This is a genomic window from Vibrio sp. V38_P2S17PM301, assembly GCF_009904845.1.
Lineage (GTDB): Bacteria > Pseudomonadota > Gammaproteobacteria > Enterobacterales > Vibrionaceae > Vibrio > Vibrio proteolyticus.
Genome location: NZ_WXWO01000076.1, coordinates 1 through 80,750, shown reverse-complemented (window position 1 = coordinate 80,750; position 80,750 = coordinate 1). Strand labels below are relative to the sequence as shown.

Genomic DNA, 80,750 nt, shown 5'->3' with positions numbered 1-80,750 from the left:
TTTTTTTGATCTTCAATGGATTAATTGCATACTAAGAATACGTCTCTTAAAGAGGCGTTATTATTCAAATTTTCGGTAAGTGAGGGATTTATGAAATATTTAGCAACGGCATTGCTGGTCGCTTTATTTGCGGTTCCTGCCAGTGTTAGCGCGTCCAATAGCGCAGGGAAAGTATTCGGCGCCGGTATTGATTGCACGTTTAACGACGGTTCTGTCAAGCAGTTACCACGCGCGTTGTGCAAAGCCTATGGTGGTAGCCACAAATAGCACCAGAGCGCGGCACCAAGTGTCGCGCTGCCCATCAAGGGTGGAAATCGAAGTCCATGCCGATAAACGCCTGCCATCCTCGCTCCCATTCGGCTCTAAGCATGGTTTCATTCTCGGCACCAGCACACTGGCCGATATACCGAACTCCAGCCCGGCCTTTATCAAACGCTTTGAACGGATCACAGTAAACGGCTTTCCCTTCCTGGTATCCCTGACGATAATCTGTTTCAATAAATGAATGTTTGGTTTGCGCTTGTTGGATCTCTGTGAGTGCCTGACTCTGGTAGGCATAGCCATTCGATCCCAAGCGATAACCTTGCTTATACCAAAACTCATCGTCGGATTGCGGTGCTGTACTGCACCCTGCGGTGAACAACAGTGCGATTAAAACTGTATTGCGCATGACCATTCGAGCCTCCAAATACAAAATGGGCAGATAAAACATCTGCCCATTTATACGTCACTGTATACGAATTATTTCACTGTGAACGGGATGGTTAACATCAGTTTGAAGTCCGTCTCGTCCTGGAACAAGTTGGTGTAACCTGCCCAGCTAGGTGCATCAGTATCGTTAAAGTATTCAGTGTAGTAGAAGCTGATGTTGGCGTCTTTCAGCGCTCCGCCCTGAATCGCGTAGTTCGCAAACAGGCTGTATGCGTACTCTTTCAGATCATCGTAGCCTTGCGCTTCTGAGCCAAAGCCGTACGCACCGTTGATACCCGCACTGAAACCTGTCGCGCCGATGTCAGAGAAGTCACGACTTGCAGACAAGAAGAACGCCAGCTCTTCATCGTGGTTGTAGTCTGAACGGTTGTTCCACCAGATCTCGTAAGCACCGTTTGAACCGCCGTACTGGCTGGTCAGACGGTAAGCCAGGTTACCGGACAACGCATCGTCTTTAGCTTCAGCTGACGTATAGGTGGCTTCAGCACGGTAAGAGTATTGACCTGAAGAGAAGCTGGACAGGAACGCCAGTTGGTAAGCCGTGCTATCGTATTGCTCATCGTCATCCACCACGTACAACTGAGGAGACCAGTACAAACCGCCTTCTGTAGTACCTTTCACTTTGAAGTGCGCGTTCACGCGGTCGCCGTCAGACAGGGCGCCGTAGGCAGCGTCAAACGAAATACCGTTGCTCAAGGTGTAACGAGCACCGATCGAGTAAGCGGTACCCGCGTCGTCGCCGTCAGTAGTCTGGAAATCATAAGTTTCTTTAAACCAAGGTGCTTTGTACTCGTCGGCAACAACCAGGCCCACAGCCAGGTTACCGAACGTGCCACCGAGTTCACCACCACGATACGTGCCTGGCGCAAATGACCAGTTCACACCCAACGTGCTCGGAACAGAAGGCTGGAAGTAACCCAGTTTGGCTGTGACTGCATCACCAAACTTAAACTTCAGCGCTGCGGTCGCAAAAGACACCCCATTGTCGGTACAATCGGCATCCCAAGTACCCGTACACTTACTGTCATCCGGCACTTTATCGTACGGGTTATTTACACCCCAGAAGTTCATCTCATGGTCAGGACCGCCGTCTTGCCACATATCGAATGTGCTGTAGATCACCGCATCCAGACCCACGACGTCAGCGACATAACCTGAATTGAAACCAAGATTGGCAAACACCGAACCGTGGTCCAGGTTGGTCACCTTTTTGGTGTCGTTTCCGTTTGCATCGGTACCTGCACGGTCACGAGCGCGCATGAAAAAGTTCAGGTTACCGCTGACGGTCGATTCTGAGAAAAACTCAGACACTTCGCTCGCGTATTCTGGACCTACTGGATCTTCTGCCATCGCAGGTGCTGCTGCCATTGCACTCAGCATTGCAGCAGTGACAGCTGAAACTTTAAAAAATTTGTCCATGGAAAACTCCTAAAAATGGATATAGCTGTTTTTTTGTTTCTCACCTTAAGTTGGCCGCCGAAGGGAGAACGCATTTCCTTTTTTCGAAAATCGTTATTCGTCATGAAAATTGATTTTCTTATTTCCTGCATACACGTTGTGTATCCATGCGTTAAGACTAACTTCGCAACAAAAAACATCAACGAGAACTTAATTTCTATCTAAAAAAATATGAGCCGCTACAAATTTTTATCAAGTTAGTGATCAAGATCTTATTTAACTCTGGAACTTCCTATAAATAAAAATATATCCATAATAAACAATAACTTAAAAAGTTAATATTAATACTAATAGTGAAGTGCGTCGCATACTTATTACGCTAAAGGTGAGGATTCAGAGGAGTTTGAGGAGGATCACAGCAAAAAACACTGTTTACAGCAGGGTCATTTTTTATGAGAAATAAAAAGCCCCGAGAATCACTCTCAGGGCGTTTCGCTATTGCGTGAGGCAAACCGCTAGATAAGATCAAGTAAATCCTGTTCTGTTTTGATCTCAATACCTAAATCTTGTGCTTTCGCCAATTTTGATCCGGCATTTTCGCCGGCAAACAGCACATCGGTATTCTTTGAAACGCTGCCCGTCACCTTTGCGCCAAGAGCTTGCAGGGCGGCTTTGGCGTCAGAGCGAGAGAGCTGAGTCAGTGTCCCCGTCAGCACCACGGTTTTACCAGCCAGCGGCTGAGGTGTCGATTCATCCGGTGCAGCGACTTGAGGCCAATGGATACCCATTTCAAGCAGTTCCCGAATCACCGCTTGGTTGTTCTCTTCCGCGAAAAAAGCCGTGATATGGCTGGCGACGATCGCACCGATGTCTGGCACCTCAACCAACGCCTCGTGACTTGCTTCCTGAATTTTTTCCAGTGTTTTGAAATGCATGGCCAGATTCGCAGCCGTCGCTTCACCCACTTCGCGGATCCCCAGTGAGTACAAGAATCGCGGTAACGTCGTCTCTTTTGCCTGCTTTAGGGCATCCACAACATTTTGTGCGGATTTAGGCCCCATGCGATCCAGTACCGTCAATACTCCGGCTGACAACTTAAACAAATCTGCCGGGGTGTGAACCATTTCACGATCCACCAGTTGTTCAATGACTTTTTCACCTAACCCATCCACGTCCAGCGCTTTACGTGACACAAAGTGCTTCAATGCTTCTTTACGCTGGGCCTGACACACTAGTCCTCCAGTGCATCGCGCCACCGCTTCGCCTTCCACTCGTTCCACTTCCGACTGACATACTGGACAATGGGTAGGAAAGTGTATGTCTCTGGCGTCGTCCGGGCGACGCTCAAGCACCACCGAAACAACCTGTGGAATCACATCGCCGGCGCGACGGATCACCACACTGTCACCGATTTTAACCCCCAGGCGGGCGATTTCATCGCCATTGTGTAACGTCGCGTTGCTGACCGTCACGCCACCGACAAACACCGGTTCCAGTTTGGCCACCGGGGTAACGGCTCCGGTTCGCCCAACCTGAAACTCGACGTCTTTAAGCAGAGTGATCTCTTCCTGGGCCGGAAACTTATACGCGATCGCCCAGCGCGGTGCGCGGGCAACAAACCCTAACTGCTCCTGAATGTCGATATCATCGACCTTAATCACGACGCCGTCTATCTCGTACGCAAGTTGATCACGACGCTGTAAAATATCCTGATAATAAGCTTTTACGGCCGTCAAAGAACTCACCTGACGGGTTTCCGGGCACATAGGTAATCCCCAGCCCTTCAGTTGCAAGAAGCGTTGGTAGTGACTGTCCGACAGATCCGCACCTTCAACCACGCCAACACTGTAAGCATAAAAGTTCAGTGGACGTTTGGCCGTAATACGTGAGTCGAGCTGCCTCAGGCTTCCCGCTGCCGCATTGCGCGGATTCACAAACACCTTTTCGCCTTTTTTCAGCGCATCTTCATTAAGTTTGTCAAAACCGGCTTTGGGCATAAACACTTCACCACGCACTTCAATCCGTGTTGGCCACCCTTGTCCATTCAAGCGTAATGGAATCGCTTTGATGGTGCGGACATTTTCTGTGATGTTCTCGCCCGTGGTACCGTCGCCACGCGTAGCAGCCTGTACCAGCACGCCATTTTCATACAGCAGACTCACTGCGAGACCATCGAGTTTCGGCTCACAGCAGAACGTTTTCACTTCCCCGCCAGACAAACGGTCATTCATCCGCTTGTAAAAACTGTCAATTTCCTCGTCATCAAACGCATTGTCGAGCGAGAGCATCGGAATTTCATGGGTCACGGGTTTGAAACCGTCAAGCGGCATCCCACCAACACGTTGACTTGGCGAATCGACCGTCACCCACTCCGGATGTTCCGCTTCGATATCCAGCAATTCACGCATCAGACGATCGTATTCGGCATCCGGGATCTCCGGGCTGTCTTCCACGTAGTAGCGCACCGCATGGTAATGCAGAGTATTTTTAAGTTCTTCCAGTCGTTCTTGTAGAGAATGAGACATATCAGGGCTCTCATGTGGTGTAGCATTAAAAAAGGCTCCGGGATGGAGCCTTAGGCTAATGATTTTATAACAAATCAGGCCGATTGTGCGGCTTTAAAATCCTGGATTTGCTTGCGGTACGTATCCAGACGAGTTGGTGTCATCAGATTGCGATGATCATCCAGCACGTTACCGCCCATATCATCGGCGATCTGTTGTGCGGTTTTCAGCATCAGTTTGAAGTTCTGATCCGCTTCACCGAAACACGGTAGAGTCATAAAGAAGGAAATCCCTTTGGTGGTAAAATCTGCCGGGTCATCGTGTTGCAGCGTTCCCGGTTGCATCATGTTGGCCACGCTGAACAAAATCTTACCGGTACCCGATAAGTCGGCATGGCGGTGGAAGATGTCCATCTCACCATACAGCAGACCATTTTGCTGCATGCTGTCAAACAGCTTAGTGCCGACAAACGGCTCTTCACCGGCACAGTGTACGTTAAGTACGATCACTTGCATTTCGGGCTCAGGCTTAGGTTCCGGCTCGGTTGGAGCCGCGGCGGTAACCATCGCTTCTTGCGCAGGTTGCTCTTCGACAATTTCGCTGAATGCGTCGGCAAACGGAGCCGGTTGCTTATCGAGCTCCTCATCCAGATCTTTAAAAGCTTTGATTGACGGCAAATCGTCTTCGCTGTTTTCACGATCACTAACGGTCGGCTCAGCAGGCGCCTGATAAGTGCCGGGCTCTGAGGTTGCCGTGCTCACGGCAGCGTCATGGTATCCGTCAATCAATGGATCAGCAGCGGCGGGTTCTACCGAGAAATTCGCAGAGTGCTTGTCCTTGCGGATAATTTCGTAATCATCTTCCGGTGCAAAAGCGCGCTCTTGTGCCTCCGGGGTATCCTCTTCGTCGTGTTCGACATCGATTCTGCCAAGTGGTTTGTCCGCAAATTTGGCTTTGCCCTCTTTCTTACTTGTCCAAAGTCCATGAAATAGCAGCGCAGCAATAGCTAAAGCGCCAACAATAATGAGTACGAATCGCAATTCCTGCATTTTACACTCTCGGTTTCTCGATGTTATTTGGCGTCGATCGCGTGGTCATCGAACGCTTCACCAAGTTTGATGTCAATAGTATTCAGGTTACTTTACCAAAACTAACCCCCGTTTTAGAACAACTTAATGTTAGAAGTTCTATTTATGGTGTGACTTTGACCACGCTTTTTTTCCTGTTAAGGTTCGTTAGAATACAAAACAGCAATATTAACGTTAATTCCTAAGACATTATGAGTACACATTTGAGACAACGTAGCGGTTTTGGCTACTTTTTTTACGGGCTGGAGCTGGCTTTTCAGCCTGGCATACGCCGATTTGTCATGATGCCTCTACTGGCCAACATCTTATTGGTCGGAGGGGCGCTGTTCTATTTATTCTCTCAACTCGACACCTGGATTGGTCAGATGATGGGGCAACTCCCGGATTTTCTGTCCTGGTTAAGCTACCTCCTCTGGCCAATTATAGTGTTGACCATTCTGGCCACATTTTCCTACTTCTTCAGTACCCTGGCAAACTTCATTGCCGCCCCGTTTAACGGTCTGCTGGCAGAAAAAGTGGAAGAAAAGCTGACCGGACACAAGATCAATGACGACGGCATTTTCGACATTATTAAGGATGTTCCCCGCGTTATGGCCCGGGAGTGGCGTAAACTGATTTATATGCTGCCCAAAGCCATTGGCCTGTTTTTGTTGCTGCTGATCCCTGCTTTGGGTCAGACACTCGGACCCGTGTTATGGTTCGCGTTTACCGCCTGGATGCTGGCTATCCAGTACTGTGACTATCCATTTGATAACCACAAAGTCCCGTTTCACGACATGCGTAATAAATTGAAACAAAATCAAAGTAAGGCGTATGGCTTTGGTGCACTAGTCGCAGTGTTCACCACCATTCCGATTCTCAACTTATTCATCATGCCTGTGGCGGTCTGTGGTGCCACCGCCATGTGGGTCTCTGAGTTCAAAACGCCGCAACGTTGAGAAATCCTGGCACCGACTTTTTAAGTGGGTGCCAATTTGCACGCTTTACCTTTCTTATTTCAGTCTCATATCTTATAACTTTTTAATCCTTTTCCGCTTTTTACCAACAACATATGCTTTTCAGTGTATTCACTAAACGTGTAATGAAGGAACATCACCATGAGCAAGATCTACGAAGATAACTCACTGACCATTGGTAACACCCCCCTGGTTCGTTTGAATAAAGTCAGCAACGGCAAAGTACTGGCTAAAATAGAAGCGCGTAACCCAAGTTTCAGCGTGAAGTGCCGTATCGGTGCCAACATGATCTGGGATGCCGAAAAACAGGGTAAGCTGAAACCAGGCGTCGAACTGGTTGAGCCAACCAGTGGTAATACAGGGGTTGCGCTGGCATTCGTTGCCGCCGCTCGTGGTTACAAACTGACGCTAACAATGCCAGAGTCCATGAGCTTGGAGCGCCGTAAACTGCTGAAAGCACTTGGCGCGAATCTGGAACTGACCGAAGCGGCGAAAGGCATGAAAGGCGCCATCGCGAAAGCGGAAGAAATTGTCGCCAGCAACCCGGACAAATACCTGCTTCTGCAACAATTTAACAACCCGGCCAACCCGGAAATTCATGAAAAAACAACCGGCCCTGAAATCTGGGACGCGACCAACGGAGAGATTGACGTGTTTGTTTCAGGCGTCGGTACGGGCGGTACGCTGACCGGGACCAGCCGTTACATCAAAGGCGAAAAAGGCAAAGCGATCGTGTCGGTTGCGGTTGAGCCAGCCGAGTCTCCGGTTATCGCACAGGCACTCGCCGGCGAAGAAATCCAACCTGCTCCGCATAAAATTCAAGGTATCGGCGCTGGCTTCATCCCTGGCAACCTGGATTTGGAACTGATTGACCGCGTAGAAGCCGTGACGTCTGAAGAAGCGATTGAAATGGCTCGCCGCCTGATGGAAGAGGAAGGTATCTTAGCCGGTATTTCTTCTGGCGCAGCGGTTGTCGCGGCAAACCGACTTGCAGAACTACCTGAATTTGAAGGAAAAACCATTGTAACTGTGCTGCCAAGTTCTGGTGAGCGTTACCTCAGTACCGCCCTGTTTGCGGGCATCTTTACCGACAAAGAGAACCAACAGTAAACCTGTGGTCAAATCAATTTTTGGTTTAAAAAAGCCCCTTTTAGGGGCTTTTTTGTTGATCCTTGCCTCACCTTTGGTAATATCGGGTCAGCTTTATTTCTAGCTTCAAAATAAAAGAAGCGGAAGAATTTATATCGACGGCTAGTTTTCCTAACGGAATGCAAAGCGGTTGCAAAAAGTTCACTCCAGTATCAGCTGTAACACGTAAAAGGCGGGGTTGCGCTAGCGCAACCCAACAGTTGCGGTTAAGCTGAAACTGGTTAAGAAACTGAAAAAAATAAATCAATTGGGGTATATAACATGTACGAGAAGCAAGTAGAAATCACTGCAGAAAACGGTCTTCACACTCGTCCAGCTGCACAGTTCGTAAAAGAAGCAAAAGCATTCGACGCGGACATCACTGTGACTTCTAACGGCAAAAGCGCTAGCGCAAAGAGCCTGTTCAAACTACAAACTCTTGGCCTGGTTAAAGGTACTGTAGTAACAATTTCAGCGGAAGGCCCTCAGGCTCAACAAGCTGTAGACCACCTAGTTGCTCTGATGGACCAACTGCACTAATCCGGTCTCCTATTTCAAAGCCATTTTGCCCACGCAAAATGGCTTTGTTGGAAATAGGCCCAAACTTAAGCTACAAATATTCGTTAGCGCACTCATAAATCTCCCGTTATAAAGTTGACCAATTTAAGGTAAGGCTATGATTTCAGGCATCCTGGCATCTCCTGGTATTGCTATCGGTAAAGCACTACTACTTCAAGAAGATGAAATTGTCCTAAATACGACCACTATTTCTGACGCTCAAGTTGAAGCAGAAGTTCAGCGTTTCTATGACGCTCGCAACAAATCTTCCGCTCAGCTGGAACTGATCAAACAGAAAGCACTGGAAACTTTTGGTGAAGAAAAAGAAGCGATCTTTGAAGGTCACATCATGCTTCTTGAAGATGAAGAGCTAGAGGAAGAAATCCTAGCACTTATCAAAAACGACAAGCTGCACGCTGATAACGCCATTCATACTGTGATCGAAGAGCAAGCCACTGCGCTTGAATCTCTGGACGATGAATATCTGAAAGAACGTGCGACTGATATCCGCGATATCGGTACGCGCTTTGTTAAAAATGCACTGGGTATCAACATTGTGTCACTGAGTGACATCAATGAAGAAGTTATCTTGGTTGCATACGACCTGACGCCATCAGAAACCGCGCAAATCAACCTGGACTACGTACTGGGTTTTGCGTGCGACATCGGCGGTCGTACTTCTCACACTTCTATCATGGCTCGTTCGCTCGAACTTCCTGCGATTGTGGGTACCAATGACGTCACCAAACGTGTGAAAAACGGCGATACTCTGATCCTGGATGCGGTTAACAACCAGATCATCGTTAACCCGTCCGAGGCTCAGCTCGACGAAGCAAAGCAAGTTCAGGCGGCAGCGATCGCAGAGAAAGAAGAACTGGCGAAACTCAAAGATCTGCCAGCCGAAACTCTGGACGGCCACCGCGTTGAAGTGTGTGGCAACATCGGTACTGTAAAAGACTGTGATGGCGTACTGCGTAACGGCGGCGAAGGCGTTGGTCTGTACCGTACAGAATTCCTGTTCATGGACCGTGACGCCCTGCCAACGGAAGAAGAGCAGTACCAGGCATACAAAGAAGTGGCAGAAGCGATGCATGGCGAAGCCGTCATCATCCGTACCATGGACATTGGCGGTGACAAAGACCTGCCATACATGGATTTGCCACAAGAAATGAACCCATTCCTGGGCTGGCGTGCGGTTCGCATCAGCTTGGATCGCCGTGAAATTCTGCGTGATCAGCTACGCGGTATCCTGCGCGCATCGGCTCATGGCAAACTGCGCATCATGTTCCCGATGATCATTTCTGTTGAAGAGATTCGTGAACTGAAAAAAGCCATTGAAGAGTACAAAGCAGAGCTGCGTACTGAAGGTCTGGCGTTCGACGAAAACATCGAAATCGGTGTGATGGTTGAAACACCGGCAGCCGCAGCAATCGCTCACCATCTGGCAAAAGAAGTTTCGTTCTTCTCTATCGGTACCAATGACCTGACTCAGTACACACTGGCGGTTGACCGTGGTAACGAAATGATTTCTCACCTATACAACCCGTTGTCTCCAGCCGTATTGAACGTGATCAAGCAAGTCATTGATGCGTCTCACGCTGAAGGCAAGTGGACAGGTATGTGTGGCGAACTGGCTGGTGATGATCGCGCTACATTACTGCTACTGGGTATGGGTCTGGATGAGTTCTCCATGAGCGGCATCTCAATCCCGAAAGTGAAAAAAGTGATCCGCAATACCAACTTTGCTGACGTCAAAGCGATGGCAGAAGAGGCTTTGTCTCTCCCGACTGCTGATGAAATTGAAGCGTGTGTAGAGAAATTTATTGCAGAAAAGTCTCAATAAATCTGCTAATACCAAAGGGATAGGCGACTAAAAGTAGTCGTCTATCGACTATGATTGGTATACTATAAATCGACAGAAAAAAACTCAACGTTAGGAGCATGACACAATGGGTCTGTTTGACAAACTTAAGAAGCTGGTCTCTGACGACAGCGCTAGCGCGGGTGCAATCGAAATCATCGCACCACTTTCAGGTGAAATCGTAAACATCGAAGACGTGCCAGATGTTGTTTTTGCTGAAAAGATCGTTGGTGACGGCATCGCTATCAAACCTGCGGGTAACAAAATGGTAGCTCCTGTAAACGGTACTATCGGTAAGATCTTTGAGACCAACCATGCGTTCTCAATCGAATCTGACGACGGCGTTGAGCTATTCGTTCACTTCGGTATCGATACTGTTGAGCTGAAAGGCGAAGGCTTTAAGCGCATCGCTGAAGAAGGCCAGACAGTGAAGGCAGGTGACACTATCATCGAATTCGATCTGGCTCTGCTGGAAGAGAAAGCAAAATCTACGCTGACTCCAGTGGTTATCTCTAACATGGACGAAATCAAAGAGCTGAACAAGCTGTCTGGTTCTGTGACTGTTGGTGAAACGCCAGTGCTTCGCGTCACTAAGTAACACTTAGTCATGCAACAAAAAAACGCTGCCTATGGCAGCGTTTTTTTGTCGTTGAACTTTTACATGCCTAATGCATATTTGAGTACCTGTTGCTTCACCGGCCCCGAATGTTCCGCCAGTTTCAGCGTGGCATTACGCAGCAATTTCAGCGGTGGTAAATCATTACTGAAGCCTTTGTAAAACACATCCATCCCCGTTTGCATCAACAGATTATCCGGACGACGACGACGCTCATACCTCTTGAGCAAAACCGCCTCTAACTCATGACCGTCACTCACGTCCAACAGCACCGCCACATCTTTGAAGCCGAGGTTGACTCCCTGTCCGGCCAGGGGATTGATGGTGTGCGCCGAGTCTCCCACCAGTACACATCCGCGCTGGGCGTACGTCTGTGCATGACGTCGGGTCAGAGGAAACGAGCCCATCCCCTGAACCTTCACATCGCCCAACTCAGGAGGAAACGTAGTGAGGATCTGTTCACGCAACTGATCATGATTGAGCGCACTTAATTGGCGTATTTTCTGCGGAGAGTCATACCAAACCAGTGATCCTTGATGACCACACAAAGGCAAAAACGACCGCGGGCCAGCTGAGGTGAACTGTTGCCAGGTGATGTCCTGTTGCGGCTTCGCCGTCTCAACACTAATCAGCATACAGTGCTGGCGATAGTCCCAGGCGGTCACCCCAATACCAGCCAGTTGTCTGACGTGCGAGTTAGCCCCGTCGGCCCCCACGACCCATTCGACGTCGAACGTCTCGCCAGAACTGAGTGTCACACGGTTGCGCGCCCCGAATTCGATGTCGCTGAGCGTATCCGGACATCTGACGGTCAGGTTGTCATACTGGTCGAACTGTTGCCACAGTCCGAGCTGAATCAGACGATTTTCGATAATGTAGCCCAGTTGCTCCAGCGCCATCGACTCTGCGTCAAAGCGGGTACGGCACTCTGGGTGCTCCCAGGTTTCCAATCGACGATACGGACAGACACGCATCGCGGCGATATCTTCCCAGGCGCCCAGTTCACGCAACAAAGCCACCGACGTTTCAGAAATTGCTGAAACACGGATATCCATGGGCTGAGCGGCGTCAAATGCCTTTGGCTCAGCCCCTTCCACCAACACCACACTGCGCCCCTGGCGAGCAAAACCGAGTGCGATAGCGGCACCGACCATACCGCCTCCGACAACGGCGACTTCATAGTTGTTCATTTCTTGCACTTCATCGTCTTGATTTTCGACCTGTTTTTCATTGTACGTTTTCATAACCAAAATGTAACTAAAAACCTTGAGCCGCGTGTGGTCAAAACCCAGTAAAAACAAGGCTTCTAAGAGAATTTACTGCAATACTGGTCAGTTGGTTTTTAAAGCAGTACAATACGCCGCTTACCGCCGAGAGGGCGGCTATAATTTGAACGGTAACGTTCATTATGTTGAGAATTAACACGAGCGAAAGTGAGATGAGTAAGAAACTGCTAATTAAAACCTGGGGCTGCCAGATGAATGAATACGATTCATCCAAAATGGCTGATCTGCTTAACGCGGCAAACGGCTACGAGCTGACAGAAGAACCAGAAGAAGCAGATGTACTACTACTGAACACCTGTTCGATCCGTGAAAAGGCACAAGAAAAAGTCTTCCACCAGCTTGGCCGCTGGAAAACACTGAAAGACAAAAAGCCGGGCGTAGTGATTGGTGTGGGCGGCTGTGTGGCCACACAGGAAGGTGACCATATCCGTGAACGTGCGCCGTTTGTCGACGTTATCTTTGGCCCTCAGACTCTGCATCGCCTGCCTGAAATGATCAAGCAGTCACGCGACGACGAAGCACCGGTTATGGACATTTCATTCCCAGAAATCGAGAAGTTTGACCGCTTGCCAGAACCGCGTGCCGATGGTGCAACCGCATTCGTTTCCATCATGGAAGGCTGTTCTAAATACTGCACCTACTGTGTGGTTCCATACACCCGTGGCGAAGAAGTCAGTCGCCCAATGGATGACGTGCTGTTCGAGATCGCTCAATTGGCTGAGCAAGGCGTGCGTGAAGTGAACCTGTTGGGTCAGAACGTTAACGCGTACCGTGGACCAATGCACGATGGTGATATCTGCAGCTTTGCAGAGCTGCTGCGCCTGGTCGCTTCGATTGATGGTATTGACCGAATCCGCTTCACCACCAGCCACCCACTGGAATTCACTGACGATATCATCGCCGTCTATGAAGATACACCGGAGCTGGTGAGTTTCTTACACCTGCCAGTGCAAAGCGGCAGTGACCGTATCCTGACCATGATGAAGCGTCCTCATACAGGCATTGAGTACAAGTCGATCATTCGTAAACTGCGCAAAGCGCGCCCTGATATTCAGATCAGCTCTGACTTTATCGTGGGTTTCCCTGGTGAGAGCGACAAAGACTTCCAGGACACCATGAAACTGATCCGTGACGTGGATTTTGATATGAGCTTCAGCTTTATCTTCTCTCCTCGTCCGGGTACACCGGCGGCAGACTACCCTTGCGATCTGTCCGAGCAAACCAAAAAAGAGCGCCTGTACGAGCTACAACAGACCATCAACAGCCAGGCGATGCGTTACTCGCGCCTGATGATGGACACCGAACAGCGCATTCTGGTTGAAGGCCCGTCGAAGAAGAACCTGATGGAACTTCGTGGTCGTACTGAGAACAACCGTGTAGTAAACTTTGAAGGATCGGCGGATCTTATTGGTCAGTTTGTTGACGTGAAGATCGTTGACGTATTCCCGAACTCTCTGCGTGGTGAACTGCTCCGCACAGAGAAAGACATGAACCTTCGCCAGGTGATTTCGCCCACTCAGATGATGGCCAAAACACGTCGCGAAGACGAACTGGGTGTCGCTACATTTACGCCTTAAGTTCGTATAACCTGCCATAGGGAAGCCCGGTCGCAATCGGGCTTCCGCTAAAATGGCAAAATGAGAGGCAACATTGAGCACAAAAATAGTAACTCTGGAAATTAACCTAGAACCTTCAGACAACCGCCGCCTGGCCAGCCTTTGCGGCCCTTTCGACGACAACATCAAACACCTCGAACGCCGTCTGGGCGTTGAAATCAGCTACCGAGGCAACTTTTTTACTATCGTCGGAAAACCCCACACTTCCGCTGCGGCGCTGGATATCATCAAAACACTGTACGTCGACACCGCTCCACTACGTGGCAATATTCCGGATATTGAACCTGAGCAGATCCATTTAGCGATCAAAGAGTCCGGTGTACTGGAACAAACCAGCGAATCCAGTATTGAGCACGGCAAAGAAGTGTTCATTAAGACCAAAAAAGGGGTCATCAAACCGAGAACGCCGAATCAGGCTCAGTATCTGGTGAATATGGTCACCCATGATATCAGCTTCGGTATCGGCCCTGCGGGTACCGGTAAGACGTATCTGGCGGTCGCGGCGGCCGTGGATGCCCTAGAGCGTCAGGAAATCCGCCGAATTCTGCTGACCCGCCCAGCCGTCGAAGCCGGTGAAAAATTAGGCTTTCTGCCCGGCGATCTGAGCCAGAAAGTCGATCCATACCTGCGCCCACTCTACGACGCGCTGTTTGAAATGCTCGGCTTCGAACGTGTGGAAAAGCTGATTGAGCGCAACGTGATTGAAGTCGCGCCTCTTGCGTACATGCGAGGCCGTACACTCAACGATGCGTTTATCATTCTCGATGAGAGCCAGAACACTACGGTAGAGCAAATGAAAATGTTCCTGACCCGTATTGGCTTTAACTCACGCGCCGTCATTACCGGTGATGTCACTCAGATCGATTTGCCACGCGGCGCGAAATCAGGTCTGCGTCATGCGATTGAAGTACTGAATGAAGTCGACGAAATCAGCTTTAACTTCTTCCAGTCTGATGACGTGGTACGTCACCCTGTGGTGGCCCGCATCGTGAATGCGTATGAGAAATGGGAAGCGCAGGATCAAAAAGAACGCAAAGAGTATGAACGTCGCCGTCGTGAAGAGCGCGAAGCCAAACAGAGCGATGCTGCCGTCTCAGAGCAAAACACCACACCGACTTCGATTCAGGAAACCAGTAAGTAATGACTATCGAACTTGATCTGCAATTGGCGGTCGAACAAGAATCCGGCCTGCCATCAGAGCAGGATGTTCAGCGCTGGCTGGATAACGCCATCCAGCGTTTTCAGGCCGACGCCGAAGTCACCGTCCGGATCGTTGACAACGAAGAAAGTCAGGCGCTCAATCGCGACTATCGCGGTAAAGATAAGCCGACAAATGTGCTGTCATTTCCGTTTGAGGCGCCACCGGGCATCGAAATGAACCTGTTGGGCGATCTGGTCATCTGCCGTCAAGTCGTTGAAAACGAGGCGAAAGAACAAGAGAAACCACTGGAGGCCCACTGGGCACATATGGTTGTACATGGCAGTCTGCATCTGCTAGGTTATGACCATATCGAGGAGGATGAAGCAGAAGAGATGGAGTCCCTCGAAACAGAAATCATGCTGGCGATGGGTTACACTGACCCGTATCTGGCAGAAAAGGAGTAGTGCTAACGCCCTGCTTCGTTCGTGACGGTTCCGGCTATTTCCCGAGCCGGGGCATCATTGGGATGCCTCACCGTCAATGTGTGCTATCACACTTCTGATAGCGTTACTTAATTGAGAAATAATGAGCGACGATAATTCTCCGAGTTCAACGGAAAGCAAAAAAGAAAAATCTGAAGGTCCGAGTAGAAAGTCCTTCTTTGAACGCCTGGGTCAGTTGTTCCAGGGCGAACCGAAAGATCGCCAGGAATTAGTGGATGTCATCCGAGACTCCGAAGTCAACGACCTGATTGACCATGACACCCGAGACATGCTCGAAGGGGTGATGGAAATCTCCGAAATGCGCGTGCGTGATATCATGATCCCACGCTCACAGATGGTCACTGTGGAACGCAGTGATGATCTGGATAAGCTGGTTCTGCTGATCACCGATGCTCAGCACTCCCGCTACCCGGTCATCAGTGAAGACAAAGACCATGTGGAAGGCATTCTGCTAGCGAAGGACTTACTCAAGTATTTGGGCTCAGACAGCTCGCCATTTGATATCGAAGAAGTGATCCGTCCTGCGGTCGTGGTTCCGGAAAGCAAGCGGGTTGATCGCTTGTTGAAAGAATTCCGTGAGGAACGTTATCACATGGCAATTGTCGTAGATGAGTTCGGTGGTGTTTCTGGTCTGGTGACCATTGAAGATATTCTCGAAGAGATCGTTGGCGATATCGAAGACGAATTCGACGACGAAGAAGCAATGGACATCCGTAAACTCAGTAAGCACACCTATGCAGTCAAAGCACTGACCACCATAGAAGAGTTCAACCAAACGTTCGGCACCCAGTTCAGTGATGAAGAAGTGGATACCGTCGGCGGCATGGTCATGACCGCATTCGGTCACCTGCCTTCTCGTGGTGAAATTGTGGAAATCGACAGCTACAGTTTCAAAGTGACAGCTGCGGACAATCGCCGAGTCGTTCAACTTCAGGTAACGGTTCCGGATGAACAGCCTCTGCCTCAAGCGGCCGGGGAGTAACGCTAACCACCCCTTTCGGGGTCTGTCAGAATGATAACAGATGATGAAATCGCTACTTCATCGCCTCAAGCGGCCCGTTGCGGCCGCTTTTGTTGGCGCCTTAACCACCCTTGCTTTTGCCCCCTATCAACTCTGGCCTCTGGCCCTGCTTAGCCCACTTCTGCTTCTGGCACTGCTTTACCAACAATCGGCAAGGCACGCACTCGCCATCGGCTACGCCTGGGGTCTCGGACAGTTTGCCACCGGCATCAGTTGGGTCCATGTCAGTATCGATAACTTCGGCGGCATGCCCAAAATCGCCAGCGTCTTCCTGATGGCACTTCTGGTGGGGTATTTGTCGGTTTATTCGGCGCTATGGGCCTGGTCACTAAACCGCTTTTTCCCTCGCAGCAACCGCAGCCGCTACTTACTGGCTGCGCCGGTATTGTGGCTGATCTTTGACTGGTTACGCGGCTGGGTAATGACGGGCTTTCCGTGGCTCTGGCTCGGCTATAGCCAGATTGACAGCCCGCTCGCCAACTTTGCCCCGCTTGGCGGCGTTGAACTGCTCACGCTGCTGATCATGATGTGTGCCGGTGCGTTAATGTATGCCATCGTTCATCGCGCCTGGAGCACCATCATGATCCCACTGGTCATTTTTGCCACCGGGTATGGCTTGCGTAATATCGACTGGGTAACGCCCAATCCAGACAGCAAAACCACGGTCGCACTGATCCAGGGGAACATTCCACAAGAGCTCAAGTGGAAACCCAGCCAACGCTGGCCGACCATCATGAAGTACACGGACCTCAGCCGCGAAAACTGGGACGCCGACATTATTGTCTGGCCGGAAGCCGCAATACCGGCGTTTGAATTCGAAATCCCGTCCTACTTACGCAACCTGGATGAAGCGGCACGCCTCAACCATAGCGCAATCGTCACCGGCGTCGTCAACATGGGTCAGAATAAAAAGTTTTACAACAGTATTCTGTCGCTCGGCAGCACGCCATACGGCGATTATGAGTATGACCCGACCGAACGCTATCACAAGCATCATCTGCTGCCGTTCGGTGAATTTGTGCCATTTGAACGCATCCTGCGCCCACTGGCGCCGTTCTTTAATCTGCCAATGTCATCATTCAGTCGCGGAGCGTTTGTGCAGCCAAACATAGTGGCCAATGGCCGTCACATGGCACCGGCACTGTGTTACGAGATCATCTTCAATGAACAGGTCCGACAAAATGTGACAGACGAAACGGATTTCATTCTGACGTTATCGAACGACGCTTGGTTCGGGCGATCAATCGGTCCTTTGCAGCACATGGAGATCGCCCGTATGCGCGCGCTGGAACTGGGCAAACCCTTGATTCGATCCACCAACAATGGCGTGACCGCGGTGACGGATTACAAAGGCAACGTCCTCACACAACTGCCACAATTTGAGACGGGCGTTTTGCGAGCCGAACTGGAATCAACGAGCGGCCAAACCCCGTATCGCCTGGTTGGCAGCTGGCCGTTATACGCGTGGACACTACTCAGCCTGATCGCCGGCTATCTGCTGAGCCGACGTAAACACTGACCATACAACAAGCCCCTGCATGACAGGGGCTTGTTTTTTTATGGCTTGAGCGGCTGCCGACTAAACGCCGTGTTGCCGCATTTGATGCACGGAACAATTTCTGTCGGATGATTGTACTCAACGCGATGCCCGCAGTTTTCACATACCAGCACACCGAGCCCAATCATCTCCCCGGCCTGATACAATCCCTGATGCTCGAGGTCGGCAAACAGCTCTACCCACTCGACTTTGGTTCGATCGGTAATTTCCAACAACCCCTGCCAGATGGAGTCTGCAATCATCAGATAAAACGGCCCACTTTTGCCCTCTTCATAACTGTCAGCAAACTCTTTCAGATCCGATTTCACATACGCCGAAATCAGCGCGAGCTCGTCTTTGGTCATGTCATTCGCAGCTGCGACCACCTTTCCCGATTGCTCTAAGACGTGATTGACCTCTTCCGGGCTGTGCTTGAGTGTCTCAACCACATCTTCAAGCATCTCTTCATAGCCCGACTTGCGTTTTGGCATAAGGAACCTCCCGTTAACACAACTGTTGTTGTACTCCGCGCCTTTAGGTATTCTATGACGATCTATTAGTATCTGTTCTAACCGAACTCACAAATCCAAGATAACCGGACATCATCGATGCAAGAGCAATATAACCCGCAAGATATTGAACAAAAAGTTCAACAGCACTGGGAAAACAACAAAACCTTTGTTGTAAGTGAAGACCCAAATAAAGAAAAATTCTACTGTCTGTCTATGTTCCCATATCCAAGTGGCCGACTGCACATGGGTCACGTGCGCAACTACACCATCGGTGACGTCGTCTCTCGCTTCCAACGACTGCAAGGCAAAAACGTGATGCAGCCTATTGGCTGGGACGCGTTTGGTCTGCCGGCAGAAAATGCTGCCGTAAAAAACAACACGGCACCGGCGCCTTGGACTTACGAAAACATTGAATACATGAAGAACCAGCTGAAACTGCTGGGTTTTGGCTACGACTGGAATCGTGAATTTGCTACTTGTACTCCAGAATACTACCGCTGGGAACAAGAGTTCTTCACCAAGCTGTACGAAAAAGGCCTGGTTTACAAGAAGACATCTTCAGTGAACTGGTGTCCGAACGATCAGACCGTTCTGGCTAACGAACAGGTCGAAGACGGCTGTTGCTGGCGCTGTGATACGCCGGTAGAACAAAAAGAGATCCCACAGTGGTTCATCAAAATCACTGAGTATGCTCAAGAACTGCTGGACGATCTGGATAACCTGGATGGCTGGCCAGAAATGGTCAAAACCATGCAGCGCAACTGGATCGGTCGCTCTGAAGGTGTTGAACTCAAGTTCGAAGTGAAGGGGCAGCAAGACCTAGAAGTGTACACCACACGTCCAGACACACTAATGGGTGTGACGTACGTGGGTATCGCGGCGGGCCACCCACTGGCGACTATCGCAGCAGAGAGCAACCCTGAACTAGCGGCATTCATCGAAGAGTGTAAGAACACCAAAGTAGCCGAAGCTGAACTAGCAACAATGGAGAAGAAAGGTATGGCGACTGGCCTTACTGCTATTCATCCATTGAACGGCCGTGAAGTGCCAGTTTACGTAGCAAACTTCGTACTGATGGACTATGGCACAGGCGCGGTTATGGCAGTACCTGCGCACGACCAACGTGACTTCGAGTTCGCCACTAAGTACGGCCTGGACATCGTGCCTGTGATCAAGCCAGTTGACGGCAGCGAGCTAGACATCTCGGAAGCGGCATACACTGAGAAAGGTGTGCTGTTCGATTCTGGTGAATTCGACGGCCTAGAATTCCAAGCGGCATTCGATGCAATCGCTGCCAAGTTAGAAGCAGAAGGCAAAGGCACTAAGACAGTTAACTTCCGTCTACGTGACTGGGGTGTATCTCGTCAGCGTTACTGGGGCGCACCAATCCCAATGGTCACCACGGAAGACGGTGAAGTTCACCCAGTACCTGCTGACCAACTACCAGTGATTCTTCCTGAAGATGTGGTCATGGACGGCGTAACCAGCCCAATCAAAGCCGACAAAGAATGGGCGAAGACCACCTTCAACGGCGAACCAGCTCTACGTGAGACCGATACGTTCGATACGTTCATGGAATCTTCTTGGTACTACGCACGCTACTGTTCACCACAAGCGGACGACATCCTAGACCCAGAAAAAGCCAACTACTGGCTACCAGTAGACCAGTACATCGGTGGTATCGAGCACGCTTGTATGCACCTACTGTACTCACGCTTCTTCCACAAATTGCTTCGTGACGCAGGTTACGTGACCTCTGACGAACCGTTCAAGCAACTGCTTTGTCAAGGCATGGTACTGGCTGACGCATTCTTCCACACCAACGAGAAAGGCACCAAAGAGTGGGTAGCCCCTACCGATGTGAAAGTGGAACGCGACAGCAAAGGTCGTATCGCCTCAGCAATCGATAATCAGGGCCGCAACGTGGAACACTCAGGCATGATCAAAATGTCTAAGTCGAAAAATAACGGTATCGACCCGCAAGAGATGGTTGACAAGTACGGCGCTGACACCGTACGCCTGTTCATGATGTTTGCGTCACCGGCAGACATGACTCTGGAATGGCAGGAGTCTGGCGTTGAAGGCGCTAACCGCTTCCTGAAACGTGTATGGAAACTGGTGAACGAGCACACGGCAAAAGGCACGGCAGAAGCCGTTGATGCCTCTGCGTTGTCTGGCGACCAGAAAGCGTTGCGTCGTGACGTACACAAAACCATCGCCAAAGTGACGGACGATATCGCTCGTCGTCAAACCTTCAACACTGCGATTGCAGCCATCATGGAGCTGATGAACAAGCTCGCGAAAGCACCTCAAGCATCGGCGCAAGATCGCGCGATCCTTGATGAAGCGCTTAAAGCTGTCGTTGCGATGCTTTACCCTATCACTCCGCACATTTCATACGAACTATGGACTGCGCTGGGTGAAACAGACATCGACAACGCACGATGGCCAACGTTTGATGAGCAAGCATTGGTTGAAGACGAAAAAACCATCGTTGTACAAGTGAACGGGAAGTTGCGTGCCAAGCTGACCGTAGCGGCTGACGCCAGCAAAGAGCAGGTTGAAGAGTTGGGTCTGACCAACGAGAACGTCACTAAGTTCACCGAAGACAAAACCATTCGTAAGGTGATTTACGTTCCGGGTAAACTGCTGAATATCGTTGCAAACTAAGATTCAGTCGAACTAATTTGCATTTATGCAGTCCTTAAATAGGGCAGGTCACTGCCCTATTTATTTATCTCAGCTCATTCAACGTGAGTGGCCTGAGATAAATACTCCAATAACTGAGAACCATCAACCCATGCGCCTATTTTCTGTTTCCTCTTTCAAATTGACTTGTGTTGTTGCGACAGCGAGCCTACTGACGGCTTGTGGATTCCATTTGCGCGGTGACTATTCTGTACCTCACGAGTTGAGTACCTTGTCAGTCACCAGTTACGACCAGTACAGCGTTTTTACCCGTCAGGTGAAAAACCAGTTACGTATCAATGACGTCGAACTCGTGACACCAGCAGAAAACGTACCGAACCTGCACCTGATCAACGAAGGAGTGGGTGAACGTACTTTGTCTCTGTATCAAAACACCCGCGCAGCGGAAAAAGAACTGACTTTCCGCACCTCATACCGAGTCACTATTCCCGAGGTAGGCACCAAAACCTTCTCGACCAGTGTAACGCGCAGTTATCTTGATAACCCACTGACTGCACTGGCAAAATCAGTAGAGCGTGACATGATCGAGGACGAGATGCGCAAATTGGCGGCATCACAGATCATCCGTCAGATGGCACGCCTGAAAGTGGACATCCAGAACCATCAGATGGACGACAGCAACCTACCGGCGAATGACAACCTCAACCAGTACGACGAACAGTACGATGTCAAAACCTATGAGGGTGACTTCCCGGCCGAGACACCGGCCGGCACACCTCAAACAACCGATGACGCAGCGGAGCAATAAGGGATCCGGATGCGTATTTTCGCTGACCGACTGGCCGAGCAGCTGGACAAACAACTGTCCGGTATCTACCTGCTGTTCGGTAATGAACCGTTACTAATTCAGGAATCGCGCAGTGCGATTCAACACAAAGCCAGAACGCAGGGCTTTGAAGAGCGACACCGTTTCAGTGTCGACGCCAGCCTCGATTGGAATGAAGTGTATGATTGCTGTCAGGCGCTCAGTCTGTTCTCCGCCAGGCAAATCATTGAGCTGGAAATTGGCGACGCTGGACCAGGCGCCGCCGCTGCCAAAGAGCTGGTTTCGCTGGCGGACATGCTGCATCCAGACATCTTGCTGGTACTGGTCGGCAGTAAACTGACCAAGGCTCAGGAAAGTGCGAAATGGTTCAAGGCACTCAGTGCTCAAGGCTGCTGGGTTAACTGCCTGACACCGGATATCCAGCGTTTACCTCAATTTGTGCAAACACGCTGCCGCCAGTTGGGCCTCAAACCCGACCCGGAAGCGGTTCAAATGCTGGCCCAGTGGCACGAAGGTAATCTGTTTGCTCTGGCGCAAAGCTTGGAAAAGCTCGCTCTGCTCTACCCGGACGGCCAGTTGACTCTGATCCGTCTTGAAGAATCCCTCAGCCGCCACAATCACTTTACGGTGTTTCACTGGGTGGATGCCTTGCTGGCAGGCAAAGCCAACCGCGCCCAACGTATTCTGCGCCAGCTTGAGGCAGAAGGCATTGAGCCCGTGGTGCTGATCCGTTCGATTCAAAAAGAACTGATCACGCTCGCAACGATGAAAAGTCAGACGTTTCAGATGTCACTGGCACAGGTGTTTGATAAACACCGGGTCTGGCAATCCAAACGCCCACTGTACTCGGCAGCACTCAGCCGACTGACGCCTACGGCTCTGCACCAATGCATTCATACTCTGGCGACGGCTGAAATTCAGGCGAAAACCCAGTACGACATTTCACCCTGGCCATTTATCCATCAGATAAGCGTGCAATTGTGCCTGCCGGAGGTAAAGCTGGATTTACCGGCCTAAAAGCGTGATATACTCCCCGATCACATTTTCCCTATTTCATTTTCAGAGGATTACAACTTGCAACGCGAAGAACTGAGAGACTTTTTGGCCGATAAAGCGGATGACATGAAAGCTCAGGACATCATCACCCTGGATGTACAAGGAAAATCCAGCGTGACCGACTACATGATCGTATGTACTGGTACGTCAAAAAGACACGTATCCTCGATTGCCGATCACGTAGCCAGCGAAGCGAAAAAAGCCGGATTAGAACCTCTGGGCATTGACGGCGAAGCAGAAGGCGAATGGGTCGTGGTCGACATGGGCACTACCATGGTCCACGTTATGCAAGAAGATCAGCGTGAACTGTACCAGCTTGAGAAGCTGTGGGGCTAGCGCATGAAGTTACAGCTGGTTGCCGTCGGCACCAAAATGCCAAAGTGGGTCGAAGAAGGTTTTCAGGAATACAAACGCCGTTTTCCTCACGACATGCCGCTTGAACTGGTGGAAGTGCCGGCAGGCAAACGCGGCAAGAACGCTGATATTGCAAGAATCTTGCAAAAAGAAGGCGAAGCGATGCTGGCCGCCGTGCCAAAAGGCAATCGAATTGTTACTCTCGATATTCCGGGCAAACGCTGGGATACCGAACAACTGGCAGGTCAATTGGAAGCCTGGAAACTCGATGGTCGTGACGTATCGATTTTAATCGGCGGTCCGGAAGGCTTGGCTCCGGCGTGCAAAGCGGCAGCCGACCAGAGTTGGTCCCTGTCACCGCTGACGCTGCCCCACCCTCTGGTGCGTGTGGTGATGGCGGAAAGCTTGTACCGAGCCTGGAGTATTACCGCAAATCACCCTTATCACAGAGAATAATCTTGTCGTTGAGAACCGTTAGCCATGTTGCGTAAACGTAGCAAAATTCGTGACTATCAGGAAGAAGCACGGCTGTTTAAAAGCCGTGCTGTAGTGGCGTTTCTGGGCATTATTCTGCTGGTGGGCTTGCTGGTCGCCAACCTGTATAACATTCAGGTCAACCAGTATCAGGACTACAAAACCCGTTCCAACGACAACCGCATTAAAGTCGTGCCTATCGCCCCGAACCGTGGGCTGATCTATGACCGTAATGGTGTCCTTCTGGCGGAAAATCGCCCGGTATTCAGCCTCGAAGTGATCCCGGAAAAAGTCAAAGACATGGACGACACCATTGCTCGTCTGCAACAAATTGTTGAGATCACCCCTGAGCAGATCGAGCGCTTTGAGCGTGAACGCCGTCAGACACGACGTTTCAACTCGGTCCCCCTGCTGACCCAACTGAGTGAAGATCAGGTCGCCCGCTTTTCGGTACAACAACACAATTTCCCTGGTGTGTCCGTCAGTGCCAGCCTTAAACGCTACTACCCTTTTGGTGAAATGCTCACGCACGTTCTCGGATATGTCTCGCGCATCAATGACCGCGACCTGGAACGTTTGACCCGCGAAGAAAAAGCGGCCAACTATCAGGCAACGCGCGACATCGGCAAACTGGGGATTGAACGCTACTACGAGGACATGCTGCACGGCACGGCCGGGTATCAGGAAGTGGAAGTCAACAGCCGAGGCCGAGTGATCCGGACACTGAAATACGTGCCACCAGAGCCTGGCAAAGACATCGTGCTGAACATTGACATCAATATCCAGATGTTCGTGCACAACCTGCTTGACGGCCGACGCGGCAGCGCCGTGGTGCTTGACCCCAGCGACAATGGCGTTCTGGCGATGGTGTCCAGTCCGAGTTACGATCCCAATGCGTTTGTGCATGGCATCTCCGGTAAGGCGTACAGCGACTTACTGAACGACAAAAACCGCCCTTTGGTCAATCGTGCCACGCTGGGGATCTACCCTCCAGCGTCAACCATCAAACCCTTTATGGCGGTAGCCGCGTTGCAGGAAGGGGTCATCACACCGTTCACCACACGCAACGACCCGGGCTACTGGCGTATTCCAAACTCGAAAACCAAACCATTTCGTGACTGGTTACGCTGGGGACATGGCCGTGTGGATATCACCAAGTCGATTGAAGAGTCGGTGGACACCTTCTTCTATCAGGTCGCTTATGACATGGGCATCGACCGCATTTCCAACTGGATGATGGCGTTTGGTTTCGGTGATTACACCGGCATCGATATTTACGAAGAAAGCAAAGCCAACATGCCGACACGCGAGTGGAAAATGGCGCGTCACCGCCAGCCTTGGTATCAGGGCGACACCATTCCGGTCGGGATCGGTCAGGGCTACTGGACGGCCACACCGATGCAGATAGCCAAAGCTACATCCGTCCTGGTCAAACACGGCAAGGTGGTGGCACCGCATCTGCTGCGCGCTACGATCGAAAATGGCCAGAGCTTTGACACACGTAAAACAACTGAAGTGGACACATACCCACCGATCACTGGTGTGCCTGAAAAATACTGGGATATTGCCATCAACGGCATGCGTCTGGTCAACCATGGTAAACGCGGCACGGCTCGACGGTCGTTCACTCAGATGGACTACGTCACCGCCGGTAAATCTGGCACCGCTCAGGTTTTTGGCCTGGGTGAAAATGAAGAATACAACGCCGAAGAACTGGCGGAACACCTGCGTGATCACGCGCTGTTTACCGGTTTTGCTCCGGTAGACGACCCAAAAGTCATTACCACCATCGTGCTGGAAAATGCCGGTGGCGGCTCCAGTAACGGTGGACCAGTGGCACGCAAAATCTTTGACCGGGTCGTACTCGGCGAACAAGAGGCTGAAAAATAATGGAATTCGATCCATCTACCGGGCAGAACCGCGCCCTGTTTGAGCGTTTTCATATCGATCTCCCATTATTGCTGGGCATATTACTGCTGATGGGTTTTGGCCTGGTTGTGATGTACAGTGCCAGTGGACAAAATCTGGCGATGATGGATCGCCAGGCAATGCGTATGGCGCTGGCGATGGGCGTGATGCTGCTGCTGGCGCAAATTCCGCCGCGAACCTATGAATCGGTCGCTCCCGTGATGTTTTTTGTCGGTGTCGTGCTGCTGGTGTGTGTGCTGTTGTTCGGTGAAATCTCCAAAGGGGCACAGCGCTGGCTCAACCTTGGCTTTGTTCGCTTCCAGCCATCAGAATTTCTTAAGCTGGCGGTGCCACTGATGGTCGCGCGCTTTATCGGTAAGCGCTCACTCCCCCCCACATTGCAAACGCTGGTACTCTCCCTGGTAATGGTGTTCGTTCCAACCATACTGATCGCCAAACAGCCGGATCTGGGGACGTCGATTCTGATCGCCGCATCCGGTATTTTTGTTGTGTTCCTGGCGGGCATCAGTTGGCGTATCATCATCGCCGCGGCGCTCGCAGTCGGTGGTTTTATCCCGATTTTGTGGTTCTTCCTGATGCGCGAATACCAGAAAACCCGGGTACGAACGCTGTTTAACCCTGAATCGGATCCACTCGGTGCAGGCTACCACATCATCCAGAGTAAAATTGCGATCGGTTCAGGCGGTGTTTCCGGCAAGGGCTGGTTACAAGGTACGCAATCGCAACTGGAATTCTTGCCAGAGCGACATACTGACTTTATTTTTGCAGTCATTGCGGAAGAATGGGGCATGATAGGCATTCTTGCCCTGCTGAGTATTTATCTGTTCATCATAGGTCGTGGCCTGTATCTGGCCAGCAACGCGCAAACCGCGTTTGGCCGAATGATGGCAGGCAGTATTGTACTGAGCTTCTTTGTTTATGTGTTTGTAAACATTGGCATGGTAAGCGGCATTTTGCCGGTTGTAGGCGTACCCCTGCCCCTGATCAGTTACGGCGGTACATCCATGGTTACTCTGATGGCGGGTTTTGGCATCCTGATGTCAATTCATACCCACAGAAAAGCGTTTTCAAAGGCGACGTAAATACATGCAAATCAGACATCTTCTGGCTTTTGCCAGCTTAGCTGCCATTTTGGCCGGTTGTTCCTCTTCTCCGGGAGGACGTTACGATATCGACGACGATGTAGCTCCCAACGAGCCGATATCGGTTGACCATATTGAAGATGCCCAGCCGCAATTCGAACCTTACAGTCTCGGTGGCAACAAAAATTATTCACTGCGCGGTGAAGATTACCAGATCGTCAAAAACACCTCGGGCTTTAGCGAAAAAGGCAAAGCCTCTTGGTATGGAAAGAAATTCCACGGCCACCTGACATCCAATGGTGAAATCTACGACATGTATTCCATGACCGCGGCACACAAAACCCTGCCACTGCCAAGCTATGTCAAAGTGACCAATCTCGACAACGGCAAAAGCGCGGTGGTACGCGTGAACGATCGTGGCCCTTTCCATCAAGGACGGATCATAGATCTTAGCTACGCCGCTGCGGCCAAACTCGACGTCATCAAAACCGGCACCGCTAATGTCGAAATTCAGGTGATCAACGTCGACAAAGCCAGCGCGAAAAGCAAAGCAGCGGCCTTTCAGGGGTATCTGATTCAGGTCGCGTCGTCAAAATTTGCGGATCGCTCGCGAACTTTAGCCCAGGATCTTGGTCAGAAGTTATCTGTGGACAGTTTTGTCAGCAGTGAAAGTGACGTGCACCGAGTGTTTCTCGGCCCGTTTGCTGACTATTCCCTGACTCAGGAAACCCTTGAAAAGGTTAAAGTGCTCGGCTATTCGACCGCGTTTATCAAAAAGCAGACAGCAACCCAATAGTCCTCAATCCAGTGTCGGTTTAAACCTGCACTGGTTTGAGAGATTGTTTCTGTTAAGATATGGACAGTAAAAGAAAACTTGCATTCATCATGAAAAAAACAACTCTTCTAAAACCAGTTCTTGCGTCTACTGTTGCACTCTCTGCAACTTTCGCTTCCGCGGCTTACGCTGCCCCTAGTGTCGTTCCTGATGCGCCTCAAATCGCGGCGAAAGGCTACGTTCTGATGGACTACAACTCGGGCAAGGTCTTGGCGGAACAAAACGCCAACACCAAAATGCACCCGGCCAGTCTGACCAAAATGATGACCAGTTACGTCATCGGTCAGGAAATCAAAAGTGGCAATGTCTCACCTGAAGACGATGTCACCATCAGTAAAAATGCCTGGGCCAAAAACTTTCCAGATTCCTCCAAGATGTTCATCGAAGTGGGGACCACGGTTAAAGTTAAAGACCTGAACAAAGGCATCATCATCCAATCAGGTAATGACGCGTGTGTGGCGATGGCCGAGCACGTTGCCGGCTCTGAAGACGCGTTTGTGGAACTGATGAACGCCTGGGCGAAATCGATCGGCATGAAAAATTCCCATTTCGCCAATGTTCACGGCCTGGACAACGACGACCTCTACTCCACGCCATACGACATGGCGCTGCTGGGTCGTGCCCTGATCCACGACGTGCCTGAAGAATACCGCATTTACTCAGAGAAGAAATTCACCTACAACGGCATCACACAGTACAACCGGAACGGTCTGCTGTGGGATAAAAGCATGAACGTTGACGGCATTAAAACCGGCCACACCAGCGGTGCAGGCTACAACTTGGTCAGCTCGGCGACCGAAGGTCAGATGCGTCTGGTCGCTGTCGTGATGGGCACCAAAAGCGCCAATGCCCGTAAAGCGGAAAGTAAAAAGCTGTTGAGCTACGGTTTCCGCTTCTACGAAACAGTGGCCCCCCATAAAGCGGGTCAGACGTTTGTTGAAGAAAAAGTCTGGATGGGCGACAAAGACAAAGTCGCGCTAGGCGTGAACGAAGACACGTATGTCACTCTGCCTCGCGGCCAGGCAAAAGATCTGAAAGCCAGCTTCGTCCTTGAAAAACAGCTGGAAGCCCCAATTATGAAAGGTGACGTTGTTGGCACACTTTACTATCAATTGGACGGTAAAGACGTAGCGAAATATCCGCTGCTGGCCCTTGAAGACGTGAACCAAGGCAGCTTGTTCAGCCGTTTGTGGGATTACATTGTCATGCTATTCAATAGCTTGTTCTAATCCTCCCTTCGATTGTCGAAAGCCGCCATCTAGGCGGCTTTCTTTTTGTCTGTCGCGCGCCCTTTATATAAACTTGAGATATGGTCCAATAGTCATTACTATTGCGCACCGACAGAATTCTCAACTTGGAGTGTCCCTTATGCTAACCATTAACTCAGACGCCAAACTGAAAGACTTGCTTGAGTTCCCTTGTTCGTTTACTTACAAGGTGATGGGCCATGCGAAGCCAGAACTGCCTGAACTGGTTCTGGAAGTGATTCAGCGCCATGCTCCAGGTGATTACAGCCCGACCGTGAAACCAAGCGCAAAAGGCAACTATCACTCAGTGTCGGTGAACATCACCGCGACCTCAATCGAACAGGTTGAAATCCTCTACAAAGAGCTGGGCGAAATCGAAATCGTGCGCATGGTTCTGTAATTATTTGATTGATTAAACTTTTTTTGAAAGCAGCACTTTGCTGCTTTCTTTTTATTTATCAACAAGATAAATAAACATTAAGTTTTTTGAGGTTAAAAAACTGTTATTTGTGTGTAGTCCCTGCACGCGAAGAAGTTTATAATCCAAACACTTTATTAAGCGCTGACGGGAGTCAACATGGATAATCAGCTCGTCGTAAGAATGCTGGGTAAGCGTGATTACGAGCCGGTGTGGCAAGCTATGCATGAATTTACCGATACTCGCACCGAGCAGACCAACGATGAAGTCTGGCTGGTGGAGCATAACCCGGTCTTTACTCAAGGCCAGGCCGGTAAAGCCGAACACCTGCTGAACACGGGTGATATTCCTGTTATTCAAAGCGATCGCGGTGGCCAGGTTACCTACCATGGCCCGGGTCAGTTAGTCGCTTACTTCATGATTAACCTACGCCGTAAAAAAATGGGCGTGCGGGATCTCGTTACTCATATAGAGAACCTCGTCATCAATACCCTGAACGCTTACAATATCGAATCAGCTGCCCGCCCCGATGCACCGGGTGTGTATGTCGACGGGAGAAAAATCTGCTCCCTCGGACTGCGGATTCGCCGTGGCTGCTCTTTCCATGGTCTGGCGCTCAACATCAACATGGATTTGTCGCCGTTTATGCGCATTAATCCGTGTGGTTATGCCGGTATGGAAATGGCCCAGGTCAGCCAGTTAGGCGGCCCTGATCAGGTCAATGTTGTCGCAGAACAACTTGTCGAAGAATTAGTGAAGTTGCTTGACTACAAACAAGTCGATTTCAGCACAGAAGCACCTTTAATAGGTAAGAAAGCATGAGCAAACCAATCCAAATGGAAAAAGGCGTTAAGTACCGTGACGCCGACAAAATGGCATTAATTCCTGTTAAAAACATGCCAGCGGAGCAAAAAGAAGTGCTGCGCAAACCGGAATGGATGAAAATCAAACTGCCTGCAGACAGCCAGCGTATTCAGGACATCAAAGCAGCGATGCGCAAAAATAACCTGCACTCGGTATGTGAAGAAGCCTCCTGTCCAAACCTGGCTGAATGTTTCAATCACGGTACTGCGACCTTTATGATTCTGGGTGCGATCTGTACCCGCCGCTGCCCCTTCTGCGATGTTGCTCATGGTCGCCCTCTTCCACCGGAAGCGGAAGAGCCAACCAAACTGGCTCAAACCATTAAAGATATGAAACTGAAATACGTGGTGATCACCTCTGTCGATCGCGATGACTTACGTGATGGCGGAGCTCAGCACTTTGCGGACTGCAACCGCGAAATCCGCGCACTGAACCCAGAAATTCGTATCGAAACGCTGGTCCCGGATTTCCGTGGTCGGATGGATGTGGCGCTTGATCTGATGAAAGATAACCCGCCAGATGTGTTCAACCATAACCTGGAAACGGCGCCGCGTCTGTACCGTAAAGCTCGCCCTGGTGCGAACTACAAATGGTCGCTTGAGTTACTGAAGAAATTCAAAGAACAGCACCCGGGGGTTCCGACCAAATCGGGCCTGATGATGGGTCTTGGTGAAACCAAAGAAGAGATCGTCGAAGTATTGAAAGATCTGCGCGCCCACGGCGTGACCATGCTGACACTGGGTCAGTATCTCGCACCAAGTCGCCACCACCTGCCGGTTGAACGCTACGTACCACCAGCAGAGTTCGAAGAGCTGAAAGAGATCGCGTTGGAGCTTGGTTTTACCCACGCGGCATGTGGTCCGTTTGTGCGTTCGTCTTACCACGCAGACCTGCAAGCCAAAGGGATGGAAGTGAAGTAACGCCTCTCCTCTCAAAATTCAAAAGCCGGTGCTCTGCATCGGCTTTTTTGTTTCAGGCCTAACAACACCTCACTGAAACGAACTGTCTTCGTATGATAAATGTTTTATAGTCGCTTGAATCTGGCAGCCGAGTTATATAGGCTAAGCCACAATCAATAAGAAACACCACGCTCATTCTTTGAGACTTGGCTAAGGAAAACACAATGAAAAAGCTCGGAATCTTTGCTCTGGTCGCAGCGGCATTTACTGTCGGCTGTGCCTCGAATACTCAGCAAGACAACTACCGTGAAGCCTCTTTTGAACTTTGCAACACCGAAGTCGACATCTACTCAGTCAGTGATGATGGCCGTGTGCGCATCGTCTGTTCAGACGGCTCTAAGTTTGCGCTGACCAGTGAAAGTACCTTGGAAACCATGCGTGACATCAACATCGATTACTGCGATGGCGAAGGCCTGGGCAAGTTTAACGAGAGCAGCAAATACTACTCGTTCAAATGTAAGTCGGGCACATTACTCAGCATTGCGAAATAACATTCCAACGCCGGTTTCAGGCTGGCGAGTGGACATCACGCACAAAAAAGGCTCCGTAATGGAGCCTTTTTAAATGCGATTGCGGATTACGCGTAAACCGGCAAACGCTGACAGATCTCAAGTACTTTAGCTTTCGTGGCTTCGATCACTTCTGGGTTATCAATGTTATCCAGAACATCACACATCCAGTTAGCCAGTTCTTTGGCATCATCGTCAGTGAAGCCGCGGCGCGTGATTGCCGGCGTACCAACACGGATACCAGACGTGACAAACGGGCTACGTGGATCGTTAGGCACAGAGTTCTTGTTCACCGTGATGTTCGCGGCGCCCAGTGCAGCGTCTGCATCTTTACCTGTGATGTTCTTATCAATCAGGTCAACCAGGAACAAGTGGTTTTCAGTACCGTTTGACACAATCTTGTAACCGCGTTCCTGGAACTGAGCCACCATGGCTTTGGCATTTTGCACGACACGAGCCTGGTACGCTTTGAATTCTGGTTCCATCGCTTCTTTGAACGCCACAGCCTTACCCGCGATAACATGCATCAAAGGACCACCCTGACCACCCGGGAATACCGCCGAGTTCAGTTTCTTGTACATGTCTTCGCCAGCATTGGACAGGATCAGACCACCGCGTGGCCCCGCCAGTGTTTTGTGCGTCGTCGTCGTTACCACGTGTGCATGAGGCACAGGCGTCGGGTAAACGCCAGCCGCAATCAGGCCTGCAACGTGCGCCATATCCACGAACAGGTACGCGTCAACTTTATCTGCGATTTCACGCATGCGTTTCCAGTCAACGATTTGAGAGTAGGCAGAGAAACCACCGATGATCATCTTAGGTTTGTGCTCCAGTGCCAGCGCTTCCATCTCGTCGTAATTGATTTGACCCGCTTCGTCGATACCGTAAGGAATCACGTTGTAGTGCTTACCCGAGAAGTTAACCGGAGAACCGTGAGTCAGGTGTCCACCGTGTGCCAGACTCATACCCAATACGGTGTCGCCCGGATTCAGCAAAGCCATGTAGACCGCGCTGTTAGCCTGGGAGCCAGAGTGTGGCTGTACGTTCGCATATTCACAGTTAAACAACTGACACGCACGCTCAATCGCCAGAGCTTCTGCTTTATCTACATATTCACAACCGCCGTAGTAACGCTTGCCTGGGTAACCTTCCGCGTATTTATTGGTTAGCTGAGAACCTTGCGCTTCCATTACACGCGGACTGGTGTAGTTTTCAGAAGCGATCAGTTCAATGTGTTCTTCCTGGCGAAGTGTTTCTTCCTGGATGGCTGCGAACAGTTCCGCATCGTAATCAGCGATGTTCATATCACGCTTTAGCATCTGTATCTCCTGACTCAGATTGAGACTTAAAGTTGCAAAAAAACTGACTTTTGACCCTAATAATCTACGCATTTATCGCTGCGCAAACGTTTGCATCAAGCTAATGGCGCGCATTCTACATAATTTGATCTAGCTCATAAAGAGAAAATTACATTTTTTGCCATGCAGTTTTTTCATAATGGCTGACAAGGTTTGTCATGATGTTGGCACAAGACCTGTGTGCACTCAAACCAGTGTCAATTTTATCCTTTACACCCTGTAAAACGATAATTACATAGGTTTACCTTAATTTTTGCTCGCTAGCTACCGAAAATATCATCTTTTCAATAACGTGCCCGCACAGATAAACAAGGTCGTTTAGACACTCATGGGAAAACACTCGCGCAAAGACAAGGGGATTGCAATCCTTATCGCGAGTTTTTCATCGCCTTTGCTGCCTTGTTCAACCACAGATTGTTTTTGGGCCTGTAAGGCCCACATCACGGCGTATCCGTACCACTCAATACCGAATTTGCTGACAACCGAATGGACTCCGTCGTGATGATATAACTGCAATTTATAAGATTTCACACGTCAATCACTATATAATCTTTCACCATTTTCCATCAATACGAGACGATATGCGCGATTTTCTCCAACAAGCCAGACAAACTCACAGTTGTATTGCTATTGGGGAGCTGGTGTATGACCCGAAAAACCAAACTCTGCACCGAGGCTCTGTCGCGATCGATCTCGAACCCCGAACGATTGAGTTGCTGGAGCTATTATTGACTTGTGTCGGCCAACCCCTGGCAGCCGATACGATTATCGAGACGGTCTGGCAAAGTAAATATATCTCCAGGAATGTGCTGACCAATCGCATCAGCACGCTCCGTTCGCTGTTGCAGCAGCATCTTCCGGAGTACGATGCGGCCAAGCTGCTGGTCACCTATCCACGCAAAGGTTACTTTCTCAACCCGGCGAACGTGAAACTGTTAACGCCCAGCCAAGATCCGCAGCAGCAAATCGCCTCCTTAAGTACAACACGTAACAGTCACATGAAACTGCGCATGATTTACGGTATCTGCGCTCTGTTGGCCGTTTGTTGTGTGGCTCTGGCCACTTTGCTGTGGCAACGACCCACACTCTCCACTCAGCAGACTCGCCATCAATTGCTGATCCCCAAAGTAGAACTGCTGCTCAATCGCATCGATGCCATTGGCCCTCAGGCTCGAAAATATCGGACCGTTGTCAAGGCGGTGCTGTTGCAACAGCAAGTCGAGTACCCCTACACCGATATTGCGAATCAGGATGCGCCGAGCTATTTTCTCGACCCTATCTGCCACACCCCATATTTCCCCGGTGCGCGTAATATGCAGACCAGTGATTATGAGCTCAACATCGAATTAAAAGATGGCCCCGAGCCCGGCACTCTCAAAGCGCAGGTGAACCTGATTTATCCCGCCACCGGTAAACTGGCGTTTCGCAACCAGTACACATTGAATCTGCCTGAACTTCAGTCCGATATTTTTCTCATCCACGCTGACGTAGCGCAATACTTTAACTTGCCCGCGCCATCGACCAGCACCTGGCATTTCTCTCAGGTGCACGAGGACATGCTTTTTGATAACGTTTTTGCCAGCGAACCTTTGCGGCAGGGCGATGAGTTTTCTGCCATCACCACCGCCAGACACCTCGCGTTGTACGAACTGGATCCTCACACTCTCGATACTTACCTGAATCAGGTTCAGGCCTCGTTTGATGTACTGCCAGACGAGCTGAGCTTGTGGTTAGGCATACTGCACTTCAAGCTGGGAAATCTCGATCGGGCGAAGGCTCTGCTAACGACGCCAGATGGCGACTCACGTATCCAGAACGCTTTGATTTACACCTTTGTCTCGCACATTGCCTATAAACAGAACAAGCTTGAACAATTTCGTCTCAACTACATGGAATCTTTGGTCGCGCTGTTGCGCGTGCTGCCTTCGGAAACCTTGTTCGAGCGTTTGTCGCGATCCGAATCGAAAGACACCTGCCTGCAACCGTGGCAAACTTTGCATGTCAGCCTGCAAGATCAGGAGATCATCACTCGCTGGAAAGCGCTCATCAACGAATACTGCACTAACGTCGGCAACGAGATAAGACCTGTTAAAACAAAGGGATAAATATAAAATTAAGCTTTTATTATTCCCTGTTAACTTTTGTTTTTTGCCCTTTATCAGGGGCAATACTTAGCATGAGTGCATTCACATAACGGCCCGGCTTACTGGGCCGAATTAATAAGGAATGCACATTATGCTAAACAAAACGACATTACTCACCGCCATCACTTTTGCCCTTACGGGCTGTGGCGGAGGATCATCTTCTGGCACATCCATTCCGGACAAACAGCCGCAGCCCAAAGTCGATTACCCGATTCATAATGCCACCTACTCCCCTTCACCCTCGACTCAATTAAGTTATACGTTTACCGTGGATGGACAAGCAGAAGGTGAGATGAGACTGCGCTTTCAGGCAATGACGGCTGAGCAGTTGTTAACTACGCTGAGCCTGATTCCCGCTAGTGACGAATTAAGCCAGCAAATTCATGATCTGGTCAATTATGGTGTCGAGCAGTTTTACTACTCAGAGGAACAACTCAGTACCGGTGAAGAAGACGATACCCTGTACTTTGCCGGCATCGATGGGGCGCTGCATGAGGTCAGCGAAGCTTACCAGCTTGATCCACGTTTCACGCCACGCCTGATGTACGCCAGCCCGCTGTTTCGCTTGAGTGGTACAGACGTCAGAGAGAATGACCCCAACATCGATATCAGCGAAGAAACACTGACGCTGCAAACCAGATTAACGGCTCAGGCAATACAACACTTACTCGGAGACTTTGACCAGCACGAGTGGGTGCAAAACCTGCCAATGACGACATCTTGCCTGGTGACCTGGCAGCAGCAAATCGGTGAGACCGGGGCACGAAAAACTTTTACGGTGTCGGGTAAGGTCATTGAAGCGGCGTTTATGACCGAGCAGAACAGCTATTATCTCAATTGCGACGATATGGACTCCATGGAATTCTCTGCAACCGCGGAACGTTGGTTTAACCCGAGTTTGGGATTAATAGAGCAAACCGAACGTCAACAGGCACAACAAGAACCAATCAACGAAACAAAAGTCCAACTGAGCAAACTCGAAACGCACTAAACCACGCAAAGAAAACACCGAAAAAGGCTTTGTGATACTAGGCAAAGCCTTCTTGTCCGGAAAATCCCTATTCATCATCGCCTACCTCAGGTTTAATCGCTTTCAGCCGTCATTGCATAAGCAGATACTCACGTGTCAATTTTGCCCTTTACACGCTGTAAAGTGATAATTACATTGCCTAGCCTGTTTTATTACCAGCCAACTACCGAAAACGCACTCTTTTCAATAGTATGCTCGCCTCTGTTGATAAGGTCGTATATAAATTAATGGAAAAACATTCCCGCAAAGAAGACTGGATAGCCATCCTGACTGGTACCTTTTTGGTGGCTCAGGGGGTCTTTTTTCTCCAACAAGCTCAGCTGCTAACAGGCGGCACGACGGGGCTGGCACTGCTTGTCAGTCAATTTGTTCCTTGGACATTCGGCACTCTGTATTTTCTCGCCAACAGCCCGTTTTACCTGCTGGCCTGGAAACGTTTCGGCGCCCGTTTTGCAATCAACAGTGCGATGTCAGGCGCGTTGGTATCGATTTTTGCCGATCATCTGTATCTGGTGATTTCGCTTGAGCGGATTAACGAGCTCTACTGCGCCATTGCCGGTGGTCTACTGATGGGGCTGGGCATGCTGATCTTGTTTCGTCACCGCTCCAGTCTTGGTGGTTTTAACGTCCTGTGCCTGTTTATACAAGATAAGTTCGGTGTTTCGGTCGGCAAAAGCCAGATGGTGATCGACGCGATGATCCTGATCGCCTCCTGCTTCTTCGTCACGCCAGAGACCATTGGTTTGTCTATTCTGGGCGCCATTGCACTCAATCTGGTGTTGGCCATGAACCACAAACCGACCCGCTATAGCGTCACTTACAGTTAATTCAGGAAAATAAAACAGGGCGCCAACTGGCGCCCTGTTCACATCCCGCTTAATGAATGCTGCGGGTTTTCACATCGTGACTCAGCTCTTTATTCAGCTCAGCTTCCACATGGCCTGGCGCTTGTGTTGAGGCCGAAATCAAACGGTACATCGACGGAATCACAAACAGCGTTACCAGAGTGGCAAATCCCATGCCGAAGAAGATCACCGTACCCACCGCTACCCGGCTTTCATAACCGGCCCCACTGGATAAGATCAACGGGACCGAGCCAGCCAGAGTGGTAAAAGCGGTCATCAAAATCGGACGCAGACGGCGTGACGCCGCATCAATGATGGCTTTTTCGAACTCGATACCCCGGTCACGTAACTGGTTAGCAAACTCCACGATCAGGATACCGTTTTTGGTCACCATCCCGATCAGCATGATCATACCGATCTGACTGTAGATGTTCATCCCCTGCCCCATGACAAATAGGCCAAGGAACCCACCAAACACCCCCATTGGCACCGTGAACATCACCACCAGCGGGTTGATAAAGCTCTCAAACTGAGCCGCCAGTACCAGGTACGCCACCAGCAACGCCAGTGCAAACACCACCGCGACACTCGACTGGTTCTCTCTAAAGTCCTTCGATTCACCGGAGTAGCTCACCGAGATATCGCTCGGCAGCATTTCGATGGCTTTCGCGTCGAGGAAATCCAGCGCCTGACCCAGCGTGTAACCGTTGGACAGGTTGGCGGTCACGGTAATCGCTTTCTGCTTATTGTAATGCGACAACTTGATCGACGACGCCACCTCTTCAATTTTGGTCACCGTATCCAACGTAACCAGATCGCCGGATGCGGTGCGCATGTAGATCTGACTCAGATCCGCCGCGTTGTTAAAGCTGTTCTCATCGCCGCGCAGGTACACATCATACTCTTCCCCCCGCTCAACATAAGTGGTTTCACTTTTGCCGCCCAACATGATTTCCAGGGTATCCGAAATATCCGCCACACTGATACCAAGCTCTGCTGCGCGTTGGCGATCGACGCTCACCACCAGCTCCGGTGTCTTCTCTGAATAATCTATGTCCGCCCCTTCCATGAAAGGCGAATTTTCCGCTTCCAGTTCAAGGATTTCAGCCCATTTTTTCAGCTCAGCGTAATCCGAACCACCGAGCACAAATTGCACTGGCTCACTAGAGCCGCCGCGAAATCCCGGCATAAACGGAAACACCCGAACGTCCGGAATACCCGCCAGCGCTTTTCGCACCTGCCCGAGCGCCTGCTGCGCCGTCACCGTCCGGTCGTTCCAATCCTCCAGTATCATGATCACAAAGCCGGTCTGATCGCCCGCATTTCCGCCAAACGCTGGTGACTGAATGCTGAACGACTTAAGAAACCCTTGCCCCAGCAGTGGCATCAGACGTTCTTCGACCAAGTCCATATTGGCCGACATCCGGTTATAACTGGTCGCATCGGCGCCGCGGACGAAAGCAAACACCACTCCACGATCTTCCGACGGAGTGAGCTGAGCCGGCACCCGATCCATCAACAGATAGCTGCCGCCAATACAGGCCAGGATCACAACTGGTGCCGCCCATTTCCATTGCAGGGCGCGTTTCAGTAGTGAGCGATAGCCAGACTCCAGACGAGCAAACAGGCGATCAACCACCTGGTTGAAACGGTTCGGTTTCACGTTGGCCTGAAGAATTTTACTTCCCAGCACCGGGGTCAGGGTCAGCGCGATCAATGAGGAAAAAATCACCGCCATGGCCAGCAAGACGGAAAACTCGGTGAACAGCAAGCCAACCATGCCATCCATAAAGGAGATCGGCAGGAACACCATCACCAGAACCAGAGTGGTAGCAACCACCGCAAACCCCACTTCACGCGTACCTTTATACGCGGCCAGCAGCGGCTTTTCGCCCCGCTCAATATGGTGATAAATGTTCTCGACCACCACGATGGCGTCGTCCACCACCAAGCCTATCGACAGGATCAGCGCCATCAAGGTAATGAGGTTAATCGAAAAACCAAAGTAGTACGCCGCCATGAAGGCTGAAATCAGTGACACTGGTACGGTCACCGCTGGGATCAGCGTTGCCCGCGCCTGACCGATAAAAATGTACAGCACCAGAATCACCAGGCCGCCAGTGATAAACAGCGTACTGTAGACTTCCGCGATCGAGCGCTCAATAAACACAGTAGAGTCGTAATCGATCGCTAAGCGCGTGCCTTCCGGCAGGAACTTCTGCACTTTATCGACTTCCTGATGCACTCGGTCTGCCACTTCTAGCGGGTTGGCATCAGATTGTGGAACGATCCCCATGCTGACGTTCACCACGCCATCGCTTTTAAACGTCGAATTTTCGTTCTCAGCACCGATAAACACATCGGCCACGTCTTTCAGATAGACCGGACTGCCATCGCTGGCACGCTTGACCACCAAATAGTCAAAGTCTTCCGGTTGAGTGTAGGCCCGGGCGGTGCGCACAGACATCACGATCGAATCGTTGCGCACTTCGCCCCCCGGGCTTTCAATATTTTCGTTGCGCAGCGCCGATGTGATGTCTGACGTGGTTACGCCGCGTCCGGCCATCAACTCGGGTTTTAGGCGCACATACATGACTTTGTAGAGTCCCCCGGACACATCCACCGAACTGACCCCGGAGATCAGGCTGAATCGGTCAATCAGCACCCGTTCGACATAATCGGTCAACTGGGTGCGGTCCATCTCGGAAGAACTGAGGTTGATGTAGAGCGACGCTTCACCGGAGCCGTTATTTTTAAACACCAGAGGGTCATCGGCTTCATCCGGCAGTGCACGTTGCGCGCGCGCCACCGCGTCACGTACATCACTGACACCGGTGTTGAGGTCATAGCCGAGCTCAAAAGTGATGGTGATGCGCGACATGCTGTTGCGAGTCACTGAGGTGATTTCATCAATTCCGCTGATCCCGGACAGCTGGTCTTCCAGTACCGAAGTGATCTGGCTTTCGATGATGGTGGCCGATGCGCCTTCATAGCGCGTTGAAATGGACACCACCGGACTTTCAATATCCGGCATTTCCCGTACCGCCAGTTTATTGAACGACACGATACCGAACACACACAGCAACAGACTCAGAACCACCGCCGCTACCGGGCGCTTAACAGAGACATCCGATAACCACATCAGCCGTTATCCTTCTGCTTAGGTTTGCCATCGCTACCCAGTTCACTGACAGTCACCCCGTCACGCATATTAACGATGCCCTGTACTACAATCTTCTGACCGATGGCCAATCCCTTTTCAATCACCACCTGATTGTCAATCCGCGCACCAAGGAAGACTTCGGTACGGACCGCTTTGTTATCGTCGCCAATCACATAGACGTAACGTTTGGTGCCGGAATACTCCAACGCCTGAACCGGAATGATCGGCGCTTCGATCGCCGGAAACGCCATGCTCGCCGACATCAGCATGCCGGGCTTAAGGCGGCGCTCGCTGTTATCAAAATGGATTCGCACACGCAGATTGAGCGTTTCACGGTTGATGCGTGAATCAACGCCCACCACTTCCCCTTCAAATGTCCGTTCGCCCCAAGCGGCGGTCTTGGCTTTGACGAGCATGCCTTTGCTGATCATCGCCAGATAACGCTCTGGGATCTGCAAGTCCAGTTGCATCACAGAAAGATCATCCAAGGTCAGTAAATCATCACCGGCACTGACCAATCGACCACGGCTGAAGTCAATAAACCCCACCGTACCGTCAAATGGCGCACTGATGTGCATGTCTTTCAAATTGGCTTTTGCGGCATCCAGCCGCGCCTGCGCGATTGTTACGCTCGACTTTTGAGCATCAATTTCCGTCTGTGTGATCGCGTTGCGCTTCACCAGACGTTCAAATTCACGCAGTTTGCGCTGCTCATCTTTCAGATAAGCTTCGGCTTCAGTCAGAGCCGCTTTGGCTTTATCGTCATCAAGGCGAATCAGTAGCTGGTCTTTCGTCACTTCCTGATTGGCGCTCACGGCAATTTTGTCCACCTTGCCAGACACCTCTGACGAAATCATGACCGACTCTTCGGCTTCGAGCTTGCCCACCAGAGAAAGAGATTGAGAAACTTTATGGGTCTGAACCAGTTCGGTAATCACCGTGACGGCCGGCGAGCGCCCCGGTCCGTTAGCGGAGACAGAAGGAGCACTGAATGACATTGCCAGCAGCAGAGCCCCGATAATTGTTTTGTTGTTCATACATTTGCTTCTGTAACTATCACTGAGATCTATTGTAATCACTCGAAGTGTATTTGAACGTCAAGGAATGTAAATCTTAGAAAAGAAAGTGTTATGAGTGTCACTTTCTCGGGATTATCAGCATCAAATGGGTAATAACTGTCATCTTTGCCCAAAAAGACAGCATTCAATTCAAAAACATAAGAAAACTCTTTACAGCTTGGGCGAGTTTGCTATGATGCGCTCCGCACTTGAGAGATGCGTTGGGAAAACGTCGCTTAAGTATAAAAATACCCTGGAGGGGTTCCCGAGTGGCCAAAGGGAGCAGACTGTAAATCTGCCGGCACTGCCTTCGATGGTTCGAATCCGTCCCCCTCCACCATATTCTTCTCGCAAGAGAAACACTTGATTGATGCGTTGGGAAAACGTCAGTTAAGTATAAAAACCCTGGAGGGGTTCCCGAGTGGCCAAAGGGAGCAGACTGTAAATCTGCCGGCACTGCCTTCGATGGTTCGAATCCGTCCCCCTCCACCATATTCTTCTCGCAAGAGAAACACTTGATCGATGCGTTGGGAAAACGTCAGTTAAGTATAAAAAACCCCGGAGGGGTTCCCGAGTGGCCAAAGGGAGCAGACTGTAAATCTGCCGGCACTGCCTTCGATGGTTCGAATCCGTCCCCCTCCACCATATTGAAAAGCCAGCTCATCGAGCTGGCTTTTTTCATTTCTGCTCATATGCATTCAAACCACCCATCATCGCCATAAAAAAGCCCCGCAAGCGGGGCTGAACATGACTGAATCCTATAGGGGTGACTCAATCAGGATCACTCGCGTCTCATAAGGACGCAACACTTGGTGTGCATGGACGGTTTGCGCCTCTAGGTCGGCATAATTACCTAGCAGATAACGGGCAGACGACACATCGCTCCCCTCCGGTAGCACGCATTCGGTTTCTTCCGCATAATAGTTGTTCAAACAGATCAGAGTCTGCTGCGAGTTACAGCGCCGGTAGGCAAAGATCGCCGGATGTTCTGGAAGCAAATCGGTGTAATCGCCATCGGTGATCACCGCGACCCGTTTACGCAGCTCAATCAGCCGCTGATAAAAATAGAACACCGAGTTGGGGTCCTGGACGGCTTGCTCTGCATTGATGTGCTGATAATTGCTCGCCACATCCAACCATGGCGCAACCTGTGAGAAGCCCGCATAATCTCCGGCATGCCATTGCATCGGGGTACGCGAATTGTCACGTGATTTCTGCGCCAGAATGGCCATCATCTTGGCGTGAGGCACGCCGTGCTGGTTGACCATAATGTCATACATATTGGTACTCTCAACATCGCGGTATTGTTCGATACGTTCATAGCCCGGGTTGGTCATGCCGATCTCCTCGCCCTGATAGACGTACGGCGTCCCTTGCATCATGTGAACAGACGCCGCCAACATCTTGGCCGACTCGACCCGGTATCGGCCATCATTTCCCAAGCGACTGACCACACGAGGTTGGTCGTGGTTACACCAGAACAGCGCACCCCACCCCTTCCCGTTCAGCCCACTCTGCCAGTGATTGAAAATCTGTTTCAACTGGAGAAAGTCAAACGGCGCCTGTGTCCATTTTTCACCGTTTGGATAATCGACTTTCAGGTGATGGAAGTTGAATACCATGGATAACTCTTTGCCATCCAGAGAGGAGTAACGCTGGCAATGCTCCAAGGTGGTGGAGGACATCTCTCCCACCGTGACACTGCCGTACTTCTGGAATACCGCTTCACTGATTTCCTGCAAGTATTCATGCACGCGCGGGCCATCGGTGTAGAAGCGTCGTCCGTCCCCCTGGTCATCATTCGGAAAATCCTGTTGCTTAGAGATCAGATTGATCACATCCAAACGGAAACCGTCGACGCCTTTTTCGGCCCAAAAGCTGATGATGTATTTCACTTCCCGGCGCACCACTGGATTCTCCCAGTTGAGATCGGCCTGCTCGGTGGCAAACAAATGCAGATAGTATTGCTCGGTTTGCTCGTCCAGCGCCCAGGCACTGCCGCCGAATTTAGATTGCCAGTTGTTGGGTACTCCGCCATTCACCGGATCTTTCCACACGTAATAGTCACGGTACGGGCTGTTCTTGTCTCCCAATGCGGACTGAAACCAGTGATGTGCGGTTGAGGTGTGGTTAACCACAATGTCCATAATAAGGCGAATGCCACGCTGATGCGCTTCTTGCAGCAACTGGTCAAAATCGGCCATGGTGCCAAATTCCGGGTTAATGGCGTAGTAGTCCGAGATGTCGTAGCCATTGTCGACCATGGGCGACTGATAGACCGGGGTCAACCAAATGGCGTCAATGCCGAGCATTTTCAGATAATCCAGCTTGGAAATGATGCCCTGTATGTCTCCGGTGCCTTTATGACCACTGTCACAAAAACTCTTGGGATAGATCTGGTAAACCGTGGCAGTTTTCCACCAGTCGGTTTGGGGGTTGGTCAACGTCATCTACGTGTTCTCACTTACCTGAAATCAAAAAAACAATGGAGTGGCCAACGGGCCACTCCAAAAACTCACTTAGGCACTGGCTGTTTCCAGCTCGCCTTTGGCTTGCGCTCGTTTATAGAACACCAGTGTCAATACAATCGGCACCACAATAGCAACGCCCATCGCAAGCAGGAAGATGCCCCAGAACTGCGGCTGGATAGAAAGAATACCCGGCAAACCACCAACGCCGATACCATTCGCCATCACCCCCGCGCTGCCACAGATGGCGGCGGCCAACGCACTGCCGATCATCGCGCACAGCATCGGAAACTTGTATTTGAGGTTAATCCCGTACATCGCAGGCTCCGTCACCCCCAGGTAGGCTGAAATGGCAGCCGGCACCGAAATATCACGTTCCCCATGCTTTTTGCTGATCAGAATAATGCCGACCACTGCCGATGCTTGCGCAATGTTTGACAACGCAATCAAAGGCCAGATAGGTGTTCCGCCGAGATCCTGCATCAATTGCAAGTCAACGGCGTTGGTGGTGTGGTGAATTCCTGTGATCACCAAGGGAGCATATAAAAAGCCAAACACGGTTGAGCCGATAATGGCAAAGTCACCGGTCATGGCCGCTTTGGCAGCAAACGCCACGCCGTCACCCAACAGACGACCGAACGGGCCAATCAGTGCGTGCGCCAACACCACAGAAATAATGATGGACACAAAAGGCACTACCACCAGGTAAAGGTAGGACGGTACAATGCGCTTGAGATTGGTTTCTATAAAGGCCAGCGCTATCCCCGCCAACATGGCCGGAATCACCTGAGCCTGATAGCCGACTTTCTCGATGGCGAACAAGCCGAAATCCCACACCTCCGGCATTTGTTTACCGATCAGGTACGCGTTCATTAATTGTGGCGACACCAACGTCACCCCGAGCGTAATACCCAGAATCGGCGTACCGCCCAGTTTTCTCACCGTCGACCAACACACGCCAACCGGCAGGAAGAAGAAGATCGCTTCACCGATCAACCATAAGAAGGAGTGCACTGTAGCCCAGAACTGACTGATCTCGGTCAGCGTCTGGCCATCGAACATTTTGATGTCACCGATGACATTACGAAAACCCAGGATCAAACCACCCGTGATGATCGCCGGTAGCAGCGGAACAAAGATCTCCGCCAGGTGAGAGATACCCCGTTCAATGACGTTCATGTTCTGCCGCGCAGCCAGTTTGGCGTCATCTTTCGACGCCGCTTTCTGCCCGGTCAGCTCAATCAGAATCGCGTACACTTCATCCACGTTGGTGCCGATCACAACCTGGAACTGACCCGCGTTAGTGAAACAGCCTTTCACCAAGCTCAGCGTTTCCAGTCCTTGTTTATCCGCTTTGTCGGTATCGTTCAGTACAAATCGCAAGCGAGTCAGGCAGTGGCTGACACTGGCAATGTTTTCGCCTCCGCCGACTAACTCGATAAGACGCGCAACGTCTTGTTTCGCTATCTTACTCATAACCTTGTCCACCCTATTTCATGTTCAGATATCGTATCGTTATTATTAATGGGAATGTTCCCATTTCTATTTCAATATATTGCCGAAACCCATGTCAAAACAAAATGGGAACAGTCCCATAAATTGAATGAGATCACAGGATATTTTTAAAACACTTAGTAAAGAATAGCTTAGCAGACAGTCATTACAGGAGTGGCGATTGGGTAATGTGAGCCAACTCGGATTGACCATTGATGTGGGAGATCAACAGCTTAGCGGCTTTTTCACCAGCCTGAGCATACCCAGGATCTATGCTGTACACGTTAGGAAACAGAAACGCCAGCAGTGGGCTGCCCCCGACCCCGGTGACCATCACGTCTTCACGTTCAAGCTCTTGCAGACGTTTAATCACCCCCAATGCCAGCGTGTCACTGGCGCAGACGATGGCTTGGGTTTGAGCGTTGAGCACGTGATCCACCAGCTGATAGGCACTGTGGTGATCCAACTGACCAGTTTGATATGCAGGCGTCATTTCGTGAGCCTGACTCCACTCCAGATACGCACTGAGTCTCTGCTGACCGGTGGTCAGATCGCTGGCTTCCACCCCAATAAAGGCAATGTGTTGCAACCCTTTGGCTCGGAGGTGTTCCAGTGCCGCCACAATCACTCCGTGATTGTCATAGTTGATTGACGAGACCAGTTCGGTATTCATCGCAATCACCACGGCTTTTTCCTGCCATAGGCTCAACGGGGCGGTGTCCATATCCGCAAAGCCGAACACGATCACGCCATCGACATTGCGCTTTTTCAGCACACTGAGGTGCTCATTGGTTTTGTGGCGATCGAACTGACTTTCCATGATGACAGCGTCATAGCCTTCCGCATACAGTGCTTGCAGCATGCTACCGACGGCTTTATTTTCTGACGGTGACTCTAGGCGGGAAATGATCACCCCGACCACTTTCTGGCTGCCACCACGCATCGACTGCGCCGATTTCGATGGCACGTACCCGTGCGCCGCAATCACCTGCTCCACTTTCTGCCGGGTTTCCGGCTTGACTTTAGGGTCATTGGTCAGCACACGCGACACCGTGGATTTACCGACGCCGGCCAGTTGGGCAATATCGAGAATGGTCAGCTTTTTACTCATAAGGCAGAAACTAAATCAGGAGAGAAGCGGGCCGGACGGCCCGCCGAGCATTATTGCTGTTGTGGGAAGTCTTCGGTCACGCAGTTGCGGAAAAAAGTGTCACCAACTTGCAGGCGGGCACCGTCACCTTTGGCATGCAGATCCACATCCATGCCTTCACCCTGCTCATTGGCCAGGATGTACCGGATGCCTGAGCCAGCGGGGACTTGCGTCAAGGCATAATCCTGGCCGTCAACCCGCACCGTTGCTTTGTCTTGTTGCGAATAGTCCGCGTCAAAAGCCATCTTTGCATCACAGCTGTAATGCAGGAAGTTTTCACCAGCCTGAGACGACGTATTGCCCGATTGAGCACATCCAAACAGCACAACGCTGGCCGCTGCAGCAATCAGAGTTTTGTTCATATTATTGTTCTCCAGAAATATAAGGGTCTTACTGAAACCTTAGACTATTTTGTCAGATAACCCGGAACGTCACGGATACTGTCCAGAACGACATCAGCCAACGCTTCTCCCTGCTCAGTTACAGGTTTTCCGGTGCGCACTAACACTTTGGTGCCCACGCCCGCTGCGTCCGCCGCCATCAAGTCTTCGGCTTTGTCGCCTACCATAACGGAGTTCGCCATATCGATGTTGAGAAAATCACGCGCCGAGATAAACATCCCCGGCTTAGGCTTGCGGCAGTCGCAATCTTCTTTGTATTTACCCTGTCCGTGTTCCGGATGGTGTGGGCAGTAGTAAATGCCGTCGAACTCCACACCATTGTCAGCAAAGTTCCAATCCATCCACTGGGTCAGTGACAAAAAGCGCTCTTCGCTGAATTTACCGCGGGCGATACCGGACTGGTTGGTCACCAGCACCAGCTGATATCCCATCTGCTGAAGCGCCCTGGCGGCTTCAAACACGCCCTCAATGAACTCAAAATCATGTTCATCATGAACGTAACCGTGATCAACGTTAATCACACCATCACGATCCAAAAAGACTGCAGGTTTCGCCACAATGTATTTCTCTTTCAACTTTCAATAGTTATCAATTATTGCACGCTTTATTTCTTTCATCATCCTCTAATTATTCGGGCTATAAAGGCGGATAAACATTTAGACGTCTAGACGTAAAAATATCTATTGACTTAAATCAACGAAACCCATAGCATCGACTGGTCATTGAGATTCAAGTCAAAATAATATGCTGCGATAACGCACAGGTTGGAACATGATTGAGATTAACCAAGTCAACAAAGTCTTCTATCAGGGCAGTAAGGAAATTCTGGCTCTGAAAGACATCAATCTCCACATTGCCCAGGGGACCATTTTCGGTGTCATCGGTTCATCAGGGGCCGGCAAAAGTACCTTGATCCGCTGTGTAAACATGCTCGAAGAGCCAACATCGGGCTCTGTGGTCGTGGATGGGGTGGATCTGACCCAACTGTCCAAATCGCAACTGAGTGAAGCCCGACGTAACATCGGCATGATTTTCCAGCACTTTAACCTACTGTCATCGCGCAGCGTATTCGATAATGTCGCTCTGCCGCTTGAGCTGGCGGGAGCGGACAACACACACATTGAGCGTAAAGTCAGTGAATTACTGAAATTGGTCGGTCTGGCCGATAAACGCGACAGCTACCCATCCAACCTCAGTGGCGGTCAAAAACAACGTGTCGCGATCGCCCGGGCTCTGGCGAGTGACCCTAAGGTTCTGCTGTGTGACGAAGCCACCAGCGCACTGGATCCGGCCACCACCCAGTCTATTCTGGAACTGCTCAAAGAAATTAACCGCAAGCTCAATATCACCATTTTGCTGATCACCCACGAGATGGACGTCGTGAAGAGCATCTGTCACGAGGTAGCGATCATTGGGGATGGCGAACTGGTTGAAAAAGGCACCGTGGGGGAAATTTTTGCCCATCCGAAAACCGAGCTGGCGCATGAATTCATCCGTTCAACACTGGATCTGTCGATCCCGGACGATTATCAGGCACGCCTGCAATCTCAACGTGTTGAAGGCAGCTACCCTCTGGTACGACTGGAGTTCACCGGCGCCACTGTTGATGCGCCGCTCATGTCGCAGATATCACGTAAGTTTAATATTGACGTCAGTATCCTAAGCTCTGATCTGGATTACGCTGGTGGTGTAAAATTCGGCATGATGGTGGCGGAACTGTTTGGTAACGAAAGCGACGACAACGCCGCGATCGACTATCTGCGTGAACACAATGTAAAAGTTGAGGTACTGGGTTATGTCCTTTAAAACACTCTCTGACTGGCTGAGCCTCAATGGCGATTTGTTACTGGGTGCAACCTGGGAAACCCTGTACATGGTGGCAGTTGCCGGCATCGTCGGTTTTGCGGTTGGCATTCCGCTTGGCGTGATTTTGCACACCAGCAAAAAAGGCGGCCTGCTGGAAAACCCAACCCTGAATAAAGTATTGGGTGCGATCGTTAACGTCGGCCGTTCGGTACCTTTTTTGGTCCTGATGGTCGCGATCATTCCGGTCACCAAACTGCTGGTCGGCACCTTTATCGGCACCACCGCCGCGATCGTTCCACTGACCATCGGCGCCATTCCTTTTGTGGCCCGCCTGATTGAAGGCGCGCTGCTGGAAGTGCCGACCGGCTTGGTAGAGGCCGCGCAATCCATGGGGGCGACGCCACTGCAGATCATCAACAAAGTGCTGCTGCCAGAGGCGCTGCCAACCATCGTCAATTCTGTCACCATCACATTAGTCACTCTGGTCAGCTATTCTGCTATGGCAGGTACCGTGGGTGGCGGCGGTCTCGGCGATGTCGCAATTCGCTACGGTTTCCACCGTTACGATGTGGTGATCATGGCGGTCACTGTCGTGATGCTGATCGTTCTGGTTCAGATTATTCAGTCAATTGGTGACCATATCGTGCGCCGCGTTGATCACAGATAAATTCAAAAAGATTCGATTTATAACAAGGAGATAGTCAATGAAATTTAATCTTAAAGGTGTACTTGCCATCGCAGCTGCTGCCTCTGCTCTGATTCTTTCTGGCTGTGGTGACAAACAGGCCGACACCAGTAAAATCAAAGTCGGTGTCATGGCTGGTGCGGAAGCTCAGGTCGCGGAAGTGGCGGCGAAAGTGGCAAAAGAAAAATACGGCCTGGACGTAGAACTGGTGACATTTACCGATTACGTCACGCCTAATGCCGCACTGGATGACGGTTCCGTTGACGTCAATGCGTTCCAACACAAACCGTATCTGGATCAGCAAATCACCGATCGTGGTTACAAGCTGGCAATCGCTGGCAACACCTTTGTTTACCCTATCGCGGGCTACTCGAAACAAGTGAAATCTGTCGACGACATCCAGGACGGTGCGCGCATCGCTGTACCGAACGATCCTACTAACCTGGGTCGCTCACTGCTGCTACTCGAGCAACAAGGCCTGATCAAACTTCGTGAAGGTGCGGGGCTGCTGGCCACGGTTCGTGACATCGTAGAAAATCCGAAGAACATTCAGATTGTCGAACTGGACGCGGCGCAGCTACCACGCTCTCTGGACGATGTGGCCCTGTCGATCATCAACACCACCTACGCCAGCTCAATCAATCTGACACCACAAAAAGACGGTGTGTTTGTTGAAGACAAAGAGTCGCCTTACGTCAACCTGATTGTCGCGCGTGAAGACAACGTCAACGCAGAAAACGTGAAACAGTTCGTTCAATCTTACCAGACTGACGACGTGTACAACGCAGCGTCTGAAATCTTCCAGGGCGGCGTGGTGAAAGGCTGGTAAACCAGATTCCCCCAGAAAAACCAGAGCCCGCATAATGCGGGCTCTTTGCTTTTCGACCGGTCAAGCTTATTTAACATGGTCCCACGACAGGTTAGAAACAATCCGGCACTCATCGCACTTAAAATGGAAAATGTCGTGGAGTGGCTCTTCCAACAACCAGTCACCACCACATTTCGGACACCGACGCGCCTGCTCTTGCGCCAGACTGCTGCCTCCCACCCGGTACTGGTAGTAGTAAGTCGGAATGTGAGTAAGGTATTCAATCCGCCCACGTAAGTCCCAACCACGACGGAACAAAACGCTGTCGACATCGCAAATTTCGTGCAATGCGGCGTGTTCAGCCCGGCACGCGCCAGCCATCTGCAGTTCGTCACACGCCTGCCACTCGGTCTGCCATTTAATCACTGCTTTGTGGTCACCGTTCAGCGTCGGCGGATTACGGTACAGCGGAATAGGCAACAGGCTGTCACCACTTCGCAGTGGTGAACAGGTATGCACATACGTGGTGTACAGCAACTGCCAACTGGGCGTTGTGGCCTCGGCGGATTCCTCTGAATTCAGATCGCGCCCGAGTAAACGCACTTTCGGCGCTAACAAACAAGCTTCAGACAAACGCTCAAGGCACACCCGGACAAAATCAGAGTGGTGTTTAGGGTGCAGGCTGTCTTGTTCCGGGCACACTGCCCGCACGTAAAACTCGCCATCGCCGATGACCATTGGAAATTCACGTCCCAATACCTGGCCGTTGTAACGCAAGGCATCCATCAAACCATTAACGGCTTTGTCGACCGCTGATACGGTGGTGTTGTCGAAACACTCAAACTGTAACTCTACAACAAACATCAATTACACCGCTGGCTCTAGCTGAATCAGAAACTCGCTCAGGCTCTCGGCCAACACATCACGTTTATCGGTGCCCAAACGTTCCAGAACCACGTTGCCACTGAGGTTACAGATCGAGATAACATCCAACTCAGCATCGGTCGCCGCAATGAAGACCGTTGGCTTCAGCTTGAGGCGGCGCTGCGTGACCAAATGGCCCAGAATATTTTCCTGCAAGCGAGTGAAGTCCTCATCACTCCACACCTGAAGGAGCGTCAGTTCATTACTGTGCCACAATGCATCCATATCAGCACTGTACTGAGAACCGTAAAACGCTTTGATGTCGTCATGCAGTGTCAGCTCAATTGCCTGCTCCACATTGGAGAAGTCCGCGGCCACCTCACGGCGACACGGTTGCCATAGCACGCCGTTCTCGTGCTTCCCGGCCACGCACGGTGACACCAGATCGGCCAGCGCTTCACTAACCGGTAACTGAGCATACGCTTGTTGATAAGCGTCGAGATACCTCTGACTAAATGAAAACAGTGCTTGAGCGGCTTTCTCTGTCATGAACAACTCCCTATTTTGCATTGTGGGGGCTGAGGACAGGCATACTTAATGACAGTCACAGCCGGATTGCGTAAAATTCTCTATTATTCTAATCGAATTCATCTGAAAGTATGAGCAAATATTCCAACGCCAAAGAGCTGGCTGGACTGACACTGGGTCAGAAAACCGAGTACGCCAGTCAATACGATCCGTCATTGCTGCAGCCAGTACCGCGTAGCCTTAACCGCAACGATCTGAACCTGGAAGCCCCCCTGCCGTTCCAGGGGTGCGACATCTGGACATTGTATGAATTGTCATGGCTGAATGACAAAGGCCTGCCGCAGGTTGCCGTCGGTGAAGTCTCCTTACCTGCCACCAGCCCTAATCTGATTGAATCTAAATCATTCAAGCTCTACCTGAACAGTTACAACCAGACTCATTTTCCCGGCTGGCAACAGGTTCAAGCTCGTCTGACACAGGATCTGTCTGCCTGCGCAGGGGAAGCCGTCAGCGTCACCCTACATCCGGTCACAGCGTTTACGAATCAACCGATCGTGACGATGGGCGGCGAATGTATTGATGAACAAGACATCACGATCTCGGGGTACGACTTTGATGAAACGCTGCTTAAAGACGCTGCGACGGGTGAACTGGTGTCAGAAACCCTGCACAGCCACCTGCTGAAATCCAACTGTCTGATCACCAATCAACCGGACTGGGGCAGCGTCGAAATTCGCTACCAAGGCAAGCAAATCGACCGTGAGGCGCTGCTGCGTTATATTGTGTCTTTCCGGGAGCACAATGAGTTTCATGAGCAGTGTGTCGAACGTATTTTTACCGACATCATGAATTTCTGCCAGCCGGACTCGCTCACGGTGTACGCCCGCTATACCCGTCGCGGTGGACTGGACATCAACCCATTCCGCTCAACGGAACAGGCCACACCGGCCCACAACCATCGAATGGCTCGTCAATAAGGAACTGAGGTAATGGGAATTCTGCGCTGGACGCGTCTATTGTGCATCGTATTGGTGATGTTTTCTGGTTGGGCAACCGCGTCAACGATTTACTCATCACCGATGCTCAATGAAGCCAATAACCTGGTCGATATTGTGCCGAAGCAGGCCAAGAACCTCGCAACCAATTACCTCACTCAGCGCCGCCTGGCGGACAAAGCAGAAAAAACGCCGTCCTCGATTTCCCGGGACGAAACCGACAGCCGTATCCGCACACCGGGTGCCTCGATTGACGCACTCAACATTCTGGCCAAGGCCGAATTTAACCTCGGCGATCAGCCGGCGGCGTTGCAAGCCCTGACTCAGGCAGAAGAGCTGTCCCGCGTCTACCGCCTGCCCTATCTCAGCCTGGAAGTGCAAATTCTCAAAACACAATTGCTGTGGCAAATCGATCACAATGCCAATGATGCTAGCACCCGCCTGCAGGCAGTAGAAAAGAGCTATAAGAACATCAAAAATCCGGAGCATCTCGCCCGAGGGATCAACTACAAACTGCAAATGCTGCGGGCACAAATTGCTTCAGAAGACGGTGAAATTGATGCCGCCAATCAAATTTATCAGTCACTGAAAAGCTACATCGACCAGAGTAAGTCTTCGAGCCGGATCATCAATTACCACATTGCCGTCGGCGAACACTGGTTACGACATAAATACTACAACCGCGCGCTGTCTGAGCTGTTACTGAGCTACTGGCGTGCCATCGAAGACAACTCCAGTATCCAACTGGCGTATGTGAACCGTCTGCTGGCTCAGCTGTTTTATGAGCGCCGCGTGCTGGACAAAGCGCTTGACCACCTCTCCCAGGCCGCCGATTTTTACGACAGCTACGAAGATTCCCCGGTCTTGGCAGATGTGCTTAAAACCATGGGTGATATTTACTACCAGCAAGGCAAATACAATCTGGCTCTGGTGCATTATTTCAACGTCATGGATCACGAAAAAAACAACCGCAACATTGCCAAGCTGATTGAGATCCGCATCGCCCTCGCAGGTACTTATCTGCAGTTGTACAACTACACGCTGACCGAACAGTACCTCAATCAGGCTGAAAAGCTGCTCGAATATCAGAATATTCCGGCACTGAAAGCCCGGGCACTGCTGCTGAATGCCGGCCTGGCCTATCATCAGGCCACCGAGCATCAAGTGGTTCGTGACGCCGACAAAGCACTGAAGATCGCGCTGGGCATTCACAATATCGATCTGGAAAAGAACGCATACCGGATGCTTTACCTTGGGTATGAGCAGATTCGCCAATACGACAAAGCACTGGAAAATCTCAAGCACTTTATGGCGCTCAATAATGTTCAACAGGAGAAACTCAACCTGATCAGCGAAGACGCGTTCCGTCAACAGAAAGAGTTTGTTGAACAGACCCTGCACCTGGTGGGGCAACAAGAAGAGCTGGAGCAGGTCCGCACTGAGTACCATAAGTTCCAGAAAATCGCCTTTACCCTGTTTGTCGCCTGTACCATTCTGTTCCTGTTTGTGCTGCGCCGGGGCTATGTGATGCAGCGCCAGAAAGAAGAGATCGATACACTCAATGAGGATCTGTTCACCCACTCTCGTTCGGGTCTGCGCAACCTGCGCATGCTGAGTGCGAACCTGCCGGCATCCCTGCAAGCCAGCAGCCATACCTTTGAACGCTGGCGGATTGGTGAGCTGATCCACGAACCGCTTAACGACCGGCTGAAATTTGTCATGATTGACGTGCCGTTCCTGCGCAACATGTACCTGCAACACGGCTACAGTGAAGGCCTCAAGCTTGAGCAGTCATTCGGTGAGTTTCTGCGTAGTAAAATTGACGATCCAGCCAGGGTGTACCACTTCTCTGACGCCAATCTGCTCTACATAGAAGCGGCCTCCGACGAAGACCAGTCACCGGAAACGCTGTTCAACAAAGTGCAACAGTGGGTAAAAGAGTTTAAACCCGACCTCAACATCAACCGCATCGTACGAGTTGGCATGGCCGACTATCCGTTCCTGCCGCGCGCCTACACCGCCATCAATGATAAAGAGTTGCTGGACATCCTGTTGATGTCGACCAGTGCAGCTCGCACATTGAGCATGAAAGAACATTCCAGTCAGTGGGTCTACCTCAAAGCGATAGAGAACGCGCCAGCCGCCAGCCTCGCGACCGGAAATATCCGTAAAGCCTGCAAACATTCGATCAGTCAGGGGCTGATCAAAGTCCATTCGTCCTACCAGAATGAGGACAGCATCAAAAAACTGTTAAAAGATGAATAAAAGCTCGACTAACGCGCATTTAACTCAGTGACTACCACTTTTTATTTGATATTATCAATAAATTAGTAAATAAGATCGACATTGATCTTTTGTCGTAAAGTTTGAGTGTTACATGGGTGTTCTCGAACAAGATATTCAGTCACAGCTGTATGAGCTGAAAAATCAGCTTGAACAAGTCCGTTTGACACAACGCGATACTTCGTTCAAATTCAAACGAGAACAAAACGTTCTGAAGCGTATGTTGTGTTCGCTCAGCCTCGCCTGTTACTGCGAAGATGAACGACTGCAACAGGCGCTGAGTGAATTACGTCAGTCTTTGGAACAACAACAGGATATCAGCGCGCTGATCCCCCGTTTGGCGGTGCTCGAGCGTATGCTGACAAAGCAAACGTTGGCGATGGACAAACAGACTTCTCAACTCGATTCCCAAATTCACCACAGTGGCGAAACGTTGCTGCGGATCACAGGTTTGCCCGCAAAGGTCAAACGTGACCTGCGCGATTTACTCAGCTACTCCGGCGGTGTAGAGAACTCCAAAGCAGAACAGGCCATGAAGCTGCTGGCCTTGTATGAACGCTCGGTCAAAATCATGGCAACCAATCCAGATGCCGTGATCGGAGAGCTGGACAACAGCGCCGACAAAGAACTGCTCAACCGCTTATCCGAAGAGTTGCAGAATGTCATCACTGAGCTCGATTTTGAAGGTGAATCGGGCGAACTGCTCAACGATATTCGCTCTAAACTGCTGCTTGGGGTTGGCTCTCATACCCTGCTGGAATTAACTCTGCAAACCCTCAAGCTGGTGATTGAAGGCACCAAATTTGAGCGTAAAACCTCTGAGCAATTTCTCGAACAGGTCAACACCTCTCTGGCAACAACGCTCAAAAGCTCCAGCCAGAACGTTGAACAGAGCAAAAGCTACCTTGCGCAACGTCAGGAGATGAACGAGGAGTTGAATGGTCTGGCTGGTCAAAGTGCCCAAATGCTTGATAAAGCCACCAGTCTGGATACCTTGCGTAGCCATCTCGCCCCCGTGCTGAGCCAGATTGGCGCACTGACGGAACGCCTGAACCATGCCGAGCAACGGGAGCAGGCGCTGATCGAACGCATGGCCTACAGTAAACATCAGCTTGAGGCCCTATTTGACCTGACCCAGGATTATCGCCGCCGTATGGAGGACCAGGCCCAGCGTATGCTGCTGGATCCATTGACGAAAACATACAATCGCACCGCGTTCGGCGATCGGCTTGAATTGGAGTATCGCCGTTGGATCCGCAACCAGCATCCGCTCCGCGTCGCGCTGCTCGATATTGATGAGTTTAAATCAATCAACAACAGCTTCGGTTACAGCGCCGGCGACAAAGCGCTGAAAATCATCGCCCGTACTATTCAAAAGGAGATCGGCGATACCGACACGGTAGCGCGTTTCTCCGGCGAAGAGTTCATTATTCTGCTACCGGAACGCCACCACAACGACAGCTACCAGTTGCTGCAGAATATCCAAAAACAGATCAAGCAGTTACCATTTAAATTCCGCGCTCAGAACATCACCATCACGCTGTCGATCATCTGCACAGAGTTCAAAGATCCCGACACACCGGAAGAGGTGCTGGAACGCCTCAACCTTGGCCTGCAACACGCCAAAGCCACTGGACCCAATCAACTTATATGGAAATGACGGTACAAAACATCGCCAATCGGACACATTCCGTGCAGTAAATCACACCTCGCTCTGGTCTAACTTAGACGTCTCTGGCTGTTCGTAGAGAATTGATATAGTGTTTTCAAATAGTTAACACTATTTTCCTGTGCTAAGCTAACCAGTACTCCCTGAGTTTTGCTAACACGTATAACTATGGGGATCGCTCCCTCAAACTAAGGAGGTATGTATGATCACTCATATCAGCCCGGCCGGCAGCATGGACCTGCTTTCTCAACTTGAAGTTGAGCGTCTTAAGAATACGGCTTCCAGTGATCTGTACCAGTTATATCGAAACTGTACCCTTGCGGTACTGAACTCCGGTAGCCATACAGATAACTCCAAAGAGCTGCTCGATAAATACAAGTCATTTGACGTCAGTGTGCTGCGCCGTGAACGCGGTATCAAACTTGAACTCAATAACCCGCCAGAACACGCGTTTGTCGACGGTGAAATCATCAAAGGGATCCAAGAGCACCTGTTCTCCGTGCTGCGTGACATCGTGTACGTCAACATGCACCTAGCAGACAACCAGCGCCTTAATCTGACCAATGCCACGCACATTACCAACCTGGTGTTTGGTATTTTGCGTAACGCCGGTACGCTGATCCCGGGCATTGAGCCCAATCTGGTGGTGTGCTGGGGTGGTCACTCGATCAATCCCGTCGAATATCAGTACACCCGTGAAGTTGGCAACGAACTCGGCCTGCGTGAACTGAACATCTGCACTGGTTGTGGCCCGGGAGCGATGGAAGGTCCGATGAAAGGAGCCGCAATCGGTCACGCCAAGCAGCGCTACAAAGAGCAGCGTTACCTCGGGCTGACCGAGCCGTCGATCATTGCGGCAGAACCACCAAACCCGATCGTCAATGAACTGGTGATCATGCCGGACATTGAAAAACGCCTCGAAGCGTTTGTGCGCATGGCACACGGCATCGTGATCTTCCCGGGAGGCCCAGGTACAGCGGAAGAACTGTTGTACATTCTCGGCATCATGATGCACCCGGAAAACCGCGAACAGCCAATGCCTATCGTTCTGACTGGCCCGAAAGAAAGCGAAGCGTATTTCCGCTCGATCGATAAATTCATTGCCGATACGCTGGGAGAAGACGCCCAGCGACATTACCAGATCGTTGTCGACGATCCGGCCAAAGTGGCGCGTATCATGAAACAGGCAATGCCGAAGGTCCGTGAGCACCGCAAAACCAATGGTGACGCCTACAGTTTCAACTGGTCGTTGAAAATAGAGCCAGAGTTCCAGCTGCCGTTTGAACCGACCCACGAAAGCATGGCGGGGCTGGATCTGCACATGAATCAACGTCCGGAAAACCTTGCTGCGGCACTACGTCAGGCATTCTCTGGCATCGTAGCGGGTAACGTGAAAGCGGAAGGAATTCACGAAATCGAGCGCCATGGTCCGTTCATCATTGACGGCGATGCCGATCTGATGCGTAAGATGGATCGACTGCTGCGCGATTTTGTCGAACAGGATCGAATGAAACTGCCGGGCGGCAGCGCTTACGTGCCGTGCTATCGCATTGCCACCAGCTAAGTGTCGTTTCTGGTAATCCGGTTATGAATCATTACAATAAGGGCGTAACGCCCTTATTTTTTATTCAAACCTCAGGAATTCTATGTCTATCCATCTTGTGATCATCGACGCTCTCAACCTCATTCGCCGGGTTCACTCAGCGCAACCGGATCCCAATGACATCGCAAGAACCATAGAAACCACCAGCCGGACACTGCATCGCATCATCGGCGAAGCCCAACCGACCCATATTATCGCGGTATTCGACCATCACCTTCAGGATCGAGGCTGGCGCGCGCAAATACTGCCGGACTACAAAGCCAACCGCAAACCGATGCCAGAGTCGTTGCTGCATGGGCTGGACGCGATTCAACAAGCCTGGTGGGAACTGGGAATCGATTCTTTGCTGTCAGACGGGGATGAGGCCGATGATCTGGTAGCAACGTTGGCGGTCAAAGTAGCCAGCCACGGAGAAACCGTCACCATCATTTCCACCGACAAAGGCTACTGCCAGTTGCTGTCTCCTACTCTGCAAATCCGTGACTACTTCCAGCACCGCTGGCTGGATGAACCCTTTATCGCCAAAGAATTTGGGGTAAAACCGGCGCAATTGGCCGACTACTGGGGATTAACCGGGATCAGCTCCAGTCAGGTTCCGGGAATTGCGGGCATCGGCCCGAAAGCAGCCAAAGAAATCCTGACCCAGTTCAGTGACATTGAAACCGCATACGCCTCTGATGAGCTGGCGCCTAAATATCGCAAAAAATTCGATCAACACATTGAGATGGCAAGAAAGTGTCGTCAGGTGGCTGCGCTCAAAACGGACATTGAGCTGGGGTTCAATCTGCAGGATATCCGCTACACACCACCAGTATCAACCAAAGCGTAAACCGCCTTCATCGATAAAAAAAACGCAAACCGAAAGTTTGCGTTTTTTGACCGTACACTTTTTTAATGCGGTGAGATGTTGGACAGACACTGAAGGTGAATGGTGATCTCTTCCCGGTCGTGATACAGGTGCTTGGCCTGCATACGGAACTTCACGCCATTCTCAATTAAGAACTGTTTGAGGTTTTCAATGTCTTCCGAGACTTCCTCATAGCGACCTTTCATTGGCAGCTTAAGATTAAAGATCGCCTCTTTGGCCCAGCCACTGATGATCCACTCTCCCATCAACTGCGCCACGCGAGAAGGTTTTTCCACCATATCGCACACCAACCAGGTGACGTTTTTACGCGCTGGTTCAAATTTGAAGCCATCCTCCTGATGGTGCTTCACCTGACCGGTTTCCATCAGGCTGTCGGCCATCATGCCGTTGTCGACGGCGTGGACGAACATTGAGCGCTTGACCAACTGATACGTCCAGCCACCCGGGCACGCTCCCAGATCAACCGCCCACATTCCCGGAGCCAAACGCTCTTCCCACTCTGCTCGGGGAATGAATACGTGAAACGCTTCTTCCAGTTTCAGAGTCGAACGACTTGGCGCATCGGCTGGAAATTTCAGACGCGGAATCCCCATAAAGAACGGAGAATTATTGTCAGTGACCGAATAGCCAACATAGCAGTGACCCGGAGCCACAAAACAGATGTGCAGCACCGGCTTTTTCGGATTCTCTTTGTTCAACAGAATCCCTTTACCGCGCAGCGCCTGACGCATAGGCACCGTAAATTTACGACAAAACTTGAGTAGCTCTTTGGCTTCGTTGGTGTCCGGCGTTTCAATTCTCAATTCACCACAGCGTGGTAAACCATCGATGTCAGCCAGGGTGTCGAGGATCGGCGAAATGCGATCCTCACTCGGCAGCGCTTCAAATTGTGCCACCACGGCAAACATCTGGCGGGCAAAAATCAGCGTTTTGAAGTCAATCAACTTCGCCAGTTTATCGGCATCCCCGTCCTGATAGCATTCAAACAGCACATAACCGGAATGAGGCTGTACACGCGGAAAACCGAACACTTCCAGCCGCGTCGCTTTATCCTGGATTTCACCGGCGCACTCTTTTTCAAAGCCTGCGCGGCAATAAAGCATCAGATGTTTCACTTGTTGTCCTCTTTGATCTGTAGTGCTGCGTAAACGAACAGCCCCCAGCCTAGCATAAACGTCACGCCACCCAGAGGGGTCACCGGACCAAACCACTTAATGCCAGTCAGGGCCAGTGCATAGAGACTGCCGCTGAAACAAAAGATGCCGATGATAAAGCAAATCGCCGCCGCAAAAAAATATTTTTGTGCTTTGTCGCTCAGTGACAGCATCAGCAGCAGCGCACAAACAAGCACCGCTACGGCATGAAGAAACTGATACTGAACACCGGTCTCAAATACACCAACCAGATAAGGAGACAAGACGGTCTTCAGTCCATGCGCTGCCAGAGCGCCTAAGCCAACGGCAATGCCGGCCAAGACACCGCCTACCGTGAGTAACCACTTACTGCGCATCATACACCTCCAAAATAAACTGACTCAGCGCCGCCACTGCTGCTGCAATATTGTCACTTTCTGTAAAACCGGAGCGCTTGCGTGGTTTAAAGCTGTGATCGCCATCTGGCAGAAAGGTGACACGCACAGAATCAGACAAACTGAATTCGCTCAGTTCCTCCCGCTGACCAAAGGTATCGCGCTCGCCTTGCAAAATCAGACACGGTTTGCTGAGTGAGGCCAGGTGCTCTCCTTTGTATTTTTCCGGCTTGCCCGGAGGATGAAAAGGGTAGCCCAGACAAGCGACTCCCGCCACCAGCGCTTCCTCAGCCAACAGACTGGCCATTCGCCCTCCCATTGACTTACCACCAATCACTACGGGCTGTCCCTGTGCCTGCTCGCTGATGACCTGACGAAACGCATCCAGAAGCTTAGGCGCACGATCCGGCGGACGCTTTTTGCCATCTTCGGCCCGCTTTACCATGTATGGGAAATTAAAGCGGATCACCCGAATTCCCTGCTCAGCCACCCCCTCTGCCACCTGCTCCATAAAAGCATGATCCATATCTGCCCCCGCACCATGAGCAAAAATAAACCGCGGCTGCTGCGGCAAGCCGTTAATGCGTGTGTCAGTCATCCAGCAATTCCTCTTGTTCGTTCTGTGCTTTGGCGAGCATCCAGTCACGGAAGGTGGCAATGCGTCCCATGTCCGCCTGTTTCTCATGACAGACCACATAAAACGCATTTTTGGTCACCAGTACTTCATCAAACGGCGCGATCAAACGACCGGCTTCCAGCTCCGGCTGAGCCAGCACGTTGTTGCCCAGCGCCACGCCCTGACCGTGAGCCGCCGCTTGAAGCACCATAGTCGAGTGGCTGAATATCGGACCGTGATTCACATTCACGCTGTCTAGCCCGTTCTGTTTGGCAAACTGTTTCCAGTCTTTACGTGACGTATCATGCAGTAAGGTATGCTTGCTGAGATCACTTAGTGATTCTAATGGTTTACTGCCGAGCAACAGGGATGGCGAACACAGTGGGATCAGGTATTCCTGATACAATTTGTCGGCACGCAACCCCGGCCAGTTGCCCCGGCCATAGTAAATCGCCACGTCGACGTCGTCCGTCAATGAGCCTTCATCCATGTCTACCGCTTTGATCCGCACGTCGATGTCCGGCTCCTGTTGATTAAAATCAGCCAGACGCGGCACCAGCCACTGAATCGCAAAACTTGGCGGCAGGCTGATGGTCAGAGCCCCCTTCTCACTGCGTTCCAGTACTTTATCTGTGGCTTCTGCCAGTGAAGTAAAAATATCTTTGATGTCGAGAAAATAGCTCTGTCCCTCTTCCGTCAACAGCAACGAACGGTTGCGACGACGAAACAGCTTTAGGCCAAGGAATTCTTCTAACGCTTTGATTTGATGACTAACGGCAGCCTGAGTTACGAATAACTCCTCCGCAGCACGAGTAAAACTGAGGTGACGAGCAGCCGCTTCGAACACTTTCAGCGAGTTGAGAGGTGGCAATCTTCTGGACATGGGTAAACTCTATAGTTTGGATTAGTTTTTTTAATCTGAAACATTATAATTTGTCCATTGTCTCCCGGCCAGAGAAATTCTATATTTCACCCCGCAACGCTAGCCTGAACGGCTTGATTCTCTTTGGAATCAATTGGCTTAGTTGTTGCGATGTTGTGTTTGCAAACTCGTTTTTCGAGTTAGGTAGGTTTCTACCATTGTTTTGTCTCACTTATCCCAGAGGCAAAACATATACTTCCTGTATTTATTTTTTGACCTGTCTGTCAAATTTTTTAGCACCGCCTTATGGCGGTGTTTTTTTATCCCTCGAATTTGCATCTTGGCAGCAGACAATCGGAGCGGGATAAGTGTGACACAAAAAAAGCGCAAACCGAATCAACGATTTGCGCTTTTTCATCATTTAATGATGCAGATTAAGGGCGGTACACTTTCACATTACTAAACCCTTGCTCTTGCAGGTACAACGCCTGAAGACGACTCATCACGCCGCGATCACAGTACAGCAGATAAGTTTTGGACTGATCCAAATCGCCAAACTGAGTACCCAGCTTGTAAAACGGTAGGTGTTTCACTTCAACACCACTGATTTCCAGTGGGTTATCGTCTTCTTCATCCGGGCTACGGATATCCAGCACGATGGCATGCTCTTCGACCGCCTGAACCTGCTCGACTTCCGGTGCCGCCTGCTCTGATTCTTTGGCGATATCGCGAATGTCCATCTGACGGGCATCACGCACAACCTGCTCCAGAATACCGAAGTCAAATTTCTCTTCTTCCGCTTCCAGTTTCGCTTTCACCGCTTTCACCGTCGGTTTCTTCGAAATCACCCCACAATACTCGGGCATCGTCTTAGCAAAATCTTCAGTGCCGATATTACGGGCCAGATTAATGATGTCTTCTTTGTCCCAGTTGATCAGCGGACGTAGGATCAGAGAATCCGTCACCCCATCAATATGGCGCAAGTTGGTCAGCGTCTGACTCGATACCTGTCCCAGCGCTTCACCGGTAACCAGAGCCTGAATGCCGAATTTCTCCGCAATCATGCCAGCCGCCCGCATAAACATTCGTTTGAGGATAACCCCCATCTGGCCGTCATCCACTTTTTCCAGAATTTCAGCAACGACGGGTTCAAAATCGACCGAGATGAAACGCACTTTGGCCGATGAGCCGTACTTGTTCCACAAGTAATGAGACACCTGCTTCACGCCAATCTCGTGCGCCGGTCCGCCAAGGTTGAAGAAACAGTAGTGTACTTTAGAGCCACGCTTGATGTGCAGGTAACTGGAAACACCAGAGTCGAAACCGCCCGAAATCAGGCTCAGCACATCTTCCTGAGTCCCCAGCGGGAAACCACCCAGGCCTTTGTGCCGTGCCAGTACCTGGTTCAGCTTGTCGCCAGCGACTTCCACTTTCACCGTCACATCTGGATTGTGCAGTTTGACACTGGCACTTTCTACTGCCTGGTTGAGGCCACCGCCAACATAGCGCTCAAGCTCGATGGAGGTGAAGTCGTGCTTACCACGACGCTTCGCCCGCACCACGAACGTCTTACCTTCGATCAGTGGACGACTCAGCGCCAACACCTGCTCATAGATGTCATGCAAATCGGTAAAATCGGATTGCTGCACTTCCAGAACATGGTGGATGCCCGGCGTGTGCGTCAGGATCTCCAGCACTTCCGCATGGTACTGAGAGCTCTCGGCGGTCACTTCAATGTGGTCACGACGGTTGAATACCGCAACCGACTCAGTGCGCGCCTTAACGATGTTGCGAATGTTGCATTCTAGAATCTTTGTGAAGCGCTTACGCACCGATTCGCTTTTAACAAAAATCTCTGGATGGGGCTTTACAATAAATTTCATAATTCTGTTCGCAGCTTTAGTTCGCAATCATCAACGACGCACCAACTGTACCTGTAAGCCTAGTACAGCTTTGTGCAACTTTATAAAGGCGCGAGATTATATACCCACCGTCCAGAAGATGCGAGCGCCGACCGGAATTATCTGTCAGGCTGCCATCAATCCACGGCTAAGCTGTACTCCGTTCCACCAGCCAATATCAGGCGTTCTCAGACACAAAAAAGACGAGCGTGGCGCTCGTCTTTTTGCGGTGTTGACCTTGCGTTATCTGATCGTGGGGATCTCATCACTGAACATAGGCTCCCCCTGCATGATGCTGATTTCCACCCGCCGGTTTCTCGCACGCTGCGCCTCGGTATCGTTCGGCCCGAGCGGCTGAGTGTCCGCCATTCCGCGTACACGCAAACGTTGATGCGGGAAGCCGTGCACTTTTTCCATCTCCTGAGCAACCGACACCGCACGCTGTGACGACAGATCCCAGTTAGAGCGATACAACTCCGAATCAATCGGCTGATTATCGGTGTGACCAGAGATACGCACGATACCCGGGACGTCTTTAACCAATTCCGCCACCTGACGGATCAGAGGCCGGAATTTTGGCTGAAGGAACGCAGACCCTTCCGGAAACGCGCCTTTTTCCCGAATACGAATCACCAACTGCTGGCCGAGGTTTTCCACTTCAACCGCGCCCTGATCGATTTCTCGCTCGAGCGCTTTCTTGATGCTTTCTTCCAACGTTTCCAGTTCTTCGGCCATGGCTTCAGACTGCTGCTGTTCCATTTCCGACTCAGCGTTCTGGTTGTCTTTGGTCGATGACTCAGGCGATTTCCCCCCCGTCAGTTTTCCTTTATCGCGCTGAGTACCACCAGCACGATCCGACTCCCCTTCATGGAAATCCAGGGTTTGCTGAGTGATATCAATCGTCTGCTGCATGATGACATCAATGGGTGTCGGTTCAGGACGCCCCGGACGGAACTCCTGAGCAATGATGCTGGTGCCTTTCGGGATGTCTTTGACCTCAAGGCGGTTTTGTACCCCGAAGGCAAACTTCATGGAACCGGCAATCTGTTTGAACTTGAGTACATCCATTTCAGAAAACGACAGCAACAGTACAAAGAAACACATCAACAGAGCCATCAGGTCGGCAAACGTCCCCATCCACGGCGGCAAGCCGGGAGGCGGACATTTACATTTTTGCTCTTCCATAGACAGATCCTGTTACTCGTTGTCGATATCGAGATTGCGTTTGCCTTCGTTGAGGTAATTTTTCAGATAACTGTCTATTACCCGTGGATTCTGGCCATCCTGAATCGCCAGTACGCCATCCATGATCAGGCGACGGTTAAGTTTCTCCTGTTCACGACGCAGCGACAGTTTGTCGGCAATCGGGAAGAAAATCATGTTCGCCAGAATCGCACCGTACAACGTTGTCAACAAGGCCACCGCCATCGCCGGACCGATCGCTTTCGGGTCATCCATGTTCGACAACATCGCCACCAGACCGATCAGCGTACCAATCATTCCCATCGCCGGTGCTACATCACCAAACGCTTTAAACACACCGGAGCCCTGTTCATGACGTTCGTCAGTCAAGGCGATGTCTTTTTGCAATGCGGCCCGGACCACATCAGCATCGTGGCCGTCCACCAGCAAATCGATCCCTTTTTGCATGAAGCTGTTACTGATCTCCATCTCTTCGAGCGCCAGAAATCCCCCTTTACGCGCTGCGTCTGCCATTTCAACAACTTTGGCAATCAGCTCTTCCGGTTGGTCCGCTTTGAACGCAAATGCTTTACCAGCAATTTTGGCCGCAGAAAAAAACTGTCCCAGCGTGAATTTCATCAATACTACAAATGTGGAACCACCCACCACGATCAGGATCGAAGTAATATCGACGAACATCATGATACTGCCGCCCAGCACCATGGCCATGACCACGAACGCCAAGCCACCCAGCAGTCCAATCAGCGTAGCTAAATCCACAAAGCACTCCTCATGCAGTATATCCTGCCAGTCAGAAACAGCCGGCAGATAACCGGGCTGGCAGGTGAAATTCCGAGATTACTCATTTTATCGGCAATAAGATGAGATCTTTAACTATTTTCTCTCTCAGAGTTAAATAAACGATTTTCTGCGTGACTTTTCCAGTTTAAAACCTGCATCCCGAATCCAGCTCACAGCTCTTGTTAGGATTTGTCCAAATCGGCGCGGGAATTCAACTTTTGTGACAAATTTACCCGGTTAAATTTGACCATCCCCACGCCCTAAGGTAACTTTCGTCCATCCTTCTCAAGCGAAAAAAACTATGGCAAGCAAGAAACCTGAAAACATGTCCTTTGAGGCAACCATCGAGGAGCTCGACACGCTGGTTGAGCAACTGGAAAACGGCGATCTTGCGCTGGATGAAGCGCTGAAAAAATTTGAGCGCGGCATTGCCCTGGCTCGCGCGGGTCAAACCAAACTGACGGAAGCTGAGCAACGCGTCAGCATTCTTCTCAGCAATGATGACCAGGCGCCTCTGAGCGAATTTGACATCCCGGCAGAATAACCCTGCAGCCAGACATAAGATTGATTTAAGAAGAGCACGCTATGATTGAGGCGCTAACAGCCTATCAGGAAAGAAACAATCAACAACTGAATGCGTGGCTGGATCAGTTACCTCATCAGGAGCAACCACTGATCGAAGCCATGCGCTACGGTTTAACCTTGGGCGGCAAACGTGCGCGCCCATTTTTGGTTTATGCGACCGGCCAAATGCTTGGCTGTGAGCCGCACGATCTGGACACGCCCGCCAGTGCGGTCGAATGTATCCACGCCTATTCCCTGATCCACGATGATCTGCCAGCCATGGACGATGACGAGCTGCGTCGCGGCCATCCCACTTGCCACATTAAATTCGATGAAGCGACCGCCATTCTGACTGGCGATGCCCTGCAAACACTGGCGTTTTCCATTCTGGCTGAAGGTCCGATCGCCTCGCGCGCCGAAAGCAACCGCATTGCCATGGTGCAGGCGCTGGCTCAGGCATCCGGTGCCAATGGCATGTGCCTCGGCCAAGCGCTGGATTTGGCGGCCGAAAACCGTCAGGTCGGGCTGGAAGAGCTGGAAGCCATTCACCGCAACAAGACCGGAGCCCTGATGAAGTGTGCAATCCGTCTTGGCGCGTTAGCGGCTGGCCCTAAAGGCCTGGCCGTGTTGCCGCAGTTGGACAGCTACGCCGATGCTGTTGGTCTGGCTTTTCAGGTGCAGGACGACATTTTAGACATCATCAGTGACACCGCAACGCTGGGAAAACCCCAGGGTTCTGATCAACAACTCAATAAGAGCACCTACCCCGCGCTGCTGGGGCTGGAAGGTGCTATAAATAAAGCTCATGCTCTGTTAGAGGAAGCCCTCGCGGCTTTGGAAGCAATCCCTTACAATACAGAGTTACTCGAAGAGTTCGCCCGATACGTCATCGAGCGCAAAAATTAACACTATAAGCGCGCATTTATAATGACTCTTGATATTTCAAAGTATCCCACACTGGCCCTGGCAAATACGCCAGATGAACTGCGCAGTCTGCCGAAAGATACGCTGCCGAAGCTGTGTGAAGAATTACGTACCTATCTGCTCAACTCGGTCAGCCAGTCGAGCGGACATCTGGCTTCAGGTCTGGGCACCGTCGAACTGACCGTCGCCCTGCACTATGTCTATCAAACCCCATTTGATCAATTGATCTGGGACGTAGGTCATCAGGCTTATCCGCATAAGATTTTAACCGGACGTCGTGACCGTATGCCGACGATCCGCCAGAAAGACGGCCTGCACCCGTTTCCGTGGCGTGGAGAAAGTGAATACGACACCTTATCGGTCGGTCACTCCTCAACCTCGATCAGTGCCGCCCTTGGTATGGCCATCAGTGCCGGCAAAGAAGGCAAAGATCGCAAAACCGTCAGTGTGATTGGCGACGGCGCCATCACCGCAGGAATGGCGTTTGAAGCCATGAACCACGCCGGTGATGTCCACCCGGACATGCTGGTGATCCTCAACGACAACGAAATGTCGATTTCAGAGAATGTTGGGGCACTCAACAACCATCTGGCTCAACTGCTGTCTGGCAGTCTGTACACCTCTATCCGTGAAGGCGGTAAGAAAGTGCTGTCTGGGGTACCACCGATCAAAGAACTGGTGCGTCGCACCGAAGAGCACCTTAAAGGCATGGTCGTGCCGGGTACGCTGTTCGAAGAATTGGGGTTTAACTACATCGGTCCGGTCGACGGCCACGATGTGCTGGAACTGGTCAAAACACTCCGGAACATGCGCGAGCTGAAAGGTCCGCAGTTCCTGCATATCATGACCAAGAAAGGCAAAGGCTATGAGCAGGCAGAAAAAGATCCCATTGGCTACCACGCCGTGCCTAAATTCGATCCAAGTCACGACTGCCTGCCGAAAAGTAAAGGTGGCAAACCTAGTTACTCAAACATTTTCGGCGATTTCTTGTGTGATATGGCCGCTCAGGATCCAAAGCTGATGGCGATCACCCCCGCCATGCGCGAAGGCTCTGGTATGGTTCGGTTCTCCAAAGAATATCCGGAGCAATACTTTGATGTCGCCATTGCGGAGCAACATGCCGTCACATTAGCGACAGGCATGGCGATCGCCGGTAATCATCCGATTGTGGCGATCTACTCTACCTTCCTGCAGCGTGGCTACGACCAGTTGATTCACGATGTCGCGATCATGAACTTGCCAGTCATGTTTGCCATCGACCGCGCCGGTCTGGTTGGCGCAGACGGCCAAACGCACCAGGGAGCGTTCGATCTCAGTTACATGCGCTGCATTCCAAACATGGTCATTATGGCACCAAGTGATGAAAACGAATGCCGCCAAATGCTGTATACCGGCCATCAACATCAAGGACCAAGCGCGGTGCGCTATCCGCGTGGCAGTGGCATCGGCGCCGATATCAATCCAGAGTTCACCGCACTAGAAATCGGCAAAGGCCGCATAGTACGCCAGGGTGAGAAAGTGGCCATCCTTAACTTCGGTGCGTTAATGCCCAACGCACTGCAAGCCGCCGAAGCGCTCAACGCCACTGTCGCAGACATGCGTTTTGTGAAACCTCTGGATGAAGCGCTGATTCGCCAACTTGCGACAGACCACGACGTTCTGGTGACCTTGGAAGAAAATGCCATTGCCGGTGGCGCGGGAGCCGGTGTACTGGAGTTTCTGATGCAGGAAAAACGCCTTAAACCAGTACTTAACCTGGGCTTGCCGGACAAATTCATCGCCCAGGGCACGCAGGAAGAACTGCATGCTGAGCTGGGGCTGGATGCCGCGGGCATAGAGCAAGCCATTCAGACTTATCTGGATATATAAAACATTAAGCCCTCGCAAGAGGGCTTTTTACTGGATGAGGTTCAGCGCTTTGGCTGCGGCCAGTCAAATTCGCGAAACAGCCTCTGCCAGACGTCATCGAACCCGGCGCGCAAAATCAGCACCTCACCACGGAAAGGATGCATGAAGCGCAGCTTCGACGCATGTAACAGCAAACGATGGCAATCGTAGTGCTCACGAAACAAACGGTTGTGCTTGCCATCACCGTGCGTGGTATCGCCAATGATGGGGTGGCTAAGATGATGCATGTGTCGCCGAAGCTGATGTTTTCGGCCAGTCGTCGGTTTCATCTCCAGCAAACAATAGCGACTGGTTGGAAAACGTCCGGTTGAATAAGGCACTTCAACTTTATCCAGCGGTTGATACGCCGTGACCGCCGGTTGAGCTTCTTTGTCCTCACGGGCAAATTTGTCAGCAATCTTATCGAGCTCCACTTTCAGCGGGTAATCCAGTACATCCCCCTGCTCTATCCAGCCACGCACCACCGCATGATACGTTTTCTCCATTTCATGGTTGGCAAACATTGGCATCATCTTAGCGGCCACTTCACTCGACAGCGCAAACACCAACACGCCCGACGTTGGCCGATCAAGGCGGTGCAACGGAAAGACATGCTGACCTAACTGATCTCGCAGAGTCTGCATTACGAACTGGGTTTCGTGTTTGTCCAGCCAACTGCGATGAACCAGCATACCCGCAGGTTTGTTGACCGCCACCAGATGCTCGTCCTGATAAATAATCTCCAACATCACGCACACACCCGATCGATGTCCATCACCAGCACCAGCAAAGGTTGATGCGAAGGCGTGTCTTTCCACACCTCTTCAAAATAAGGCGTCAGCGCGAATCCCCGTGGTAATGGCGCTTCAGCCTCGATAAGGGCCAGCATGCGTGGCATAAACACCCATTGCAGCCATTCATGAGGTGCCAGCGTATCAATAGCAAACGGCTCTTGACTGGTCAGAGCCTGAGCCGACGGCGGCTGAGACTGCCATAACTGACAGCGGCGTAATTCTGCTTCGAGTTGTTGCAGTACGCAGTGAAGTTGTAGAGTTCGTGACATAAAGAAGGTTATTGCACCCTTTACCGCATTATTTCGGTAATTGACCTTGAAAATGGCCGACAGGATACCATCTATTAGGGAAAGTTTCTCAGGAAGTACCGATTCATGGACACCATTCATACCCTGACTCAATTGCTGGAAAACAGCGGCTGTCAGTATAAGATTTTTGACCTCGGCCGTCGGATCACCCCGATTGCCCCAAAACTGTTTACCAGTGTCGAACAGGGCCAGCATCCTTATCCGTACCCACTCCAGCGTAAAGCCCATCTGGCGATTGCGTATTGGAATACAGAGAAGCAACCGTGGATCTGGTTTCTTAAATTCGAATTGGATGAGCGTGGGCTACTCAATCAAGCCGAGATTGGCAACTTCCTCAAATACGTCATAGAAGCGATGGGCACGCGTCTGAGCCAGGAAATGAGCGAAGAGCAACAACAGAAACTGACCAACAATCCATACACTTTTAAGCCTTCTGAAGACAAGATGGCGGTGTTTCACAGCCAACTGCGTGCGCAGCTCGATTTGCCGACCAGCCAGTATTATGAACACGCACAGCACTATTTCAGTGGTGCAATGGGGTGGGAAAAATGGCAGACGGTTGGCCTACAGGGCATCACCGATCTGTGCGCTCGCCTTGAGCAGCAACAAAACGGGGTGTTAATACGTAAAGCGCTCACACAGTTACCAAATGAACCGCTCTATGCCTTGCTGGGTGCGCTCGAACATGGCCCGGTACCCGAAAAACTGGCTTTGCGCCTGCAGGAAATGGCACTGGCGCAAATCAACAGTAGTGATCCAGACCTCTTCCTGTTATCCGCCCTGGTGCGCGCTCTTAATGGTGCCGATCGCACTTTGTCTGCGCCGGTTCTTGACGCAGTACTGAGCAGTCCGCGTCTGAGCCATCAGGAAATTCTGATTGGCATCGCCGGACGAGCCTGGCACTGGCTGGCGGATGCAGGCACAGCAGAGCGTTTTCTGCTCAGGCTGGCTCAGACCGGCAACCAAGCCCTGTTCAACCAGCTGTTTGCTGACCTGGTCATGATCCCTGAACTGCGGATGGTATTACTGCCGCTGCTCCACGCCAGTCCATCACAGGAACTGGCCCAGGCGCTATTTAATCTGCAACAGTCGACGAAGGCGTAAAATGATTCACAACTTACTGGCGATACTTGGCCTGACGCTACTGTGTTTTCTGTTCTGGCAACAACGCCGCCAGGCCGAACTGGCAAAAGCTGCGATCGTCAGAAAGTGTGAACAACTCGATCTGCAACTGCTGAGTGTCGCATTTGGTGCCCACAAACTAAAAACGCCAGGCGGAGTCTGGCGTTGGCATACGGTGTATCTGTTTGAGTTTTCGTCACTGGGCGATGATTGTTACCAGGGCCAACTGACCATGGTAGGTTTCAGACCAGTGAACTTTCATCTACCACCGCATCGGATGTAAATTCGAGCTCATAATAAGGGCCAAATCCATCCTGTTTTTCCTCTCGGATGACGAACCCCAGCTTCTGTAGCAGCCTCAAACAAGGCGCATGGTGAAGATTGACCGAGGCAATCACCTTTTCAATCTGCCGTTCACGCAGTGCTTTGGGGAAAAACGCTTTCAACGCTTCACTGGCTAAGCCTTTCCCCCAATACAGCTTATCGAAAATAAAACCCAGCTCCGGCACCCCGTCCAGGTTGCTAATAAAGACGTGACCAATGTACTCGCGTGTGGTGTTGTCCAACACCGCCATACTGTACAAGTTGGGATCATGAAGCACCTTTTGAAACAACTGTTTGGCAGACGCGACCGTATGCGGACCATTCATTTCCGCCCGATTTTTCGCGCAGCAATTGAGCATCAGAAATTCTGACTGTAACGACTCATTATAAGGAAGAAGCAAAGTTCTTCGTGTGGCTATAGTCACATCTAATCCTTGATAACAGCAAACAAATCCCGTGCAAACAGATGCACTGAGAAAGCCGAAAAATTAAACCAACCGGAAGTGACGTTTATTGATCTGGATTTATATTTATTTGATCTTATTATATTTTTTATTAATTGTGTGAACAATCAAAGAAAAGCCCTGATACTTGCGTATCAGGGCTATAGTCTTAACTCGCAGCAATCCGGCTACTAATGATGCTCCTTGCATCTTCCTTAATAGTGGCTGAATCCTTCAGCGTTCCTTACTTCGCCTTCCTGGCGGTGTCCTATTCATCCTGAACGCTAACTGTCCTGGTTAGCTCTCATCACTTGTTCCGTGAGCGGTGTCCCTGCGTTATCCTAACGCTGTCCTTTGTCATTCCGTTGCAACTCACATCCTGTCAGTTGTTGTGTCCGTACAAAGTCCTTCGCTTCCTGCTGATGCCCCATCCTGAATCATCAACTCTTCTTCCTGAAGATGGCCAAATCCGTGGCGATTTCCTGTTCCGTGTCAGTATCCTTCCGACACCTGTAAATTTACGCTTTCTGCCGATTTAAACAATCCACCGTACAACAAGTTTTTTTAATGAAAAGGATTACAATAAGAGAAAGGCATTTAAAAATAATGAGTTAGATAGAAATAAGGCCATTTCAACCACTATAATATCGCCTTCTCTCACACCGTGTGTGAGAGATCTCTTACACACAGCTACCGGATTTGCTATTCGCCTAGATTGGCCTTTGCCAGTATGATGGACGAAAGTTGTATCAGAGGAAGAAATGATGCTCACTCAAAACATCACCCAAGAGCTGGAAGCGGTGCTGCAATCGCTGCACAATCAAGGCAAAGAGCCAACAGTGGCGCTGGTCAAAGCTCGGCTGAAAACGCCTGTGCCAATGCCAGCCCTGATTGCCACCATTCGTAGCTGGAAACACGCTCAACGTGTACCGAAAGTCGAAATCGCCGCTGACAGTGCCCCACCTCAAGACAAGATCGCGCACCTGGAGCAACAGATTAAGGAGCTGACACGTCGTCTGGAGACGCTGGAAGCTAAGTTGGCGGAGAAACTGTAATGCAGATTTGGGTTGATGCCGACGCGTGTCCGAAAGTGACTCGTGACACACTGTTCCGCGCCGCAGAGCGCACCGGCGTAGAGTGTACATTTGTTGCCAACCATTTGGTCCCGGTTCCCAGACGCGACAACATCCGCGCGCTGCAAGTATCCAGTGGCTTTGATGTGGCCGATAACGAAATTGTGCGCCGTCTGAGCAGCGGCGACCTGGTGATCACCGCCGATATTCCACTGGCCGACGAAGCGATCAGCAAAGGGGCGCTGGCGCTGAGCCCCCGGGGAGAGTTGTACACCAAAGACACCATCAAAGCGCGGCTGAACATTCGCGATTTTATGGACACCATGCGTGCCAGCGGTATCCAAACCGGAGGCCCGGCCGCGCTGTCTCAAACTGAGCGCCGCGAATTCGCCAACCACCTCGACCGAATACTGGCCAAACACCGATAAACAAAAAACCTGCGCAGAGCGCAGGTTTTTTATCGAACTATGAACGATTATGGCGTGTAGTATGTCGCCGCACCAGGACCAACTGGCAAACCGAACACAAATACCCACAGATAGAACAGTACGCTCCAGCCGACAATAAAGCACAGTGAGTAAGGCAGCATGGTCGCGATCAAAGTACCGATTCCGAGATTCTTCATGTAGCGAGTTGCCACCGCCAGAATCAGACCAAAGTAACTCATCATTGGCGTGATGATGTTGGTGGTGGAATCCCCGATCCGGTACGCAGCCTGAATGGTTTCCGGTGCATAGCCAACCAGCATCAGCATTGGAACGAAGATAGGAGCGGTCACCGCCCACTGCGCTGACGCCGAACCAATCATCAGATTGATAAAACCACACATCAGAATGAAGGCGAAGAACAGCATTGGGCCAGTCAGACCGATGCTTTGCAGAAAATCTGCCCCCGCAACCGCGAAGACCTGACCAAAGTTTGTCCACTTGAAGAACGCCACAAATTGAGCCGCAAAGAAAACCAGCACGATGTACATTCCCATTGACGACATCGACTTAGACATCGCATTGATCACATCGCGATCAGTTTTCATCGTACCAACGACTTTACCGTACACAAAGCCCGGAATCGCAAAGAACACAAAGATGAACGCCACGATGCTCTTCAGGAATGGCGATCCTGCGACCGTACCCGCATCAGAGCGCAAAATGCCGTCTGCCGGCACAATGGTCCAGGCCAGAAGAGCAGACACCAGAACAACAGCGACGCCCGCCATTTTCAGGCCTTTCTTCTCAACGTCGGTCAGTTTCCCCATGGTATCCTGAGACAGATCTTCTGATGCCTCTTCGTCACTGTATTTACCCAGTTTTGGCTCAACGATTTTTTCAGTCACGAAAGCGCCCATGCCAGCGATGAAGAACGTCGATACAAACATGAAGTACCAGTTTACTTCCGGACCCACGGTGTAATTCGGATCGATCATCTGCGCTGCCGTTTCAGTAATACCAGACAACAGAGGGTCGACCGTACCAATCAGCAGGTTGGCTGAATAACCGCCGGATACACCAGCAAATGCAGCGGCAAGACCCGCTAGAGGGTGACGTCCTAAAGAGTGGAACAGCATCGCTGCTAACGGAATAAGAACAACGTAACCCAATTCAGACGCCGTGTTGGAGACAATGCCAGCAAACACAACCGTCACAGTCACCATGCGTTTGGACGCCCCCATTACCAAACCACGCATCGCCGCCGATAACAGACCTGAGTATTCAGCAATCGCAACCCCGAGCATGGCAACCAGCACGGTACCAAGCGGCGCAAAGCCAACAAAATTCTTCACCAGACTGGTGACGATCAGCTCCAGCCCTTCTGCATTCAGCAGGCTGACAACGCGGATCATACCGTCTGCCGCACGTCCCGCTGCACCTTCTGGACGCGGATCCGCGACTGCCACGTCAAAATAGCCGGCGATCCCAGATGAAATCAGGATAGCAACACAGAAAATAGCGAAAAGTGTGATTGGGTGGGGCAACAGGTTCCCCAAATATTCCACCGAGTCAAGAAAGCGCGTAAAGAGCGATTTCTTCGGTGCATTTTGATTAATTGAAGCAGATGAACTCATCTGTTCCCTCCTTGTAGTGATTCCTGCGCATATGTGACAAGACTGTCAACAAAGCCTGCGCAGGGTACTCGACAAGGAGGTTAAAATGAAATCCAAAATGTTACATTCTGTAACTAATGCCACACTTTATAACGACAAAAGCACAAATAAATAGCATTTTAACCCATGCAATTAACATGAATTAGAATTATCAGTCATCGTTAACTATCAATCATATTAATAGATTTTTACTTCTGTACGGCTTTGAATCTCGGGTTAGATTTACAGATAACAAACAACCGGCCACGACGTTTCACCACCTGACAATCCGGGTGGCGTTGCTTGGCACTACGTAACGATTTGACGACTTTCATTTTTCTTCCCCATTAGCGCTAAATTGAGCAAATCGGCGGTTGAAGTTGGCTACACGCCCCTCTTTTTGAATCACGCGTTGTTTACCGGTGTAAAACGGATGCGATTCTGACGACACGTCCAATGTAAAATATGGGTACGTTTTGCCATCACTCCATTCAATCGTCCGGTCAGTCTGCAACGTGGAACCGACGATAAAGTAGTGATCCACGCTGGTGTCGTGGAAGATCACTTTTCGATATTGCGGATGAATGCCTGCTTGCATCTTTCTCTCCTGATCATAAAAACCAAATTGTTATGTTATAACAAAACAATTAATAATCATTATCAACAACAATTGCAAGCAAAATTTATGGTATTTTTGTGCGCCAGTAAGCCGCAATGAGCGTGGAAATGTATTCAATTGATCCAATAGGCGTCATCGAAAGCCCATATAAAGAAAAATTTGCCGTGCCACGACAACCCCGTCTGGTACCAGCCGCCTCCGCCCAGATCAGGCTGTTGGGGGAAGCAAACTGCCCTGAATCGGTTCGGGGAATTGAGCAGTTCAGCCATATCTGGCTACTGTTCCTGTTTGACCAAAACCTTGACGCAGGCTGGAAGCCCACGGTCCGCCCTCCGCGTCTGGGAGGCAACGAACGAGTGGGCGTGTTTGCGTCACGCTCGACATTTCGTCCCAATAGCATCGGCATGTCGGCGGTGAAACTGCGCGGCATCACGCGTCAGGGTGATCAGGTTTACCTGCAACTTGGCAGCGTTGATCTGGTCGATGGCACCCCCATCGTCGACATCAAACCTTACATCCCCTACTCCGATGCCATTTCAGATGCGCATGGCGGTTATGCTGATGAGGCGCCACAATGTGCCACGGTGATCTTTTCGCCCTCGGCCGAACACAGCCTCACGCAGCAGAATGACGCCGCACAAAAGCGCCTGGTCATTGAACAAGTTCTGGCTCAGGATCCACGCCCGGCGTATAAAAAAAATCGCACCGACAGCAAAGAATATGCGGTAAATTTGTTCGATCTGAACGTAAAATTCTCAGTAAGCGCTAACTTAGTAACAGTTACCGCGATTGAAAGCTTTTGACAAAGCCAATAGGCTGATATTATAGGCGGCTTACAAATTTCTCTTCGTGGGACGTCCATACTCCTGCCCATTCAGGCTTGAGTATCTAACTTTGATAAACGGATAAATTTAATGCGTACCAGTAACTATCTTCTTTCTACTCTGAAGGAGACTCCAAACGACGCAGAAGTCGTGAGCCACCAGCTCATGCTACGTGCGGGTATGATCCGTAAGCTGGCTTCAGGTTTGTACACCTGGCTGCCTACCGGTCTGCGCGTGCTGCGTAAAGTCGAAAACATCGTTCGTCAAGAAATCGACAACGCGGGTGCAATCGAAACTCTGATGCCCGTGGTTCAACCGTTTGAACTTTGGGAAGAGACAGGTCGCAGCGAAAAGATGGGACCGGAACTGCTTCGCTTTACTGACCGCCATGTTCGTCCGTTTGTACTGAGCCCGACCGCTGAAGAAGTGATCACCAGCCTGGTACGTAACGAAGTCAGCTCTTACAAACAACTGCCTTTGAACCTGTACCAGATCCAGACGAAATTCCGTGACGAACGCCGTCCTCGCTTTGGTGTGATGCGCGCACGTGAATTCTCGATGATGGATGCCTACAGCTTCGACATCGATAAAGACGGCCTGCAGAAGTCCTACGACGCGATGCACGACGCCTACTGCAACGCGTTTGACCGCATGGGCCTGGATTACCGTCCGGTACTGGCAGACAGCGGCGCAATCGGTGGTAGCGGCTCACAGGAGTTTCATGTCCTGGCAGAAAGCGGTGAAGATCTGATTGCCTTCTCTACAGAATCAGACTACGCAGCCAACATTGAGAAAGCCGAAGCATTAGCCCCTGCCAATGCGGCAGTGGCACCAACACAAGAGATGACGCTGGTCGATACGCCTAACGCGAAAACCATCGCTGAACTAGTAGAGCAATTTGATCTGCCGATCGAGAAGACAGTTAAAACTCTATTCGTTAAAGCATCTGATGAAGTAGACGCGGACATCATCGCTCTGATCATCCGTGGCGATCACGAACTCAACGAAGTGAAAGCAGAAAACCTTCCTCAAGTAGCAGCACCTCTTGAGATGGCGACGGAAGAAGAAATCCGTGCGCTGATTGGTGCCGGTCCTGGCTCACTGGGTCCTGTGGGTCTGACACTGCCATTTATCGTTGATCGCACCGTGGCGGTCATGAGTGATTTCGGCGCAGGCGCCAACATTGATGACAAACACTACTTTGGTATCAATTGGGGCCGTGATGTCGAACTGGGACAAGTGGAAGATCTGCGTAACGTTGTCGAAGGCGATCCGAGCCCATGTGGCCAGGGAACTCTTCAGCTGAAACGTGGTATCGAAGTAGGTCATATCTTCCAACTGGGTAAAAACTACTCTGAGAAGATGAACTGTGGTGTACTTGGTCCAGATGGTAAAAATGTGATTCTGGAGATGGGTTGTTACGGCATCGGTGTATCGCGCGTTGTTGCTGCAGCAATCGAACAAAACCACGACAAATACGGCATCATCTGGCCAGACGCCATCGCGCCGTTCCAGGTTGCGATTGTCCCGATGAATATGCACAAGTCTGAGCGTGTTCAGGAAGCCGCTGAAAAATTGTATGCTGAACTGACAGCCATGGGCATCGAAGTATTGTTTGATGATCGTAAAGAGCGTCCGGGTGTGATGTTCTCCGACATTGAACTGATCGGTGTTCCACACACCGTGGTGATTGGCGATCGCAGCATGGATGAAGGCAACTTCGAATACAAAAACCGTCGTACCGGCGAGAAAACACCGGTCGCAATGACAGACATCATTGAGCACCTGAACGCTCAGATGAAATAAACAACGCTGTTGTACAAACATAGGGTTGGCTTATCGCCAGCCCTTTTTTATGCCTGTTAATCCACGGTTCAGCTTTCTCCGACTACACTGCCTTTATTCATCAAGGAGGTGACCTATGGATCTTAAAAATCTTCTCAATCAAGCACTCAATTCCGACATGCTGCGTCAGGGAAAACAGCAAATAAAACAGAACTCAGGAAGCTTATCGACGCTGGGCGCCGGCGCGGTCGGTGGCGGACTCATCGGTTTGCTGATGGGTTCGAAGAAAAGTAAAAAAATGGGCAAAACCGCCCTTAAAGTCGGTGGGGCCGCAGCGTTAGGTGCACTGGCTTACAAAGTCTATAATGACTGGCAAAAACAGCAGCCCGGCCCGGATCAGGAAGAAATTTTTGATGCGAACGACAACCACCATAATGAGCTGATCATCAAAGCGATGATAGCCGCAGCCAAAGCCGACGGTCATGTCGACGAGCAGGAAATGGCGCGTATCGAAGAGACGCTTAAAGGTCTTGGCGCGGATCCGTCAGCACGCCAACTGATTCAGGCTGAACTCAACAAACCGCTTGATCCGACCGACATCGCAACTCTCGCCACATCTCCTCAACAAGCCAGTGAAATTTATCTCGCCTCGTTGATCGTGGCAGATGAACAGAACTTCATGGAAAAAGCCTATCTGGCAGAACTGGCTAAACAACTGCGACTCGAACCGGATGTGATCGCTCAGCTTGAGCAGCAAATCCGCTGATTTGAGGCGGATTTTTCACCATTTCCAGCCTAGGCTTGCGCCAGGACAAGTTCTGCTTTTGTATTTCAAAACGCGTCTGTGTATATTTGAGAGCAGTTATCATTTATAGGAAGACGACACATGCAAGTATACGGTTGCTGCGAAATGGTGCGCGAGCTTTATGCGCAGATCGGCAGTGGTGATCAGGCTTATATCCCTCAAGCCATCAGTTGCGCGGTGAAAGCACTCAATGAGATTGCAGCGGATGAGTCACTGCCACTGGACACCCGTGAAAAAGCCGCCTTTGCCGCGGCCAATCTGCTGATTTCAGACTTTGAGGATAAATGATGAACCTGAGTAACTTTGCCACTATGGATCCTGTCATGTTGATGAGCATCATCAACATGAAACTGCGCGATGATTTTGCGGGCGATTTAGATAAGTTGGTCGCCTACTTTGAGCTTGATAAGACGCAGTTGGAAACCAAACTGGCTGAAGCAGGCTTTGAGTTTTTGCCAGAAGTGGGTCAGTTCCGATAACCACTCAGAGACAGAAAAACAAAAGGTTGACGATCACTCGTCAACCTTTTTTGTTTCGTGCAATGCTCAATCATGGCATCGTACTGCGTCACTGGCGTTAGTCGGCGCTGCGCGCTTTACGCTGGGCAGATTTGCGTGCGTTGCGCTCAGTCTGGTTCTTGATGAACCCGGCCAGCTCCTGCTCGCCCCAGGCCTGAGCCTGTGCTTCTGTCTCAAAACCGGTTTCGCGTTTAGACACAACGGTTTTACGAGACGTCACCTGACGGGTGATTTCAGCGCACCAGCCACCACGTTTTTCACTCACGCGGACAGCAAATTTCTTACTTTTCGACATTGTCATTTTCCTAAAGGATAACGTAGACATAGCCCCGCAGGAGACATCCACCTCTGCAAAGCTTAAATTCCATACAGCACCATCTCCGGGTCCGAATAGCGCGGTATTAGAGCATAAAAGTTCGCCTTTGGCTGTAACTATTTTTTGCCCGGCACGAAACGCAGCGGCTCCCGACGGCCAAGATCCATAAAAAAGTATCCACCGGCATAGCCGGTGGTTTTTCATATGCGCCTATAAGGCTCTCCTACTAGCAGCGCCCTAGCAGGCGCGTAGTGATCTGACATTTGCATATGACTATTTCCTGCGGCCCGTAAACGGGCTACCTGAATACGGGATCGACAATTGCTCTCCCATTTTATCCTGTTCTAGTTGGTGCTTTATGTAACTTTGTATCTTGCCGGTGTTTTTTCCTACCGTATCGACATAATACCCTCGACACCAAAATTCTCGATTCCTGTACTTGAACTTCAAATCCCCAAATCGCTCATAGAGCATCAAGCTACTTTTTCCTTTCAAATACCCCATAAATGATGAAACACTCATCTTCGGTGGTATTTCTAAAAGCATATGAATATGATCTGCGCAGCATTCCGCTTCAATAATATTCACACTTTTCCATTCACATAGCTTTCTAAGT

At 50.9% G+C, this 80,750-nt stretch carries 77 protein-coding genes, 3 tRNA genes and 1 pseudogene; 50 read left to right on the top strand and 31 right to left on the bottom strand.

Annotated features, from left to right (window positions below):
* The first annotated feature begins 90 nt into the window (after nt 1-90).
* Nucleotides 91-267 (top strand): hypothetical protein, encoded by a 177-nt coding sequence (locus CAG64_RS23685; RefSeq protein ID WP_169727784.1) that lies wholly within the window; start codon nt 91-93, stop codon nt 265-267.
* Nucleotides 268-301: 34 nt separating this feature from the next.
* Here the strand turns inward: CAG64_RS23685 and CAG64_RS16595 are convergent, their stop codons facing one another.
* The 4 genes from CAG64_RS16595 to zipA all read right to left on the bottom strand — a co-directional run bounded on the left by CAG64_RS16595 (nt 302) and on the right by zipA (nt 5,662).
* The gene (locus CAG64_RS16595; protein ID WP_161457799.1) at nt 302-670 is read right to left on the bottom strand and encodes a DUF2799 domain-containing protein; all 369 of its coding nucleotides are present in this window, start codon (nt 668-670) and stop codon (nt 302-304) included.
* 71 nt (nt 671-741) lie between these two features.
* A complete protein-coding gene (locus CAG64_RS16590) occupies nt 742-2,130 on the bottom strand; it encodes a hypothetical protein (protein WP_021703772.1) in 1,389 nt (462 codons plus the stop codon).
* A 494-nt stretch (nt 2,131-2,624) separates the two neighbouring features.
* Nucleotides 2,625-4,634 (bottom strand): NAD-dependent DNA ligase LigA, encoded by a 2,010-nt coding sequence (gene ligA / locus CAG64_RS16585; RefSeq protein ID WP_021703771.1) that lies wholly within the window; start codon nt 4,632-4,634, stop codon nt 2,625-2,627.
* A 74-nt stretch (nt 4,635-4,708) separates the two neighbouring features.
* Nucleotides 4,709-5,662: a cell division protein ZipA gene (zipA, locus tag CAG64_RS16580; RefSeq protein ID WP_021703770.1), complete on the bottom strand. Its 954-nt coding sequence runs from the start codon at nt 5,660-5,662 to the stop codon at nt 4,709-4,711.
* Nucleotides 5,663-5,892: 230 nt separating this feature from the next.
* Here zipA and cysZ point away from each other — a divergent pair, with 230 nt between their 5' ends.
* The 5 genes from cysZ (at nt 5,893) to crr (ending at nt 10,802) form a co-directional block, all read left to right on the top strand.
* Nucleotides 5,893-6,639, top strand: coding sequence for a sulfate transporter CysZ (cysZ, locus tag CAG64_RS16575; protein WP_161488286.1), 747 nt, complete (start codon nt 5,893-5,895; stop codon nt 6,637-6,639).
* Between the two features lie 159 nt (nt 6,640-6,798).
* Entirely contained in the window at nt 6,799-7,767 is a 969-nt protein-coding gene (gene cysK / locus CAG64_RS16570) for a cysteine synthase A (protein ID WP_021703768.1), read from the top strand.
* Between the two features lie 300 nt (nt 7,768-8,067).
* The gene (locus CAG64_RS16565) at nt 8,068-8,325 is read left to right on the top strand and encodes an HPr family phosphocarrier protein (RefSeq protein ID WP_011078325.1); all 258 of its coding nucleotides are present in this window, start codon (nt 8,068-8,070) and stop codon (nt 8,323-8,325) included.
* A gap of 136 nt (nt 8,326-8,461) precedes the next feature.
* On the top strand, nt 8,462-10,186 hold the full coding sequence (ptsI, locus tag CAG64_RS16560; protein WP_161454762.1) for a phosphoenolpyruvate-protein phosphotransferase PtsI: 1,725 nt from the start codon (nt 8,462-8,464) through the stop codon (nt 10,184-10,186).
* A gap of 106 nt (nt 10,187-10,292) precedes the next feature.
* Entirely contained in the window at nt 10,293-10,802 is a 510-nt protein-coding gene (crr, locus tag CAG64_RS16555) for a PTS glucose transporter subunit IIA (RefSeq protein ID WP_161488285.1), read from the top strand.
* Nucleotides 10,803-10,861: 59 nt separating this feature from the next.
* Here crr and CAG64_RS16550 read toward each other — a convergent pair whose 3' ends face one another.
* The gene (locus tag CAG64_RS16550; RefSeq protein ID WP_161488287.1) at nt 10,862-12,010 is read right to left on the bottom strand and encodes a 2-octaprenyl-3-methyl-6-methoxy-1,4-benzoquinol hydroxylase; all 1,149 of its coding nucleotides are present in this window, start codon (nt 12,008-12,010) and stop codon (nt 10,862-10,864) included.
* A 248-nt stretch (nt 12,011-12,258) separates the two neighbouring features.
* Between CAG64_RS16550 and miaB the strand changes: the two genes are divergently transcribed.
* The 5 genes from miaB to lnt all read left to right on the top strand — a co-directional run bounded on the left by miaB (nt 12,259) and on the right by lnt (nt 17,906).
* On the top strand, nt 12,259-13,683 hold the full coding sequence (gene miaB / locus CAG64_RS16545; protein ID WP_021703764.1) for a tRNA (N6-isopentenyl adenosine(37)-C2)-methylthiotransferase MiaB: 1,425 nt from the start codon (nt 12,259-12,261) through the stop codon (nt 13,681-13,683).
* Between the two features lie 73 nt (nt 13,684-13,756).
* Nucleotides 13,757-14,863: a PhoH family protein gene (locus CAG64_RS16540; RefSeq protein ID WP_161488284.1), complete on the top strand. Its 1,107-nt coding sequence runs from the start codon at nt 13,757-13,759 to the stop codon at nt 14,861-14,863.
* Nucleotides 14,863-15,327, top strand: coding sequence for an rRNA maturation RNase YbeY (gene ybeY, locus CAG64_RS16535; protein ID WP_021703762.1), 465 nt, complete (start codon nt 14,863-14,865; stop codon nt 15,325-15,327). Before CAG64_RS16540 ends, ybeY begins: the two co-directional genes overlap by 1 nt.
* 121 nt (nt 15,328-15,448) lie before the next feature.
* A complete protein-coding gene (gene corC / locus CAG64_RS16530) occupies nt 15,449-16,348 on the top strand; it encodes a CNNM family magnesium/cobalt transport protein CorC (protein WP_021703761.1) in 900 nt (299 codons plus the stop codon).
* 40 nt (nt 16,349-16,388) lie between these two features.
* Nucleotides 16,389-17,906 carry an apolipoprotein N-acyltransferase gene (gene lnt / locus CAG64_RS16525; protein ID WP_021703760.1) on the top strand — a complete coding sequence of 506 codons (1,518 nt, stop codon included), beginning with the start codon at nt 16,389-16,391 and terminating at the stop codon, nt 17,904-17,906.
* A 38-nt stretch (nt 17,907-17,944) separates the two neighbouring features.
* Here the strand turns inward: lnt and CAG64_RS16520 are convergent, their stop codons facing one another.
* Complete coding sequence (locus CAG64_RS16520) at nt 17,945-18,415, bottom strand: zinc ribbon-containing protein (protein WP_021703759.1); 471 nt, start codon at nt 18,413-18,415, stop codon at nt 17,945-17,947.
* A 117-nt stretch (nt 18,416-18,532) separates the two neighbouring features.
* Here CAG64_RS16520 and leuS point away from each other — a divergent pair, with 117 nt between their 5' ends.
* The 13 genes from leuS to CAG64_RS16455 all read left to right on the top strand — a co-directional run bounded on the left by leuS (nt 18,533) and on the right by CAG64_RS16455 (nt 31,620).
* Nucleotides 18,533-21,106 carry a leucine--tRNA ligase gene (gene leuS, locus CAG64_RS16515; RefSeq protein ID WP_161488283.1) on the top strand — a complete coding sequence of 858 codons (2,574 nt, stop codon included), beginning with the start codon at nt 18,533-18,535 and terminating at the stop codon, nt 21,104-21,106.
* 130 nt (nt 21,107-21,236) lie between these two features.
* Nucleotides 21,237-21,893, top strand: coding sequence for an LPS-assembly lipoprotein LptE (locus tag CAG64_RS16510; protein WP_040902218.1), 657 nt, complete (start codon nt 21,237-21,239; stop codon nt 21,891-21,893).
* Between the two features lie 9 nt (nt 21,894-21,902).
* Nucleotides 21,903-22,928 (top strand): DNA polymerase III subunit delta, encoded by a 1,026-nt coding sequence (gene holA / locus CAG64_RS16505; RefSeq protein WP_161488282.1) that lies wholly within the window; start codon nt 21,903-21,905, stop codon nt 22,926-22,928.
* 57 nt (nt 22,929-22,985) lie between these two features.
* Nucleotides 22,986-23,303, top strand: a complete 318-nt coding sequence (gene rsfS, locus CAG64_RS16500) for a ribosome silencing factor (protein ID WP_021703755.1) — start codon at nt 22,986-22,988, stop codon at nt 23,301-23,303.
* A gap of 3 nt (nt 23,304-23,306) precedes the next feature.
* Complete coding sequence (rlmH, locus tag CAG64_RS16495) at nt 23,307-23,777, top strand: 23S rRNA (pseudouridine(1915)-N(3))-methyltransferase RlmH (protein ID WP_021703754.1); 471 nt, start codon at nt 23,307-23,309, stop codon at nt 23,775-23,777.
* Between the two features lie 24 nt (nt 23,778-23,801).
* Nucleotides 23,802-25,685: a penicillin-binding protein 2 gene (gene mrdA / locus CAG64_RS16490; protein WP_161454755.1), complete on the top strand. Its 1,884-nt coding sequence runs from the start codon at nt 23,802-23,804 to the stop codon at nt 25,683-25,685.
* Entirely contained in the window at nt 25,685-26,806 is a 1,122-nt protein-coding gene (gene rodA, locus CAG64_RS16485) for a rod shape-determining protein RodA (RefSeq protein ID WP_161454754.1), read from the top strand. The genes mrdA and rodA overlap by 1 nt, the downstream gene beginning before the upstream one ends.
* A gap of 4 nt (nt 26,807-26,810) precedes the next feature.
* A complete protein-coding gene (locus tag CAG64_RS16480) occupies nt 26,811-27,602 on the top strand; it encodes a septal ring lytic transglycosylase RlpA family protein (protein ID WP_161488281.1) in 792 nt (263 codons plus the stop codon).
* Between the two features lie 89 nt (nt 27,603-27,691).
* The gene (locus CAG64_RS16475; RefSeq protein WP_040902217.1) at nt 27,692-28,870 is read left to right on the top strand and encodes a serine hydrolase; all 1,179 of its coding nucleotides are present in this window, start codon (nt 27,692-27,694) and stop codon (nt 28,868-28,870) included.
* 139 nt (nt 28,871-29,009) lie between these two features.
* Nucleotides 29,010-29,288, top strand: a complete 279-nt coding sequence (gene ybeD / locus CAG64_RS16470) for a DUF493 family protein YbeD (RefSeq protein ID WP_021703749.1) — start codon at nt 29,010-29,012, stop codon at nt 29,286-29,288.
* A 177-nt stretch (nt 29,289-29,465) separates the two neighbouring features.
* Complete coding sequence (gene lipB / locus CAG64_RS16465; RefSeq protein ID WP_021703748.1) at nt 29,466-30,128, top strand: lipoyl(octanoyl) transferase LipB; 663 nt, start codon at nt 29,466-29,468, stop codon at nt 30,126-30,128.
* Complete coding sequence (lipA, locus tag CAG64_RS16460; RefSeq protein WP_021703747.1) at nt 30,125-31,090, top strand: lipoyl synthase; 966 nt, start codon at nt 30,125-30,127, stop codon at nt 31,088-31,090. Before lipB ends, lipA begins: the two co-directional genes overlap by 4 nt.
* A gap of 203 nt (nt 31,091-31,293) precedes the next feature.
* Complete coding sequence (locus CAG64_RS16455; RefSeq protein WP_021703746.1) at nt 31,294-31,620, top strand: hypothetical protein; 327 nt, start codon at nt 31,294-31,296, stop codon at nt 31,618-31,620.
* Nucleotides 31,621-31,706: 86 nt separating this feature from the next.
* Here the strand turns inward: CAG64_RS16455 and glyA are convergent, their stop codons facing one another.
* Nucleotides 31,707-32,957, bottom strand: a complete 1,251-nt coding sequence (gene glyA / locus CAG64_RS16450; RefSeq protein WP_021703745.1) for a serine hydroxymethyltransferase — start codon at nt 32,955-32,957, stop codon at nt 31,707-31,709.
* A gap of 620 nt (nt 32,958-33,577) precedes the next feature.
* On the opposite strand from glyA, the gene CAG64_RS16445 reads away from it, so the two are divergent.
* The 3 genes from CAG64_RS16445 to CAG64_RS16435 all read left to right on the top strand — a co-directional run bounded on the left by CAG64_RS16445 (nt 33,578) and on the right by CAG64_RS16435 (nt 36,997).
* On the top strand, nt 33,578-35,101 hold the full coding sequence (locus CAG64_RS16445) for a winged helix-turn-helix domain-containing protein (protein ID WP_161447973.1): 1,524 nt from the start codon (nt 33,578-33,580) through the stop codon (nt 35,099-35,101).
* A gap of 130 nt (nt 35,102-35,231) precedes the next feature.
* Nucleotides 35,232-36,131: a hypothetical protein gene (locus tag CAG64_RS16440; RefSeq protein ID WP_161488399.1), complete on the top strand. Its 900-nt coding sequence runs from the start codon at nt 35,232-35,234 to the stop codon at nt 36,129-36,131.
* Between the two features lie 266 nt (nt 36,132-36,397).
* Nucleotides 36,398-36,997: a YitT family protein gene (locus tag CAG64_RS16435; protein ID WP_021703744.1), complete on the top strand. Its 600-nt coding sequence runs from the start codon at nt 36,398-36,400 to the stop codon at nt 36,995-36,997.
* A 49-nt stretch (nt 36,998-37,046) separates the two neighbouring features.
* Here CAG64_RS16435 and vexH read toward each other — a convergent pair whose 3' ends face one another.
* Together vexH and CAG64_RS16425 are read right to left on the bottom strand one after the other, a co-directional pair.
* On the bottom strand, nt 37,047-40,157 hold the full coding sequence (gene vexH, locus CAG64_RS16430; protein ID WP_021703743.1) for a vibriobactin export RND transporter permease subunit VexH: 3,111 nt from the start codon (nt 40,155-40,157) through the stop codon (nt 37,047-37,049).
* Nucleotides 40,157-41,215: an efflux RND transporter periplasmic adaptor subunit gene (locus tag CAG64_RS16425; RefSeq protein WP_021703742.1), complete on the bottom strand. Its 1,059-nt coding sequence runs from the start codon at nt 41,213-41,215 to the stop codon at nt 40,157-40,159. The genes vexH and CAG64_RS16425 overlap by 1 nt, the downstream gene beginning before the upstream one ends.
* A 276-nt stretch (nt 41,216-41,491) precedes the next feature.
* Here CAG64_RS16425 and CAG64_RS16420 point away from each other — a divergent pair.
* The 3 genes from CAG64_RS16420 to CAG64_RS16410 all read left to right on the top strand — a co-directional run bounded on the left by CAG64_RS16420 (nt 41,492) and on the right by CAG64_RS16410 (nt 41,881).
* A tRNA-Tyr gene (locus CAG64_RS16420) sits at nt 41,492-41,576 on the top strand.
* Between the two features lie 67 nt (nt 41,577-41,643).
* Nucleotides 41,644-41,728, top strand: a tRNA-Tyr gene (locus tag CAG64_RS16415).
* Between the two features lie 68 nt (nt 41,729-41,796).
* Nucleotides 41,797-41,881 (top strand) — tRNA-Tyr (locus tag CAG64_RS16410).
* Between the two features lie 113 nt (nt 41,882-41,994).
* Here CAG64_RS16410 and treC read toward each other — a convergent pair.
* The 5 genes from treC to gmhB form a co-directional block, all read right to left on the bottom strand.
* Complete coding sequence (gene treC / locus CAG64_RS16405) at nt 41,995-43,686, bottom strand: alpha,alpha-phosphotrehalase (RefSeq protein WP_161488400.1); 1,692 nt, start codon at nt 43,684-43,686, stop codon at nt 41,995-41,997.
* A 69-nt stretch (nt 43,687-43,755) separates the two neighbouring features.
* Nucleotides 43,756-45,180: a PTS trehalose transporter subunit IIBC gene (treB, locus tag CAG64_RS16400; RefSeq protein WP_161454714.1), complete on the bottom strand. Its 1,425-nt coding sequence runs from the start codon at nt 45,178-45,180 to the stop codon at nt 43,756-43,758.
* A 184-nt stretch (nt 45,181-45,364) separates the two neighbouring features.
* Nucleotides 45,365-46,309 carry a trehalose operon repressor TreR gene (gene treR, locus CAG64_RS16395; RefSeq protein ID WP_161488401.1) on the bottom strand — a complete coding sequence of 315 codons (945 nt, stop codon included), beginning with the start codon at nt 46,307-46,309 and terminating at the stop codon, nt 45,365-45,367.
* Between the two features lie 50 nt (nt 46,310-46,359).
* A complete protein-coding gene (locus CAG64_RS16390; RefSeq protein WP_161454885.1) occupies nt 46,360-46,710 on the bottom strand; it encodes an MliC family protein in 351 nt (116 codons plus the stop codon).
* A 44-nt stretch (nt 46,711-46,754) separates the two neighbouring features.
* Nucleotides 46,755-47,306, bottom strand: coding sequence for a D-glycero-beta-D-manno-heptose 1,7-bisphosphate 7-phosphatase (gene gmhB / locus CAG64_RS16385; RefSeq protein ID WP_021706683.1), 552 nt, complete (start codon nt 47,304-47,306; stop codon nt 46,755-46,757).
* Between the two features lie 214 nt (nt 47,307-47,520).
* Between gmhB and metN the strand changes: the two genes are divergently transcribed.
* Genes metN through CAG64_RS16370 form a run of 3 tightly spaced genes read left to right on the top strand, consistent with a single transcriptional unit; the run spans nt 47,521 to nt 50,069 of the window.
* The gene (metN, locus tag CAG64_RS16380; protein WP_021706682.1) at nt 47,521-48,555 is read left to right on the top strand and encodes a methionine ABC transporter ATP-binding protein MetN; all 1,035 of its coding nucleotides are present in this window, start codon (nt 47,521-47,523) and stop codon (nt 48,553-48,555) included.
* The gene (locus CAG64_RS16375; RefSeq protein ID WP_021706681.1) at nt 48,545-49,222 is read left to right on the top strand and encodes a methionine ABC transporter permease; all 678 of its coding nucleotides are present in this window, start codon (nt 48,545-48,547) and stop codon (nt 49,220-49,222) included. Before metN ends, CAG64_RS16375 begins: the two co-directional genes overlap by 11 nt.
* Before the next feature lie 37 nt (nt 49,223-49,259).
* A complete protein-coding gene (locus tag CAG64_RS16370) occupies nt 49,260-50,069 on the top strand; it encodes a MetQ/NlpA family lipoprotein (protein WP_021706680.1) in 810 nt (269 codons plus the stop codon).
* A 66-nt stretch (nt 50,070-50,135) separates the two neighbouring features.
* Here the strand turns inward: CAG64_RS16370 and CAG64_RS16365 are convergent, their stop codons facing one another.
* Entirely contained in the window at nt 50,136-50,912 is a 777-nt protein-coding gene (locus tag CAG64_RS16365; protein ID WP_021706679.1) for a Zn-ribbon-containing protein, read from the bottom strand.
* 3 nt (nt 50,913-50,915) lie between these two features.
* The gene (gene syd / locus CAG64_RS16360) at nt 50,916-51,461 is read right to left on the bottom strand and encodes a SecY-interacting protein (protein ID WP_021706678.1); all 546 of its coding nucleotides are present in this window, start codon (nt 51,459-51,461) and stop codon (nt 50,916-50,918) included.
* A 110-nt stretch (nt 51,462-51,571) separates the two neighbouring features.
* On the opposite strand from syd, the gene queF reads away from it, so the two are divergent.
* From queF to xni, 5 genes are all read left to right on the top strand, one after another.
* A complete protein-coding gene (gene queF / locus CAG64_RS16355; protein ID WP_161488402.1) occupies nt 51,572-52,417 on the top strand; it encodes an NADPH-dependent 7-cyano-7-deazaguanine reductase QueF in 846 nt (281 codons plus the stop codon).
* 12 nt (nt 52,418-52,429) lie between these two features.
* On the top strand, nt 52,430-54,700 hold the full coding sequence (locus CAG64_RS16350; RefSeq protein ID WP_161488403.1) for a tetratricopeptide repeat protein: 2,271 nt from the start codon (nt 52,430-52,432) through the stop codon (nt 54,698-54,700).
* Nucleotides 54,701-54,812: 112 nt separating this feature from the next.
* Entirely contained in the window at nt 54,813-56,378 is a 1,566-nt protein-coding gene (locus tag CAG64_RS16345) for a GGDEF domain-containing protein (protein WP_161488404.1), read from the top strand.
* Between the two features lie 211 nt (nt 56,379-56,589).
* A complete protein-coding gene (gene ppnN, locus CAG64_RS16340; RefSeq protein ID WP_161488405.1) occupies nt 56,590-57,951 on the top strand; it encodes a nucleotide 5'-monophosphate nucleosidase PpnN in 1,362 nt (453 codons plus the stop codon).
* A gap of 82 nt (nt 57,952-58,033) precedes the next feature.
* On the top strand, nt 58,034-58,819 hold the full coding sequence (gene xni / locus CAG64_RS16335) for a flap endonuclease Xni (protein ID WP_161488406.1): 786 nt from the start codon (nt 58,034-58,036) through the stop codon (nt 58,817-58,819).
* Between the two features lie 62 nt (nt 58,820-58,881).
* Here xni and rlmM read toward each other — a convergent pair whose 3' ends face one another.
* From rlmM to pomA, 7 genes are all read right to left on the bottom strand, one after another.
* On the bottom strand, nt 58,882-59,973 hold the full coding sequence (gene rlmM / locus CAG64_RS16330; protein ID WP_161488407.1) for a 23S rRNA (cytidine(2498)-2'-O)-methyltransferase RlmM: 1,092 nt from the start codon (nt 59,971-59,973) through the stop codon (nt 58,882-58,884).
* A complete protein-coding gene (locus tag CAG64_RS16325) occupies nt 59,970-60,368 on the bottom strand; it encodes a DUF423 domain-containing protein (RefSeq protein ID WP_021706671.1) in 399 nt (132 codons plus the stop codon). Before CAG64_RS16325 ends, rlmM begins: the two co-directional genes overlap by 4 nt.
* Nucleotides 60,358-60,984, bottom strand: coding sequence for an alpha/beta fold hydrolase (locus CAG64_RS16320; RefSeq protein WP_161488408.1), 627 nt, complete (start codon nt 60,982-60,984; stop codon nt 60,358-60,360). Before CAG64_RS16320 ends, CAG64_RS16325 begins: the two co-directional genes overlap by 11 nt.
* On the bottom strand, nt 60,977-61,885 hold the full coding sequence (locus tag CAG64_RS16315) for a transcriptional regulator GcvA (RefSeq protein WP_161488409.1): 909 nt from the start codon (nt 61,883-61,885) through the stop codon (nt 60,977-60,979). The genes CAG64_RS16320 and CAG64_RS16315 overlap by 8 nt, the downstream gene beginning before the upstream one ends.
* A gap of 413 nt (nt 61,886-62,298) precedes the next feature.
* Entirely contained in the window at nt 62,299-63,747 is a 1,449-nt protein-coding gene (gene thiI, locus CAG64_RS16310; protein WP_161488410.1) for a tRNA uracil 4-sulfurtransferase ThiI, read from the bottom strand.
* A gap of 261 nt (nt 63,748-64,008) precedes the next feature.
* Nucleotides 64,009-64,950 (bottom strand): flagellar motor protein MotB, encoded by a 942-nt coding sequence (locus CAG64_RS16305; protein WP_161488411.1) that lies wholly within the window; start codon nt 64,948-64,950, stop codon nt 64,009-64,011.
* A gap of 12 nt (nt 64,951-64,962) precedes the next feature.
* Nucleotides 64,963-65,727, bottom strand: coding sequence for a flagellar motor protein PomA (gene pomA / locus CAG64_RS16300; protein WP_021706666.1), 765 nt, complete (start codon nt 65,725-65,727; stop codon nt 64,963-64,965).
* A gap of 322 nt (nt 65,728-66,049) precedes the next feature.
* Between pomA and xseB the strand changes: the two genes are divergently transcribed.
* The 3 genes from xseB to dxs are packed head-to-tail and all read left to right on the top strand — an operon-like array spanning nt 66,050 to nt 69,105.
* The gene (gene xseB, locus CAG64_RS16295; protein ID WP_021706665.1) at nt 66,050-66,292 is read left to right on the top strand and encodes an exodeoxyribonuclease VII small subunit; all 243 of its coding nucleotides are present in this window, start codon (nt 66,050-66,052) and stop codon (nt 66,290-66,292) included.
* Between the two features lie 41 nt (nt 66,293-66,333).
* Nucleotides 66,334-67,218, top strand: coding sequence for a (2E,6E)-farnesyl diphosphate synthase (gene ispA / locus CAG64_RS16290; protein ID WP_161448895.1), 885 nt, complete (start codon nt 66,334-66,336; stop codon nt 67,216-67,218).
* 21 nt (nt 67,219-67,239) lie between these two features.
* The gene (dxs, locus tag CAG64_RS16285) at nt 67,240-69,105 is read left to right on the top strand and encodes a 1-deoxy-D-xylulose-5-phosphate synthase (RefSeq protein WP_161448897.1); all 1,866 of its coding nucleotides are present in this window, start codon (nt 67,240-67,242) and stop codon (nt 69,103-69,105) included.
* 41 nt (nt 69,106-69,146) lie between these two features.
* Here the strand turns inward: dxs and truC are convergent, their stop codons facing one another.
* Together truC and CAG64_RS16275 are read right to left on the bottom strand one after the other, a co-directional pair.
* Nucleotides 69,147-69,872, bottom strand: coding sequence for a tRNA pseudouridine(65) synthase TruC (gene truC / locus CAG64_RS16280; protein ID WP_161448899.1), 726 nt, complete (start codon nt 69,870-69,872; stop codon nt 69,147-69,149).
* A complete protein-coding gene (locus CAG64_RS16275) occupies nt 69,872-70,186 on the bottom strand; it encodes a YqcC family protein (RefSeq protein WP_161448900.1) in 315 nt (104 codons plus the stop codon). The genes truC and CAG64_RS16275 overlap by 1 nt, the downstream gene beginning before the upstream one ends.
* A 105-nt stretch (nt 70,187-70,291) precedes the next feature.
* Between CAG64_RS16275 and CAG64_RS16270 the strand changes: the two genes are divergently transcribed.
* Both CAG64_RS16270 and CAG64_RS16265 read left to right on the top strand, forming a co-directional pair.
* The gene (locus CAG64_RS16270) at nt 70,292-71,329 is read left to right on the top strand and encodes a DUF3549 family protein (RefSeq protein ID WP_161448902.1); all 1,038 of its coding nucleotides are present in this window, start codon (nt 70,292-70,294) and stop codon (nt 71,327-71,329) included.
* Between the two features lies 1 nt (nt 71,330).
* Nucleotides 71,331-71,630 carry a DUF3301 domain-containing protein gene (locus CAG64_RS16265; RefSeq protein WP_021706659.1) on the top strand — a complete coding sequence of 100 codons (300 nt, stop codon included), beginning with the start codon at nt 71,331-71,333 and terminating at the stop codon, nt 71,628-71,630.
* Here CAG64_RS16265 and CAG64_RS16260 read toward each other — a convergent pair.
* Nucleotides 71,590-72,096, bottom strand: a complete 507-nt coding sequence (locus tag CAG64_RS16260; protein WP_161448904.1) for a GNAT family N-acetyltransferase — start codon at nt 72,094-72,096, stop codon at nt 71,590-71,592. The genes CAG64_RS16265 and CAG64_RS16260 overlap by 41 nt on opposite strands.
* Nucleotides 72,097-72,878: 782 nt before the next feature.
* On the opposite strand from CAG64_RS16260, the gene CAG64_RS16255 reads away from it, so the two are divergent.
* Together CAG64_RS16255 and CAG64_RS16250 are read left to right on the top strand one after the other, a co-directional pair.
* Entirely contained in the window at nt 72,879-73,169 is a 291-nt protein-coding gene (locus tag CAG64_RS16255) for a hypothetical protein (protein ID WP_161448912.1), read from the top strand.
* Nucleotides 73,169-73,615 carry a YaiI/YqxD family protein gene (locus tag CAG64_RS16250; protein WP_021706656.1) on the top strand — a complete coding sequence of 149 codons (447 nt, stop codon included), beginning with the start codon at nt 73,169-73,171 and terminating at the stop codon, nt 73,613-73,615. Before CAG64_RS16255 ends, CAG64_RS16250 begins: the two co-directional genes overlap by 1 nt.
* A 47-nt stretch (nt 73,616-73,662) precedes the next feature.
* On the opposite strand, the gene CAG64_RS16245 is transcribed toward CAG64_RS16250, so the two are convergent.
* The 3 genes from CAG64_RS16245 to CAG64_RS16235 form a co-directional block, all read right to left on the bottom strand.
* The gene (locus CAG64_RS16245; protein WP_021706655.1) at nt 73,663-75,249 is read right to left on the bottom strand and encodes an AbgT family transporter; all 1,587 of its coding nucleotides are present in this window, start codon (nt 75,247-75,249) and stop codon (nt 73,663-73,665) included.
* Nucleotides 75,250-75,476: 227 nt separating this feature from the next.
* Nucleotides 75,477-75,602: a type B 50S ribosomal protein L36 gene (ykgO, locus tag CAG64_RS16240; RefSeq protein ID WP_161448906.1), complete on the bottom strand. Its 126-nt coding sequence runs from the start codon at nt 75,600-75,602 to the stop codon at nt 75,477-75,479.
* Nucleotides 75,599-75,865 (bottom strand): type B 50S ribosomal protein L31, encoded by a 267-nt coding sequence (locus CAG64_RS16235; RefSeq protein WP_021706653.1) that lies wholly within the window; start codon nt 75,863-75,865, stop codon nt 75,599-75,601. The genes ykgO and CAG64_RS16235 overlap by 4 nt, the downstream gene beginning before the upstream one ends.
* Before the next feature lie 128 nt (nt 75,866-75,993).
* Between CAG64_RS16235 and tsaA the strand changes: the two genes are divergently transcribed.
* The 5 genes from tsaA (at nt 75,994) to CAG64_RS16210 (ending at nt 79,779) form a co-directional block, all read left to right on the top strand.
* A complete protein-coding gene (tsaA, locus tag CAG64_RS16230; protein ID WP_161448907.1) occupies nt 75,994-76,689 on the top strand; it encodes a tRNA (N6-threonylcarbamoyladenosine(37)-N6)-methyltransferase TrmO in 696 nt (231 codons plus the stop codon).
* Between the two features lie 111 nt (nt 76,690-76,800).
* Nucleotides 76,801-78,516, top strand: coding sequence for a proline--tRNA ligase (locus CAG64_RS16225; protein WP_161448910.1), 1,716 nt, complete (start codon nt 76,801-76,803; stop codon nt 78,514-78,516).
* A 115-nt stretch (nt 78,517-78,631) separates the two neighbouring features.
* Nucleotides 78,632-79,261, top strand: a complete 630-nt coding sequence (locus CAG64_RS16220) for a tellurite resistance TerB family protein (protein ID WP_021706650.1) — start codon at nt 78,632-78,634, stop codon at nt 79,259-79,261.
* Between the two features lie 120 nt (nt 79,262-79,381).
* Nucleotides 79,382-79,588 carry a YaeP family protein gene (locus CAG64_RS16215; protein ID WP_021706649.1) on the top strand — a complete coding sequence of 69 codons (207 nt, stop codon included), beginning with the start codon at nt 79,382-79,384 and terminating at the stop codon, nt 79,586-79,588.
* A complete protein-coding gene (locus CAG64_RS16210; protein ID WP_021706648.1) occupies nt 79,588-79,779 on the top strand; it encodes a DUF4250 domain-containing protein in 192 nt (63 codons plus the stop codon). Before CAG64_RS16215 ends, CAG64_RS16210 begins: the two co-directional genes overlap by 1 nt.
* 100 nt (nt 79,780-79,879) lie before the next feature.
* Here the strand turns inward: CAG64_RS16210 and CAG64_RS16205 are convergent.
* Both CAG64_RS16205 and tnpA read right to left on the bottom strand, forming a co-directional pair.
* Nucleotides 79,880-80,113, bottom strand: a pseudogene (locus tag CAG64_RS16205) (DUF3622 domain-containing protein); the annotation flags it as partial.
* Nucleotides 80,114-80,407: 294 nt separating this feature from the next.
* On the bottom strand, nt 80,408-80,750 hold a 343-nt coding region (tnpA, locus tag CAG64_RS16200), incomplete at its 5' end, for an IS200/IS605 family transposase (RefSeq protein ID WP_161489339.1).

Excerpts from the sequence above, each read along its gene's own strand:
- CAG64_RS23685 (WP_169727784.1), top strand. The coding sequence starts at position 91 with ATGAAATATTTAGCAACGGCATTGCTGGTCGCTTTATTTGCGGTTCCT.
- CAG64_RS16595 (WP_161457799.1), bottom strand. The coding sequence starts at position 670 with ATGCGCAATACAGTTTTAATCGCACTGTTGTTCACCGCAGGGTGCAGT.
- CAG64_RS16590 (WP_021703772.1), bottom strand. The coding sequence starts at position 2,130 with ATGGACAAATTTTTTAAAGTTTCAGCTGTCACTGCTGCAATGCTGAGT.
- ligA (WP_021703771.1), bottom strand. The coding sequence starts at position 4,634 with ATGTCTCATTCTCTACAAGAACGACTGGAAGAACTTAAAAATACTCTG.
- zipA (WP_021703770.1), bottom strand. The coding sequence starts at position 5,662 with ATGCAGGAATTGCGATTCGTACTCATTATTGTTGGCGCTTTAGCTATT.
- cysZ (WP_161488286.1), top strand. The coding sequence starts at position 5,893 with ATGAGTACACATTTGAGACAACGTAGCGGTTTTGGCTACTTTTTTTAC.
- cysK (WP_021703768.1), top strand. The coding sequence starts at position 6,799 with ATGAGCAAGATCTACGAAGATAACTCACTGACCATTGGTAACACCCCC.
- CAG64_RS16565 (WP_011078325.1), top strand. The coding sequence starts at position 8,068 with ATGTACGAGAAGCAAGTAGAAATCACTGCAGAAAACGGTCTTCACACT.
- ptsI (WP_161454762.1), top strand. The coding sequence starts at position 8,462 with ATGATTTCAGGCATCCTGGCATCTCCTGGTATTGCTATCGGTAAAGCA.
- crr (WP_161488285.1), top strand. The coding sequence starts at position 10,293 with ATGGGTCTGTTTGACAAACTTAAGAAGCTGGTCTCTGACGACAGCGCT.
- CAG64_RS16550 (WP_161488287.1), bottom strand. The coding sequence starts at position 12,010 with ATGAACAACTATGAAGTCGCCGTTGTCGGAGGCGGTATGGTCGGTGCC.
- miaB (WP_021703764.1), top strand. The coding sequence starts at position 12,259 with ATGAGTAAGAAACTGCTAATTAAAACCTGGGGCTGCCAGATGAATGAA.
- ybeY (WP_021703762.1), top strand. The coding sequence starts at position 14,863 with ATGACTATCGAACTTGATCTGCAATTGGCGGTCGAACAAGAATCCGGC.
- corC (WP_021703761.1), top strand. The coding sequence starts at position 15,449 with ATGAGCGACGATAATTCTCCGAGTTCAACGGAAAGCAAAAAAGAAAAA.
- lnt (WP_021703760.1), top strand. The coding sequence starts at position 16,389 with ATGATGAAATCGCTACTTCATCGCCTCAAGCGGCCCGTTGCGGCCGCT.
- CAG64_RS16520 (WP_021703759.1), bottom strand. The coding sequence starts at position 18,415 with ATGCCAAAACGCAAGTCGGGCTATGAAGAGATGCTTGAAGATGTGGTT.
- leuS (WP_161488283.1), top strand. The coding sequence starts at position 18,533 with ATGCAAGAGCAATATAACCCGCAAGATATTGAACAAAAAGTTCAACAG.
- CAG64_RS16510 (WP_040902218.1), top strand. The coding sequence starts at position 21,237 with ATGCGCCTATTTTCTGTTTCCTCTTTCAAATTGACTTGTGTTGTTGCG.
- holA (WP_161488282.1), top strand. The coding sequence starts at position 21,903 with ATGCGTATTTTCGCTGACCGACTGGCCGAGCAGCTGGACAAACAACTG.
- rlmH (WP_021703754.1), top strand. The coding sequence starts at position 23,307 with ATGAAGTTACAGCTGGTTGCCGTCGGCACCAAAATGCCAAAGTGGGTC.
- mrdA (WP_161454755.1), top strand. The coding sequence starts at position 23,802 with ATGTTGCGTAAACGTAGCAAAATTCGTGACTATCAGGAAGAAGCACGG.
- rodA (WP_161454754.1), top strand. The coding sequence starts at position 25,685 with ATGGAATTCGATCCATCTACCGGGCAGAACCGCGCCCTGTTTGAGCGT.
- CAG64_RS16480 (WP_161488281.1), top strand. The coding sequence starts at position 26,811 with ATGCAAATCAGACATCTTCTGGCTTTTGCCAGCTTAGCTGCCATTTTG.
- CAG64_RS16475 (WP_040902217.1), top strand. The coding sequence starts at position 27,692 with ATGAAAAAAACAACTCTTCTAAAACCAGTTCTTGCGTCTACTGTTGCA.
- ybeD (WP_021703749.1), top strand. The coding sequence starts at position 29,010 with ATGCTAACCATTAACTCAGACGCCAAACTGAAAGACTTGCTTGAGTTC.
- lipB (WP_021703748.1), top strand. The coding sequence starts at position 29,466 with ATGGATAATCAGCTCGTCGTAAGAATGCTGGGTAAGCGTGATTACGAG.
- lipA (WP_021703747.1), top strand. The coding sequence starts at position 30,125 with ATGAGCAAACCAATCCAAATGGAAAAAGGCGTTAAGTACCGTGACGCC.
- CAG64_RS16455 (WP_021703746.1), top strand. The coding sequence starts at position 31,294 with ATGAAAAAGCTCGGAATCTTTGCTCTGGTCGCAGCGGCATTTACTGTC.
- glyA (WP_021703745.1), bottom strand. The coding sequence starts at position 32,957 with ATGCTAAAGCGTGATATGAACATCGCTGATTACGATGCGGAACTGTTC.
- CAG64_RS16445 (WP_161447973.1), top strand. The coding sequence starts at position 33,578 with ATGCGCGATTTTCTCCAACAAGCCAGACAAACTCACAGTTGTATTGCT.
- CAG64_RS16440 (WP_161488399.1), top strand. The coding sequence starts at position 35,232 with ATGCTAAACAAAACGACATTACTCACCGCCATCACTTTTGCCCTTACG.
- CAG64_RS16435 (WP_021703744.1), top strand. The coding sequence starts at position 36,398 with ATGGAAAAACATTCCCGCAAAGAAGACTGGATAGCCATCCTGACTGGT.
- vexH (WP_021703743.1), bottom strand. The coding sequence starts at position 40,157 with ATGTGGTTATCGGATGTCTCTGTTAAGCGCCCGGTAGCGGCGGTGGTT.
- CAG64_RS16425 (WP_021703742.1), bottom strand. The coding sequence starts at position 41,215 with ATGAACAACAAAACAATTATCGGGGCTCTGCTGCTGGCAATGTCATTC.
- treC (WP_161488400.1), bottom strand. The coding sequence starts at position 43,686 with ATGACGTTGACCAACCCCCAAACCGACTGGTGGAAAACTGCCACGGTT.
- treB (WP_161454714.1), bottom strand. The coding sequence starts at position 45,180 with ATGAGTAAGATAGCGAAACAAGACGTTGCGCGTCTTATCGAGTTAGTC.
- treR (WP_161488401.1), bottom strand. The coding sequence starts at position 46,309 with ATGAGTAAAAAGCTGACCATTCTCGATATTGCCCAACTGGCCGGCGTC.
- CAG64_RS16390 (WP_161454885.1), bottom strand. The coding sequence starts at position 46,710 with ATGAACAAAACTCTGATTGCTGCAGCGGCCAGCGTTGTGCTGTTTGGA.
- metN (WP_021706682.1), top strand. The coding sequence starts at position 47,521 with ATGATTGAGATTAACCAAGTCAACAAAGTCTTCTATCAGGGCAGTAAG.
- CAG64_RS16375 (WP_021706681.1), top strand. The coding sequence starts at position 48,545 with ATGTCCTTTAAAACACTCTCTGACTGGCTGAGCCTCAATGGCGATTTG.
- CAG64_RS16370 (WP_021706680.1), top strand. The coding sequence starts at position 49,260 with ATGAAATTTAATCTTAAAGGTGTACTTGCCATCGCAGCTGCTGCCTCT.
- CAG64_RS16365 (WP_021706679.1), bottom strand. The coding sequence starts at position 50,912 with ATGTTTGTTGTAGAGTTACAGTTTGAGTGTTTCGACAACACCACCGTA.
- syd (WP_021706678.1), bottom strand. The coding sequence starts at position 51,461 with ATGACAGAGAAAGCCGCTCAAGCACTGTTTTCATTTAGTCAGAGGTAT.
- queF (WP_161488402.1), top strand. The coding sequence starts at position 51,572 with ATGAGCAAATATTCCAACGCCAAAGAGCTGGCTGGACTGACACTGGGT.
- CAG64_RS16350 (WP_161488403.1), top strand. The coding sequence starts at position 52,430 with ATGGGAATTCTGCGCTGGACGCGTCTATTGTGCATCGTATTGGTGATG.
- CAG64_RS16345 (WP_161488404.1), top strand. The coding sequence starts at position 54,813 with ATGGGTGTTCTCGAACAAGATATTCAGTCACAGCTGTATGAGCTGAAA.
- ppnN (WP_161488405.1), top strand. The coding sequence starts at position 56,590 with ATGATCACTCATATCAGCCCGGCCGGCAGCATGGACCTGCTTTCTCAA.
- xni (WP_161488406.1), top strand. The coding sequence starts at position 58,034 with ATGTCTATCCATCTTGTGATCATCGACGCTCTCAACCTCATTCGCCGG.
- CAG64_RS16325 (WP_021706671.1), bottom strand. The coding sequence starts at position 60,368 with ATGCGCAGTAAGTGGTTACTCACGGTAGGCGGTGTCTTGGCCGGCATT.
- CAG64_RS16320 (WP_161488408.1), bottom strand. The coding sequence starts at position 60,984 with ATGACTGACACACGCATTAACGGCTTGCCGCAGCAGCCGCGGTTTATT.
- CAG64_RS16315 (WP_161488409.1), bottom strand. The coding sequence starts at position 61,885 with ATGTCCAGAAGATTGCCACCTCTCAACTCGCTGAAAGTGTTCGAAGCG.
- thiI (WP_161488410.1), bottom strand. The coding sequence starts at position 63,747 with ATGAAATTTATTGTAAAGCCCCATCCAGAGATTTTTGTTAAAAGCGAA.
- CAG64_RS16305 (WP_161488411.1), bottom strand. The coding sequence starts at position 64,950 with ATGGAAGAGCAAAAATGTAAATGTCCGCCTCCCGGCTTGCCGCCGTGG.
- xseB (WP_021706665.1), top strand. The coding sequence starts at position 66,050 with ATGGCAAGCAAGAAACCTGAAAACATGTCCTTTGAGGCAACCATCGAG.
- ispA (WP_161448895.1), top strand. The coding sequence starts at position 66,334 with ATGATTGAGGCGCTAACAGCCTATCAGGAAAGAAACAATCAACAACTG.
- dxs (WP_161448897.1), top strand. The coding sequence starts at position 67,240 with ATGACTCTTGATATTTCAAAGTATCCCACACTGGCCCTGGCAAATACG.
- truC (WP_161448899.1), bottom strand. The coding sequence starts at position 69,872 with ATGTTGGAGATTATTTATCAGGACGAGCATCTGGTGGCGGTCAACAAA.
- CAG64_RS16275 (WP_161448900.1), bottom strand. The coding sequence starts at position 70,186 with ATGTCACGAACTCTACAACTTCACTGCGTACTGCAACAACTCGAAGCA.
- CAG64_RS16270 (WP_161448902.1), top strand. The coding sequence starts at position 70,292 with ATGGACACCATTCATACCCTGACTCAATTGCTGGAAAACAGCGGCTGT.
- CAG64_RS16265 (WP_021706659.1), top strand. The coding sequence starts at position 71,331 with ATGATTCACAACTTACTGGCGATACTTGGCCTGACGCTACTGTGTTTT.
- CAG64_RS16255 (WP_161448912.1), top strand. The coding sequence starts at position 72,879 with ATGCTCACTCAAAACATCACCCAAGAGCTGGAAGCGGTGCTGCAATCG.
- CAG64_RS16250 (WP_021706656.1), top strand. The coding sequence starts at position 73,169 with ATGCAGATTTGGGTTGATGCCGACGCGTGTCCGAAAGTGACTCGTGAC.
- CAG64_RS16245 (WP_021706655.1), bottom strand. The coding sequence starts at position 75,249 with ATGAGTTCATCTGCTTCAATTAATCAAAATGCACCGAAGAAATCGCTC.
- ykgO (WP_161448906.1), bottom strand. The coding sequence starts at position 75,602 with ATGAAAGTCGTCAAATCGTTACGTAGTGCCAAGCAACGCCACCCGGAT.
- CAG64_RS16235 (WP_021706653.1), bottom strand. The coding sequence starts at position 75,865 with ATGCAAGCAGGCATTCATCCGCAATATCGAAAAGTGATCTTCCACGAC.
- tsaA (WP_161448907.1), top strand. The coding sequence starts at position 75,994 with ATGTATTCAATTGATCCAATAGGCGTCATCGAAAGCCCATATAAAGAA.
- CAG64_RS16225 (WP_161448910.1), top strand. The coding sequence starts at position 76,801 with ATGCGTACCAGTAACTATCTTCTTTCTACTCTGAAGGAGACTCCAAAC.
- CAG64_RS16220 (WP_021706650.1), top strand. The coding sequence starts at position 78,632 with ATGGATCTTAAAAATCTTCTCAATCAAGCACTCAATTCCGACATGCTG.
- CAG64_RS16215 (WP_021706649.1), top strand. The coding sequence starts at position 79,382 with ATGCAAGTATACGGTTGCTGCGAAATGGTGCGCGAGCTTTATGCGCAG.
- CAG64_RS16210 (WP_021706648.1), top strand. The coding sequence starts at position 79,588 with ATGAACCTGAGTAACTTTGCCACTATGGATCCTGTCATGTTGATGAGC.